102 protein-coding genes and 1 pseudogene (2 of these 103 running past the window's edge) are annotated in these 115,343 nt (G+C 60.4%); 46 read left to right on the forward strand and 57 right to left on the reverse strand.

Going from position 1 to position 115,343, the window contains the following annotated elements; genetic code table 11:
- The 6 genes from QFZ88_RS18110 to QFZ88_RS18135 all read left to right on the forward strand — a co-directional run.
- Positions 1-767: the 3' portion of a mandelate racemase/muconate lactonizing enzyme family protein gene (locus QFZ88_RS18110; protein ID WP_065997601.1), read on the forward strand. It extends 337 nt beyond the left edge of the window; only the last 767 of its 1,104 coding nucleotides appear in the window; its start codon lies beyond the left edge, outside the window; its stop codon occupies positions 765-767.
- A complete protein-coding gene (locus QFZ88_RS18115; RefSeq protein WP_065997599.1) occupies positions 767-2,245 on the forward strand; it encodes an aldehyde dehydrogenase family protein in 1,479 nt (492 codons plus the stop codon). The genes QFZ88_RS18110 and QFZ88_RS18115 overlap by 1 nt, the downstream gene beginning before the upstream one ends.
- Positions 2,246-2,378: 133 nt before the next feature.
- The gene (locus QFZ88_RS18120) at positions 2,379-3,458 is read left to right on the forward strand and encodes an extracellular solute-binding protein (protein WP_065997597.1); all 1,080 of its coding nucleotides are present in this window, start codon (positions 2,379-2,381) and stop codon (positions 3,456-3,458) included.
- A 70-nt stretch (positions 3,459-3,528) separates the two neighbouring features.
- Positions 3,529-4,605, forward strand: coding sequence for an ABC transporter ATP-binding protein (locus tag QFZ88_RS18125; protein ID WP_065997596.1), 1,077 nt, complete (start codon positions 3,529-3,531; stop codon positions 4,603-4,605).
- Between the two features lie 3 nt (positions 4,606-4,608).
- Positions 4,609-5,478, forward strand: coding sequence for an ABC transporter permease (locus tag QFZ88_RS18130; RefSeq protein WP_065997594.1), 870 nt, complete (start codon positions 4,609-4,611; stop codon positions 5,476-5,478).
- Positions 5,479-5,480: 2 nt separating this feature from the next.
- Positions 5,481-6,350 (forward strand): ABC transporter permease, encoded by an 870-nt coding sequence (locus tag QFZ88_RS18135; protein ID WP_065997593.1) that lies wholly within the window; start codon positions 5,481-5,483, stop codon positions 6,348-6,350.
- Between the two features lie 508 nt (positions 6,351-6,858).
- Here the strand turns inward: QFZ88_RS18135 and QFZ88_RS29545 are convergent.
- The 7 genes from QFZ88_RS29545 to QFZ88_RS18165 all read right to left on the reverse strand — a co-directional run bounded on the left by QFZ88_RS29545 (position 6,859) and on the right by QFZ88_RS18165 (position 14,192).
- Complete coding sequence (locus QFZ88_RS29545; RefSeq protein WP_083237701.1) at positions 6,859-7,065, reverse strand: LysR substrate-binding domain-containing protein; 207 nt, start codon at positions 7,063-7,065, stop codon at positions 6,859-6,861.
- A 191-nt stretch (positions 7,066-7,256) separates the two neighbouring features.
- On the reverse strand, positions 7,257-9,905 hold the full coding sequence (locus QFZ88_RS18140) for an ABC transporter permease (protein WP_065997591.1): 2,649 nt from the start codon (positions 9,903-9,905) through the stop codon (positions 7,257-7,259).
- A complete protein-coding gene (locus QFZ88_RS18145; RefSeq protein WP_137901759.1) occupies positions 9,902-11,305 on the reverse strand; it encodes an ABC transporter ATP-binding protein in 1,404 nt (467 codons plus the stop codon). The genes QFZ88_RS18140 and QFZ88_RS18145 overlap by 4 nt, the downstream gene beginning before the upstream one ends.
- A 1-nt stretch (position 11,306) precedes the next feature.
- Positions 11,307-11,849, reverse strand: a complete 543-nt coding sequence (locus tag QFZ88_RS18150; RefSeq protein WP_245317483.1) for a hypothetical protein — start codon at positions 11,847-11,849, stop codon at positions 11,307-11,309.
- A gap of 336 nt (positions 11,850-12,185) precedes the next feature.
- Positions 12,186-12,446 carry a hypothetical protein gene (locus QFZ88_RS18155; RefSeq protein ID WP_065997589.1) on the reverse strand — a complete coding sequence of 87 codons (261 nt, stop codon included), beginning with the start codon at positions 12,444-12,446 and terminating at the stop codon, positions 12,186-12,188.
- A 49-nt stretch (positions 12,447-12,495) separates the two neighbouring features.
- Positions 12,496-13,239 (reverse strand): tyrosine-protein phosphatase, encoded by a 744-nt coding sequence (locus QFZ88_RS18160; protein ID WP_065997587.1) that lies wholly within the window; start codon positions 13,237-13,239, stop codon positions 12,496-12,498.
- A 164-nt stretch (positions 13,240-13,403) separates the two neighbouring features.
- On the reverse strand, positions 13,404-14,192 hold the full coding sequence (locus QFZ88_RS18165; RefSeq protein ID WP_065997586.1) for a hypothetical protein: 789 nt from the start codon (positions 14,190-14,192) through the stop codon (positions 13,404-13,406).
- Between the two features lie 297 nt (positions 14,193-14,489).
- On the opposite strand from QFZ88_RS18165, the gene QFZ88_RS18170 reads away from it, so the two are divergent.
- Complete coding sequence (locus QFZ88_RS18170; protein ID WP_171021029.1) at positions 14,490-14,807, forward strand: hypothetical protein; 318 nt, start codon at positions 14,490-14,492, stop codon at positions 14,805-14,807.
- Between the two features lie 38 nt (positions 14,808-14,845).
- The gene (locus QFZ88_RS29550) at positions 14,846-14,950 is read left to right on the forward strand and encodes a hypothetical protein (protein WP_373426408.1); all 105 of its coding nucleotides are present in this window, start codon (positions 14,846-14,848) and stop codon (positions 14,948-14,950) included.
- A 294-nt stretch (positions 14,951-15,244) separates the two neighbouring features.
- Here QFZ88_RS29550 and QFZ88_RS18175 read toward each other — a convergent pair whose 3' ends face one another.
- The 5 genes and pseudogenes from QFZ88_RS18175 to QFZ88_RS18195 all read right to left on the reverse strand — a co-directional run bounded on the left by QFZ88_RS18175 (position 15,245) and on the right by QFZ88_RS18195 (position 24,732).
- Positions 15,245-19,432, reverse strand: coding sequence for an autotransporter domain-containing protein (locus tag QFZ88_RS18175; RefSeq protein ID WP_179654217.1), 4,188 nt, complete (start codon positions 19,430-19,432; stop codon positions 15,245-15,247).
- Positions 19,433-19,698: 266 nt separating this feature from the next.
- On the reverse strand, positions 19,699-21,444 hold the full coding sequence (locus tag QFZ88_RS18180; protein WP_245317482.1) for a hypothetical protein: 1,746 nt from the start codon (positions 21,442-21,444) through the stop codon (positions 19,699-19,701).
- A gap of 30 nt (positions 21,445-21,474) precedes the next feature.
- Positions 21,475-21,834: pseudogene (locus QFZ88_RS29555) on the reverse strand (hypothetical protein); the annotation flags it as partial.
- A gap of 113 nt (positions 21,835-21,947) precedes the next feature.
- Positions 21,948-22,652 carry a LuxR family transcriptional regulator gene (locus QFZ88_RS18190; protein ID WP_083237697.1) on the reverse strand — a complete coding sequence of 235 codons (705 nt, stop codon included), beginning with the start codon at positions 22,650-22,652 and terminating at the stop codon, positions 21,948-21,950.
- A 454-nt stretch (positions 22,653-23,106) separates the two neighbouring features.
- Positions 23,107-24,732, reverse strand: coding sequence for an autotransporter outer membrane beta-barrel domain-containing protein (locus QFZ88_RS18195; protein WP_065997579.1), 1,626 nt, complete (start codon positions 24,730-24,732; stop codon positions 23,107-23,109).
- A gap of 913 nt (positions 24,733-25,645) precedes the next feature.
- On the opposite strand from QFZ88_RS18195, the gene QFZ88_RS18200 reads away from it, so the two are divergent.
- From QFZ88_RS18200 to QFZ88_RS18220, 5 genes are all read left to right on the forward strand, one after another.
- Entirely contained in the window at positions 25,646-26,542 is an 897-nt protein-coding gene (locus QFZ88_RS18200) for a GlxA family transcriptional regulator (protein ID WP_245317492.1), read from the forward strand.
- Positions 26,543-26,630: 88 nt separating this feature from the next.
- The gene (locus QFZ88_RS18205) at positions 26,631-27,935 is read left to right on the forward strand and encodes a M24 family metallopeptidase (RefSeq protein ID WP_065997578.1); all 1,305 of its coding nucleotides are present in this window, start codon (positions 26,631-26,633) and stop codon (positions 27,933-27,935) included.
- Positions 27,935-28,615 carry an isochorismatase family protein gene (locus tag QFZ88_RS18210; protein WP_065997760.1) on the forward strand — a complete coding sequence of 227 codons (681 nt, stop codon included), beginning with the start codon at positions 27,935-27,937 and terminating at the stop codon, positions 28,613-28,615. Before QFZ88_RS18205 ends, QFZ88_RS18210 begins: the two co-directional genes overlap by 1 nt.
- A gap of 52 nt (positions 28,616-28,667) precedes the next feature.
- Positions 28,668-29,615: an alpha/beta hydrolase gene (locus QFZ88_RS18215; RefSeq protein WP_065997577.1), complete on the forward strand. Its 948-nt coding sequence runs from the start codon at positions 28,668-28,670 to the stop codon at positions 29,613-29,615.
- 179 nt (positions 29,616-29,794) lie between these two features.
- Positions 29,795-31,432, forward strand: coding sequence for an ABC transporter substrate-binding protein (locus tag QFZ88_RS18220; RefSeq protein WP_065997755.1), 1,638 nt, complete (start codon positions 29,795-29,797; stop codon positions 31,430-31,432).
- A 226-nt stretch (positions 31,433-31,658) separates the two neighbouring features.
- Here QFZ88_RS18220 and QFZ88_RS18225 read toward each other — a convergent pair whose 3' ends face one another.
- The 9 genes from QFZ88_RS18225 to QFZ88_RS18260 all read right to left on the reverse strand — a co-directional run bounded on the left by QFZ88_RS18225 (position 31,659) and on the right by QFZ88_RS18260 (position 38,006).
- Positions 31,659-31,988: a hypothetical protein gene (locus QFZ88_RS18225; RefSeq protein WP_137901761.1), complete on the reverse strand. Its 330-nt coding sequence runs from the start codon at positions 31,986-31,988 to the stop codon at positions 31,659-31,661.
- On the reverse strand, positions 31,981-32,310 hold the full coding sequence (locus tag QFZ88_RS29560) for a metalloregulator ArsR/SmtB family transcription factor (protein ID WP_353844571.1): 330 nt from the start codon (positions 32,308-32,310) through the stop codon (positions 31,981-31,983). The genes QFZ88_RS18225 and QFZ88_RS29560 overlap by 8 nt, the downstream gene beginning before the upstream one ends.
- Positions 32,311-32,348: 38 nt before the next feature.
- Positions 32,349-32,693, reverse strand: coding sequence for a hypothetical protein (locus tag QFZ88_RS18230; protein ID WP_083237693.1), 345 nt, complete (start codon positions 32,691-32,693; stop codon positions 32,349-32,351).
- A gap of 80 nt (positions 32,694-32,773) precedes the next feature.
- Complete coding sequence (locus QFZ88_RS18235) at positions 32,774-33,220, reverse strand: hypothetical protein (RefSeq protein ID WP_137901762.1); 447 nt, start codon at positions 33,218-33,220, stop codon at positions 32,774-32,776.
- A 620-nt stretch (positions 33,221-33,840) separates the two neighbouring features.
- Positions 33,841-34,419, reverse strand: a complete 579-nt coding sequence (locus QFZ88_RS18240) for a transglutaminase-like cysteine peptidase (RefSeq protein ID WP_137901763.1) — start codon at positions 34,417-34,419, stop codon at positions 33,841-33,843.
- A 324-nt stretch (positions 34,420-34,743) separates the two neighbouring features.
- Entirely contained in the window at positions 34,744-35,211 is a 468-nt protein-coding gene (locus tag QFZ88_RS18245) for a 4-hydroxyphenylacetate 3-hydroxylase N-terminal domain-containing protein (protein ID WP_065997572.1), read from the reverse strand.
- Between the two features lie 31 nt (positions 35,212-35,242).
- Positions 35,243-35,779 carry a flavin reductase family protein gene (locus tag QFZ88_RS18250; protein ID WP_065997570.1) on the reverse strand — a complete coding sequence of 179 codons (537 nt, stop codon included), beginning with the start codon at positions 35,777-35,779 and terminating at the stop codon, positions 35,243-35,245.
- Positions 35,780-35,864: 85 nt separating this feature from the next.
- Positions 35,865-36,590 (reverse strand): GntR family transcriptional regulator, encoded by a 726-nt coding sequence (locus QFZ88_RS18255; RefSeq protein ID WP_083237692.1) that lies wholly within the window; start codon positions 36,588-36,590, stop codon positions 35,865-35,867.
- A 366-nt stretch (positions 36,591-36,956) separates the two neighbouring features.
- The gene (locus QFZ88_RS18260) at positions 36,957-38,006 is read right to left on the reverse strand and encodes a methyltransferase (RefSeq protein WP_167523844.1); all 1,050 of its coding nucleotides are present in this window, start codon (positions 38,004-38,006) and stop codon (positions 36,957-36,959) included.
- A gap of 398 nt (positions 38,007-38,404) precedes the next feature.
- Here QFZ88_RS18260 and QFZ88_RS18265 point away from each other — a divergent pair, with 398 nt between their 5' ends.
- A complete protein-coding gene (locus QFZ88_RS18265; protein ID WP_065997565.1) occupies positions 38,405-39,094 on the forward strand; it encodes a class I SAM-dependent methyltransferase in 690 nt (229 codons plus the stop codon).
- On the opposite strand, the gene QFZ88_RS18270 is transcribed toward QFZ88_RS18265, so the two are convergent.
- The 6 genes from QFZ88_RS18270 to QFZ88_RS18295 all read right to left on the reverse strand — a co-directional run bounded on the left by QFZ88_RS18270 (position 39,078) and on the right by QFZ88_RS18295 (position 47,854).
- Entirely contained in the window at positions 39,078-39,875 is a 798-nt protein-coding gene (locus tag QFZ88_RS18270) for an ABC transporter ATP-binding protein (protein WP_065997563.1), read from the reverse strand. The two genes, QFZ88_RS18265 and QFZ88_RS18270, sit on opposite strands and share 17 nt — an antisense overlap.
- A 9-nt stretch (positions 39,876-39,884) precedes the next feature.
- Entirely contained in the window at positions 39,885-40,919 is a 1,035-nt protein-coding gene (locus tag QFZ88_RS18275) for a FecCD family ABC transporter permease (RefSeq protein ID WP_065997561.1), read from the reverse strand.
- Positions 40,916-41,920, reverse strand: coding sequence for a FecCD family ABC transporter permease (locus tag QFZ88_RS18280; RefSeq protein ID WP_065997559.1), 1,005 nt, complete (start codon positions 41,918-41,920; stop codon positions 40,916-40,918). The genes QFZ88_RS18275 and QFZ88_RS18280 overlap by 4 nt, the downstream gene beginning before the upstream one ends.
- Positions 41,921-41,939: 19 nt before the next feature.
- A complete protein-coding gene (locus QFZ88_RS18285) occupies positions 41,940-42,905 on the reverse strand; it encodes an ABC transporter substrate-binding protein (RefSeq protein WP_065997556.1) in 966 nt (321 codons plus the stop codon).
- A 496-nt stretch (positions 42,906-43,401) separates the two neighbouring features.
- Complete coding sequence (locus QFZ88_RS18290) at positions 43,402-46,920, reverse strand: DEAD/DEAH box helicase (RefSeq protein ID WP_065997554.1); 3,519 nt, start codon at positions 46,918-46,920, stop codon at positions 43,402-43,404.
- Positions 46,904-47,854, reverse strand: a complete 951-nt coding sequence (locus QFZ88_RS18295; protein WP_245317480.1) for a Hachiman antiphage defense system protein HamA — start codon at positions 47,852-47,854, stop codon at positions 46,904-46,906. Before QFZ88_RS18295 ends, QFZ88_RS18290 begins: the two co-directional genes overlap by 17 nt.
- A 68-nt stretch (positions 47,855-47,922) precedes the next feature.
- Here QFZ88_RS18295 and QFZ88_RS18300 point away from each other — a divergent pair, with 68 nt between their 5' ends.
- Together QFZ88_RS18300 and QFZ88_RS18305 are read left to right on the forward strand one after the other, a co-directional pair.
- Positions 47,923-48,816 (forward strand): restriction endonuclease, encoded by an 894-nt coding sequence (locus QFZ88_RS18300; RefSeq protein ID WP_245317479.1) that lies wholly within the window; start codon positions 47,923-47,925, stop codon positions 48,814-48,816.
- 1,091 nt (positions 48,817-49,907) lie between these two features.
- The gene (locus QFZ88_RS18305) at positions 49,908-50,414 is read left to right on the forward strand and encodes a hypothetical protein (protein ID WP_065997552.1); all 507 of its coding nucleotides are present in this window, start codon (positions 49,908-49,910) and stop codon (positions 50,412-50,414) included.
- A 22-nt stretch (positions 50,415-50,436) separates the two neighbouring features.
- Here QFZ88_RS18305 and QFZ88_RS18310 read toward each other — a convergent pair whose 3' ends face one another.
- A complete protein-coding gene (locus QFZ88_RS18310) occupies positions 50,437-50,673 on the reverse strand; it encodes a helix-turn-helix domain-containing protein (protein WP_065997551.1) in 237 nt (78 codons plus the stop codon).
- A 124-nt stretch (positions 50,674-50,797) separates the two neighbouring features.
- On the opposite strand from QFZ88_RS18310, the gene QFZ88_RS18315 reads away from it, so the two are divergent.
- Positions 50,798-51,280, forward strand: a complete 483-nt coding sequence (locus QFZ88_RS18315; protein ID WP_245317478.1) for a helix-turn-helix domain-containing protein — start codon at positions 50,798-50,800, stop codon at positions 51,278-51,280.
- Between the two features lie 48 nt (positions 51,281-51,328).
- Here QFZ88_RS18315 and QFZ88_RS18320 read toward each other — a convergent pair whose 3' ends face one another.
- The 5 genes from QFZ88_RS18320 to QFZ88_RS18340 form a co-directional block, all read right to left on the reverse strand.
- Complete coding sequence (locus QFZ88_RS18320; RefSeq protein WP_065997550.1) at positions 51,329-52,573, reverse strand: CapA family protein; 1,245 nt, start codon at positions 52,571-52,573, stop codon at positions 51,329-51,331.
- Between the two features lie 79 nt (positions 52,574-52,652).
- On the reverse strand, positions 52,653-53,501 hold the full coding sequence (locus QFZ88_RS18325) for a transporter substrate-binding domain-containing protein (protein WP_137901750.1): 849 nt from the start codon (positions 53,499-53,501) through the stop codon (positions 52,653-52,655).
- Between the two features lie 44 nt (positions 53,502-53,545).
- Complete coding sequence (locus QFZ88_RS18330; protein WP_065997549.1) at positions 53,546-54,289, reverse strand: ABC transporter permease; 744 nt, start codon at positions 54,287-54,289, stop codon at positions 53,546-53,548.
- A 12-nt stretch (positions 54,290-54,301) separates the two neighbouring features.
- Entirely contained in the window at positions 54,302-54,961 is a 660-nt protein-coding gene (locus QFZ88_RS18335; RefSeq protein ID WP_065997548.1) for an ABC transporter permease, read from the reverse strand.
- Positions 54,962-55,297: 336 nt separating this feature from the next.
- A complete protein-coding gene (locus QFZ88_RS18340) occupies positions 55,298-55,516 on the reverse strand; it encodes a helix-turn-helix domain-containing protein (protein WP_065997547.1) in 219 nt (72 codons plus the stop codon).
- Between the two features lie 154 nt (positions 55,517-55,670).
- On the opposite strand from QFZ88_RS18340, the gene QFZ88_RS18345 reads away from it, so the two are divergent.
- Positions 55,671-56,585 carry a LysR family transcriptional regulator gene (locus tag QFZ88_RS18345; protein ID WP_065997545.1) on the forward strand — a complete coding sequence of 305 codons (915 nt, stop codon included), beginning with the start codon at positions 55,671-55,673 and terminating at the stop codon, positions 56,583-56,585.
- Between the two features lie 479 nt (positions 56,586-57,064).
- Here the strand turns inward: QFZ88_RS18345 and QFZ88_RS18350 are convergent, their stop codons facing one another.
- The 7 genes from QFZ88_RS18350 to QFZ88_RS18380 form a co-directional block, all read right to left on the reverse strand.
- Positions 57,065-58,045 (reverse strand): 2-dehydropantoate 2-reductase, encoded by a 981-nt coding sequence (locus QFZ88_RS18350; protein WP_065997543.1) that lies wholly within the window; start codon positions 58,043-58,045, stop codon positions 57,065-57,067.
- The gene (locus QFZ88_RS18355) at positions 58,045-59,574 is read right to left on the reverse strand and encodes an acyl--CoA ligase (RefSeq protein ID WP_065997541.1); all 1,530 of its coding nucleotides are present in this window, start codon (positions 59,572-59,574) and stop codon (positions 58,045-58,047) included. The genes QFZ88_RS18350 and QFZ88_RS18355 overlap by 1 nt, the downstream gene beginning before the upstream one ends.
- 42 nt (positions 59,575-59,616) lie before the next feature.
- Positions 59,617-61,203, reverse strand: coding sequence for a gamma-glutamyltransferase (ggt, locus tag QFZ88_RS18360; protein ID WP_065997539.1), 1,587 nt, complete (start codon positions 61,201-61,203; stop codon positions 59,617-59,619).
- 19 nt (positions 61,204-61,222) lie between these two features.
- A complete protein-coding gene (locus QFZ88_RS18365; RefSeq protein ID WP_065997535.1) occupies positions 61,223-62,023 on the reverse strand; it encodes an ABC transporter permease in 801 nt (266 codons plus the stop codon).
- Positions 62,020-62,943 carry an ABC transporter permease gene (locus QFZ88_RS18370; RefSeq protein WP_065997534.1) on the reverse strand — a complete coding sequence of 308 codons (924 nt, stop codon included), beginning with the start codon at positions 62,941-62,943 and terminating at the stop codon, positions 62,020-62,022. The genes QFZ88_RS18365 and QFZ88_RS18370 overlap by 4 nt, the downstream gene beginning before the upstream one ends.
- Positions 62,940-64,022 carry an ABC transporter ATP-binding protein gene (locus tag QFZ88_RS18375; protein ID WP_065997735.1) on the reverse strand — a complete coding sequence of 361 codons (1,083 nt, stop codon included), beginning with the start codon at positions 64,020-64,022 and terminating at the stop codon, positions 62,940-62,942. Before QFZ88_RS18375 ends, QFZ88_RS18370 begins: the two co-directional genes overlap by 4 nt.
- Positions 64,023-64,095: 73 nt before the next feature.
- A complete protein-coding gene (locus QFZ88_RS18380; protein WP_307420634.1) occupies positions 64,096-65,091 on the reverse strand; it encodes an ABC transporter substrate-binding protein in 996 nt (331 codons plus the stop codon).
- A 270-nt stretch (positions 65,092-65,361) separates the two neighbouring features.
- Here QFZ88_RS18380 and QFZ88_RS18385 point away from each other — a divergent pair, with 270 nt between their 5' ends.
- Positions 65,362-66,063, forward strand: coding sequence for a GntR family transcriptional regulator (locus tag QFZ88_RS18385; RefSeq protein WP_065997531.1), 702 nt, complete (start codon positions 65,362-65,364; stop codon positions 66,061-66,063).
- 108 nt (positions 66,064-66,171) lie between these two features.
- Here the strand turns inward: QFZ88_RS18385 and QFZ88_RS18390 are convergent, their stop codons facing one another.
- The 9 genes from QFZ88_RS18390 to QFZ88_RS18430 all read right to left on the reverse strand — a co-directional run bounded on the left by QFZ88_RS18390 (position 66,172) and on the right by QFZ88_RS18430 (position 74,153).
- The gene (locus QFZ88_RS18390) at positions 66,172-67,212 is read right to left on the reverse strand and encodes an EscU/YscU/HrcU family type III secretion system export apparatus switch protein (protein ID WP_065997527.1); all 1,041 of its coding nucleotides are present in this window, start codon (positions 67,210-67,212) and stop codon (positions 66,172-66,174) included.
- Positions 67,213-67,237: 25 nt separating this feature from the next.
- Complete coding sequence (locus QFZ88_RS18395; RefSeq protein WP_083237690.1) at positions 67,238-68,035, reverse strand: tetratricopeptide repeat protein; 798 nt, start codon at positions 68,033-68,035, stop codon at positions 67,238-67,240.
- Positions 68,036-68,115: 80 nt separating this feature from the next.
- Positions 68,116-68,550 (reverse strand): hypothetical protein, encoded by a 435-nt coding sequence (locus QFZ88_RS18400; protein ID WP_065997525.1) that lies wholly within the window; start codon positions 68,548-68,550, stop codon positions 68,116-68,118.
- A gap of 10 nt (positions 68,551-68,560) precedes the next feature.
- Positions 68,561-69,772, reverse strand: a complete 1,212-nt coding sequence (locus QFZ88_RS18405; RefSeq protein WP_245317475.1) for a type II and III secretion system protein family protein — start codon at positions 69,770-69,772, stop codon at positions 68,561-68,563.
- Positions 69,773-69,984: 212 nt separating this feature from the next.
- Positions 69,985-72,138 (reverse strand): type III secretion system export apparatus subunit SctV, encoded by a 2,154-nt coding sequence (gene sctV / locus QFZ88_RS18410; RefSeq protein ID WP_065997521.1) that lies wholly within the window; start codon positions 72,136-72,138, stop codon positions 69,985-69,987.
- The gene (locus tag QFZ88_RS18415) at positions 72,135-72,374 is read right to left on the reverse strand and encodes a hypothetical protein (RefSeq protein WP_245317474.1); all 240 of its coding nucleotides are present in this window, start codon (positions 72,372-72,374) and stop codon (positions 72,135-72,137) included. Before QFZ88_RS18415 ends, sctV begins: the two co-directional genes overlap by 4 nt.
- 89 nt (positions 72,375-72,463) lie before the next feature.
- Positions 72,464-72,889, reverse strand: coding sequence for a hypothetical protein (locus tag QFZ88_RS18420; RefSeq protein WP_065997515.1), 426 nt, complete (start codon positions 72,887-72,889; stop codon positions 72,464-72,466).
- A complete protein-coding gene (locus tag QFZ88_RS18425; protein ID WP_065997513.1) occupies positions 72,886-73,860 on the reverse strand; it encodes a SctD/MshK family protein in 975 nt (324 codons plus the stop codon). Before QFZ88_RS18425 ends, QFZ88_RS18420 begins: the two co-directional genes overlap by 4 nt.
- 119 nt (positions 73,861-73,979) lie before the next feature.
- Positions 73,980-74,153 carry a hypothetical protein gene (locus tag QFZ88_RS18430; RefSeq protein ID WP_167523843.1) on the reverse strand — a complete coding sequence of 58 codons (174 nt, stop codon included), beginning with the start codon at positions 74,151-74,153 and terminating at the stop codon, positions 73,980-73,982.
- A gap of 229 nt (positions 74,154-74,382) precedes the next feature.
- On the opposite strand from QFZ88_RS18430, the gene QFZ88_RS18435 reads away from it, so the two are divergent.
- A complete protein-coding gene (locus QFZ88_RS18435) occupies positions 74,383-75,213 on the forward strand; it encodes a MurR/RpiR family transcriptional regulator (protein WP_307418909.1) in 831 nt (276 codons plus the stop codon).
- Positions 75,214-75,304: 91 nt separating this feature from the next.
- Complete coding sequence (locus tag QFZ88_RS18440) at positions 75,305-85,219, forward strand: LysM peptidoglycan-binding domain-containing protein (protein ID WP_065997509.1); 9,915 nt, start codon at positions 75,305-75,307, stop codon at positions 85,217-85,219.
- A 13-nt stretch (positions 85,220-85,232) separates the two neighbouring features.
- Here QFZ88_RS18440 and QFZ88_RS18445 read toward each other — a convergent pair whose 3' ends face one another.
- Together QFZ88_RS18445 and QFZ88_RS18450 are read right to left on the reverse strand one after the other, a co-directional pair.
- Entirely contained in the window at positions 85,233-86,156 is a 924-nt protein-coding gene (locus QFZ88_RS18445; protein ID WP_065997508.1) for a LysR family transcriptional regulator, read from the reverse strand.
- A 52-nt stretch (positions 86,157-86,208) separates the two neighbouring features.
- Positions 86,209-86,835: a L,D-transpeptidase gene (locus QFZ88_RS18450; protein WP_373426387.1), complete on the reverse strand. Its 627-nt coding sequence runs from the start codon at positions 86,833-86,835 to the stop codon at positions 86,209-86,211.
- 139 nt (positions 86,836-86,974) lie between these two features.
- Here QFZ88_RS18450 and QFZ88_RS18455 point away from each other — a divergent pair, with 139 nt between their 5' ends.
- From QFZ88_RS18455 to QFZ88_RS18510, 12 genes are all read left to right on the forward strand, one after another.
- The gene (locus QFZ88_RS18455; protein ID WP_245317472.1) at positions 86,975-87,805 is read left to right on the forward strand and encodes a hypothetical protein; all 831 of its coding nucleotides are present in this window, start codon (positions 86,975-86,977) and stop codon (positions 87,803-87,805) included.
- Positions 87,805-88,425, forward strand: a complete 621-nt coding sequence (locus QFZ88_RS18460; RefSeq protein WP_065997506.1) for a hypothetical protein — start codon at positions 87,805-87,807, stop codon at positions 88,423-88,425. Before QFZ88_RS18455 ends, QFZ88_RS18460 begins: the two co-directional genes overlap by 1 nt.
- A gap of 81 nt (positions 88,426-88,506) precedes the next feature.
- Positions 88,507-89,271: a type III secretion system inner membrane ring lipoprotein SctJ gene (sctJ, locus tag QFZ88_RS18465; protein ID WP_065997731.1), complete on the forward strand. Its 765-nt coding sequence runs from the start codon at positions 88,507-88,509 to the stop codon at positions 89,269-89,271.
- A gap of 11 nt (positions 89,272-89,282) precedes the next feature.
- Positions 89,283-89,891 carry a SctK family type III secretion system sorting platform protein gene (locus tag QFZ88_RS18470; protein ID WP_245317490.1) on the forward strand — a complete coding sequence of 203 codons (609 nt, stop codon included), beginning with the start codon at positions 89,283-89,285 and terminating at the stop codon, positions 89,889-89,891.
- 6 nt (positions 89,892-89,897) lie between these two features.
- Positions 89,898-90,515, forward strand: a complete 618-nt coding sequence (sctL, locus tag QFZ88_RS18475) for a type III secretion system stator protein SctL (protein ID WP_065997502.1) — start codon at positions 89,898-89,900, stop codon at positions 90,513-90,515.
- A 41-nt stretch (positions 90,516-90,556) separates the two neighbouring features.
- Positions 90,557-91,855: a FliI/YscN family ATPase gene (locus tag QFZ88_RS18480; RefSeq protein ID WP_065997500.1), complete on the forward strand. Its 1,299-nt coding sequence runs from the start codon at positions 90,557-90,559 to the stop codon at positions 91,853-91,855.
- 7 nt (positions 91,856-91,862) lie between these two features.
- Positions 91,863-92,333, forward strand: coding sequence for a hypothetical protein (locus tag QFZ88_RS18485; protein ID WP_065997499.1), 471 nt, complete (start codon positions 91,863-91,865; stop codon positions 92,331-92,333).
- A gap of 19 nt (positions 92,334-92,352) precedes the next feature.
- Complete coding sequence (sctQ, locus tag QFZ88_RS18490) at positions 92,353-93,444, forward strand: type III secretion system cytoplasmic ring protein SctQ (RefSeq protein WP_167523842.1); 1,092 nt, start codon at positions 92,353-92,355, stop codon at positions 93,442-93,444.
- Positions 93,437-94,090, forward strand: coding sequence for a type III secretion system export apparatus subunit SctR (gene sctR, locus QFZ88_RS18495; RefSeq protein WP_065997494.1), 654 nt, complete (start codon positions 93,437-93,439; stop codon positions 94,088-94,090). Before sctQ ends, sctR begins: the two co-directional genes overlap by 8 nt.
- 14 nt (positions 94,091-94,104) lie before the next feature.
- A complete protein-coding gene (locus QFZ88_RS18500) occupies positions 94,105-94,374 on the forward strand; it encodes an EscS/YscS/HrcS family type III secretion system export apparatus protein (RefSeq protein WP_065997493.1) in 270 nt (89 codons plus the stop codon).
- Between the two features lie 9 nt (positions 94,375-94,383).
- Positions 94,384-95,199 carry a type III secretion system export apparatus subunit SctT gene (gene sctT, locus QFZ88_RS18505; protein WP_065997492.1) on the forward strand — a complete coding sequence of 272 codons (816 nt, stop codon included), beginning with the start codon at positions 94,384-94,386 and terminating at the stop codon, positions 95,197-95,199.
- A 130-nt stretch (positions 95,200-95,329) separates the two neighbouring features.
- Positions 95,330-96,154: a D-glutamate cyclase family protein gene (locus tag QFZ88_RS18510; RefSeq protein ID WP_065997488.1), complete on the forward strand. Its 825-nt coding sequence runs from the start codon at positions 95,330-95,332 to the stop codon at positions 96,152-96,154.
- Positions 96,155-96,524: 370 nt separating this feature from the next.
- Here the strand turns inward: QFZ88_RS18510 and QFZ88_RS18515 are convergent, their stop codons facing one another.
- Positions 96,525-97,583, reverse strand: coding sequence for an ATP-binding protein (locus QFZ88_RS18515; protein ID WP_373426388.1), 1,059 nt, complete (start codon positions 97,581-97,583; stop codon positions 96,525-96,527).
- Positions 97,584-98,315: 732 nt separating this feature from the next.
- Between QFZ88_RS18515 and QFZ88_RS18520 the strand changes: the two genes are divergently transcribed.
- A complete protein-coding gene (locus QFZ88_RS18520) occupies positions 98,316-99,011 on the forward strand; it encodes a response regulator (RefSeq protein WP_065997484.1) in 696 nt (231 codons plus the stop codon).
- Between the two features lie 163 nt (positions 99,012-99,174).
- Here QFZ88_RS18520 and QFZ88_RS18525 read toward each other — a convergent pair whose 3' ends face one another.
- Positions 99,175-99,996: a helix-turn-helix transcriptional regulator gene (locus QFZ88_RS18525; protein ID WP_083237685.1), complete on the reverse strand. Its 822-nt coding sequence runs from the start codon at positions 99,994-99,996 to the stop codon at positions 99,175-99,177.
- A 93-nt stretch (positions 99,997-100,089) separates the two neighbouring features.
- Here QFZ88_RS18525 and QFZ88_RS18530 point away from each other — a divergent pair, with 93 nt between their 5' ends.
- The 8 genes from QFZ88_RS18530 to QFZ88_RS18565 all read left to right on the forward strand — a co-directional run bounded on the left by QFZ88_RS18530 (position 100,090) and on the right by QFZ88_RS18565 (position 107,858).
- Positions 100,090-101,262: an ABC transporter ATP-binding protein gene (locus QFZ88_RS18530; RefSeq protein ID WP_065997483.1), complete on the forward strand. Its 1,173-nt coding sequence runs from the start codon at positions 100,090-100,092 to the stop codon at positions 101,260-101,262.
- Entirely contained in the window at positions 101,228-102,388 is a 1,161-nt protein-coding gene (locus QFZ88_RS18535) for an ABC transporter substrate-binding protein (RefSeq protein WP_065997482.1), read from the forward strand. Before QFZ88_RS18530 ends, QFZ88_RS18535 begins: the two co-directional genes overlap by 35 nt.
- A 69-nt stretch (positions 102,389-102,457) precedes the next feature.
- Positions 102,458-103,321, forward strand: coding sequence for an ABC transporter permease (locus tag QFZ88_RS18540; RefSeq protein ID WP_065997481.1), 864 nt, complete (start codon positions 102,458-102,460; stop codon positions 103,319-103,321).
- Positions 103,321-104,136, forward strand: a complete 816-nt coding sequence (locus tag QFZ88_RS18545; protein ID WP_065997479.1) for an ABC transporter permease — start codon at positions 103,321-103,323, stop codon at positions 104,134-104,136. The genes QFZ88_RS18540 and QFZ88_RS18545 overlap by 1 nt, the downstream gene beginning before the upstream one ends.
- A 10-nt stretch (positions 104,137-104,146) precedes the next feature.
- Positions 104,147-104,908, forward strand: coding sequence for an SDR family NAD(P)-dependent oxidoreductase (locus QFZ88_RS18550; RefSeq protein ID WP_065997476.1), 762 nt, complete (start codon positions 104,147-104,149; stop codon positions 104,906-104,908).
- 34 nt (positions 104,909-104,942) lie between these two features.
- Positions 104,943-106,799, forward strand: a complete 1,857-nt coding sequence (locus QFZ88_RS18555) for an NAD(P)/FAD-dependent oxidoreductase (protein ID WP_065997474.1) — start codon at positions 104,943-104,945, stop codon at positions 106,797-106,799.
- 467 nt (positions 106,800-107,266) lie between these two features.
- Entirely contained in the window at positions 107,267-107,488 is a 222-nt protein-coding gene (locus QFZ88_RS18560; protein ID WP_065997471.1) for a hypothetical protein, read from the forward strand.
- Between the two features lie 244 nt (positions 107,489-107,732).
- Entirely contained in the window at positions 107,733-107,858 is a 126-nt protein-coding gene (locus QFZ88_RS18565; protein WP_373426389.1) for a hypothetical protein, read from the forward strand.
- Here the strand turns inward: QFZ88_RS18565 and QFZ88_RS29565 are convergent.
- A complete protein-coding gene (locus QFZ88_RS29565) occupies positions 107,855-107,950 on the reverse strand; it encodes a hypothetical protein (RefSeq protein ID WP_353844568.1) in 96 nt (31 codons plus the stop codon). The genes QFZ88_RS18565 and QFZ88_RS29565 overlap by 4 nt on opposite strands.
- Positions 107,928-108,374, reverse strand: coding sequence for a transposase (locus QFZ88_RS18570; protein ID WP_083237684.1), 447 nt, complete (start codon positions 108,372-108,374; stop codon positions 107,928-107,930). Before QFZ88_RS18570 ends, QFZ88_RS29565 begins: the two co-directional genes overlap by 23 nt.
- Before the next feature lie 319 nt (positions 108,375-108,693).
- Between QFZ88_RS18570 and QFZ88_RS18575 the strand changes: the two genes are divergently transcribed.
- The 3 genes from QFZ88_RS18575 (at position 108,694) to QFZ88_RS18585 (ending at position 112,426) form a co-directional block, all read left to right on the forward strand.
- Positions 108,694-109,404, forward strand: coding sequence for a polysaccharide deacetylase family protein (locus QFZ88_RS18575; RefSeq protein ID WP_065997469.1), 711 nt, complete (start codon positions 108,694-108,696; stop codon positions 109,402-109,404).
- 18 nt (positions 109,405-109,422) lie between these two features.
- Positions 109,423-110,562, forward strand: a complete 1,140-nt coding sequence (locus QFZ88_RS18580) for a glycosyltransferase family 4 protein (RefSeq protein ID WP_137901745.1) — start codon at positions 109,423-109,425, stop codon at positions 110,560-110,562.
- A gap of 778 nt (positions 110,563-111,340) precedes the next feature.
- Positions 111,341-112,426 (forward strand): ATP-binding protein, encoded by a 1,086-nt coding sequence (locus QFZ88_RS18585; RefSeq protein ID WP_065997467.1) that lies wholly within the window; start codon positions 111,341-111,343, stop codon positions 112,424-112,426.
- Between the two features lie 715 nt (positions 112,427-113,141).
- Here the strand turns inward: QFZ88_RS18585 and QFZ88_RS18590 are convergent.
- Positions 113,142-113,327: a hypothetical protein gene (locus tag QFZ88_RS18590; protein ID WP_065997466.1), complete on the reverse strand. Its 186-nt coding sequence runs from the start codon at positions 113,325-113,327 to the stop codon at positions 113,142-113,144.
- Between the two features lie 37 nt (positions 113,328-113,364).
- Positions 113,365-114,066 (reverse strand): response regulator, encoded by a 702-nt coding sequence (locus tag QFZ88_RS18595; protein ID WP_065997465.1) that lies wholly within the window; start codon positions 114,064-114,066, stop codon positions 113,365-113,367.
- 213 nt (positions 114,067-114,279) lie between these two features.
- On the opposite strand from QFZ88_RS18595, the gene QFZ88_RS18600 reads away from it, so the two are divergent.
- Positions 114,280-115,343, forward strand: the 5' portion of a protein-coding gene (locus tag QFZ88_RS18600) for a glycoside hydrolase family 5 protein (RefSeq protein WP_137902116.1). Its footprint extends 37 nt past the window's final position; 1,064 of the gene's 1,101 nt are visible here — the first part of the coding sequence; it begins with the start codon at positions 114,280-114,282; its stop codon lies off the right edge, out of view.

Here is a 115,343-nt window from a genome sequence, read left to right on the forward strand (position 1 = left end):
GGGCCTACGCCTCGTCCATGAAGCGCGATATCACGCCGGCCGCCGAGGCTGAGCGTTTCAGGCGGCTGCAAGGCCAGTTCGGCTTCGACGCCTTCAAATTCCGCGTCGCTGCCGAATACGGTCATGACGTCGACGAATGGCCGGGACGGACCGAGGACATTATTCCAACCATCCGCAAGGCGCTGGGCGACAAGGCGGCACTTCTCGTCGACGCCAATAGCGGCTTTTCGCCCCGGCGCGCGATCGAAGTCGGCGCCCTGTTGAAGGACAATGGCATCGAGCATTTCGAGGAGCCGTGCCTCTACTGGGAACTCGAGCAGACCAAAGAGGTCACGGATGCGCTCGACATTGCCGTGACCGGCGGCGAACAGGACTGCGAGATCCAGACCTGGCGCCGCATGATCGAGATGCGCGCCGTCGACATCGTGCAGCCGGACATACTCTATCTCGGCGGCATCAGCCGCACCCTACGTGTATGCGCCATGGCGAGGGCCGCAGGCCTACCAGTGACACCGCATAGTGCAAATCTGGGGCTGGTGACGCTGTTCACCATGCATCTCCTGCGCGCTATCGAGGGCGCCGGCAAATATCTTGAGTTCTCGATCGAGGGGCCCGATTACTATCCCTGGCAGGAAGGGCTGTTCGTCAAATCGCCCTATACGGTGGAAAACGGCATGGTCGCCGTTTCGGACGAACCGGGATGGGGCATCGAGGTCGATCCCGAATGGCTTGCCAAATCGAGCTATCAGATGAGCGAGGCCGCGTGATGGCCACCTTGCCCGCGACGAACAGCCCAGCTTCGGGTCTCCTGCCATCGCGCCATTTCATCGATGGCGAATGGCGGGCGTCGCATTCGAGGGCGACGATGCCGACATTCGATCCCGGCCGCGCCGAGATCCATGCGGAATTCGCCGCCGGCGGCGCCGACGATGTGATTGATGCCGTCGCCAGCGCCAAGCAGGCGGGGCAGGGCGAATGGCGCAAGCTGTCACCCACTGGGCGGGGGCGTATCCTGGCGAAAGCCGCCGCCCTGATCCGCGAGAATGCCGAACGTCTGGCCGTGGCGGAGGTCCTCGACAGTGGCAAGACGCTTGCCGAGGCGCGTGGCGACGTCCGGGGCTCCGCCCGAGCCTTCGACTATTATGCCGGGGCCGCCGACAAGCATGAGGGCAAGGCCTACCCGCTTGGCCCGGACTACACGTCCTATTCGATCGAGGAGCCGGTTGGCGTCACCGCGCATATCGTGCCGTGGAACTATCCGCTATCGACCGCCTGCCGCTCGGTCGCGCCGGCGCTCGCCGCTGGTTGTACGGCTGTCGTCAAGCCGGCCGAACAGACGCCGATGACGGCGCTGCTTCTGGCGGAGATCCTGGTTCAGGCCGGCCTGCCGCCTGGCGTCTGCAATGTCGTGACCGGAACCGGCGCCGCTGCGGGCGCGCCGCTGGTGTCCCACCCCGATGTCCGGCATGTGACTTTCACGGGGTCCACGGCGACGGGCATCCATGTGATGAAGATGGCAGCCCAGAACGTCGCCTCCGTGACGCTCGAACTGGGCGGCAAATCACCCAACATCGTGTTGGCCGACGCCGATCTCGGTGTGGCGCTCGACAATGTCGTCGGCGCGATTTTCGAGAATGCCGGCCAGATCTGCTCCGCCGGTTCGCGTCTGGTGATCGAACGCTCCATCCACGCCGAGTTCATCGAGAAACTCGTCGCCCGTGCCCGCGCCCTGCGCATCGGCCATGGTCTGTCGGAAGGCGTCAATTTCGGCGCGATCAATTCGGCCGAGCATCTGCGCAAGGTGTCCTCTTATGTGGTGGACGCCAAGGCGCGCGGCGTCGAAGTCACCGTTGGCGGCAACGTCACAACCGATCCCGCTACCGGTAAAGGTTGGTTCTTCGAACCGACCGTCCTCGATCGCGTCAGGTGGGACGATCCGGTCGTGCAGGAAGAGATTTTCGGACCGGTGCTTGCCGTCCAGGTCGTCGACAGCGCGGAGGAGGCGATCGCCGCGGCAAACTGCACCGACTTCGCCCTGGTCGCTGGTCTTTTCACCCGCGATCTTTCGAAGGCGCATCGTATCGCCAGGGATGTCGATGCCGGCCAGGTCTATGTGAACGAATATTTTGCCGGCGGCATCGAGACACCCTTCGGCGGCAACCGCCGTTCCGGCATCGGCCGGGAAAAGGGGCTTATCGCCGTTGCCAGCTATTGCAAGACCAAGGCAGTGACGATCCGCCTCTGATGAAAGCTCTTGCCCAAGCGGTATGATCTTTCATCGAAAGTGGACCTTTTTCACCAGGACCGCCCCTCGCATGGTTGTCTGGAAATAATGAGCCTGATCGAAATCAGAAGCGGGCCAACAATGGGAGAAATCAATGATTTTGAGGAAACTGGCGGCAGGGTTGATCGGCGCCGCGGCGCTGATGACGATCTCGGGCGCGGCCCATGCCGAGAAGCTGCGGCTTTTGACCTGGGGTGGCTATGCACCTGACAATGTCGTGCAGCTTTTCGAGAAGGAAAACCCCGATATCAACGTCGAGGTGACACTCTCCAACAATGAAGAAATCATCGCCAAGCTGCGCGCCACCGGCGGTGCTGGTTTCGACCTCGCGCAGCCGAGCCACGACCGCATCCTCGCCGCGCAGAAGGAATACGACATCTACAAGCCGATGGATCTGACGAAGATCAATACGGCGACGATGCAGGACAACCTTCTCGAAGCGGTCAAGGCCAATACCACCATCGACGGCAAGGTCTACGCCGTGCCGCATCAGTGGGGCACGTCCGGCCTGATTGCCGACATCAGCAAGGCGCCGAACGTCAAGGGCTGGGGCGATCTGTGCGATCCGCAATACAAGGGCCGCACCTCGATGCGCCTGAAGCGCACCATCCTGCTCGGCACCGCCTTCTCCCTGGGCAAGGACCCGTTCGCGCTCTATGCCGACAAGGCAGGCTACCAGAAGATGCTCGATGAGGTGACCGACAAGCTGATCGCCTGCAAGAGCAATGTGAAGACCTACTGGAACGGCGGCGATGATCTCTCCACTCTGTTGCTCTCGGGCGAGGTGATCGCGTCCGAAACCTGGGATTCGACGGCCTTCAAGCTGTACGGGCAGAACAAGAACTTGGTCTACGTCCCGCCGGCTACCGGCGCATTGGCCTGGATCGACACGTTTGCCATTCCGCGCAAGGGTAAGGCTGACGATGCCGCCTATAAATGGATCAACTTTGTGCTGCGTCCCGACATCGTCAAGCTGATGTCGGACTCCACCGGCGCCATCTCGGCGGTCAAGGGCGGCGTCGATCTGCTGCCGGACGACAAGAAGGCGGCGGTCAAAGTCGCGTTCGACGACAAGGCCATGGCCAATCTGAAATTCTTCGCCAATATCCCGCCGGGCCTGGAAGATATGGAAGGCAAGGCGCTGGAGCGTATCAAGGCCGCGACTTCGAACTGATCCAATCAACTGCCGGTCCGCGATGTTATCCCTGCGGACCGGCAGCATCGGCTTTCTTGGCGAACCCCTTATGCATGATCTTCAGTGCCAGGACCTTATCAAGCGGTTTGGTCCCTTTGTTGCGGTCAACGGCGTTTCCTTCGACGTGCCGCGCGGTTCATTCTTCTCGATCCTCGGCCCGTCGGGCTGCGGCAAGACGACCTTGATGCGCATGATAGCCGGCTTCGAGTCGCCTTCCAGCGGCGACATCCGCATCAAGGGCGCCTCGGTCGTCTCGACACCGCCCAACAAGCGCAGCGTCAAGATGGTGTTCCAGCACCTGGCCCTGTTCCCGATGATGAATGTCGGCGAGAACATCGCCTATGGCCTGCGCTGCCGGGGTGAAAGCAAGGCCGATATCGGCCGCAAGGTGGCCGCCGTTCTTGATCGCGTCGGCCTGCCAGGTGTCGCCGGAAAACAGGTGTCGCAATTGTCCGGGGGCCAGAAGCAACGCATCGCCATCGCGCGCTGCATGGTGCTCGAGCCGGACGTCCTGCTGCTCGACGAACCCCTCGGCGCTCTTGATCTGAAGTTGCGCGAACGCATGAAGATCGAGCTGAAGCTCCTGCAGCATCAGTTCGGCACCACTTTCCTCTACATCACGCACGACCAGTCCGAAGCGCTGGTCATGTCCGACAACGTCGCCGTCATGAATGCCGGCCGTTTCGAGCAGATCGGTTCACCGCAGGAGCTCTACAACAATCCCAGGACCGGTTTCGTTGCCGGCTTCGTCGGCGACAGCAACCGATGGCAGGGTCGTGTGACCGCCGTCGAGAGGGGCGAGGCGCGCGTGGAACTCCAAAGTGGCGGGGTAGTCATCGCCGCGGTCGGGGATGGCAATGTGAGGGCGGGGGCCAATGTCGAGGTCTTCGTGCGGCCAGAAGTGATTTCGCTCGGCGCGACCAAGGACGCCAACGTCATGACCGGTACGGTCGACAGCTTGCTGTTCAACGGCGCCAGCAGCCGCGTCCTGGTGCGGATCGGCGGCGGCAATCTGGTAGAGGTCGGCCACGTCGCGACGGAGGGGGCATCCGCCATCAAGCCCGGCGACAGCACCGAGATCTCCTGGGCGCGCAAGCATGCCCTGTGCTTTGTCGTGGCGGGATAGATCATGGCCCGCTCCGACGCCGGCAAACTGTCGCTGATCCTGCTGTTCACGCCCTTTGCCTTATGGCTGGTCTTGCTGATCCTGCTGCCGCAGATCGGCATCGGCTATCTGTCGCTGCGCGAGAAACTGGGGCCTGGCGAGTACACGTTCGGTTTTGCCAACTACGTCGATTTCATCCGCGAACCCATCTACTGGAACACGCTGCTGCGCACGGCGTGGATGTCGATCCTGGTGACGATCCTTGCGCTCTTCGTTGGCTTTCCGGTCGCCTACTACATCGCCAAGATCGCCCGCCAGCGTTCGCGCGCCGCGCTGTTCCTGATGTGTCTCATCCCGCTCTGGGTCAGCGATCTCGTCCGCGCCTTCGGCTGGATCGTGCTGCTGCGCGAAACCGGCTTGATCTCGGGTTTTCTGCAGTGGATCGGGCTGATCAATGGCCCTGTCGAACTCTTGTACAGTGACCTGACAGTGGTGATCGGCCTCGTCTACACCGTCGTGCTGTTCATGATCGTGCCGCTTGTCTCGACGCTCGACGGCATGGACGATGCGATGATCGAGGCGGGCTACAATCTGGGTGGCAGTCGTTTCACGGTGTTCCGGCGCATCGTCGTTCCCTATGCAATGCCCGGCATCGTTGCCGGCTGCATCATCGTCTTCATGCTCACCGCTGGCAGCTACCTGACGCCGATCCTGCTCGGCGGCAAGAACAGCATGTGGTTCACCGAGCAGATCTATGAACAGTTCGTCACCCGCTACAATTGGGAGTCGGGCGCCACCTTCGGCGTGCTGCTGCTGGCCTTCACCTCGCTCGTGGTTTGGCTCGGTCTGCGTCTCACCGGCCAGAGTCTGGCCTCCACCGTGGCGAAGGACTAGCCATGAACGTCGCCGCTCCGCAGTCGACCTTCCTTCGCATGGTTTACGGCTGCTATATGCTTGCCTTCTTCCTCTACCTTGCCGCACCGCTCGTGGCAGCGGGGGTATTCGCCTTCAACGATTCGCTGTTTCCGGCGCTGCCCTGGAAGGGCTTCACGCTCGATTGGTTTTTCGGCACCACCGAACCCAAGCTTGGCATGTTCAACGATCGGCGCTTGATGGAGGGCCTGTGGAACTCCCTCTATATCGGCATCATCGTCTCGATACTTTCCGTGGCGGCCGGCACCTGCAATGCGTTCCTGTTCGAGCGCAAGCATTTCCCCGGTAAGAGCCTGCTCTACGTGCTGATGATCGTGCCGCTGGTCATTCCCGGCGTCATCCTTGGCATTTCGATCCTGGTCTTTGCCAGCGCGATCGCGAACGGCGTGGAAGACTCGACAGGCTGGGACATGGATTTCCTGCGGCCCGGCACTCTCCTTGTCGTGCTTGGGCAGTTCTCCTTCCTGGTGACCATTACCTCGTTGGTGATCGCGGCGCGCTTGCGCAAGTTCGACGTGGCGCTGGAGGAAGCCGCCTTGAATCTTGGCGCGTCGCGTGTGCGCGTGCTGGCGACGGTGACGCTGCCCTATCTGCTGCCGGCACTATTCTCCGCCTTCGTGGTGGCGTTCCTGGTGTCGTTCGAGAACTTCAACACGACACTCATGCTTGTGGGATCCGACTCGCCACTGACGATCACCATGTATGATCGCATGGTGAAGGCCGGTTCGACGCCGGTGCTGAATGCCGTGTCGCTTTTCCTGATGATTGTCTCGGGCCTGCTGGCTTTGCTCAGTGTTGTCGCCCAGCGGGGTAAGGAACCGGCCAGTTCCTGAACAGGACCGGAGCAGGCCTTCTTTCTCGGCGCCGCGGACCTTGCTTCGAAGCGTGCCTGATGAGCGGTCCGCCGCCAGCACTTCACGATGGCTCGTGCTTCGAACAAGGCCGGATGGAATGACGGGGTAGGTCGTTTCCGGCCACGGGCAGTTCTAGGCCGGATTCATGGCTGTGGATCGCTCCTGTACTGCCGGCATCGCCGGCTCGACCTGTTCGACGGCGGGTAACCGTGGCAACTGAAATAGCTGCTGTTTCCACATTCATTCAGCTCGGCAACATAAAGCGGAGGTTGAGCAACTGTCGGGCGAGACCGTGCGACGGCGCCTGGCCGAGAACGATCTCAAGCTGTGGCGCAAGGACATGTGGTGCATCCGGGCGTCGGGTTTGCAATTGATCCGTGCGAGTACGCGTGAGTGAATATCGGTATCGGATTCGACCGTGGCCACGTCAGAAATATGCAAGAATTTTCGGACTGCGGATATTTGCTGTTTGTTCGCCTAAAGTCGCCTAAACAGGATCGAGATGGTGGTGCTTGTCACCAAACTCGATGGACAAGTACCGGATAACGAGGTCTAGGCGAGACTGCCGAATTGCAGAGACATGATGCGTAGGGTCGCCATCGAAAAGCCCGATGCGAATCTGCGCGCGATGTTTGTCGTAAGCGCGCAGCAAGTTCGCGAGGAAACCCGAGGTGAGCGAAGAGAAGATTCCGATCTGGACGGACCGTCTTCAGAGCGACGGATCGCGGCCACATCCTTCGCACGATGGCCGATTTGCCGAAACACCTCCCGCACATGCCGCATGAACTCCTTCCCAGCTTGGGTAAGGAAAGCGCCTCCATAGTGCCCGAAATAGCGCAAATGTCGCATTTCTGTTTTATGCGCGGTTTTCCCAGCGATGTTCGCTTACCCTCGTAATTCCTGGGCTGTCTCGTCTCTTGTCCAGGCGCTTTGAGCCAAGACAGAAAGTATGATCGCGGCGATCGCGCCTATGAGTATGAAACTCAGGGACATCCACGGGAGGTTCAGATAATCGGGCGGTGGATCGAAGACCCCGCTCAGCAGTCTCACGAGCATCCAGGCATCGATGAGGCCGATGAGCGTGCCCGCCAGAAGGCCGATACCGGCGACGATCAGCGCTTCGCTCCAGATAAAGGAGCGAACCTCTCGGCGGGACGCGCCGAGGGAAAGCAAGATCGCGTTCGACCTCGCCCGTTCGGACTGTCCGAGCCAGAGAATGAGCCCGGTCGCCATCGCCACGAACAGCACAGCGAAGCCACGCTCCACCGATCCGATAGCAGCCAAATCCACAGCAGTCAGACTCGACCCAATGAGATGAGCAGCCTGAGAGACGTCCGTGACCTTGAGCTGCGAGGACGGCCCCAGCGCGTCCCGAACGCGCTGAGCCAGGGCGGCCATGGAGCCGCCGGCTCTGATCAAGACGGTTTCCGCTTGGCCTGCACCCGTTTGTGCTGCGACGTAGCTGGCGTTGGCGACCAGAAAGCTGTCACGCGGCGCAGTCGGAAATTCCTTGACGACGCCCACGAGATGAAACGCGACCGTTTTTTCCGAGCCGTCCGCCGCACGCATACGCAGATTGAGCAAATCCCCGATAGCGAGTTGAAAATCGTTGACCGTCTCCTGTGACACGAGGATGCCGTCGGGCTGGCGCGCTAGCCGCGCCAGCGCCTCGCGCGCGCCGATATTGGTGAAGTATCCGTCGACGATATCGGTCGCGTTTGTGATTCTGACGGGATCGATGCCGAACAGATCCTGGAGATCCTTTCCAACGTAGGCAAAACGATGCTGCATCGGCTCCGCCGCAAGGACGCCCTCAACGACCGCTATGCGGTTCAACGCCGTCCCCGCGGGCATCGTTGCCGATCCGGTCACAGCCACATCGGCGCCCGTCGTCAACCTCGCGTCTACAAGTTGCTGCATATGATAGGTCGAATTGAAGACCGTCGTCGCCACGGCAAATGAAGCGGCTACCGCAACCAGCGCCATACCGGAGGCAAGCCGGCTCCGCTGCCTGATGAGGGCTGAACCAACCAACGTCGCCAGGCGACCGGACAGCGGAGACAGCATTGGCGGCAGCAAAGAGCCTGAAGATCGCAACAGTAGGCGACCGAGCCGTATCGTCAGAAGGCCCGCGCCGAGCCAGAAAAGAAGCGGCGCAAGAAAGGCGGTATAGTCAACGGCCGTAGAGGCGACGCCTTCCGGCGCCAAGACGAGCTGATACCCCGTGGAGGCCGAGCGCCAATGGGTCAGCGCCGCTAGCACCAGGAAGACAATGTCGACTTTGCCACGCTCCCACCCGGCCACTCTTTCACGAGAGAGCCACATCCGTCGCGCCGAAACGGTCGACTGTCGAAAATCAGCCCTCACAGGAACGATGACGGCAAGACAGGATACGATGACGCCCCCAAGTGCAGTCGCGGCGAGCCAAACCATCGCATCATATGACGTGACATCGGCATGCAATGCGGATCGCGCCAGCACGGTGGATGCTGCGACGCCGAAGGACACCGCCAACAGCGACAAGGTCAGTGCCTCTGCCATCACCAGCGACATGATCTGCGTTGCGCTCGCGCCCCGCAATGACAACAGTGCAAATTCCTGACGGCGACGGGCTGCGTCGGAGCGCACCACCGAGATCGCCAGAAGGATCCCCAATATCGCTCCCGGCAACCCAAGGAACAGGAGCAGAATGCGCGCGAACAACGCATCCTGCCGCACGGCATCCAAACGCGCGGAAATGTTGTCGCCGACAATGGCTTCGCCGGCCGCGCGCACTTCAAAATTCTTCGCCATGCCGGTCGTCGTCGAAAACGCGACTTCGGGCGCGGAGGGCAGCGGGTTGTGGTCAAGGCCGACGTGAAGCTGAAACCGGGCGCCGCCGGCCGGCCGATGGGTTGCCTCGCCGAAATGCGTCCGCCAGTCGGCTTCGGAGAGGATGAGGACATTGTCTGGAGGAGCGACCGGAGACGCTCCCCGCTGCGGGCCGATGATCTGAAACAACGCATCGGCGTTCGGAAGATCGACGATGCCGGCTACGGTAACGTCGAACGGAGCGGCACCGACCGGCGTGACAGTGACGACACTACCCACAGTCGCATGCAAATTGGCCGCTGTCTGCTGAGCGAGTAGCGCGCCGCTGGTCCCGCCCAGCAAGAGGCGAATCTGCCCGGGGAACAGCGACTGATAGTCTGGCGACAAACCGACAATCTGGCCTGATCCCGTGGTTTGTGTCGTGTCGCCGGTGTTGAGGCTCAACGCCGTGGCGTCGGCATAGCCAACCGTGGCCACCGCGCGGACTGGCGCGCTATCGCGTAGCTTCTTCGTCAATTCCATAGGGGTGGCTCCCGGCGCGAGGGCGACCTGCCAGTCGACGGGAACGGCGGAGATTGCGCGCCGGGTCATCGTCCCTGCACTGGACAGGCCAAACACGCCGATCAGGCCAATGAGCGCGGTGGCGCACATGATTCCAGCCCCGACAGCCATCAAATGGCGCCAGCGCGTGGCGACAATGCCCTTCAGCCAAAGCGCCATCATATCGCACCTCGGTCGTTGGCGCGCGCCACGAGGCGGCCGCGATCAATCGCCCACTGTTCGTCCATCTTCTCGGCGACGATCCAATCATGCGTCGCTACAACGAGTGCCGCTCCGGTTGAGGCGACCGCAGTCAGCAAAGCGACAACCACGTCATGCGCGGTCGCCTGATCAAGCTGGCCGGTCGGTTCGTCGGCCAACAGCAATTTGGGGCGTGTGACAAGCGCACGGGCGATGGCGACTCGTTGCATCTGCCCGCCCGAAAGCTGGTCTGGCAGCTTTTCGGCGAGTTCGGCGATCGACAGACACCGCAAGGCCTGCATCGGATCGAAACAATCAGACGCATCGCCACCGATCAACTCGATCGGGAGGCGAACATTCTCGATTACGTTCAACGTCGGCAGGAGCGACGGAGATTGAAAGACCATGCCGATCTGATGTGGCTGCAAAGGGCGCGTTTCGTCGAATCCGGACCATTCGATCGATCCGGAACGGTCCGGGTCGATTAGACCTGCCATGAGGCTCAGCAATGTTGACTTGCCGCTGCCAGATCGCCCCACCAGCGCTATGCGTTGCCCCCCTCGAATGTTGAAATCGATGGAGGTGACCGCCGCAACGCTTCGTCTCCCCGACGTGAACTTGCGCGAGAGGTCGTGCGCTGAAAGTATGATCCGGCCGTCGCGTTGTTTCTCGCTCGTCGGCTCGGTCTGACGAGACCCCTTCGTACTCACGGATGGCTCCTTCGCGACAATTCGCCCATCCACAATTCCGACGATCCGGCTCGCGCGGGCTGCGATCGTTCGGCTGTGTGTGGCGATCAAGGCGGCGGCGCCATCGCGACGGCGCTGTTCGAGCGCATCGAGAATCATGCGTTCCGTTTCCTCATCGACTTCCGCCGTCGGCTCGTCCGCCAGCAACAGAATCGGATCGTTGGCGAGAGCGACGGCAAGCCCGGCGCGCGCGGCCTCGCCGCCCGACAGCGTTTGTGGCGGCGCATCGCGGTGATTTGACAAACCTACAAGAGCCAGAAGTTCGTCGATCCGCTCTTCAACATGACTGGCGCCTCCGAGTTTCAGTTGCAGGCGGATATTCTCGGAGACGCTCAGATGACTGAACAGGTTGCGCGACTGAGCCAGATAGCCGATTGAGTGCGCCCGCAGCGCGGCCCGTTCGTCTTCGGGGCGGCGCGTCATCCGCACGCCGTCGATCGTGACCAGACCGCCGTCGGGATCGTCGAGACCGGCGATGCAGGCCATCAGAGTCGACTTACCGCTTCCGGATGCGCCAACCAGAGCAACTGTCTCGCCGCGGCCGACGAGAAGGCTAGCGCCGCGCAGAGCCCGAACTTCAGCTCCATCCACATGAAAGAAGCGGTAGAGATCATCCGCTACGAGCAGCGTCATGTCACTTCCACCGGAACGATTTGCTCATCAAAACCCACTGATCGACATTGTCGGCGCCCGCCGGCGCCGAAAAGGTAAGTTCGGCGAGCTTGCCGTTGCGCTGCATGTAGAAGCGCTCGCTCTCAAGGCGAATCTGCTTGTTCGTCACCGGGTTCGGGTTCGAATTCGATGTGAAGACCACTTTGACCGCTGGGCCCGCAGGCAGCTTCACCTGCTCGATCTTGAGAACCTTGACCGCCCGGCCGTTTCTTTCCAGATCGGCAACCTGCTGCGCACGTAGAGTGTCAACCGTGATCGCCGAGGCCGATTGTTGGATGCTGAGTTCGATGCGGCCGTATTTGTCCGCGAAGGTCGCACCGTCTTTCGTGTCGGTGCGGGCCCAGCCCTCCGGCACCTTCATGGCGACGCCCTGCGCTGCCTCGAAAGTAATGAATTGTTGATTGTCCGGGATGTCGCCAGGTGGATTGATTTCCGGCGCCACAGCTTTTTCCTGCGCCGCGGCCGGAAGGGCCATTCCCAGAACCGGTGCGATGATCAGCGCCAACCCAATCGCGTGCAGGCTCCGCCTGGTCAGTGGTAGAGATGTCATGGTTATCTCCCGTTCGTCGCGGAACGATTTGTGCGATGCAGAAGCGCTAACCCGCGAAAATGAGTACGGAATGAGGTCGCCTCTCGGCTCTTGCGTTTGCCTGAGGACGTCAAAAAGGAAAGCTGTAGACCCTTTCGGTCAGGTCCGTAGCAAGGTCGCGCAGACGGATTGGGGATCGGTTGCTTGACTGCGTAGGCCATCGCTAGCCAAACCGAGACCGCTTGCGCTAAGGATGGAAAAGTCCTGCGCCGCGCGATCTCGGTCCACGAACTGCCTTCGAGGCGTTCAGGTTTATTTCGTCTTGATGCCTGCCTTGCTCAGACCATCGGTGATTGCGGTGTTGCAGGTTTTATCGTCGTCCTTCTTGAGTGCGGCCAGGGCTTTGACCTTCGCTTCTTCCAGAGCGGTCTTGGCGGGCGCTGTCAGGTTCGGCGTCGCAAACGCCTTTTCGAGTTGAATGAGGTCGGCTTCGCAGTCAGCCCGCGCCGCAGTGGTAGCGGCAATTCCGATCGCGGCGGTCAGCAGCAAAGCCTTGAACATCGGATAAGTCATGGAGTTTCTCCTGTTTCTGGGCCAATGGAGTGTGATGCTCGTATGAGCTTCAGGGCTGGAGTGGCGCCGGTCTCCCAGCCCCGATTGGCGTGATTAGACCCGGGGGCGAGGCGTTCTCGATCCGGTTGACTTTGTTGGCTGGCGGGAAGAGAACGAGCGCGATGATGCCGCCGAACGACGAGAGGGCGTCGCCCTCGTTGTTGCTTTTTGGCCCTGAACTCAACGGCGTTTTCAGAGCCGCGGCTGGTCTACGGCCCCAGTCACTCACAACACGCCAGAATGTCCGATCCATTGCTTCGGTTCGACTGGTCAGCCACGGAAAATGCCCATAGCGGAACGAAAGGTGCCCGTTGGCCTCGTCGGCGGATTTTCCGCCCTTTAGAAACGCATAGAGCGCGGATGCAAGGCCCGATCGATCAGCTCCCCCCTCGCAGTGGATCAGTATCGGTTGTTCGGACGAGGCGAGCGCTTCGATGAGCGAGGTCAGTAGAGCCTCGTTCGGTTCGACGTTGGCAGACATTGGCAGACTGATGTGTCGAGCGCCCGCCTTCCGCGTCACTTGGATTTCTTCGTCGTACCAGGAGTGGCCTGGCTTCTCGCCGCGAAGATTGAGGACGGTCCGGATACGCTTTTCCCTTAGAAGGGAAGCAAGTTGCGACGGCGATAATTGGCCGGATCTGTAAACCTTGCCGGCTTCGACCTCGTGAATGTTACCAGTGACGCGGAGATAGCCGGCCCAACTGCCCGCTCCTGCAGCGATCATCCCGATAGTGGCAAGAAAGACCGTGAGCATTTTCCGCCAAAGAGGCCATGTAAGGAGCGGCCTCATGCTCTCGCCGCTCCCATGGTGCCGCAGCCACTCGCCATGGACTTCTCCTCTTTGTCGATCCAACGAATGCCATCTCGGACGAGAGATAGGATCGGAGCGGCTCCGGTCTCCAGGCCCTGATTAAGGGGTCAGGCCTCGCTCGGGGCGCTCTCGATGCGGTCAACTTTGCTAACCGTCAGGAAGGCAACGAGCGCGAAGATGCCGCCGAGAAAGAGAAGACTCGTGTTGATCGTTCCCCAGCCCAAGCCACCCGCGATGACCGGTTTGGCAAGGAAATCGCCGATCGAAGCGCCAACCGGGCGGGTCAGGATATAGGCGATCCAGAACGCCAGAATCGGGCTGATGTTGGCAAACAGATAGGTGGCGTAAGTGACCGCGATCATCGCAGCGAACACGATCGCCGACAGGCCATAGCCAAGGTCGAACTTCTCGGCCATGAGATCCCCTGCGGAGGTGCCGAGCGCGAAGGTGAAGAGGATCGCAGCCCAGTAATAAAGTTCCCGCCGGCGGGTGATGATCGTGTGAATGGAAAGCGTTCGCTCGCTGCGATACCAAAGCGCGAATGCTGCAATGAGAGCAGCAGCAAATGCAACCGTGGTCGTCACCAGACTGACCCCCATGCCATCGACGAGGTTGTCCGAAATCAAAGTGCCAACAACGCTGATGAGCACAACGGTGAGCCAATACGGTACTGGAATATAACGCTTCGCTCGCAACTGGGCGATCAGCGCGATGATGAATGCCCCGCTCATGATCCAGGACGTCATCGTGAGACCCCAGTCAAGTCGAACAGCCAGAAGGTCGGCCGCTGTTTCGCCGACGGTCGTTGCAAGGATCTTGATGATCCAGAAATAGATCGTGACCTCGGGGACCTTATTGAGGAGTGTCGCTTCCTTAGTGTCGTGGTTGTTGGGCATGTCTTTCCTCTGGTGTCGGCTCCGGTATTCTCCGCACCGGAGTGCTTGCGCTGGCGGTCGAACGGATCAAGCAAGCGGTAACGCGCGACAATTAGGAAGGAATGAGCTTTCCCTTTCTGGCTATGTTACCATCGCGTAGGCCGATGGCGCTTACCGCCGTGTCCCGCCAAAAAAGCGCAGTCAGTCTCCTGGCGGTTCGATCGAGACCAGGTCGTCGACATGGGTCGGCTATTCTGCTGGCTCCACCGGCAGCGTGCCTTCACCGTCGGCGGCGCGCCAATCGCCAGGGATGCAGCCGTGATCGAGGCTGGCCTCGACTTCGCGCTGACGTCCGCCGCCACGCTCGGCGTCACCTATGGTGGTCGGTTCGAATCCGGTGTCTCCGACCGTTCCGTCAAGGCAAACTTCAACGTCAAGTCTGAGGGAGGCTGCCGCGCGATTTCCGAAAGCAGATCCGTCGCGGACCCGCGACGGATTGAAGCTCGACGCGGCGAGGTTCCCCTATGGCGACCCAGAAAGCTTCTCTTTGCACCTCCTCGATTGCCGCTCTCGGCATTGGACAAGAATCCTGCCGTGGTGGCGGCGACGGATACCTTTCCGAGATCCTCATCGTGATCGCCGGTGTCTCCGGTGTCGGTGCTTTCTTGCAGATAATGCCTTCGATCCGGACTGTCATGCAGGCGGCAGGTATCGCCTTCGTCCTATGGTGCGCGGTCAAGGCACTGAGGTCCGCCGGTAGTGCGAGCCGGCCGAAATGAGCACGAAATGGTGGCGAAACCCGCGGACAGGCCGTCGTATCGATGCTGGTCGCAACCCGGCTGAACCCACTGGTCTATATCAAGATCATGCTGCTCGTCGGGGTGTTTTCCTCAAGCTACGACAACAGCCTGCGTCTCTGGTCCGCACTCGGCTTCCTCGGTGCCTCAGGCGTGCGTTTCTGCGGGCTTCCGGCCTTCGGACGCGTCCTGCACCAACACGATGTGCTGGCCAGTTGGTCGGAGCGTAGCTCGTCGAGCGCATCCACCCACCATCTAGTGCTGCTCAAAACCCCATCAAAACTTGACACTGAAGTTAGCGTGAATGCTCTGGTCGGAGGCGCGAGAAGCGAACTGACCACTGTAGAAGACGCCAAGAGCCGCGGCCGGGCCGATGGCAAGATCGAGCCCGGCCTCAACCACGGCTGCATCCCTGGCGATTGGCGCGCCGGCGATGGTGAAGGCATTGCCACCGGCGAATTCGAATGCCGCAAGTGGCGTGGTGTCGCCAAAGGCGTGACGCCAGCCGAGCGTGCCTTTCGCCGTTGCGATCATGCCGCCAAGCTCAAAATCGGTCGAGGCCCGCAGACCCAGTGTCGAGAAGGTGGTGTCGGTCGTCGTGCCAGCGCTCGACAGCGTCGCTGCGCCGCCCTTCTCCCGGAAGCCATCGGTATGGAGGTTGACATAGGCAAGGTTGGCGAAGGGCTCGAAGCCAAACCGGCCGGCCTTGATCCCGTAGCCGAGTTCACCGAAGACCTGCGTTGTTCCGGCTTTGTAGTCGCTCCTCACGCTGTCTGCAAAACCAGGGAAAGCGACATTACGATTGATCGAGATGTCGTGCCACGTATGGGCCAGACCGGTCCGGAAGGCGAGAGCCCCCCACTGCGTGCCGCCATAGAGGCCGAGATGATAATCGTCGCTGACGCCAGACGAGCGGCGATCGTTGACGTCGAAATCGGTGCGGCTGTAGCCGCCGAGAAGACCGAGCCGCCAGTTGTCAAAGACGAGAGCATCACCACCGATCAGGAAGCCCCCGGTGGAGCGTGATACCCGGGCGGCGTTGCCGTCGCTGTCAGTCTGCCCCCAGGAGCCGAAGCCTTGGCCCCAGACCGCAAGGCGATCAGCGGTTGCGAGCGCCGGGACGGATTTGTCGTCGGCATAGGCCATCACCGGCGTCGATACTGCGCCTACTGCGTCGAAGGCGGTGCGTATCCGGTCGATAGCGGCATTGCGCACGAAGCGGCTATCCTCGATCAGCGCCGTCTTGGCCGAAGCATGGATCTCACCCGACACCGCATCGAAGGCAGCGCGCGCGGGCGACGCGTCAAGCTGCAGCACCGCGTTATAGATTGGATGGCCCCAGCCGAGCGTCTCGACCCCGCCGCCTGCCGCGCGCTGGTTGCGCGTGCCTCCGATTGCAGCGAAGTCAATGCTGTTGCGCGTCAGCGTCAGATAGACGTTGTTAGGATCATAGGTGAGCGACGGATTGAGGAAGGCGAAGTTCGAGGTCACGCTGCTGAACGAACCGGACCGGCCGCCATTGGCGGTCAGGATGGTATATGTCGTAGCCGGCGCATAGTTGCCGGCTCCCGCGAGCACCTGGACGGTGCCGCCATTGATCGTCGCCGTTCCCGTGGCGACCACCTTGTCGGCCTGGCTCGCTGCGTTGGCTTCGACCTGATAGATCGAGCCCCTCGCGAACGCGATGTTGCCGCTGATGTTGAGCGTACCGATCGAATTTCCTGGCGCGATCGTGCCGCCGCCGTTCACCATTGTTTCGCCGACCGTACCGGCGCCGCCAAGCGTCGCTCCAGCGTTTACGATCGTCATGCTCGAATTCGCGATCGAGCCGTTCACGATCAAACTGCCGGCGTTGATGACGGTGTCGCCGATATAGGTGTTGGTGGCCGTCAGTATGGCGGTGCCGGAACCATTCTGCTGCACGGAGCCGTTTCCGGAGATGGTGCCACCAAAGGTGACGGCATCCGAGCGGTTAAATGCCAGCGTGCCGTTGTTCGCGACATTGCCAGCGATCGAGCCGCTGGTGCCACCACTGCCGAGTTGCAGCGTGCCGGCGTTGATGACGGTGCCGCCGGCATAGGTGTTGGTGGCAGTCAGCGTGGTGGTGCCGGAACCATTCTCCTGCACGGAGCCGCTTCCGGAGATGGCGCCACCAAAGGTGACGGCATCCGAGCGGTTGAATGCCAGCGTGCCGTTGTTCGCGACATTGCCAGCGATCGAGCCGCTGGTGCCACCACTGCCGAGTTGCAGCGTGCCGGCGTTGATGGCGGTGCCGCCGGCATAGGTGTTGGTGGCGGTCAGCGTGGTGGTGCCGGAACCATTCTGCTGCACGGAGCCGTTTCCGGAGATGGCGCCACCAAAGGTGACGGCATCCGAGCGGTTGAATGCCAGCGTGCCGTTGTTCGCGACATTGCCAGCGATCGAGCCGCTGGTGCCACTGCCGAGTTGCAGCGTGCCGGCGTTGATGACGGTGCCGCCGGTATAGGCGTTGGCGCCCTGCAGGATCAGCGTGCCGAGATCGTCCTTGACCAAACGGCTGCTGCCCGTAAGCACGGAGCCGATATTGGCCACGTCGCTTGCGCTCGCTGGCGATCCGTCGCCCACCCGGATCACGGTCGCACCACCCGTGCCCGCCAACGTGATCGGGTCGCCCCTCACGCTCCAGCCCGTACCGATGAACTGCATGCCCGTCGCGGATACAGCACCAGCGCCGGCATCGACTTGCACCGGGCCGTTCGTGCCCCCACGCGCTCCCTGAAACACAGCGAACTGCCCGCCCCAGCGATCCGAGTAAGAGCCGTTGGCGTCGGTCCAGTTAGTCAGGGGCCCTGCCGTCCATGTGCCTGGGCCACCGACGATCGCGCCGGTCGGCGCGGTGGTTGTACCGTTCCAAAACTGAACCGCACCTGGGTTGACCACCAGATTGACCTGGTTGGCGACGGCCGTCTGCACCATGCCCCTCGTACCGCCAGGAATGAAGCCGACCGCAAGGCCGTAGTCGGTCAGCGTGCCGCCATAGTCGAACAGGCGATAGACGCCGGAGCTATAGCCGCCCGCATTGGTAACGTTGAGTGTGCCGGCGAGCGTCAAGTTGCCGGTGATGTTAAACAACCCTGTCGTCCCCGGCGCGCCCAGCGCCGCAGCCACGATTGAGCCACGGTCCAGCGCAAGCGAACTCATGGTCAGCGTCTGCCCATTGCGCCCCGACAGCGTTCCACCGTCAGCGACCGTCACCGCACCGACGATGGTACCCGCGCCCGTAAGCGTCCCGCCCGAGGCGACCGCAACCGACGGACTGGTCAGCTGGCCGTTGACGCGCAAGATGCCGGCTTGCACGGTCGTCGCAGTCGCGAAGGTACCGTTTCCTGTCAATGTCCAGTCGGAGCCTTGCATGGACAGGTTCTCGAAGCTGAGGAACTTGGCGACCGATTCAGTGCTGGTGCCTTGCAAGGTGAGACTGTCCGTACCGGTGCCGCCCTGGACATTGCCCCCGAGGATCGAGCCCGTGTCCAAGGTCAAGTTGTGCGTGGCGCTGCCCTTGAACCGGATCGCGAGGCCGCCGGTGGCACTCGCGATCGTGCCGCTGTTGGTGATCGTTCCCGCGCCGGTGAAGCTTATGCCAGCATCCGTCGTGGCGCCATTGCTCGTCAGGGACCTGATGGTGCCTGAGTTGACGACGGTTCCGCCGCCATCGACCTCGATCGCCGAACCGCCGCCCTGAGCTTTCGAAGCTTCAATCAGGCCGGCATTGGTGATCGAGGTGGCGCTCGAGCCGTTGGCCCAGACGCCATTATAGGCACCGAGGATCTGTCCGCCGGCATTGTTGGTGAGCACGCCGTTCTGAATCGCGACGCCGGTGGCAAAGCCGCTGTCGTTGCTTTTGATCAGGCCGCTGTTGATCACCGTACGGCTGGTCCCGAGGATGATCGAGACGGCGTTGGAACCGCCGTGGCTTTGGACAACACCTCCGGCAAGATTGGTGAAGATACCACCGCCGCCCAAGCTCACGGCCGCGCCAAGGCTCTCGGCCGTGATCGTCCCAGCATTGGTTACCGTGCCGGCAGGGCCGCCGATCTTGAACACGACACCGCCGTTTGTACCGTGGATCGTCGCGCCAGCCCGGTTGTCCACGGTGCCCGGCGCTCCCTCGACCCAGATGCCATTGCCGAGGTTGCCGCCGTCGATGGCGCCCATGTTGATGACGCTACCACCAGCCTTGAATTTGACTCCATCTCCGGAATTGCCGGGTCCGATCGTGCCTTGATTGGTCAAGGTCCAGGCGTGAGTGGTGGCGCAAAGCGAAGCAAATGAACTGCAGGTTAAGGTGGCCGTGGTGTTGGTGACGGCAACGCCCGGCGAAACTCCAACCGTCGTACCAACGTATCCATCGAGATTGATACCGTTGTTGGTGTTTGTCGTTATGTTGACATCGTCGGCGTGGCTGGCGCTCGGGAATGCTATCAATGAGATGATCGCAACAGCAGTCCCAAAAGCTGTCAGTGCGGTAGTCTGAGGTCGCGCCTCCGTTTTGAGGGCCTGTGACCGACCATGCGATAAAATAGGCGCGCACGTCTCATTCCAGTCAGACAGCGTACTCCCGCGAGTGATCGAACCAGTTTTGATATCGCTCTTGACGGTCGACACTACCGATAGATTACAAGAGAGACTGGTTCTGGTTCGTGCTGCATTGTCGTGCAGAAACGAGAGATCCATGAGGCGGTCCTCTCGCTTCAGAAGCGGTAGCGCAGGTCGAGGCCGACATGCACGCTGTTGCCGATGGCCTTGTCGCCTGAGATGCCGTTGGCGAACACGTCGACGGAGGCCTGCTTGGTGAAGCGGTAGCCAAGCCGTGCGCCATATTCGAGCCAATTGGCGTTGACAGCCCCGCCGGCGAGCACACCGATACCGGGCACCCCAGCCTTCAAGCTGGACTTGGCGCCGAAACCATGGGCGCCGGCCAGCCATAAGGTGGCGTCGACGTCGGCGGTGAAGGCATGCGTCACCTGACCGCGTAGCTTGACGACATCGGCGCTGTCAGTGCCCTTGAACACTGTCGCTTCGAACGGATTGCCGCTGGAGAGCGGTTCCCCGTACGCGTTCACCTTCAGCCATTGCCGGCCGAGTTCGCCGGAGATCGCGACCTCATCGGCCGGCGTGGCGAAAACCACGGCGCCGAGCCGGCCATAGACATAGCCGAGCGCGCCACTGCCGCCGCCTTCGCCGGTGGCGATCCCCGCGCCGTTAGCGTAGCTGCGGCTAAAGCGCAGACTGGCGTCGGGAGCGATCCAGCCGCCGGCCTCGACATAGGGGCTGACCCAACCGGAAATCGGCGGGGCGACGTAGCGCACCGCAGCGGCCACAGTGACAGCGCTCTTTAGGCTGGCGTTGCGATAGTTCTCTTTCTGATAGGCGATGCCACCGAGCAGGGTCAGGCCGTTGCCGAAGGCGATGCGGCTGAAGGCGCCGCCAGCGGCCGAACCGGCGGCGGCATAGAGGCCGATCTCCGAGGGCGCGCCGATCGGCAGGTTGGCACCGAGCAGAGGCGCAACCAGGCCATGCTGGTGGATGGCGAGACGGGCGCGGGAGAGGGCGAGATCGTCGATCGAGCCCTGCACGGCGGCGCGGGTGGTTATGCCCGCGATCGGCGAGATCACCACAGGCGGCGTGACGGGCGGACTGACTGGAGGCGTGACAGGCGGATTGACTGGCGGAGTTACAGGTGGATTGACCGGTGGGGTTACAGGCGGCGTCACCGGCGGGGTCGTCTGCTCGACATAACGCACTACATAGGCGTGCGAATTTAACGAGGGGCTGAACGTCCCGTTGCCGACAATGAATTGTCCGTCGCCGGATATCGCTTGCGCATTCGCCAGCGTGATACCGGTCATGTTGACCCCCGCATTTGCAAGGAGCGTATTGAGGTCGGCCATGCCGGTCGCTTGCGTCCAGCGAAAGGCATGCACGCCACTGCCAGCTAGAGCGGAATAGCCAACGACGATGGAACCGTTGGCGCTCACGCCATAGGCGACAGAAGTATTTCCTCCAAGCGTGCCAAGATCGGCCATGCCACTGCCCTGCGCCCAGCGGAAGGCATGGAAGGTCGCGTCTCCGGTCGTCGTTGAATTGCCTACCGCCACCAAGCCGTCGGCATTCGTTCCGTATGCTGTGGCAATTGTGCCGCCGAGCGTGCCTATGTCTGTCATTCCGCTGCCTTGGGTCCAGCGGAATGCGTGCTGGGCAGTATTTCCAGTCGTGGCCGAGTTTCCGACGATGACGAGGCCGTTCGAACTGACGGCGTATGCGACAGAAGAATTTCCCCCAAGCGTACCAAGATTGGTCATGCCATCGACCTGAGTCCATCGAAATGCGCGATAGAAACTGCTGCCGGTGGGGTTGGCGCGACCGACAATGACCGAACCATCGGAACTCGTGCCATAGGTGTAGAGCTGATTGCCGCCCAACGATCCGATGTCCACCAGTCCCGCTGCCTGTGTCCAGCGGAATGCATGGAAAACGCCCGCGCTGTTGCTTGAGTCCCCGACGACGACTGATCCGTCGGCGCTCACCCCGCGCGCGTATGATTCCACGCCTCCGAATGTGCCAAGGTCGATCATGCCGCCGGCCTGTGTCCAGCGAAAGGCGTGGGTCGATGATGGAGACGACGATGGAGAGGAGTCGCCGACAACCACCGAGCCATCGGAACTGAGCGCAAATGCGCCGGAAAAACTGCCGCCGAGCGTGCCCAAATTGAGGGGCGTCGTCGCTGTTTGCGCCTGTGCTGGCACCAGCACACCCGATGCCACCAATGCCAAGGTTGAGATGCCCGCCATTGCTCGGCATCTGAAAACAAACTTGTTCTTCTCCATGCGCTATTCGCCCCCGACCGATTCTCCCAAGAATTGGGGAAAAACATGCGGTCTTGAGGTCGAATTGTCTCTCCTCGGAAAAGAGGAGAGATGACAAAAAAGTCTCTAAAAGACTAGGACAACCCGCTAAACACAAGGCGGGCGATCGCCTGCGCGCGTGTTCTGGCCCCGAGCTTGCGGCGAGCCTGATCGATGTGACTTCGTACCGTGGTTTGCGATACGCCGAGCAACGTGGCGATGGCCGCATCGGTCTTGCCGGCCGCCACCCAGCGCGCGCATTCAAGCTCGCGATGTGTGAGGGTCGCCTGCGGGTCGGCAACCGGCGCAACGCCGGTCAAAGTGCGGCAGCGTTCATGTGTCAGAAATGAAAGCTGGTGCAATTCGCGGCGCAGCGCGGATGGCACCGGCCGTTCCTTGCCCGCCATTGCGACAAGTCCGAAGTAGCCGCCGGGCCCATGGATCGGCACCGAGAACCCATCCGTCCAACCCCATTCGGCGGCGGTATCCCAAATGTCCTGTTCGGCGCGCGACAAGATGCGCTCGGCCTTCGCTTCAAGCCAGGTGAAGGGCGCGATGCGCCGTCTGGCCTCGGCGACGACATAGTCGGCGGCGACGAAATTGCGCCGAGCATAGAGTTCTATCCAATCCGGCGGCCAGTCCTGAAAGAAGAAATGCGTTTCCGGTCCCTTGTCGGTCGGCAGAAACGCGCCGCAGGCGCTGGCCGTGTAGCCGAAGGATGCAATACGCTCCTTGAACAGGGTCCTGACAGCCTCGATCGTCGTGCACTCCTCAAGCACGGCAGAGAATTCTCCAATCATCACCCCCCCGTACGTTCATATGAATTGCGCAATTAGTCAGAATTCGAAGATGTGCTGGCGGGCATACCGTTCTCTCATCCTACCGCATCATGCCGGACCGGCAGTTCAACCGGAAGGGGCAAACCAGCTCGGTTCGTCGCCAATCGCGGGTCGCCACACTTCGGCGGCAGGGGAAGATGATGCAAGAAACGCTCAACGACTTCATTGGTCATGCCATCCTGAACTCGGCTCTTGCAGCTTCAGGCGCGATGCCGTGAAGGCATGACGCGGCGACTGGGCGTCAAATCCGAAAGCGCCAATCCGCAGCCGCCCGCGACCGATGCTTAAGGGAGTGGTATGACGTAAACGAATTGCCTGGTTTTGCCGTCGTCGATGACCTTTGCCGCATCCGCGCCAGATCGCCAACACGCTCAACATCGAGTTGCAGGCCGACTGGCGCACCGGTCCGCGCATGTCAGAAGGCGACCTTGAGGCCGATCTGTCCGCCGTGGGTAATGCCGCCGTGCCCCATGATGCGGCCGCTATAGGACGCGGTGAGCGCGGTCGTGGCGCTGAGCGCCAGCGCGCCGTAGCCGCCCAGCTCGACGCCATAGCGGCCAAGGCCTGGCGCCTCGATCCCGAAGGAGCCCGGCGAGGAGAAGCCGGCGGCCGTCGCCCGGACCGATCCGTCGTGGTCGCCCAGCACGGCGAACCCCTTGACGCTCGCGCCGAGGCTCAGCGCCTGGCCGTTGTCGATGGCGAAGCTGTGCTCGGCCGTGAGGCCGAGACTTGGCCGGACCTGATTGCGCGTCGCCGATTCCACCGACAGCGGCAGCAAGCCGCCGCTCTCGGCGTAAGATGGCGAATTCCAGCCAAGCCAGGACAGACCGGCGCGCGGCGTGAGCGTCACCCCGCCGAGGTTGAAGGCATAGCCGGCGGTGACGCCGGCGCCATAGGTCGTGGCATCGAAGCTCGCGGTCGTCGCGTCGGAAATGCCAACCCATGAGCTGTTCGTATCGAAATGCTGGCGGCCGGCGAAGGCGGCGGCCGAGAAGCGCCAGGCGCCGGGTGAGTAAAGCGCGAACGCGCCGGCGCGGAATCCATCGCCAGAGGCGCTGTCGCGCGAAGTGGCGTCACTCATCGACCAGGTCGTGCGGCCGCCTTCAGCGGCGAAGCCGACTGAGAGGTCCGGTGTGACGGTATAGCCCAAGCCGCCGCGCACGCCGCCGAAGCTGTAGGTCGATCCGGGCAGCGAGGCCGTCGCGCCGATCCGGCCCCAATAGCCTGTCCCTTCCAGAAAGACGGACCACCGCGAAGGCTTGCCGTCCACCATCACCGGCGCGCCGATGGCGGCCTTGCCCGGTCCGAGCAGCCGCGACAGGAAGATGTCGCTGGCGTCGAGCGCCACCACCTGCATCGCCGGATGCGCCGTGCCGATCGCGCGCACGACGCCAAACAATGTGTATTGCTCGAACTGCGTCGTGGTGCTGGTCGTCGTCGTGGCTTGGTCGATCGTGTAGGTGGTCACAATGTCGAAGTTGGTCAGAATTACACCGCCCGAGACAGTCAGCTTTACCGCAGTCGGATCCTGAAAGACGATCTGGTTGTTGCCGTTTAGGATCAGCGCCCCATTTGGTGCCAGGTTGCCCGATTGGCGAAAGTTGATGTTAAAACCCGGCAGGGACGCCGTGTATTGTGCAACTGGCGCGACGGCGGTGCAGCTCGGGGCCGTCGTGCCCGGCAGACCCGAAATGCCCGTGCAGGTGCTGCGCGTACCGATCTGGATGGGCGACTGGCTGGGACCGACGGTGACCACGGCTGCAGTCGATGTCGACGTACCGGCAAGACTGTAGAGCGTTGTCGAACTGGTTGCGGTGGTCGTGCTCGATGCAGTGAGAACTGGCGCACCGATGATGACTCCCGGCCCGCCCGCCGTGGTGATCGCCGCGCGCGCAGCCACCACCCCGCCCTGTGCGGCAGCATCGCTGTACGGCACCGAGAAGGTGTGATCGTAGAGCGGCGTACCGCCATTGAGCCTGCCAATGATCTCGGTCGCGTAAATTGTCGTGTTGGTCGTCCGCGTGGTGGGCGTGTTGAACACGACCTTTTCCTCGCTCGAGGTGCTCTGGGCACTATTGCCACCGGCACCACCTGGACACTGAGGATCGAAGACGGAGCAAACTCGTTGGTTAATCGGCGTGTAAGTTGGCAAACTCTGCGCATGGGCCGCGCCACCCGCGACCAATCCCGGCAGGGCAGTGCCCAGCGTTGCCGCAAGCACGCGGGCGACGGAAGCCGACCGCTTCCGTTCGCTCCGCCCCGCTCTACGCGCTGATCTCCGGTGCTGCTCCGAAGTCCGCTGATACCCCCAATGCAATTGGTCGCCCACCCCAGCACGCATCACGCCGCCGGTGCAGTGCTGGCAGCGTCCGTCGCCGCCGCAGAGCGCACAGGTGCGACCATCGGCCTGCACTCCGGTCCCGCCGCAACCGGCGCACCGTCCAGAGCCGTTGCAAAAATAACAGATCGCCATTCGCCCCCGACCGACTCTCCCAAGAATTGTGGAAAAACATGCGGTCTTGAGGTCGAATTGTCTCTCCTCGGAAAAGAGGAGAAATGACAAAAAAGCCTCTTCGCTTCTATTTCGCGCCGGAAGACTAGGACAATCCGCACAACACAAGGCGGGGGGATCGCCTGCGCGCGTGTTCTGGCCTCAATGGCTAGCAACGAAGGCGTTGGACTATTCTTGCTCGAGATCGCCTTAACCGACATTCGAAAATGTTCGGGCGGTGACCGAGGGGATGGGTTTGGAGTGAATGGAGACGTCGCATTCCTGGTGCCGCACAGCGCAAAGCCGGCTTCTGGGAATGAATGGCTGGGATATCGTGAGCGACCATAGATTCACCATAGGCTCCGGGAGCGGGCGCGCCGTGGCATCGAAACCCGAAAGCCGCCTTGGCGCGCCAAGAAACGCGCCCATCACTTTCGCCGTCCTGATTTTTCCGCAGTTTCCAATGATGGCGTTTTCCTCGATCATCGAGCCGCTGCGCGCCGCCAACGCATTGGCGAAGAAAGAGTGTTACCGCTGGCTCATCGTCGGGCCGGATGGCGGCCCGGTCGCAGCCTCCAACGGCGTCGTCATCCAGCCGGGCTTCGCCGCCGCCGCCAATCCGAACGCCGACCGCATCGTCGTGTGTTCTGGCGGTAATGCCGACCACCTGGTCGCCGACGATGCCGTCGCCTGGATCCGCAAGAGCTTGCGCGGTGGCACGCATCTCGGCGCGGTGGCTGACGCTGCTTTCTTCCTGGCCCGCGCAGGCCTGCTCGACGGGTACGCCTGCACCCTGCACTGGACCAGCCAGGCCGCCTTCACCGAAGCGTTTCCGGAGATTGAGCTGCGGCGCGACCTCTATGTTATCGACCGGCGACGCTTCACCTCCGCCGGCGGCGTCGGCGGGCTCGACATGATGCTGGAGATCATCACGGAGGACTACGGTTCGGAACTGGCGGCCGGCGTGGCGGAATGGTTCGTGCACAGCCCACTGCGCTCCAGCGTCGACCGCAAGCTGATGCCGCTCCGGCTACGCACAGGCGTGCAGAACGAGCTGGTGCTGTCGGCCATCGCCATCATGGAGGATGCAGTGGAGGAACGGCTCGCCATGTCCGATCTGGCGGCGCGCCTCGGCGTCTCACCGGATCGACTGGAGCGCAGCTTTCGTGCTGAACTTTCCATTCCACCCAACAGCTACTATCGCCGGCTGCGCCTGAAGCGTGCCGCCGATCTGCTGGCGCATTCGACACTTGCCGTGCGCGACGTTTCGTTGGCTTGCGGCTTCGCTTCCATGTCGAGCTTCGCGCGGGCATTTCGTGAACAATATGGCCGTACGCCGAAGGCGGCACGACGAAGTTAGTGTGGCGGATTGTTGAGCGATCCCTGCGGTATTCTGCACAATTGAAACGGACGGTTTGCCCCATTGTCCAAAGCCTCAGGAGGCGGACATGAGCATTGTGGTTTTTAACCCCGACAGCACCGAAGACGTCGATTTCAGGGATCGTATGCGCCACCCGGCGACAGCAGATCCTGCCGGCGGCATGTGGCTTTCCGACACTGAGCCTTCCTTCATTGACGCAGTTGCGCTGAGAAAAGAACGGCTTGAGCGGCTGCGCAGTTGGATGCGCGAGACAGGCTATGGCGCCGTAGTTTTGTTCGATCCCTACAACCAGCGCTACGCCACCGGCTCACGCAACATGTTCGGCTATTTCCTGCGCAATTCGACACGCTACTTCTTCATCCCCACCGAAGGGCCGATCGTGCTGTTCGAGTATCCACAGAGCTACCATGTCTCCATGGTGCTCGACACAGTCGACGAGGCCAGGCCTTCGAAACTGGTGTGGTCTTCGGTCTCCGGCCGAGACGACGAGACGGCCGGGCCTTTCGCCGACGAAATCGCTGATCTCTTGAAGACCCATGGCGGCGGCTCGATGAAGCTTGGGCTGGACCGCTGCAGCCACCTGCAAGCGCTGGCGCTGCAAAAACGCGGCTGCGACGTGAAGGATTGCCAGGGCGAGATACTGGCCGTGCGCGCGATAAAGACGCCGCAGGAAGTGAAATGTCTCGTCGCTTCGATGGCTGGCGCAGAGTCCGCGGTGGCGGCGGTGCGAGAAGCAATCAAGCCAGGCGTCGCCGAGAACGAACTCTTCGCCATCATGTATCACGAGGTGATCCGGCAAGGCGGCGAGTTCATCGAGACGCGGCTTTTGACTTCTGGCCAGCGCACCAATCCATGGTTCAACGAAGCGAGCGGTCGCAAGGTGCGGCCTGGCGAACTGGTGGCGCTCGATACCGATACGATCGGCTGTTATGGCTATTATTCGGATTTCTCCCGCACCTTCCGCTGCGGTCCAGGCAAGCCGAGCGACTATCAGAAGATGCTTTACGGCATGGCCTACGACCAGGTGCAGCACAACATTTCGATTGTGAAGCCAGGCATGGCGTTCCGTGAGATCGCGGAAAAGGCATGGAAAATTCCCGACCGTTTTGTCGACCAACGCTACACTTCCGTCATGCACGGGGTGGGCATGCACGGCGAAACGCCTTTCATTGCCCATTCCATGGACTACGAAACCTATGGTCGCGACGGCATCATGCAGCCTGGCATGGTGGTTTCCGTGGAAAGCTATATCGGCGAGAAGGGCGGGCGCGAGGGCGTTAAGCTGGAGGACGAGGTTTTGATCACCGAAACGGGGACGGAATTGCTTTCGCGCTTTCCCTATGAGGATGAATTCCTAGAAGGGCATGCATGATGAAGGCGCCTGTTTCTATCCCCCGTGGTGCGGCGGCCGCCATTTTCATCGACCTGCAGGAAGAACACCGCAAGGACAGCCGCTATCTGGTCGAGGGGTTTTCCGACTTGCTCGCCAATGTGCAGCGGCTGCAGGCGGCGGCACGGGCGAACGGCGTGCCGCTCTTTCATTGGGCCTATGTCGTTGATCTCGATACGCAGGAGCGCCCATTCCATCCGCTCGATGGCAACGGCAAATCGGCATTTTCCAGCAAGGACGATCCGCTGACGGCGATCTGCGCCGAAGTGGCACCAATCGAAGGCGAAACATTGCTGGTCAAGGCGCACGCCAGCGCTTTCCGCGCACCGGAGGCTGTCGAACTTCTCAGGGCGCGCGGCATCGAGTGGCTGATCGTTGCCGGGGTCTGGACCGAGGCCTGCGTCGACGCCACGGTGCGCGACGCGGTGACCGCCGGTTTTCGCGTACTTCTCGTCAAGGATGCCTGCGGCAGCGGAAGCGCTGCCATGCACCAAACAGCGATCCTGAATCTTGCCAACCGCCTTTATGGCGGCGCGGTGACCGATACCGGTACTGCCTGCCGGCTGATGGCTGGCGAAGTGGTGGCCACATGGCAGATCGAGGGTTCGGTGCCGATGCGCTTTACCTACGAAAATGCTGCGGAACTCTACCAATCGCTTTGAAATGCCGACGGGAGCGGAACCGCCGGAAATTCCGACTGGATCTCGAGGGACGATGGATCGCGGGAAATACGCGCAGCTGCTCGATCCGGAGTACTGGGCCTACATCGACGCGGTGAATGCACGGCATTTCTCCGCGAACGCTGGCATGCCCGTGGAACAGGAACGTGCCCTCTATGACGAAATGGCGGCCGCCTTTCATACCGGCCGCCCTGCCGGCGTCGAGACCGAGGACGGTGCGATCACGTTGGCGGATCGCGCAATCCCGTTTCGCCGTTATCGGCTGGATGGCCGCTCGCCGCGGGCGGCCATCCTCTATTTTCATGGCGGTGGTTTTGTGTTTGGCGGACTGGATAGTCATGATGACATCTGCGCCGACCTCTGTGGCGAGACCGGCTTTGCGGTGATCTCCATAGATTATCGCCTGGCACCGGAATATTTGCATCCCGCAGCTTTCGAAGATGCTGTGGCTGCTTTCGACTGGCTTGTGGCGGAGACCGAACTTCCGATCGTGCTGTGCGGCGAGAGCGCGGGCGGCAATCTGGCCGCCGCGGTGGCACACGCCACACGCGGCAGAGCGAGACCGGCCGTTGGCCAGGTCTTGATCTATCCGAGCCTTGGCGGCGACCCTTCGGCTGGGTCCTATATCGAACATGCCGAGGCGCCGTTGTTGTCGACCGCCGACCTCGCCTTTTACAAGCAGGTGCGCACAGCGCATACGCCACGAGGGGATGACGCGACACTGGAACCGCTGTGGGACAGTGACTTCACAGGATTGCCGACAACAGTGATCGTTGCCGCCGAATGCGATCCGCTGTCGTTGGATGGCGAAATTTATCGGAACCGCATTCTTGCCGCTGGCGGCACAGCGGCCTGGCTCAACGAAAGGCGCCTCACGCACAGCTTCTTGCGCGCTCGCAAAAGCACTTTGCGCGCAGGCGAGGCGATGGCTGATATCGTTGCGGCTCTTGTGGCACTGGGGGAGGGCCGCTGGCCGTACTGATCTCCTCGCGGTTGCGCGTGGCTGAGAGTGCGATCTGATGAACTACGGAACAGCGCACAAGATTTACGGAAATCGGAACATTCCCGATCGGGCTCCGGACTTATGCTTCGCTCCTACCAAGAACGCCCGGCAGCCACCAAAGCCATCAACAAGCCGGGGTCAGGCAGGGGAAAGCCATGATCAAGCTAATGTTGACCGAAAGGCCGCTGCACCCACTCGCAAAACCGACAGCGCGTGACTTCAAGACAGGCCTGATGAATCGGCGCGAATATCTCGCCACTATGGCTGCACTTGGCGTGAGTGCGGCCGGCGCCTTTGCAATAGGCGGTATCGCACCGACACCTGCCCGCGCCGAAGAACCAAAAAAGGGCGGCGTGCTCAGAGTTGCCATGAACGTCAAGGGGTTCAAGGACCCGCGTACCTTCGACGGTGTCGAAATGTCGAACGTTGCGCGCCATTGTAACGAATATCTCGTACGCTGGAACCGCGACTTCAGCTTCGAGCCCTGGCTATTGGAAGCCTGGGAGATGAGCAACGATGCCAAGACGCTGACGCTGAAGGTGCGCAAGGGCATCTCATGGTCGAACGGCGATGCTTTCAATGCTGACGACGTCATTCACAATCTGAACCGCTGGTGCGAGGCCGATGTCGCCGGCAATTCGCTAGCCACGCGCATGGGCGCGCTGGTTGATGCCAATTCCAAGAAAGCGGTTGCTGGCGGAATAGAGCGGGTGGACGACCACACCATTCGCCTCAACTTGCCGAAACCGGACATTTCGCTGATCGCCAGCATGGCCGATTATCCGGCGTTGATCATGCATCGCTCCTATCAGGGGGATGGTGATCCGAAAAAGGCGTTGGCCATCACAACGGGTCCGTTCGAACTGATGAACTGGGACGCTGAAACCGGCGCCGAGGTCAAGCGCAAGGATAAATGGTGGAAGGGCGAGGTCTATCTCGACGGCATCAAATGGGTGGACTACGGCTCGGACCCGAACGCGATGCTGTCGGCCTTCGAATCCGGCGAGATTGACACCAACCACGAGACCTCTGCTGACATTCTCTCTCAGACCGAGGCGATCAGGCTCGGCCAGTCGGAAATCGCCACCGGCTCGACCATCGTGGCGCGTTTCAACGTCAACAACGCACCCTATGACGACGTCAAGGTAAGGCGCGCGGCGCAGCTTGCCGTCGACAATGGCGCTGTTCTGAAGATCGCGCTCGACGACCGCGGCAAACCGGGCGAGAACCACCATGTCGCGCCGATCCATCCTGAGTATGCCGATGTCGGTCCGGCCGAGCGCAAGGTGGCCGAATCCCAGACGCTGCTCAAGGAGGCCAGCAAGACCGACCATGAGTTCGACCTGATCTCGGTCGATGTCGAGTGGCAGAAATCGACCGGCGACGCGATTGCAGCCCAGATGCGCGAGGCGGGGTTGAAGGTGAAACGCACTGTACTGCCGGCCGCCACCTTCTGGAACGACTGGAGCAAATATCCGTTCTCCTGCACGGAATGGCTCGGACGGCCGCTTGGCGTTCAGGTGCTGGCGCTCGCTTACAAGACCGGGGCCGCCTGGAACGAAAGCGCCTATTCAAACAAGGCGTTCGACGAACTGCTCGACAAGGCACTGGCCATGCCGGACGCCAAGGAGCGGCAGGGGATCATGGGCAAGATCGAACAAAACTTGCGCGATGCCGGCATCATCATCCAGCCCTACTGGCGCTCTGTCTATCGCAGCTTCCGCAACGGCGTGCACAATTGCGAGCAGCACCAGGCGTTGGAACAACACTTCGAGAAGGTATGGGTGGAGGGGTGAGGGCTTGGCGGGGGCGAAGTGCGAACCCAACAGGGCCTAATGCGTTTCAAATCTCGGAACGCGCACAATGCACTGGCAGTGTTGCGTTCTCATTTCGGTCATTTGTACGGTCCAAATTGTTTCCCAAAACCGGACATCTCCGGTGTGAATAGTCGCACTATTCGAATCTCTCGTGGTGCGCCATTTCACTGTAGAAGTATAAACGCCGAAAACCGCCGATTGTACGCTAGAAGCGGCAACAAGAGTTCGCAGCAGTTCCGACTTCGATCCCATGATACGCACCTCGTCGTCGGCAACTTCGGCACGCTGAGCCAGTGCGTGTAGGTGATCGCGGCGGTAGCCGCCGTTTTCCAACCGCATACGGCTGGCGCGCCGCACGGGCGAAGGTTTCGACCATATCGAGGCTGACAGCCTGATTACCGATACTATCAAGCGCGGCCTGGGCGCGCTCGGCGTCGGCCTTCGCCTGATCGCGAATTGCCTTGAGGGCCGCTATGCGCTCTTTCAGGGCCTCGTTGTTCAGATCGTCCACGCCGGATTCAATGGCGTCAAGCATTTCCAGATTTCGTCAGTTCATATTTCAATTCAGCCTCATCTTGGGATTCAGACGTATAGGTAGAGGCCACTTTGGGGAGGTTAAACCACGAGAGCCACTCGCTAACCATTGCAAGTCGTTCCCTATTAACAGAATACACTCGCGTTCTGCCGCTGCGGTTATGCTGAATCAGGCCAGCGTCCTCTAGCACGCGAAGGTGTCTTGTAGTGGTGGGCCAGGTGTGTGCGAAGCGGCCGGCAATCTCGCCAGCCGTTGCTTGATCGCGAAAATGTATGGTCATCAGAATTTGCCGACGTGCAGGATGCGCAAGTGCCGTGACCACGACATCGAGAGCCGCTAGCCTTGCCGCTGCATCAAATGTCAAAGCAGCTCAACCTCACAAATCGTCATATCCTCTAGAACTGGCCCCATCGGTTCCCACACAGACATAACTTCCGGGGTTTGATGAGCGACATCGCTAGCACCGCCGTTAATCCAGACGAAATACTCGATGTACTGCTCTCGCTCCTTGCGTATGTCATACGCCTTCCACACCTTGAATGGTTCCGAAGTAACTAAGCCCGACTTACGGAGAGCGCTTTCATGTCGCTTCACCAACTCCAGAAGCTCAGCTTCTTTGCCTTTGCGCGGAACGTAAGTGACTATGTTGATTACAGGCGCATCGGGATTTTCCCGCAGCCTAGCGCGATGCTCATGCTCGGTCATACCACAGCCTCCTTCAAAAATGGACATCAACAATTAGCACCTAGGCTAATAGAATGTCCAGATGTTAGTTTGCTGGCACGCTAGATACCACGTGGTGGGGTCGCCGTCCGCAGCCAGAGTTTGATGCGTACAACGAGATCTCCGGCTACACGCAACGCGTCCAGGAAGAGATTCTCAAGCGCTGCGATGGAGATCTTGAGCGTCTCGACGAGCTGGTCGAGGAGGCCCAGGAAGGGGTCTTCGACATCCGTCAGCGTGGGGCAGCCTCCCGGTGTCAATTGGTCAATGACATCGTTCAGGGGCGATTTTTGGAGTCCGAGTTCCCCGACCTTGTTAAGTCCGCCGCGCGCATCACTGGCAGCCCGGCGTCGAGATCGTCCATATTGCGCAACGCCGCGACGTCCTTTTGGCGTGCGCTGGCACATATTGACGAGTGAAGGGGCTATGCTGGCGCCAAATTCAGTTCCTGGTCGCTCATCAAACTGGATTTTATGCGACGAGCCGATCGTGCAAAATTCAATCAGCACCCCTGGCTGCTGGGAGCGCTTCGTGGAGCGGAAGATGCCACGTTTGTAGAGGATTCGCCCGTGAACCGTTTTGGGGAATCGGGCACAATGGTAGTGGCTTAATCAAGCGGGCGAGGTGCTCATGGAACTTCGCGCTGAGATTTGATGACGGCGCGAGCCAATATTTTGGATTTCTATCCCGTGACGTGCTTCCTTAAAATTGTAGCCTCATGGTTTGAGGCGTAGTCAATTCGGGCGTTCGTGGGAATTTCTCGCGCCAGATGAACGAAGCAAAATCGGCCTCTTGGCAAACCGAGTTGGTGACCGAGCAGAGCTCGGCGCTATTTCGTGGCGTAATTCCGGGTGTCTGCGCCGCGGGATTGGCGGCGTTAGCCGCGGCAGCCTTGGTCCTGAAAGCACAAAAATGACGGATGAGGCTGTTACCGCCGGCCAAAGAGGGGAATAGACGTTACAGTAGGCTAATGCCGCCGCCAAACGTTCAAGGCCTTTGCACGTGCCTGGCAACGCTCGCGGCGTTGGCTCCGTGCCACGACGTGCGCCAACCATAAAATCTAGCCGACTAATGGACCCAATTGAGAATGAAGAGGATCGTTCAAACTTCGTGAGGCAGACGAAGGGGCTCAGTTTATCAGCCCGGCGATGTCCACGGAGGTTGTTGGTACACCTCCGCGTCGGCTGATCGACAGCCAAGTGTTCGGGTCCTGCTGCGACTGGCGTTTCAGAAAATAGTAACCGGTCGCGTTCCAGGGCCTGATCGCATTGACCAGATTGTCGAGGATGAGGTCGCCCTTGTCGGTCTTGACCGTCAGGATCGTGTGGCCCTCGTTGTTCAGGTCGCGCACGATCGTCATCAGCAGCGCCTGCCGGGGGAAACCTGCTTCCATGAGAAGCTTGCGCTTGTAGAGCGCATAGATCTTGCAGTCGCCCTTGCCGTCCACCGGATAATCCCAATGGTCCATCATCGTGCCCCAATGCTCGAAATTGCTGATGGGCACGATGTAGTTGTTGGCCTTGCGGTTTATCCGCTCAAGGGTGCGCAGGTTCTGCGCGGTCAGCTTGAGGGCCACGGCCGGCAGGGCTGGCACCTTGCATTCTTCCGGCCGGCGGCCGCAGAAATCGACCCAGCCATAGGGAATGCTGGTAGCCCCTCCGACAGGGGCAAAGCTGGCGTCAACGACTGGTCTGTTCGTTGGCGCCATCCTCAGGAGGGTCGCCGATGGCCTGAGCGAGGGGTACCGCGCCTCGGTGGCTGCCGTTCGTTCGAGAGAACCGGCATATGTCAGCGATACAAAGCCGACGAGAAACGAGGCGGCCAGAATAGCAAGCGAGCGCAACATCACCGGTACCGCCACATCAAGAGTTAATGCGAGCGATGCTGCCCAGCGTCACTTTGTTGCCGCGCCTTCACCGCACGGAGGACTGTGCCAGAAGCGCGTTTATTTGAGGGAAAATGGCCAAGTATTATCTTAGTAAAATTCGTGGTCAATAAGCATAAAATTTGAAATATCAAATTGTAAATCTAATTACCTGTCCGCTCTGTTCGAATAATCAGGCGGCGCTCTCAAGACGCATGGCACGTGCGGCGACATCGTGATCGGCGTGGTCTCTTCGGTCATTGCCGAGAAGCCGTGCCAGAGGCGTGACGCCCCCTTCTTGTACCTCGCTACGATAGGACGGGGCGGTCCGCTTGGTCTCGGATCTCGTGTGTTGCGGCCATCCGCGCCAGTGGCCCTTCTGATGGCGGAGGCGTTTGAGCGATTGGCTTGTTGCGTCGCTTCGAAGCGGGTTCGATAAATGGCCTTTTCGGGTATCTCGAATGTCATCAGGTCCCGGTTGTCAGATCGTGCCTGGAAATCATAGAGCGCGCCGATCGACTGGATCGTGCGCCGAAAGGCGGGGTGCACGCTGACGTCGCCGGCCGGTTGGCCGTTGATGTAGACCTGCCTGCCGTCTCTCAGCATCTCGATATGCTGTGCCCCGGTCTTGATCATCTTACCCTCCGCGATAGGTGGTGCTCAATAATCAGTAGTGAATGTCCAGTGGCCAAAGCGGCGCCGTGAACTCGGTTGGCTGCAGCGATGCGTAGCGCCCCTTGCTGAAAACCAACGGCTGCCGGTCGGCGAAGCGACGGAAATGCGTCACCCTGGCAATGAACAGGACATGGTCGCCAGCGGCGTGCCTGGCCCATGGCTCGCAGTCAAACAATGCCGCCGCGCCGGGCAGCACCGGGGCGCCCGAGCGGCCGTGCTCGAACCGCACGCCCTCCCATTTGTTGGAAAGCGGTCGCGCGAAACGGTTGGAGATGTCCTTCTGGTTTTCGGCAATAACATTGATCGCGTAGCTGGCCGCTATCTCCCATAGCGATAGGCTTGCCGAACGGCGATCGATGCTGAACAGGACGAGGGGCGGATCCAGAGACAGCGAGTTGAACGAACTCATCGTCATGCCGAGTTGCTCGCCGTCTGCCAGACAGGTGACGACGCAGACGCCGGTCGGAAACTGCCCCAGTGCCTGCCTGAAGGCACGCCCGTCGAAAGCCGCTTCCTGTTCGATGATCATGTCCGGCACCTTCCGCACCGATCTGTTAAGTCACCGAATCAACTCACCAAAGTCCGTTCCACGCCGCGCACTTGCCGCCTCGTTTCTATGGCCTGTGGCCGCGGGCCTGCGTACGGCTGTCGAACGCGGCGCCCCAGCCCACCGCCATCGGCAGCCGCAAGGCGACGAGGGTCTGCGCCAGATGTTCGGCAACGGCGGCGGCGGCTTGTTCGGGCTGCCCGCTGCGTATGCCCTCGACGATCGCGGCATGCTCGGCGAGCACGCTTTCGGCGCGTCCGCCAGACATCGAGATGGCATGCACGCCCATTCGCAACTGTCGGTCCCGCAAGCTCTCGTAGAAGTTGGCAAGTACCGGATTGCCTGCCGCGCGCACGATGGTGCGATGAAAATCTCGATCGCATCCGAAAAAGGCAACCGGGTCATGCTGCACTTCGAGTTGCTGGGCGATCAGCCTGTCGAGCTCTCCGGCCAGCAGCTCGCCAAAGCCTGCCGCCTGCCGCGCGCACCACTCTTCCACCAGGCCGCGAGCCTGCATGACCGCTTCAATCTCGGCCTCAGCAATCGGCGGCACGTAGGCGCCCTTCTTTGGCACGATCTGCACGAGGCCGTCGGCCTCAAGCCGCAAGAGTGCTTCGCGCACCGGGGTCCGCGACGTTCCCGTTTCGCGGCAGACCTCCGCCTCGGTAAGGAACGTGCCCTCGCGGCTGGGCAAGGTGAGCACATGCTGCTTTAGCCAACGGTAGACCACGTCCTGCGCAGCATCACCGCGTTGCCCGGCGGAAGAGCGTTCTGATTGACGCCGATCACTCATAGGCAAGATGTATACATGTTGTTGATCAGCGTTTCAAGTTGCAAGTTGGATGCTTCGACTGCGGACCAGGCTGAGAGCATTGCGTCGCGCCGCATGTGACCGTGTTCAACAAGTCGACCCCGGAAGGTTCCTCGCTTGCCACGCGAGGTGTTACGCGACATCGCTAAATCCAACAAAGAGCGACCGTCTCAGTGGTAGCGCAAGAAAGTAGAACCGCTGTTTGCGCACCTCAAGCTGGATCTGTTCCGACGACGAGGCCCCAACAGCCGCGCGACGAGTTCCACCTCGCTGCCACCGCCGTTCGGCCCAACGAGGACTTCATCAACTGCACGAGGTGGAGCTTGGACACTAATGGCAGCGACGGGATCAACTGGATTCTGCGACAGGGAACGCCTCGATGAGGCTTGCCGTTGAGGACGTTAGGATCACGCGTCTCAGCTTGAACCCCGCCGCGGTAAGCAGGCTGGCATATTCCTCTTCGGACCGCTCGCGTCCCCCGTTGGTCAGCACGAGTTGCTGCACGTCCAGCATCTTGCCCCACGACGGCGCATTTCCCGGGGCAAGAATATGCTCGATGATCAGAAGCCGGCCATTTTGCCCGATGGCTTTCCTGCAGTTTCGCAGGATGGCGATTGCGTCTTGATCGCCCCAGCCGTGCATGACGCGCCGCATTAGGTAAAGATCGCCCCGCGCAGGCACGCTCCGGAAGAAGTCGCCGCCGACAACAGAACACCTCGTCGCTAGGCCGGCGCGCTCGATCATCGTCTTCGCGCTTTCGGCGACGTGAGGCGTCTCGAAGAGCACGCCACGGGCATTCGGGGCGTGAGCCAGGATCGCGGTGAGCAGCGAACCCTGCCCGCCGCCGACATCGACGATCGTGTCCGGCCACCAATCGTAGGCATCGACGACTACCTTGTTCTCCTGCCGGGCACGATCGGTGATTGCGGCATCGAAGATCGCGGCGGCTTCAGGGTGCGTGCTTAAGTAGTCGTAGAGTCCTGCGCCAAAAACATAAGGGAAGGCCGCTTCACCGGTTTGCACCGCGTGGAGAAGCTCTCCCCATGGGCGCCAGAGCATCTCGTCGCCGAGCATGACCGCGAAGGCGCGCAGGGAGACGGGTGCCGTTGAGCGCAATCCATCGGCGAGCGGCGTGAGGCCGAAACGGCCCTCTGTATCCTCCGCGAAGACGCCCAGGCCTGCCAGCATCCGCAACAGCCTATGAAGAGCCTCGGGATGGGCCCCCGTGACCGTCGCGATCTCGGATGGGGTTTTCGGCCCGCCTTCCAGGACGTCCGCAATACCAAGCTTGGCCGCGACATGCACCGCTTGGCCGATCCAACCTCCGGCCGCCATATAAAGCAGCGTCATGGTCGCGGAGGTATTGCCGTCTTGTCGTGGTACCTTTCCACGCGACATGTCTTCCTCCGCTTGCGGTGCGAGGCTTTCGGGCGAGAATAGCCAGCGGCGACCACGATTAACAGTCCGCAGAGGGGACGAGCGCTGCCGTGCTCGGGCCAGACCTGGCGAATATGTCAGCGGGCAGCCGGCAAGCCAGTCCGCTTCCAGGCTCTTTGCCGCCGTTCCGCTTCTGGCTCCAGAACAGCGAGCAGTCCTGCGTCGGATGTCCGCCAGCGAGGCCTCTGCCGGACGGAACCTTCCCGGTAAGGAGCTAGAGGCAGCGTCAGACGACGACATTCGAAGTCAGAGTGCCGAAGGGAGCTTCCGCTGGCGGCATCGCTTTGATTTCACCTATCCACATCGTTCCGGCCACCCTAAGAGAATGGACTTGGTGAATCGCATCGGAGTGACCGGAGATGGGTGATAGCGTCCAGAAAACCATAACCACCTGGTACGTTGACCCCGACGCGGAAAACCGCATGTCGGACGGCCATGCGCCGATCTGGCGCCATCTCATCGACGTGATGGTCGAACGCGATCTGTCAGAAAAGAGCGTCCTCGATTTCGGCTGCAATCAGGGCGGTCTGCTGCGCCATCTCCATGCCATCAGGCCGTTCCGCAAGGCGCTTGGTGTCGACATCGCGGAACAGTCGATAGCCAGGGCCGAGGCCCTCAAAGGGAATCTTCCTATCCAGTACGCCGTCGGGGGAACGGTCGAGGGCTGGGTCGAGGAATTCGATCTCGCGATAAGCCACGAGGTTATCTACCTCGTCGAGGATATCGACACCCATGCCGCGGATATCTTCAAAGCCCTGAAGCCCGGCGGCGTCTACTACGCTGTCACCGGCTGCCACACCGACAATCCGCTCTGGCCGAAATGGCGCGAACTGGTGGCAAAGCGGACGAATACCGTCGTGCAGGATCGGTCGATTTCCGACTACGGCCGAACGTTCGCCAAGGCGGGTTTCGAGGTTTCCGGCCGGAAGCTGGAATATGATGGGTTCATCCCCTTCGTCGAGGATGGCTGGACGCCGGATTTCGCCGACGCCCTCGACTACTACACCCAGACAAAGATTATCTTTCGTCTCGTCAAACGCCTGGGCTGAGCGCTCGGGCAAGTTCGACGTCGAAATGCGGCGGCTTGTCGGGGCCGACCTCGACGAACTGCCCTTTCACCCTGAATGTCTTTTCGATCAGGCCGCTCTCGGCCAGCGCCCTTGGCTTGCCGTCGAAGCGTAGTTCTCCTTTCTCGAGCAGGGAGATGCGGTCGCTGACGGCAATCGCCTGGTTGATGTCGTGGATCGCCATGACGACCGTCACACCCTTCTCCCGGCTGAGGCGGTGAACAAGATCCAGGACCTCCACCTGATATCCGATATCCAGGAACGACGTCGGTTCGTCGAGCAGCAGAATGCCTGCCTCCTGCGCGAGGGCTGCGGATATCCAGGCGCGCTGCCTTTCGCCGCCGGAGAGCTCCTGGAGCGTTCGGTCCGCCAGACTGGTCAGGCCGGTGCTTTCCAGAGCCCATTCGATGGCCTCCTCATCACGACGCACGTAGGACCGGAAGAGCCCAACATGGGAAAAGCGGCCCTGCCGCACGAGTTGCGCGATCGTCATCTCGCCGGGAGCGGAAGGTTGCTGCGGCAAGAAGGCGAGCTTCCTGGCTATGGCACGACGCGACATCGACGCCACCGGCATACCCTTGATCGCCGCGTGTCCGTCGGCAGGCGTTATGAGGCCGGCAAGCGCTTGCAGGGCCGTGCTTTTGCCTGAACCGTTCGGGCCGATCAGCGCCCGGATTTCGCCTTTCTGCAAGGACAGCTCGAAACTGCTCAGCGCCTGGCGCTGGCCATACCGAACCGACAATTGCGAGCAGGTCAAAGGCATGCGCTTTTCTCACGGAGCTTTGCGGAGCAGGGCGAGCAGCACCGGCACGCCGACCAGTGCCGTGACGACGCCGATCGGCACTTCCTCGGCACCACCAAGCAGGCGGCCGACGAGGTCGCCCAGCGTGACGACAACGGCGCCAAGAGCGACCGTCATGGGAAGAACCAGCGGGAAATGCCGTCCGGCCAGGAACCGCGCCAGATGCGGCACGACCAGCCCCACGAAGACGATGGGCCCGACGACGCCGACGGCGCTTGCCGCAAGCGCGCATGACACTAGGAGCAGAACGGAAAACTGCCGGCGATATGCAAGGCCGAACGAGCGGGCGACAGGAGCATCGAATTGCAGCAGCACCAGCGGGCGATAGATCAAGGGCAGGACAGCCAGGCCTGCGACTGTGAAAGGCAGCAGGAAAAGCGCATGATCCCACGTGCGTGCATAGAGGCTGCCCGAGATCCATTCGAGGATGATCTCGATGCGCGCCGATCCCCAACCTGCTATCAATCCGATGGCGATGGCGTGAAGCACCGCGCCGATGGCGATGCCGCACAGCGTGATCCGTAGTGGGCTGAGTTCGAGCCGGAAGGCAAGCAGGTAGATGATGCCTCCGGCCACCATGCCGCCCACCATTCCGGCCAGCGGCAGCCAAGCTACGGGTAGTTCGGCCACAGTGTTCGAGCCCGGACTGAAGATATAGACGGTGAAAAGCAGGAACAGGGTCACCGTCAGCGTTGCACCCTGCGAAACCCCGATCAGCGAAGGGTCCGCGAGCGGGTTGCGCGTGATCGTCTGCAGGATCAGGCCGGCAACCGCCAGCTGGATTCCGGCAAGCATGCCCGTGAAGATGCGCGGCAGCCTGATTTCAAAGATGATGGAATGTGCCTCCGACGAACCGCTGCCCGTCAGCACCGAGATGACGTCCGCGGCGGGAATGTCTACTACGCCGAGCAACACCGCGGCCACCAGCGACAACAGAACCGATGCGACGGCGGCCGGTAGCAGCCAGAGATTTGATCTGGTCGGCAGCCTGGAGACGCCCGTCATGGGTGCTGCGCCTTGAAGTCGAGCCGGCCGCGCTGGATGAGGTAGATGAAGATCGGTCCGCCCAGCAGTGCCGTTATGATGCCGACGGGCAGTTCCTTTGGAATGACGACGGTGCGGCCGACCAGGTCGGCGCAGGTGACGACCAGCGCTCCGATGGCTGCCGCGAGCGCGATTTCCCAAGCCGTTCCTTTTGGGGCGAGCAGCCGGGTCATGTGCGGGGCCGCAAGGCCGACAAAGGCAACAGGACCTGCGATCGGGGCAACGCCGGCCACAGGCAGGATCGCGAGGATGAGCAGCACGGGTTTCCAAATGTTGAGCTGGAGCCCCATGCCCGCGGCGGCATGGTCGCTCAGCGCAAACATGGCGATCACCCTGTGCAGCGACAGAGCGCCTGCCACGCCAAGCGTCACCCATGGCACCATATGGAGGAGATGTGCCCAGGTCCGCCCTTGAAAGCCGCCCGACAACCAGAACAGAAGGGCTGTGGATTGCGGCCCAGCCAGCAGCAGGACGTAGATCGTGATGGCACCGAGGAACAGCGAAACGCTGATGCCGCCGAGTGCAAGATGCAGCGGGCGTCCGTTGCCGCCGCGCGCCACCCAGAAGGTTACCGCCGCGGCGGTAAGGCCGCCAACCAGGCCAACGAAGGGGTACCAGGCGGACGAAAACCAGGGCAGGAAAACAAAGCACGCCACGATCGGGGCGATGGCTCCCGCGGTTACGCCCGTGATTCCAGGATCGGCGAGCGGATTGCGGGTCAGCGCCTGTAGGAGATAGCCCGAGACGGCCAGACCCGCACCTGCAACCGCGGCGGCGAGGCTTCGGGGCAGCCTCAAGGTCCAAACGAGGATGGATTCGATCTTGCCATCGGGTGCCCAGAGTACGCGCACGACATCGTCGAACGACAACATCCTAGCGCCAGGCATCAGGCCGAGAAGGATGATCGACAGGGTCACGACGACGATGAAGCCGATGGCTATGGAGGATTTCCGTGCGTCCATCGTCGTTGGGTTCGGCGCGTTACTTCTGAGCCTCGGCCGGGATGATCCTGGCGGCTTCCGCCTTCACGTCGACCGCCGGGAACACATCTGGATAGAGATAGTGGGCAGCTTCGCGCAGCACGATCTCACGAGCGATCGGACCGTTCGTCTCCACCCATTGATCGCCGACGTAGAAGACCCGCTTGTTCTTGACCGCGGAGAGCTCCTGCCAGATCGGATTGTTCTCGTGTGGCCGGTCGGGACCGGAATCGTAGATGAAGAGGACTTGCGGGTCCTTTTCGAGCATGGTCTCGAGGCTCAGATCGATGCCGAACTCGCGGCCGGGCGTCATCTTCCCGGCAATGTTGTCGCCGCCGATCGCTGCGACGATGGATGCAGCGGTATTTTCGGTGTGGAAGGCGAAGGGTGTCTGGCCGCCCCACATGATCGCGAAGCGCGGATGCGTGTCCTTCGGCGCTTTGGCGGTGAAGTCCGCCAGGTGAGCGCGAAATTCCTTGTTCAACTGAATGCCGCGCTCAGGATTGCCGAGGATTTTCGACAGTTCGGCGATCTCGCGGTCGCTGCCGTCCAAGAGCTCCATATTATAGGCAACGTACGGCGCGATCTTTCCGAGTTGGGGTGCATTGCCGACGGTGTAGCGGCGGATGGCAACGATCAGATCGGGCTTTGCCTCCGAGAGGAGTTCGAGGTTCGGTTTGGCGCGTTGGCCGATCTGCTTCATGTCCTTGGTCAGGCCGAGCAGGAAATCGGGCTCACGTCCGGCCGTCATATAGGTGCTCGCCACAGGCTTGATGCCGAGAGCGAGCGCTACGTCATCCGCGAAATAGGAAATGGAGGCGATGCGCTTCGGCTGAGCCGGAACCTGCACAGTGACTCCGCGATCGTCGGTTACGGTCAGGGTCTTGGCGTCCTGCGCACCGGCGGGGCCAGCCAGTACCACGGCCAGCAGGCCGAAAAGAGGTGCCATCCTTGGTGCGTTCGCCATCGCAATGCCCTCCGCATGAATACTGGCATCGCTTTAGTCATTAAAGAGGAGTATCGCAATCCACTTTTGGTGTCTTCGTCGTTAAATCGAGGACGCGCGTCCGCTGGGGCGCGCTGCAAACTCACTTTCCACCGAACTGGCATCCTCCATCTCCAATCTGGCGAGTCTGATTTGCGATCACGTTCGGTGAAGTAAAGGCGTCTCAAGGGAAAGGGGGCTATAGCGTAGAGCAGCGTACACAAAGGCGCGTCTGCTTTGCGCCCTCATTCCAGCCATTCGGAGCAGCTTGGCAAATTCCCAAAAGCGGCCATGGCCTTAACGCCACGCGTAAAGAACCGCGAGCGCTCCGAAAACGACCGGAAGATTTACCTCTTAGTATCGTGGGGTGCCAGTGGCGGCAGGTTGGGCTGTTAAACCGCCCGCAGAGCGCCTTCTGCGCTCCAAGATCTTTGTCCTCTTTTGCACTGCGAACAGTCGACGGAAAAATGGTAGCGCTTCATGCGCCGGATAAGTCCGCCGGCCCCAGATAGGTGATGTCGATCCTTCCTACGTCCTGAGCCACCTGGGCGCGCAACAGCCCAATCCTTCCCGGGTTGAGCGCGGCTTGCACAGTGCCTAGCAGTGCGCCGTCCGCAGCGAGCACTCGCGGCTGACCACCCCAATGATGAACCTGCACCAATGTGCCCGAAGGCGGCGGCGCAACGAGCCATGTGACGTTTGCCCAGTATCGACGATCTGCCCAGGTACGATTCTCGGGAGGCGTGAAGCTCTGCACGAAATCCGTCCACATGGCTTTGGTCTCCGCGGTCGGCCAATCCGGCTGCGCGCTCCGCGCCGTTACGGCTTCCGAATTGAGCCACAGTCGAAGCTCCTGCCCAGTCTGGAAAGCAGCGCCTGTGTCGGTGACAGCCTTGATTGCGGCGAGCCTGGAATTGAAGCCAGCTTGAATGAGGATCGACGCGGAACGGTTTAGCGTGCCGGTTTCGACGGCCGGAACGGCGAGACCAAGCTCATGGTCCTCGAGGGGAAGATCGAAAACACCGACTGTGTCGGCATTTGCGGATGCGCGGACGCGGATCGCCTCCATGGCCCAGGGAAGGCGATAAACCAGACCTCCCTCGATGAACTGCAGCGTCTCCGATTCTTGACCGGCAGCGATGCCGGCAAGCGGTTGACCAAGGAGCCATGCGCGCAAGATGTCTCGCCAATTTGCGGGCATGGGGTCCGGCGTGAAAGGGTAGAAGGTGAAGACCCGCTCAGCCAGCGCCGTGATTGCGACGATCGCAGGCTCGGCGTTACCCTCAGAAATAGCCCCGTTTGCCTGAATCAGGAGAAGGTTTGCCTCTGCGGCGATCGCGTCGAGCGCATGTCCAGTCGTGAGCCCGACTCCAGCCAGAAAATACCCCCGCCGACGCGCTGCCGTTGACTGGCCCCAGATAAGCCGGCTGCGGGATACAAGTCCCGCCGTGAGGGCCTGTCTCACCTGCTCGTTCTGACGGAGTAGGCGCCGTTGCCAGAGGGAAGACTGAAGGATGTCGTCCAGCGCGGCCTCAATCCCCTCGTCAGGGATGTCATTTTCGCCGATTAAGCTGAGGATAGCAGTGTCGAGCGTTGCCACATGCCTCTCCCAATCGGCAAGAGCGCGCTCGCGATCTTCAGGCTCCTCGTTCGCAACCTCAGGGAAAGTCCAGGCCGCGGCGTTGTTGACGACGTAGTCGATGAGTTGATTGAGATCGCCTCCGATCCGAGCGTGCATGCGGGACAAAAGCGTCCAAACCAGAAGCGCCAGCCCGCTTTCCATGTTCCGTGCGCCGAGATCATTGATGAGCTCTTCCCAGTTGCGCCGCTTCTTCGCGATGTCGTCAAACATCGGAAAAAGCACAATACCTTCGACATCGACATAGGCACGGCCCGCCCGGCCGATGACATTCTTGAATTCAGAGATTTCAATCTTCTGGCCATTGCGATGGAGGGAGTGCATCACGACGGCCGTGGCCGAGAGGTTCAGACCCTGCGCCAGGGTCGGCGAGGAGATCGTTACCTTGAGCACATTATCGCGTAGCAGACGTTCCACCTCCTTGCGGTACGCGGTCGGCAACGCGCCGTGATGCAGTGCAACGCCAAGGCGAAGGCATTTGAGGATCGCGCTGTTCGGCCCTAACCATTCCTCGCCCAGTGCGATTGCGGTGTTGAGAACGGCAGGATCGGCTTCGAGCAGCGAGCGCAACGCCCCGCGTTCATGAAGATCAACGATCACGTCGGCGAACGGCTCAACGCTTCGCCGCTCGGGACAAAAGATCAAGACCGTCTGCCCGTCCTCGTTCAGCCGCCACGCCGTCGCCAGGCAGAGTTCGCGTTGGTTGTCGGGAAAGAGGCGTGTTCGGCGACGCTTCGGCGGAATCCAGTTCGGCGGCGCTTCGCCAGTGAGGAAGCGCTGTACCCAGGGGCGTTCGTCGCCAACGCGAAGGTTTAACCGCGCAGTGGGCGATGTCCACACAACCTCCCCAAACCGCAACCGTGTCGGACGCCAGTCATTCTTGATCAATCCGCCGGGATGATCGCGGCGCAGCCATGCCGCGAAATCGTCGAGCTGATCACCGTCAGGTAGGATCGCCGAGAGGCATACAATCCGCCGCTCGTGCGCATCGGGGCGGCGAAGCAGCCGTTGGATCTGTACTTCGTAGCGCACCTCGCGCTCATTCAGGCCGATCATGTGGCCTTCGTCGAAAACGAGCAGCCCGACGTCGTCGAGAAGGGACGGATCGTTGCGCAGAGCGAAGTCGAGTTTCTCCGGCGTCGCCACCACTATGTCTCGCTCTCGGATTGCGTCTTCGTCGAAGCCACTGACACCAATGCTGCCGTACAGCGCCGAGATCGTCTTCCCGAGCGGGCCGAAGGTCCGCTGCAGCGTGGTTTCCGTCTGGGCGGAGAGGGCGCGGAGCGGCGTGACGAACACGACGCGCCGGCCGCCGGCCAGGCAGCGCAGGATGCACAATTCCGCAACGCGGGTCTTGCCTGCGCTTGTCGGCAGCGAGACCACTAGATCGTCGGATTGATCGACGGCGCGGGCTGCGGCCTCGACCTGCGACGGCCAAAGATCGACCTCCGCTTTTGGACGCCTTTGCAACAGCGCAATGAACAGTTCGCGAAGCCGGGGCCAATCGGCCGCCTCGCCGCCGGCGGACTGGAGTGGGACCTTCTCATGGAAGGTGCTCGACCAAAGATCCGAAAGAAGGTGGATCGCAATGCGATGTGCCCACCATTGCGGCAGCAAATTCAGCTCGCTGCAGATGGAGAGACTCACTTGAAGTCGCTCCAATGCCTGATCGACAAGGCCCCGCTCACCCCGTTCTAGGGCCAGAACGAACAGGGACATCGACGCCAGAAAGGCATCGGTAAGCGCCGTGTCCAGCCCGGCAAAGACGAAGTCATTGCCTTCGTCATTTGGATCGGCCGCTGCTTCGATCTCATCGAGGTTGGCCTGGATTGCTGCAGCGATCCGGGCATCGCTTCCTTGGCCGGAAACCCGGTAGTCGAGGATGCTGGCATTGAGAGCCGCGAAATTCCGCCGCATTAACTGTGCGAGCACCCGCTCGATCGGCGAGAAGTTTTCATCAGCTTCGACAATCGCAAGCAGCGAGTAGGCGCGAGCGGAGAGGTGAGCCAGGTGATAACTCGCTGCTGCCATTACGAAGTGGAAGTCGCGATCGACTTCATCACGGTTGCCCTTGGCGATGACCGCTTCCAGTGCCGTGGCGGCCTGCTCGAAAGCGGTTCGCGCCTGGGCGGCGTCACCTCCGAGTTCACGGAGGCGAAGCCCGAGCCCAAGGAGCGCGTAGCCATAAGAATGGAGGTCGTGGCTGAGCTGGGGTGCGAAGGGAGGCGCGTCCGGTGGCAAGACACCATCGCGCCAAATGATCGCCCGCGCTTGTCCGCGCGCGATGAGGCGCCCACGGAAGCCTGCGGACGCGGCTAAATTGATGTCTGCGACAATAGCATCAGGCGTGGTTGGCATTGGCGATCACCTGATCGTACACGGCACCGATGAATGCGGCATGGCCGTCGACGCGAAGGCCGACTCCCCATTGGTTGACGGCGCCCGGATAAGCTTGAAGTGAGGCCGTGAGCATCGCTTCCGGAGAATTCCCGGAGAACGTGAAAAGCAGGTGCCTCACGCTCGCCGTCGGGATTCCGTGTTTGAGCAACGCATCGTCAATTGCGTCTGCCAACGGGAGATTGCCGAGTTCAAGCAAGCGCGCGGAGATGTATGACAGCGCGTGCCCAGAAGGTAGTCCGCCATCCTTCTCCAAATTGGCTCGAGCTTCAGCCACGACCTGGGCGGTGAGGGTTGCCCGGCTCTTGGCCTCGGTTTTCAGGAAGCGCAATAGCTGTGTTTGCGGATCTTGCAGGATGCCAATCACATCTTCGCCACGCATCGCCATGTTGCGATGATCCTTCCAGCGCAGCCGCTTGATAGGTGCGTGATAGCCGCCGCTATGGGCATCGATCCATTCGGTGGCATAAATCTCGCCAAGATCGCCCGAACGTATGGCTTTCGTCGTTGGGAGTTTGCCCTCGATCAACGAGGCCGCTGCAGGCTTCCCAAGTCGTCGAAGCGCACGCGCCATATGCTCTTCGGAAGCGTAGTGGCTTGGGACAACCGCCGCTGTTGCCTGAATGCCGGTTACAAGCTGGGGCACCTGCCCGGTCATCACTCGTCGAAAATGATTGCCGACCTGTCCGTCGGCTGAAGCGCACCAATCGTTGAATTGCACCATCTGCATCCCCCTCTCGGAGATATTTTCGGAAGAGGCTGTGGAGGTCAACAAAAGGCGGATCCGGATCGGTATTCCTTCGGCTATGAAATCGACTTGCCCCTCGCCGGACAGGTTCGCAATGACACGGCCGCGCTTCATTCCGATGTTGCTGGATTTCGGCGCTTCAGCCATTCTTGCCAACCTCTTGAAGTAGCGGCCTCATTAATTCTAAACTTTGCTCGGCGCGGTATTACGCACGGATGGCAAACTTCAAATCACTGCAGATGCAACTCCTCGACGACCTGCTCTGGATGGGAGGAGGCTATGTCCTGAAGTTCTCGGACCGAACTTTTGCGGAATTCTTCCGGGAGGAGCTCGAACTCGACATCGACGATCCCTTGTGGTCGGTCCAGGGCGGCTCCAAAGGAAAGAGGATGCGGTGCTTCCTGCAGACGGCGCCGAGGTCTCAGGTTGCCCAGGCTCTCAATACGCTATGGGACTATCGCATAGCAGCGATGGAGCGTGACGGCGTGAAGGAATCGATCTCCGACGTCCATACCAAAATGGCTGCTCTCATGCAGTCGATCGGATCTACGTGGAAACACGGTAAACCCAGTTCATCGTCGAAGTTTTCTGCGGCTGTGGCGGTTCCTTCTGAGATTATTTCAGGTCTGATATCCAGGTTTACGGCGCTCATGGCTATGACTGACGTCCAGCGAAGGGGATATGCATTCGAAACGTTCCTGCGCGATCTCTTCAACACCTACGGCATGGAGGCCAGGGATCCGTTCCGCATCCGGGGCGAACAGATCGACGGTAGTTTCCAGCTTGAAGGGTCAACCTATCTCCTCGAGGCTAAATGGCAGAACGAGTGTGCCGATGCTGCCGCACTGCGAGCGTTTCACGGAAAGGTTGAGGAGAAGGCGGCCTGGGGTCGAGGCCTTATGATCAGCTACAGCGGATTTACGGAAAACGGACTCTTTGCTTTCGGTCGCGGAAAGAAGATCGTCTGTATGGATGGCCGCGACATTTATGAAGCGCTGCAACATGCGATTCCACTGGACCGCGTGATCGCCGAGAAAGCCAGACAAGCGGCCTCAAACGGCACCATATTTCGACGAGTCAGCGATCTGATCGACACGTTGCTGCGATAGGGACGGAGCCCGTATGGCGATCGCAGAAAACATGTAGTCGGAATGGGAAGAGCATCTGATCACGTTGCCGCACGATGCCCGCAGAAACACTGACGGCCACGCTTTCACCGACCTATCATGTGGTTCATTTGGGCGGCGCGGGGAATACCGAAGACGGGAGATGATGTAACGCAGGTCAACGTTCCTACTCCCCTTAGCGAGCGATAGCCGGCAATTTCCGCCAATAAAGTTGGCTGCAGAACGGCAGCTTGTCGCCAACGTCGGCCAATACCCGACGGTCCGCTGGCGGCCCCGTTGCGGACAACAGCTCGGTCGTTGCGCGGATTCCTATGCACACTTGAGACGGGTGGTCTGGCAAGATGGACAAGATCGCGAGCTTGAGTTCGGGAAGTTTTCTGAGCGAATGAGAGGAATTGGAAGGCGATAATGACCGCTCGTCGGAGGCGGACAGCCCCGCGTCCCGGCTTCGTAGTCGCGTACTGACGCTCCTTAGACCGCCTTGTTGAACCGATCTCGCGGACGCGAATTTGCTTCGAAGCCCCGCCAGCTGAATTGCAGCCGCGGATGTCGGGACTTCTACGCTTTATGCGCTGCATTCTCTATTGCCGCCCTTCCGGCGGCACTCGTCTCTACTGCTCTGGCGAATACAAATGCTGATTTATGGGCTGATCAGTATGGACTAGCCATTGCCCGCGTACCTCGTGGGACACGCGAAGCGATCTACATGCCGAGTCCATCCGCATTTCTGCAACGCGGGCCTCATAGGGGGACGGCCCAATTCAGATAACTATCCTAGGTTCACTTCCGATCATCCGTCATAAGACCTGCTTCGACCAATCGACGGAATGCTTCCGATCTACTGGGAAGATCAGGTTGCATCCGACGCCACTCGTCTATGCGCACGAGCAGTTCGGTCGACAACCGCAGCTCAAAACGCTCCGTTTTGGACTCACTTGAATTTGGCACGTTTGACAACAGTTTGTCCGTAATGTACGGTATGTACGTAATTTATGGTTCGCAGTTACAGCCGAACGACGTGCTTGCATCACGCCGCTCAGCCTAACCACCCCAAGCCGTCTGGAGCTCGGATCATGGCCGATTCCGACAATACCACGACTTTGTCTCTCGTCACCCGCAGGAAGGCAAGCGCGGGATGGGCGGCTACGGCGCTCTTGTGCAACAATTTGGCGGTTGAGCAATCGTCCGATCCCGCTGCTGTCGTGTGGAGGAAATGGCGCGCGGCTCACACGGAGGCTGGTCGGCTCTGCCGGCATCAGCAGCGCCTCGAGGCTGATCGGAATTCCGGGGCAGGGGACGATAGTGACTACGCGGCAGCGTTACGGGCCGAGAGCGAGGCTGGTGAGCATGCGATGGACCTGCTCGGAGCGTTGTCCGAGACGCCGGCTGCGTCGCTTGCCGGTGTCGCGGCCAAACTGGATGCGGTGCTTAGCGAAGGAGAGCCCTGTGGGGGCGATGCCGAGTTTCCCTGGCCGCAGTTACGATCGGCCCTTGAAGACCTCATTCGCATCGGCCGGCTGGGTGAGCCGCAGTTTTCGGACGGAGCGGCGCGGCAGGCAGGAATAGGCAGTTCGGCATGACATGGCCCGCTTGGCAGGAGGGTCAGGCCCTCGGGTCCAGGAGCCGGACACCTTCGCCTTTTTGACCGACGGACAGGAATTCGACGCCGGCTTTCATCAGAGCCGACTCGATCGATTGCAAGGTGCTGATGCGTGAATCGACCTTGCCGTTCTCCAGCCGGGCGAGGGCGTTGACCGAAACGATCGCCTTGTCTGCGAGCTCCTGCTGCGACCAACCAAGCAAAGCCCGCGCGGCTCGAATCTGTCGTGGACTGACCATGTCGCCACAATCGACAGGCCGAGAGTCTTCGCCACATATAGGGTTATTTTCATCCTCTTAAGGTGTAATAACTGGCGCTTGGGATGAGTGGCTAACGATTAAGGCCTTGGTCGGGGAGGGACTGTTGGAGCAAAGACGGGCCTTGCCGAAACCCAAACGCCTTGGCCGTTTCCAGGCTGGAGCGCAGATCAACGCTGGAAGCGGGCCGCATCCTGCCGACCAGCATGTCGGCAGGCAGATCGCGACGGTCCGCGTTCAGTCGGATATCTCGCAGGCGCAGCTCGCCCGCTCCATCGGCATCAGCTTCCAGCAGCTTCAGAAATACGAGAATGCGCGCAACCGGGTCAGCGCTTCCATGCTCTACGAGATCGGCAGGTCGCTGGATGTTCCCGCCGGCCGCTTCTTCCAGGGCCTGCCTGGCAATGGCGAGGCCACTGCCGCGGCTGCGCCTCTGCCGGTCGACGAGCGGCTGGAGTTCATCGCCAGCGCGGAGGGGCGGCGCCTGATCGAGGGGCTCATGCAACTGCCGCCGCGCGTGCGCGGCCGCGTGTCGTCATTGATTGCCGCGTTGGGCGAAGAGATCGCTGCGGGGCTGCGGGAAAGCTAGCGCACCCACCCTTGGCGTGTCATGTCAGTAAGGGCTCTTCGGTCTTGATCAGCCGAACTTTCGCGCTGCGGCGAGCGCGATCCGGGCTGATGTTCCCGAGATCGCAATCTCCGTGCCGAAGGCACGCGAGCGCGCCGCAAAGCCCTGCAGAATCTCTCTCGCGGTATCGCCCGTAGCAGTCAGTGGAACCAGGCGGCTCGATGTGCGCGGCGCGTTATCATCGCCGATCACGACGGGCAGCAGGTCGATACTGTCGAGATTTCCGTTGCTGTCGTAATGGCAGGCCGCGACAAGGCTTTGCCAGACTTCCGGCGCGCTCCACTCCGTTTCCTCAGGCGGCACGTGGAACAGGAAATTTCCAAGACCGTAGAAGAGCGGTGCGCCGTTATAGAGTTCCACGGCCTGAAGCACCGGCGCCCCGTGGCTGACAAACAGGCTGGCGCCGGCGTCTATGCAGAGGCGCGCAAAACCCTGCACCCAGTGCGGAACCTCCTGCCAACCCGGTTCCCAATGGTGGTGATGCAGATAGGCCATGACGAAGTCGCCACGCGCTGCCGCGAGCCGGATCGCGGCGAGATGGCTGTCGGCACTCTCCCGGTCGATCTCGATGACCCGGCCGCGGCTCGTGGCTCGCTTGAAGATCGTGCCGTAGAAATTGAGCTCGCTGTCATCGGCCACCATCGGATCGTCTGGCTGCGCGTAATTGGCCAGTTCCAGCGCGGACATCTGGAGCTGCCTGCCCAGCATCGCCAGCCAGTCGAACTCGTCGTCCGTCACCCCGATCTTGCGCGAGGCCTTGAGCCGGTTCACGCCTGGGCGCGCGGGACGCGCGGCCGTCCGGTTTCCCGCATACATATTGGCTGGTCCAGGTCCGGCATCGATCGCAAAAAGCGTCACGTCCCGGCCGCCCAGACGCTGGCGCCCCGGCTTCATGGCGTCCGTTTCGTCGGTTCCGATTCCGGCATGGAGGAAGCCGCGCGCCCAGACATCCCCCAATGTGGAAAGAACGCCGGCCGGTCCGAGATCGAAGGCGTGGTTGTTCGCCAGGGCGAGCGTGTTGAAACCCATCGTTTGCAACGCGTCCAGAACCTGCGGCCTGGAATAGTCGAAATACCTCCCCTTGGTCGGCCACCCGCCATATTGCCCGAGGATGGTCGATTCAAAATTGGTGAAGACGACATCGCCTTGCTCAAGGAAGTCCAGGACCTCCAGGAACCGCCCGTCCCGGATATCAGACACGTCCGTCTTGATCAGCGATTGGCCTGTCACAGCCACGCAGAAGGAATCCTTCATTGAACCAGCCTTGTCATGGATGAGGTGAGGGACGCCGCGATGTTCAGCGGCGCGTGCCGATGCGGCGGTCGATGGCGGGCTATTGCGATATGGCCGGTGCGATATCGGTCTTGAACCATTTCTGGCTCAACGCCTTGATCGTTCCATCCCTGACCGCACCGTCGATCGCCGTGTTGAACCTGGCGAGCAGTTTGCCGTCGTCTTTGCGTATGCCGGCACCGACGCCTGGACCCCACAGGCCGCCATTCACCTGCGGACCGAAGAAGGTCACACCGGCACCCTCGGGCGTCTCCAGGAAATCACGCCATGTGAAATAGTCGGCCAGGCCGCCGTCGACCCTGCCGGCCGCCAGATCGAGCTTGAGGTTGTCCAGGCTGTCATAGCTGCGGAGTGTGACGACATCGCCGAAGAGCTCCTTCAGCACCGCCTCCGAATTCGAAGAGCGCAGCACGCCCATCGTCTTTCCGCTCAGCGTTGCGTGCAGCCGTTCGATGGTGGCCTTTCCCTTATCGTCGACGGCGGACAGGTTGAGCCTCTGTTTGATGTCGCCCGGATCGAGTTGCAGTTCCTTGCGGATGACCAGCTGGTTGTAGCCGGCGGCGTAGGGGTTGGAGAATGCGATCGACTTCTTGCGTTTTTCCGTGATCGCCATGCCGGACATGATCACATCGTATTTGCCCACGAGCAGGGCAGGGATGATGCCGTCCCAGTCCTGGGCAACGAACCTGCATTCGGCCTTGATGCGGCGGCACAGTTCGCGGCCGACATCGATGTCGTAGCCGTAGAGCTCACCTTTCTCATTGGTTCCGTCCCAGGGCGGCGACGCGCCCTCGGTGGCAATCGTGATCACCCGTGGATCCTCCGCTCGGGCGGTCAATGCCGGCATCATGCAAGCGACAAACACCGTACCGGCCAAAACCATGCGCATAGGGCACCCCTCTTCGTTTCGTTGGAAATCAGGAAAGCTTGGGATCACGGCGTCGTGACCCCGGCATCGGGCAGGGCGGGCGCCAGGCGCGAGCCGCGTCTTTGTCGGCGACTGCCGTCAGTGGCGAGATGGCGTTCGAGGAACCGGATTGCCTTCACGACAACCGATGTCAGCAAAAGGTAGATGGCGCCGGCGACGATGAAGATCTCGTAGGGCGCGAAGGTCGTGGACACCATCTGCCGCGCCATGCCGGTGACTTCCAGCAGCGTTACGGTGCTGGCAAGCGACGAGCCCTTGATCATGCTCACCACCTCGTTGCCGTAGGCCGGCAGCGAGATCCGCAACGCAATTGGAAAGGTGACGAGACGGGCGATCTGGAAGCGTTTCAGGCCGAGCGTCGCAGCCGCTTCCGTCATCCCCTTGGGCACCGACTGGAGACCGCGGCACAGGATCTCGGTGGTGTGCGCCGCGCTGTTCAACGAAAAGGTCAGCAGCGCGCACCAGAACGGGTCTCGCAGGACGACCCAGAAGATGCTTGTCCGCACCGCCTCGATCTGGCCGAGGCCGTAATAGACGAGGAACAGCTGCACCAGCATCGGCGTGCCACGGAAGACGTAGGTGTAGGCGAGCACGCTGAGCGACAGGGCAGGGCGGGCGAAAGCACGCACGAAGGCGAGCGGCACAGAGATTACAAAGCCCGTCGCCAGCGCCAGGATCGTCAGGGTGAGCGTGAGCCTCAGGCCGGAAGACAGAACCACGACGGCCTCGATCATCATACTGAGGTCCATGATGGCTCCTCCCTATCGATCAAGGGCTGGGTAGCGCCGCTCGGCCAGGCGGACCGACAGCAGCGTTGCCGTCGTCAGGCTGAGATAGAGCGCCGATGCCGCGAGATAGAAGGCGAGGGGAGCCCGCATCGAGCCCGCGCCGACAAAGGCGACGCGCATGACGTCCGTCAGTCCGATGACCGAAACCAGGGCGGTGTCCTTGAACAGCGAGATCCAGAGATTGCCGTAGGCGGGCAGGGCGAGCCGCCACATCTGTGGCGTGATCACCAGAAGCCATCGCTGCCAGGCGCTGAGCCCGAGAGACTTCGCCGCCTCGGCCTGGCCGGCGGGGATCGCCGCAATGGCGCCTCGGAACACTTCGGTGACGTAGCCGCTGAAGACGACCGAGAGTGCGACAATGCCGGCACTGAATGCATTGACCTCGACATACTGGCCGGTGACCGCGCTGGCGAGCGCCGTCCCGCCGAAGAAGATAAGCAGGATGATGACGAGTTCCGGGACGCCACGGACGACGGTCGTGTAGACCGTGATCGGGGCGGCCACCCGGGAGTCGGCGCTGGTCTTCGCAATGGCCAGCGCCAGTCCAAGCGTAGTCCCCACGACCCCGCTGACCAGAGCCAGCCCAACCGTGATCGCGAACGCGCCAAAGAACTGGCTCGCGAAGCCGCTCATTACCTGCCTCTGTTGCTGTTCTTTTTTCGAATGAACCCAGATCACGGTCTGGATTGCTTGATCGCCAATCTGAGGTTGCAGTTCTTAATTGTATTACCTTAAGATTAACTTTGCCTCATCAGGTCACGATATCGCCTGGAGATCGCAATTCAATCTATAAATTCAACTATTTGCACTATAACGAGCGATTATATAATTGGAGAGTATCTATGGATATTTGGAGATGTCTTCGCGGCCGGCCCGGCTTTGGCGCGGATGCCTGCGAGGCGCAGGCCAGTCTCTGGGCGATGCCGGCTGTGTGCCGTTAGGCCCCCACTTGTGTTGCCGAGGGCCGGTTCAATCCCTGGAACGCTCGAGCATCAGTGTCTGTGGGTCGGTTTCCAGCACCTGGGCGATCCGCTCGACAACGCTCAGGCTGGGGTTGCGCTGCCCTCGCTCGATCCCGCCCATATAGCTGTAGGCGAGGTCGGCTTCGGCGGCGAGCGCTTCGAGAGTCATTTTGCGCTGCAGACGGACCCTGCGCACATTTGCTCCGAATATCTCCACCAGCCGCATGCGCGCATAGCGATAAGCAAACGGTGGACTTTACCAGTCACTATAATGACTATAGTGTGAGGGATTCGAGATTGTTTCCAGCAGGTTACAGCTTCCATGCTGGGTCGTCGGCGGATCGACGCCCGACCGGGCCGGTTTCTCAGGAACGCGCGAAATGGAGTTGTTGCACAACGGATTGAAGCTGCGGCAGCTGCAGGTCTTTCGCGAAGTGCTGCGTGCCGGCTCGACCAGACGCGCCGCAGCCGCGCTTGGCGTCAGTCAGCCGGCGATCAGCCAGCACGTCAAGCAGCTGGAGGCCACGCTTGGCATTGCCCTGTTCGAACGCTCGACCAATCGCATCCAGCCTTTGCCCACAGCATGGGAATTGCTGCGCAACGTCGAGCTGGCGCTGAACTCCCTCGAACGGCTGGAAGCGTCGATCTTCGCGATGAAGAATGACGGCCGCCAGCGCATCGCCATCGCCACCCCCGCCGTTTTCGGTTTTGTCACCCTCCCCAAGGTGGTTGCGATCATCCGCGCGAAAACCAGCTCGAATGTCCGGACGATCTCAGGGACCTACGACCAGATCGGCGAGCACATCCTCGCCGGTCGCGCCGATCTCGGAATATCGCGGCTCCCCGTCGACCCGCGGCTGTTCGATTGGGCGCCGCTCGGATCGGCGCGTAATGTCTGCGTGTTTCATCCGGGCCATCGTTTCTCGAGACAGGAGCGCGTCGAGACAAACGACCTGGCGGGCGAAACGATCGTGGACATCGATCCACGCTTCGCATCGCATCAGATGAACATGAACGCGCTGCGCTTCGAAGGCATCGAGCCGGACATACTGGTCGAATACGATTCCAGCGGCCACGAAGCGGGTTTCGTTTCGGCAGGACTTGGGGTTTCGATCAGCAACGAAATCCTGGCGCGCGAATATGCGGCATTCGGCCTGCAGGCACGGCCCGTGGAACCCTCGGCGCTCTATCACTACGTCGCGATCTGGCAGAAAGGCCGGGTGTTCCCGGATGCTCTGAAGATTTCTCTGGAGGCGATCCTGTCAACCTTCGCCGCTTCGGCGTGTGGCGATTGAAGACGCCAGTTCTCAGGCATCGATCACCCGCCGCCTCGATCGGATATTTTCGTCCCGTTCCCCGCGCAGAAGCGACTGAACGAACAGGATGCCGCAACCCTTCGACTAGGATATTATGGCTCGCTAGGCCGAACAAGGCTGCTGGCTACGAGGAAAGCGTCGTACGGTCCAACACCTGGGGCGACGGTCATGAAAGCAATTTGAGGATTTACGACCGGCAGCTTGATTGCGGGCTCGATGCCGATCGCCGGTTGCAAGATACCTGGTCGAGTGGGAAGACCGATAACTCCGTGCTCGCGAGCGTGCGGTCAGAAACGACAAGCGAGCCTGGCCATCTTAGGTGAAATGCCCGGCGGAACGCCATCAGCGCCCGCGAGCGGACGCGGTGCAACTTTTTGGGTGCCACCAAGATCTTGTTTTGCGACGCCAGGTCGTGTCGGAACGTCGCTGGTGCTACGAGTGCGGCATCGCCACCTTGATCAGGAATAACATCCGCGTTCGCGGGCAAGGCGTCGCACAAGAGCCAGAACGATATCGATGGTCGGCGTTGAATGGCCAGTCAGACGGCCAAGCTCTTGCACCGCCGTTACCAGGGCATCGATTTCCAACGGTCGGCCGCGCTCCAGGTCCTGCAGCATCGAGGTCTTGTGCTCGCCAACATCACCAGCGCCTTTGATGCGCCGATCGACCGACACGGGAAAACGAACTCCCAGGCTTTCCCCGATCGCCCGCGCTTCCAACATCATGGTACGGGCAAGGGCGCGTGTTGCGTCGTCGCCGACGATGGTTGCAAGTGTACTGCCGGTGAGTGCCGAGATCGGATTGAAGGAGAGATTGCCCCAGAGCTTGACCCAGATCTCGCTGCGTATGTCGTCGCGGACTGGTGACTGCAGCCCGGCTTTCACCAATTCAGCGGCGAGGCGGATGACGCGATCGCTCTTCTCACCTGAAGGCTCGCCAAGTGAGAAGCGGGTGCCTTCGACATGGCGGATCAGGCCCGGCGCCTCCACCTCGACAGCGGGATAGACGACTGAGCCGATCACACGTTCCGGACCGATACCGCGCCAGATCATGCCACCTGGGTCGACGGCATCGATCCTTGTACCTTCGAGCGTTTCACCGCACTTGTAAAAATACCACCAAGGCACGCCGTTCTGCATGGTGACGACGGCGGTGTTGGGTCCGAGCAGTGGCGCGATCTGGTCAAGAGCCGGCGCCAGGGAATGAGCCTTCAGCGCCAGTACGACGTAGTCCTGAACGCCGAGTTCTTCTGCCTGTGCCGCCGCCCTAACCTGCGTGCTCGTTTCCTTGCCGGCCTCGATTAAGCGAAGACCGCTGTCCCTGATCGCGTCAAGATGCGCTCCGCGCGCCACGATCGAAAGGTCGACCGCGCCTGTAATCCCGAGCTTGGCGGCAACATAGCCGCCTATCGCGCCAGCGCCGAACACGGTGACACGCATCAGTCGAGACCGAGCTTACTGGCGAGACCGATGCGCTGCAGCTTGCCGGTCGCTCCCTTCGGGATTTCCTCCAGGATAATGACCTTGCTCGGCACCTTGAAGTCGGCAAGTCGCGTCATGGCGAAAGCCCGAATATCAGCCTCGTTTGCGTTCTGCCCCTCGCGTAAGACTATCGCCGCCGCGACCTCCTCGCCGAGCCTCTCGTGTGGCACGGCGAAAGTCACGACTTGAGCTACCGCAGGATGGTCCATCAGCACGCTGTCCACCTCCAGCGGGGAGATTTTTTCCCCGCCGCGGTTGATGATTTCCTTGAGACGCCCGGTGACGCGCAGATAATTCTCACCGTCCAGCACACCCTGATCGCCAGTGTGAAACCACCCATGAGCGAAAGCGCTGGCATTGGCATCCTGGTTCTTTTCGTAGCCTAGGGTTACGTTCGGGCCACGAATGACAATCTCTCCTACTTCACCTTGCGGCAGCAATTGTCCGTCCAAGGCCATGATGGCTATTTCTGGACCTGCAGCGATACCGACGCTGCCTGGCTTACGCTTGCTGGGCGGCAGTGGGTTGGATGCCATCTGGTGTGTGGCCTCCGTCATGCCGTAGGATTCGATGACAGGGCAACCGAAGGTCGTTTCCAATTCCGCCATGACTTGCGGCGGGAGGGACGCGGAGCACGAACGGATGAAGCGCAATTTCGCCGCTGCAAGCCCATCGGCGTTGCGTGCCGCTCTGAGCAAGATCGCTTGATGCATCGTCGGTACTGCCGTGTACCAGCTTGGGTGCGCCTCGTTCAGCCACTGGAAAAAGCGCAACGCGTTGAAGCCCGGCGTGCAGAAGACGCCACCGCCTGCCGCGAGCGAGGAAAGTACCGCGGCGATCAGTCCATGGATATGGAAGAGCGGCATGATGTTGAGGCAGCGATCGTTCGCGGACAGACCGAGGGTGGCGCCGATATGCGCGGCCGAAGCGGCGAGGTTGGCATGGCTGAGCGGCACCAGTTTGGGGCGTGATGTTGTGCCCGAAGTATGCAAGAGCAGCGCGATATCGTCTTGCTCTGCCAGACCCGGACTGGCTGGCGAACCGACTGGTTCGCCGGAAATCGCAAAGCGACCGGCAGGCGCATCGGGCTGTGCGACGAGCCTCAGCACGCCGATGCCGAGCCGTCCAGCCACGGCGACTGCTGGACCATCCTCATTCTCCGCGACAAGAATGGCCTTGGCTTCTATATCGCTGAGATAGAACTCGAACTCGTCAGCTCGGTAGGCTGGATTGAGTGGTGCTGTTGACGCACTTGCAGCCAACGCGATGAAAGCGGCAGCCATTTCCGGACCGTTGGACAGCACGATGGCGATCCGGTCGTTGCGGCCAAGACCCAGCGCGTTGAGTCGAACCGCCGTGTTTAGGATCAGCCGACGCAATTCGCCATGCGAGAGAGCCTGTCGGCCCGGAGCCATGATCGCGGGAGCATCTTCGGCTCCAGCAACAAGACGGAGGGTGAGATCGGCTAAGTTTCCGTTTGTGGTCATGTCATCTCACCAGGCGGACGGTCGTTAAAGGTCAACAGGAGATCAATACCCAAGCGCCAGCCCGTCCTTGCGCGGGTCGGACGCCCCCGTCAGCGTGCCTTTCCTCCAATCGATCAGCACGGCTTGTCCACCACCGAGCGGATGATCGGCCTCCGCCACCCTGTGTCCGCGCCGACGCAGGCCTTGGATTGCTTGGGGCTGAACGCCTCGCTCGGCTTCGACGACATCGTGGTTGTAAAATACACGGGCGGCGTCGAGCGCTTCCTGTGGGTCCATGTCGAAATCGATCATGTTGGTCAGCAGATGGACATGGCCGAAGGGCTGGTAGCCGCCACCCATCACACCAAATGGCATCACCGCGCGGCCATCCCTCGTCATCATGCCCGGCATGATCGTGTGCATCGGTCGTTTGCGGGGCGCGATACAATTGGGATGATTGGGGTCAAGGCGGAAGCTGGTGCCGCGATTTTGCAGCACGATGCCCGTTTTCGCACCAACGACACCGCTGCCGAAAGAGTAGTAGGTCGAGTTGATGAAACTGACGGCATTGCGATCGCGGTCGACCACGGAAATATAGACCGTATCGCTCCCTGGCAGATCGATGCGCGGCAGATCGGTCATGGCATGTTCGCGATCGATCGCGGCACGCAACCGGTCGGCATGGGAAGTTGAAAGCAACTCCTTCACAGGAACCGCGACATGGTCCGGGTCGGCAAACAGGTTGTCGCGATCGCGGTAGGCCAGCCGCCCGGCTTCGATCTCCAGATGCAATCGCGCGGCGCCGTTGGGGTCGAGAGCGCTCAGATCGAAGCCAGAGAGCACGTTCAGCATCAAGAGTGCGGTCAGACCCTGATTGTTGGGCGGCATCTGGTGAACGTCATAGCCTTTGTAAGACGTGGAGACCGCTGACTCGTAGTCGCCCCTCGTTGCAGCGAAATCGTCGAGCGTATGGAGGCCGCCGAGGTGGCGAAGCCGCCCGACCAAGTCCTCCGCGACGTATCCCTCGTAGAAGCCGGAGCGGCCATGTTTTGCGATGAGGCGCAACGCCTGAGCCAGCTCTGGCTGAAAATGCACGTCTCCAGCTCTGGGTGGCTTGCCGCCGGGCAGGAACAAGCGGGCTGCAACCTCATCGGCCGAAAGATCGATTTCTGGATCCTTCCAGTCGAAGGCAACGCGATCATGCACGACGTAGCCGTTTTCCGCGTAGTGGATGGCTGGTGCGAGTGCGTCGGCGATGCCCTTGCGACCATGGTCGTCCAGAAGCCGACACCAGGCATCGATTGCACCAGGTACGGTGACGGCGTGTGCGCCTTCTATGGGCAATTCGCTAAACCCGCGGTCGAGGTACCAGTCGACTGTCGCTGCCTGGGGTGCGCGGCCAGAACCGTTGAAAGCGAGCACGTTGCCTTCGCCTTTGGGGCAATAGAGAACAAAGCAATCGCCACCGATACCAGTGGATTGCGGTTCTACCACCGCTTGCACGGCCGCTGCGCAAACGGCCGCATCCATGGCGTTGCCGCCGGAACGCAACATGTCGAGCGCGGCCAGTGTCGAAAACGGATGCGACGTCGCGGCCATCGCTTCGGTGGCGCGGGCAGGGGAGCGGCCCGGAAGCTGGAAATCACGCATGTTGTTCTGGTCCCTGCATTCAGCGCCCGCGGCCAAGGAGCTGGGCAGCGGACAACAAGATGATCGACAGCACGATCAGGCATGTCGAAATGGCGGCAATCGTTGGGTCGATCTGGTCGCGCAGCGCATTGAACATGCGCCGCGTCAGCGTCGTCGTCTCGCCGCCCGAGATGAAGAGCGAGACGACCACCTCGTCGAAGGAGGTGATGAAGGCAAACAGCGCACCCGACACGATCGAGAAGCGCAGTTGTGGCATGGTCACCTGGAAGAAGGCCGCGAAACGCCCAGCTCCGAGGCTGCGCGCCACCATCTCCTGGTTCATGTCATAGGATCTCAGGCCGGAAAGCACGGTCAACACGACCAGCGGCAGAGCCTGCACGGTGTGAGCGATGACGAGGCCGGTCAATGTGTTGTTGAGGCCGATGCGGGCATAGAGGAAGAAGGTGCCGATGCCGATCAGGATGACCGGAATGATCAGCGATGCCGTGAGCACCGCATTGATTGTGCCTGTCAGTCTCAGCGTACCCGCGTTGACGGCGTAGGCGGCGGCCGTGCCAAGCGGCGTTGCCACGATCGCCGTCATTATCGCAACCTTGACCGAGACGATGGTGGCATCGCGCCATTCCACCGATCCGAAATAGCTTTGATACCAGCGCAGCGACCATTGCTGAGGTGGAAACTCAAGCAGCGTCGAACCGGAGAACGACATGATGACGATGATCACCGACGGGGCGATCAGGAACAGCATGACAAGTCCGCCGAGCAGGTAGAGCCAAAGGCGTTGCCAGTGCGAGATTGGAAGGTTGCTTTCCGCGTTCATCGCGCACTCCAGGCGCCCGTCGCGCGCGCGCCGAGCAACCAGCGGAAGAGACCGAGCAGCGCTAAGGTGACGGCAAGCAATACGACACCAAGTGCCGCGCCGGCGCCCCAGTTGGAATAGAGGCTGGCGGCCTGCTCCATGCGCATTGCCCACATGATGACCTTGCCGCCGCCCATCAGGGCTGGGGTGACGAAGAAGCCGAGGCACAGCACAAAGACGATGACAACACCGGAAGCGAGGCCCGGCAGCGAAAGCGGCAAGAAGATCTGCCGGAAAGTGGCAGCCGGGCTGGCTCCGAGATTCATGCCCGCGCGCAGACAGTCGATATCGATGGATTTCATCGAGGCATAGAGCGGCAGAACCAGGAATGGCAGCATGATGTGGATCATGCCGATGACGACACCGGTGAAGTTGTTGGCCAGTTGCAGGGGTTGGCTGATCAAGCCGTGGTCGATCAGCCAACTGTTGACCAGACCCTTGCGCTGAAGGATCACCAGCCACGCGTAGGTGCGAACCAGGACCGAAGTCCAGAACGGCAAGATGACGAATACGAGGCAGATCGAGGCTGCGCGGCGCGGCAATTGCGACAACAGGTAGGCAAGCGGATAGCCGAGCAGCACACAGGCCCCGGTGACCGCAAAGGCGACTTTGAAAGTGGTCGTGAAAGTTCTGATATAGGATGCCTGTTCGAAGAAGCGTGCATAATTGGCAACGCTTGGCGCACCGGTCTCATCGAAGAGCGAAAGCCAGAACAACCAGCCAACTGGCACGATGATGACAGCGAAGACCAGGAACAGACCCGGCGACAGCAACGCCAGAAAACCCAGCGCCTGGCGCCGCGTGTCGGCGCGCAGCGCCGCAACGTTCAACGCGTCGTCTGGCCGTGCCGCGTGCTCATGACTTGCGGATACGGCGCTCATTGATCTGCCACGAGTACGATGTCCGACGCATCGATGCCGAGCGCGATGGGCTCGCCAGGCGCTGGCAATCTCGCCAACACGTCGGAACGGCAAAACTCGCGCAACGTGACCTGGCGACCATCCTTCAGCGTTGCGTAGCAGCTGAAACTGTCGCCCTGATAGATAACGTCGCCTACGGTGGCTGTCAGCACGTTGAGGTCTTCTGCCTTTTCCGTGCTGATCAGAAGCCGCAGCTTTTCCGGGCGTACCACCATCAGATGCCGACCTGCCGATGGTGCAGGACCGTCGAGGCGCAGCCTTCTGTCTTCGTACCAGATACTGCCATTGCGGCTTTCCACCGGAATGAAGTTGGATTCGCCAATGAACTCGGCAACGAACTTCGTCTTCGGCCTGGCGTAGATGGTCTCGGGTTGGTCGATCTGCTCGATCCGCCCGGCATTCATGACCGCAATGCGGTCCGACATGGTGATTGCCTCGCGCTGATCATGAGTAACGTAGACGGTCGTCATGCCAAGCCTGCGGTGAAGGTTCCGCAATTCAATCTGCATGTGCTCGCGCAGTCCCTTGTCGAGCGCCGACAGCGGCTCATCCATCAAAACAATGCGAGGCTCGAAGACGATGGCGCGGGCGAGGGCGACGCGCTGGCGCTGCCCCCCGGAGAGCTGGTCGACGCGTCGCTCGCCCAGCCCCTGCAAGCGCACGAGTTCGAGCGCGCGATCCACGCGTTGCTTGGTGTCGGCCGCCGAGACGCGCCGCTGTTTCAACGGGAAGGCGACGTTGTGGAACACGTTCATGTGCGGAAACAGCGCGTAGTTCTGGAACACCATGCCGATGTCGCGCTTGTGGGGCGCCATGGTGATGATCTCTTCATTGCCCACCTTGATGCTGCCGGCATTGGCTCGCACGAAGCCAGCCAGGATCATCAGCAGCGTCGTCTTGCCTGAGCCGGACGGACCAAGCAGCGTGAGGAATTCGCCCGCCGCGACATCAAGGCTGAGATCGCTGAGAATGGACAAAGCACCAAAGCGCTTCTCGATATGATGTATGCCGATGGGGAGCGCGGACGGCGCGAGGGACAAGAGCATCTCCTTCAACTCCGGGTCTTTTGTCGGCGAAGCGGAACGGAGTGGCCGTGCGCCACTCCGACAGCAGCTATTGCTGGATCAGGTTGTTGAATTTCTCGGTCGCTTCGACCAGATTGTCGCGCCAGAACTGCGGATCCTGCAGGACCTGCTTCTTGACGTTCTCGGGCGCGGAGTTGATATCCTTGATGCGCTCCGGCGGTATCTTGCCGGTCTCGAAGGCCTTTTCGTTTGCTGGTCCATTGTCGACATAGAGCGGCAGGTTGGCCTGGAGGTCGGGGCTGACGAACTTGGCCAGCGCCTTCATGGCGAGGTCCTTGTTCTTTGATCCCTTCGGGATGACCATGCAATCGGCAGTAAGCACCCCCTGGTCGAAGGAGAAGCTGACGGGCGCACCCTCTTTCCTCAAGGTGCCTGCGCGGCCATTCCAGATGCTGGCCATGTCAACTTCGCCGTCCTTGACCAGTTGCATGGCCTGCGCGCCGGAGGTCCACCATGCGTCGACATGGTTGCGGATCTTGTCTACAGACTGCAGCGCGCCGTCGATATCGACCGGATAGACCTTGTCGATTGGAATGCCCTTGGCCAGTGCCGCGACACTCAGCGTTTCAGTCTGCTGGCTGCCCGAAAGCGCACGGCGGCCTGGGAATTTCTTGACATCCCAGAAATCCGCCCAGGTCTTCGGTCCCTTGTCGCCAAAAACATCCGTTCGGTAGATCAGCACGACCGAGGTGTAGGAAATGCCGATCCAGTCGTCATGGACGAGCTTTGGATTGATGCCGCTCTTGTCGATGACATCGTAGTCGAGCTTCTCGAACAGGCCCTCCTTGGATCCCCGCGCGCATTCATCTGCGCCCAACTCTGTAATGTCCCATTTGACCGCGTTGCCGGTGACCTGAAGGCGCACATCATCCAGGCCGTTGGTGGTGTCTTCCTTGATTGTGATGCCTAGCGCTTCAGCCGTCGGCCTGAAGAAGGCCTTTGTCTGCGCCTCTTGATACGTGCCGCCCCAGGAGGCGACGGTGATAGTATCGCCCGCCACGGCTGGCGCCGCGACCGCCGCCATCAAGCCTGCCGCTGCAAAAACCGTAACGCCTTTGGTTCTGTTCATTTTCAACGCTCCAGCCAGTGTTCCCATCGCTTTGCATTCGCATGCGATTTTGTATACAATTAAATGTACCTGGAGGGTTTGCAATGTCAACAGCGGCTGAGGACTAGCCCAATTCCAGAGCCGCACCACGGCGTATCGGTCGTGACAAACAGGGCCGAATTTGCATACAGCTATGCGAGAAGCGTTAAGACCGCCGGCGAAACGGCCGGAGAACTGGAACCAGCCTTGGCCAAAAAAACCAAAAATACCTTACGCGATTCCGTCTACTCCGCCCTCAAAGCAATGATTGTAACCGGTCAGGTTCCACCCGGATCGCGCGTCACCGAGAGTGACATCGCAGCGAAACTCAAAGTCAGCCGCACGCCGGTGCGTGAAGCGTTCAATCGCCTGGAGCGCGACGGCTTGGTCACCGGTCGGCCGCGCCAGGGCTACGCCGTCACCGAATTCGACATCAACATGTTTCGCGAAGCGTTTGACATCCGCGAATTGCTCGACGGCCACGCGACCGAACTGGCTGCCGTTGCCGCGACTGTTCAGGACAAAGCCCGGCTGCGCGCCATGCTTGCGGAAGCCGAGCAACTGGCAGCCATTCCCGATCGCACCACACAGGAAAAATTCCAGGAACTCGAGGTTGGTATAGACCTCCATCGTGTCATCGCCGAGATCAGCGGCAATGTCATGCTGCATGAGATGCTGTGCGGTATTCTGGACAAATGCCAGCACTATATCTGGACCGAACTGCTGTGGTTGGATGAATGGAAGATCGCTCGCGATGAACATGCTGAGATTGTCGAAGCGATTTGCGCCGGCAATTCTGAGCGGGCCGGTGCTTTGGCACGCGCCCATGTCCGCGGTTCGCGTGAGAGTATTCTGCGGTTATTGCAAGCGAAATCCGACTACCAGAATTTTCGGATCAAGGCGTCTTGAAAGAGGGATGTCGGGGGATTGTGATCGCGATCGTCTAATGGCCAATGATAATGGAACTGCTTGATATGCAAGTGGCGTGCCCAATAATTCGCCCTGTTGTGGCGAGGATCAGGTTAGCCTGTGACGGACGAGATGACGCACGATCGGCGAGAACATGGCCTGGCCGACGTAATTCCCGATATTGGTCTTTTCAAAAAGATCCTGGGCTAGGGCGGCGTCTTGCACGACGGGGATGCCGGCTGCCCGAGACTGGGAAATCATATCAAGCGCCGCGCGGCCCTGTCCCTTGGCCACGATTGTCGGAACCGGCGTTTCGCCTTTGATGTAGCGCAACCCCACCGCCAGTTCGTCTCCGGCGAACACGATGACGGCGTTCTGGACACCCAGTCGTGCCGGCCGCTGCACGGCTTCCCGCCGCTGGCGTCGCTGTTCCTGGCGTATGAGCGGATCGCCTTCCATGTCCTTCTGTTCGCGCTTGTACTCGGTCGTGGTCATGCGCATGTCGCGCAGGAACAGCCAACGCTGCAGCGGCACGTCGAGAATGCCGATGGCGAGGAAGGCAAGGGCTGCCGAAACGCCGACTGGAACCATCACGCCCCACAGCATTGGCGTCATGCAGGACATGCCGCATCCCGGCGCGTCGAAAAGCGGTTGCAGCCACTGCACCAGGATCACGACGAACAGGGCGGACAGGAATGTCAGCTTGGCCAAGCCCTTCGCGAACTCGACGACATTGCGCACAGACATGATCTTCTGCAGGCCCTTCGCCGGATTGATGTGGTCGAATTGCGGTTTGACGGTTTCGAAGGAAAAGACCGGGCCGAACGTCGCCAGCATGCCGAAGACGATCGTGGTCACGACCACGATCCCAGCCAACGGGACGGTGACGAACATAAGCAGGAAAAAGGCGTGACGGCCGCTGCGTAGCAAAATTTCGCCGAACGGGACGTTGTAGTCGGTTATCGTGTCGACCAGTTCGGAAAAATGCGCCAAGGCGCTCGGCCAGACGAGATAGATATAGGCAAGGGCAGCGCACAGGCCGAAGCCTGAAACAAAGTCGCGGCTTTGCGAGGCCTGGCCCTTGCGTTTGGCATCGCGCAGCTTCTTGTCGGATGCCGGTAGTCTTTTTTCCTCAGCTTCTTCGGCCATGTCGCCAGCCTGCCGGGTCCTGTTGCTAACCTAGGACGGAGCCTAGCGCCTGGGCCCTGGCCTGCGTGCTGCCCTTGGCGCGGATGGACTGCGCCTGAGACAACAGCTTGTTGATCTCCTGCGTTGGCAGGCCGACCGGCGGGGCGGCGCGAAGCTGATCGCCCTGACCCAGCAGGCCGTAGACGATGACGGCGTCGCGCTTGTGATGCAATTGTGCATTGGAGGCGCTGACGAGCTTTTGCGCCAATGGCAGCGCCACGCCGGCATTGCCTTCAAGCCCGGCCGCCAGAGCCATGTTGGTCTCGATATCGAGGTCGCCAGGCGCCATCTTGAGTGCCTGGCCAAAGGTGACCTGTGCTTCCTGCGTGTGGCCTGAAAGCGTCTGCGCCACGCCGAGCCGGTTATAGGAACTGCTTGTGTTGACCAGCGGTGCCGCCTGGGCAAGCGCCCGCATACCCGCATTGTAGTCGCCGGCATCCATCATCGCTGAACCGAGGCCAAGCATCGCTTCGCCATTGTTCGGCGCCTTGGCCAGTGCCGCTTGATAGGCCTTGGCGGCCTGGTCCGGTTCGCCGGCACGCATGTAGGCGTCACCGGTTTTGACATAAGCGCTTGGACGCGCATCGGGCAAGGCCGCGGCCTTCTGGTAGAGTGCGATCGCCGTATCGCTGTCGCCGCGCTTTGCAATGTCGTCGGCGAGCTTGATCAGGCGCTCCGACGGCGAGGCCGGGGCAGCACTCTTTTGATTGACGGCGCTTTGGGTCCCTGTCTGGCAGGCCGCCAGCGTCAGGATCGCCAAAGCCGGCAGGAAAACGACACGCATATCCATCTCTCCCCGTTCACCTTCTATCGTCGGTTTGCGAACTCATCACGGCCGCGCCGTCCTGGAGACGGCGCCATTGGCTAATTGGTCGTCATGTTAGGGGTCTCGGCAGACGGCTCCGGCTTCTCGCCGTCGAGATAACGACGCGCGGCGCGCGCCGTCGGACCTGCTGCGGCGGGCCCCATGCGGCGACCTTCGACCAGGTCGCGTTGACTCTCGACCATGCGCTGCAGGTTGTAGGCATTGGAGCAGCCCGGCGGCAGGTGCGAGCCGACGCCGGAAACCCGCGTCAGGCTGGCCGATGAGGCGGCCGGTGGATTGTCGTCGTCGGCCGGTTCGTTCAGGCAGGCGTCAGGCGCCAGAACCGAGCCGGACACGCTCTTGTCAGAGCCGCCGGTGCCGGTCGCCACGTAGCTGTAACCCGGCGAATAGTCCTGCTCGGGTCTGGTGTTGCCGACACAGCCGCACAAGAGGATAGCCGGGATGACAGCATAAAAGGTGCTCGACACGTTCATCGCGCTTCTCCTATTTGACGATCAGGCCAACGGACGAGCCACCCTTGGCCTTGCGCTTTGCGCGTTTCGCCGGACGGTCCTGAGGGGTAGCGAGGCCGTCGCGCACCGGCTCGACCAGATAGGGTGTGATCAGGATGACGAGTTCGGTTTCCTCACGTTGGAAACGCTGCGACTGAAACAGTGGTCCAAGCACCGGCACGTCGCCAAGCACCGGGAATTTCTCGACATTGCGCGCGGTGCGTTGCTGGAACAGGCCAGCGATGGCGAAGGTCTGACCACTTGCCACCTCGACGGTGGTGTCGGCACGGCGCACGACGAAGCTCGGCAACTGGAAGCCGTTGGCACCAACGGTGGCGCCACTGTCGGACAATGAGCTGACCTCCGGCTGCACGTTGAGAGCGATCCGGTTGCGACCGATCAGCGTCGGCGTAAACCCCAGCGACACGCCGAATTGCTTGTATTGCACCGTGACGACGTTGTTGCCTTGAGGAATGGGTATAGGGATTTCGCCGCCAGCCAGGAATTTCGCCGTCTGGCCGGTCACGGCCGTCAGGTTCGGCTCAGCCAGGATCTTGACGATACCGTTGCGCTGGAGCGCCTCGATGAGAATATCGAAGTTTATGCCGTGGTCCTGGCTCAGGTTGAGGCCGAAGTTTCCATTGTTGCCGCTCGGTACGCCATTGTTCTGAAACATGTTGAATTCGAAGCCGGCGCTCTTGTAGCCGACGTTCCAATCCACGCCGTAGGATTGCAGTTCCGTGCGCGAAACCTCGGCGAAACGCACCCGGATGTTGACCTGCTGCGAGCCGCCCACCGTCATGTTGTTGATCGGCGGCTGTTCTGGCGGGGAGAAGGTGCGGGCAATGTTGTCCATGTCGGTCGCCTCCTCGACGCCACGGGCTTCCCCGGTCGTGACGATGCGGTTGCCGAAAATGGCGAGATTGGTCGCCGAATTCGGGCGCATCGCCTTTTTGGCCTGATTGGCTGAAGAGATATCGGCGGTCACACGAAACTGGGCCGTCGCCTTGATGCGTTCGTCGGCGGTAATCGCGATGAGATTGGTCAGGCCGGGCTTCAGGCCGAAGACATAGACCAGCCCCGGTGAGACGATCTGCAGGTCGGCGATCGTCGTATCGGCGATCAGCACGGATTCGACCGGTTCGCTGAAGCGCAACAGACGTCCCTGCCCAACGGGCAGGTCCACCGTCGGCTGCGCTGGCAAACCCGAAATCTCCTGCGCTCCGAGGTTCGTCAGTGTTGAAATAAGACCCATCAGGAAAACCGTAAGGGCGAGCGCCAGCCGCGACATTTTCATCAGGGCCGAACAGCTGTATCGTCGTTCGGCTCTCGTGGTATGGCGGCTAGGCATGCAGTCCCTCTCTCGATCATGGCCGGCATTCGTTGGTCCCCGATGCCGTTGCTTTTCGTCCCTGTTCATCCGGCGGTGTTTTGCCCACCCAACGCGCCGGCCGAAGGCAGCGATGGGGTTCTGGATCGCCCCGAATTTCCCGAGATCGTTGCCAGCGGCTGGACGTTGAATTCAGGCGCGAGTTCCGGAAAGGAAAGAACCGGCAGTTCGATGCCGTTCTGCACCAGAAGCGCGCGCAAGTGGCGGCGTATATCGGCCGCCGTCACGATCACGGGCGAAACACTGGCGGCTGCCCGCGAAAGGTGACGCTCGATCTCCGCGGCCAGCGCCTGCACGGCGGCGTCGGCTGTGTTGAGAAAGGCTCCGGTCGATGTCGTCTGTACCGCTTCGCGCAGGATATCCTCGGCAGAGCGTTGCAACACATAGGCGGAGATGATGTTGTTGCGGTCGGCAACGCGGAAACTGATCTGCCGCCGCAACGCCGTTCGCACATGCTCGGTAAGCTGGACAACATCCTGGTCGCGCTGTCCCGCCTCGACCAGTGCTTCCAGCACGAGCCGCAGATTGCGGATCGGCACGTTTTCAGCCACCAGCCGCCTCAGCACGTCGGCGATCTTCTGCAACGGTACGATCTCGACGGCCTGCCGCACCAGGTCGGCATAATCCGTCTCCATTTCGGAGAGCAGCTTGCGCGTTTCCTGGATGCCGACGAAATGGCCGCAATAGAGCTGGAGCGCATGCGCGGTCCATTTGGAAGCGATGTCGAGCGGTTCCAAATAAGGCAATTGTGCCTCTTCGAGCGCGGAAACGCCGTCCCGATCGACCCAGGAGAATTTGCGCTGGCCGACGAGCGCAGCACCTTCCTCATAACTGAGGCTGAGCAGTTCGAGATGGCTTGCCTCGGTTTCGACGAGCACCTGGTCGGCCGGAATCTCGGCTTCCACGATCGGCACACCTTCGAGGTCGATGCGGATGTTGCGCGGCGCGATCGTCTCGTTGACGTCAACCCCGATGGGTGGAATCTCGACACCGAGATCCTCGAATATCTTTCGACCCATCGCTTCGGTCCGCTGGCGAAATTGCGGCTCTGCCACTTCGGTAGCCAGCGCCTTTCCAAGCCTGACCACGATGCGGCTGGAGCCGAGCAGCGGCCTGGCGTTCTCCGCGAGCGCGGTCGCATTTTCGGGCTCTTGCCGTGTCGTTGCGGGCAGGGTTTCCGCCGGTTCGTCTTCGCGACGTGTATTACGATGGATCATGAAGGCGCCTGCACCGAAGGCGATGCCGAGCGCGACGAAGACAAGGCTGGGAAAACCCGGCACCAGCGCCAGTCCCATCATGATCAGCGCGGCAAGGCCGAGGGCGCGCGGATCGCGCAGCAACTGGAAGCTGATCTGCCTGCCGAGATCCTCCGTACCGTCGGCGCCGCCGACACGCGTCACCATCGTGCCGGCCGCGATCGCGACGAGCAGGGCAGGGATCTGCGCCACAAGGCCGTCGCCGACCGTGAGCAGCGAATAGGTCGACGCCGCCTTGCCGATCGACATGCCGTGCTGCAACGTGCCAACGGTAAAACCGCCGATGAGGTTCACAAGGATGATGACGATGCCGGCGATGACGTCGCCCTTGACGAATTTCATGGCGCCGTCCATCGCACCGAAAAGCTGGCTTTCGCGCTCGAGCTGCCGGCGCAGGTGTCTGGCTTCGACCTGGTCGATGTCGCCGTTCCTGAGCTCGGCGTCGATGCTCATCTGCTTGCCGGGTAACGCGTCGAGCGTAAAGCGCGCGGCCACTTCGGCAACACGCTCGGCACCGCGCGCGATGACGATGAACTGCGCCACGGTGATGATGAGGAAAACCACCAGCCCCACCGCGATGCTGCCGCCGACGACGAAATTGCCGAAGGCCGAGATGATCTCGCCGGCATCGGCCTGCAGCAGAATCAGGCGGGTCGTCGTGATGGTGATTGCCAGGCGAAACAGCGTCGCGATCAGGATGACGGAAGGCAGCGACGAAAATTCAAGCGGATGCGAGACATAAAAGGCGACCAGCAGGATGAGGACGCTGAGCGCGATGTTGGCGGTGATCAGCGTGTCGACCAGGAAGGTCGGCAGCGGGATCAACATCATCACCACGGCCACCAGCATCAGCACGGCAATGACCAGATCGCCGCGTTGGGAGGCTTTGCCGAGCAGTTGCAGCAGCCGTTGCGAAAAGGTCATTGCACCTGCCTTTTTGCCAGAAAGCGCTGGAAGGCTTCGCGCGCTTCCGTCTTGCGCCCGGCCACAAGCAGAGCGCGGCTCTTTAGGAGGTGAAGGGTGGGGTGTTGCATTCCTTCCAATGTCTCCAACCTGGCGATCGTGGCGAGCGCCTTGTCGGCTTCTCCGTCCAATATGAGCAGGTGTGCCAATGTTCTCAGTACGCCGGAGTCTTCCGGCGAAAGCTGTGCCGCAATCAACAGATAGACCGCACCCCGCCTGGCCTGGCCGTGACATCCGTAGAGATGGCCAAGGACATGCAGCAGATGTGCAGCCTCATGCGGCCCGGTCAGATTCCAGTCCCTCCTTGCAGACGTCCGAGCAGTTCCCGATGCCGCTCGATCTCGTCTTCCATCAACGTCCTGGCGAGCGCTCTCAGCGGCTCTCCGCCCTCAAGATCGGGTACAATCTCCGTGATGAAATGGTGCAGTATGGGAACCGAACGCCGCAGGATCGCCGGCTCGGGGATTTCCGGCATGACGAACTCGGCGAGAATTTCATCGAGCGATTTGCCGCCGGTACCTGCCGATGGTCCGTTGAAAGCCTCTGTTTCAAGCCCTTCGGCACCGGAGGTGGAGTTTGCGCCCTTCGCCTTGCGCCGGTTGATGCCATTCAGACGCCGGCGTTCGATCGGTTGTGCGGGCGACGCGTCCGCATCCCGGCCGATCGATTCCGGTCTTGCGTCGAAACGTGGCCCATCAACGCGGCGGCTCACTGGTATTTCAGCGCGACCGTGGCGCCGCCCTTGGTCAGCACAAGCGCGGTCTGGCCGATCTCCTTGATCGTCCAGCCGTCATTCGTGAAAGCGCCTTCGTGATACCGTGTTCCATCCCCGGCGATTACATAGGGCCGTTCGCCGTACCAGATTGCCTGCAAGGTGAGGCGCGGCGGTTGCGCGGCATCGCCAACGGCGATGTTCGAAACAAGCGGCACTTGACCGAATTTCTGGTCGAACCACAAACGGACTTCGGTCCAGGTACCTGATTGCGCATTGGGTATCGTGCCCGATACGACAAGACGTTCAGACGAGCGTCCGACGGCAACGGTCTCCAGACCAGATTGTGCGAGGCGCGCTGTCAATTCAGCCTGCGCTGCCGCCAGATGTTCCGCGTCGGCGCCGTTTCCGGGAACGCTGCCCGTTACTTCGCCGTCGGCGAGCGCGAGGCTGGCTGGCTTGTCATCGGTCTTTGCGATGGACAGGCCATTGGCTGCGATGGAAATCGCAAAAACCGCGGCGATGAGAACACCCCCTGCTAGCAACGGGCGTCGCGGCAGCGACCATCGGCTCTTTGTGGGAGCAGGTCCCGTGAGGCGTAACTGTGCGTCGCCCAGCGAAATGCCGAGCGGCAGGCGGCGCCGGCAACCCTGACCCTTCCAGATGGTTTCGCCGCCGGCAAGTTCCAGGTCGCCGCCGATGGCTTCGATTTCAACCAGGTTACCCTTGCGGTGAAGCCTGGCGTGGAGCGCTGCGATTCCTGGATCCCTGAGGACGATATCCGAAGCGCCGTCCGAGCCGATCACATAGGATGGTTCGGTCAATTCCAGGCTGGCCCCATTGTGGAAACCGCGGGTGACGGCCAGCGTCGCGGGTTTGTCAGGGACCAGGCTTGTGGCACCGCTCGCAACGGCACGCAACGCAAGCTTGCCTGCGCCACCTTCAAGCTTTCGGGTCGAGTGAGCGCTCATGCTTTTCAACCTCCTGCCAAAACGATTTCACATTTCGGCCGGCACGATAGTCACGCGCCGGGAAACAGCACGCCGCCGGCAACCTCCGGCGGCGCGGAATAGGCGATAAACCTTGCGCCTCAGGCCTTTTCGGCCGACTGGCCAAGCGTCCTGGCGGTGCTCATCAACATGTCGTGCTGGGACTTGGCGATCTCTTTGTTGATCTCCAGGCCGAACATCCGCTCCTGCTGCTTGATCATCTTGTCCAGGTTCTGCTCCGGACTTCCGCCGTTGACGGGAGGGGTAGTGGTCATGACTGTCTCCTTGAGGAACCATTCCACGCAATCGTGACAGCCCGGCGTAATGGACTCTCTTTAGATTGCCGCTCAAACTTAGTGCAGCGCCGCGGAAATAGAAAGTCCATTTGGAATGCGTAAATCACGAAAATTCCAACTGTTGCATTGTCGGCGGGCTGCAGGTAAAATTCGAACCGGGCAAATTGGGGTTTAGGAAATGGAAAAAGGTCCTTTGTCGGAACTGCTCGTGGAGCGATTCGAAACGATGCCGCCGCAGCTGCAGGTTGCGGCACGTTTTGTGCTTGACGACCCTCAGGGCGTCGCCTTGATGTCCATGCGCAAGCAGGCCAGTCAGGCGGGTGTATCGCACAGCACCATGATGCGGCTGGCGCGCTGGCTTGGCCTCGACGGCTACGAGGATATACGCAGCCTGTACGCTCGCGCCCTGCGTGAGCGCGGTGCAGGCGAGGGCGCGCGCGCCAACCCGTTGCCGCAACAGGATCCGGATTACCCGGCGGCTGGTATCGCGGCGGATACGCTCGCCGCTCAGATCGCCAGTCTCGGCGAATATGGCAGTGCCATGCAGTTTCTGGCAGCCGCCAAGCTGATTGCCGGGTCGACGACCATTTTTGGTTTGGGCTTCGGACCCTCGCGTTCGGTCGCCAGCCATTTCGTGCAGACGATTTCGCCGCTCCTCGGCGAGGACCGCAAGGCCGTGCTCGTGGCTGGCGCCGAGGCACTGCTGGATGCCAAGGTTGGCGATGTCGTGCTCGTCGTCGGGTCCGCGCCCTACGAACGCGCTACCATCGATTTTGCCCGTCAGTCCGCAAGCCAGGGCGCGGCGGTACTGGCCATTACCGACAGCAGCGTCTCTCCGCTGGCGCGCATGGCGCGCGAGACAATCGTGGTGACATCGAATTCAAGTTCGTTTTTCCCAAGCATGGTGCCGGCATTCGCCGCGGTTGAAATCCTGGTCGCTCTGGCCACCCCGCTGACCGATGTCGACGCCGTCGAGAAATTCAAACAGTCGCAAGAGCAGCTCGCTGCCTTCGGCGTCTATTGGAAGGCCGCTCGCTAGCATTCTTCCTGGGTGCTTATCGGACGGACCTTCGGCCAGCCCCCAAAGGGCGAAGCACATTGCGGAGGTCGTTCACGTGGTTCGTCCGATAATGCCGAAGCTGAACCCCGCGCCAAGGGTCGATCCTAAAGCCAATGCAGCGCAGATCGCGCAGTTGGAAGCCCAGGCCGCCCAGCTCAGAGAACAGATCAGGCTTGCCAACAAGATGGGCGAGCGTGAATGGGCGGCCAGCGCGCGCCAGGAGCTTGATCAGGTCACCGGCAAGCTCGATGCCTTGCAGCAACCCGATGCGACGCCTGCCAACGGAAACGTTCCCGCCAATGCTGGAACACCGAGCAATGGCGCAGGCGCTCAGCCTGCGCTCTACACTCAGCCGACGACTTTGGCCTTTGCTCCCGTCAAGTTGAACACCGGCACGCCCGAAAAGGATCCCGCCGCGGATATGACGGCCCACAGCATCATCGACGATGTGAAAAAGGGCAAAAGCATCAACAAGATCGCGTCAGAACGAGGGATGACGAACGAGCAGGTGCTTGCCGCGATAAGGGCGGGTAACAACCTGGAAGTCACTGTCACCGATCCGACCAGCAACAATGGCGATGTCCAGACGACGGTGATCAGGGACACCAGCGATCCCAGGAACCAAAAGACAGTCACGCTCCATTACGACTATCAGCACGACACCTACTACGCGGCCGTGCAGGATGGGTCGGCCGCGCCTGCGGAAACGCCGGTCAGGGACGGCCTCGGCCGCAAGCAGACCAGCGACTACGATCCCAAAACGGGGGCGATGACCACCCGCTACGAAGACGATCTCGGTTCCGGCGTCGTCACGGAACGGACATCGCTTCCAAATGGCGCGTCGGTAGAAACGGTGACGCCGAAGGGTGGGTCTGCTCTGCCTGTCACCACCGTGACCGGACCTGACGGGAAGAAGACCGTTCTTGCGCCAACCCAGGATCCCGGAGGTGCCACCACAAAAGGCATTCAGGACGATCTCGCCAAGGGCAAGAGCATCGACCAGATCGCGAAAGACCGGGGCCTGACCAAGGAACAGGTGATCGCCGAATTGCAGGGGGCCGGTTATCAGGTCAAGACCGGAGATCCAAAGAGCGACAATGGCGACGTCCAGTCGGTGGAACTTGCCGATCCGCATACGGGTGAGAAGATCGTTTATTACAACGACTATCAGCACGACGCACGCACTGTCGTCACCACGAAAGGCGACACCGAAACCACGGTATCGGAAGACGGCAATGGCAAGACGAGCAATACCACCCGCCACACCAAGACGGGTGAGGCCACAACGACCATCGTCGACCCGAAGGCTGGAACAGAGATCAAGATCGTTACCGACAAGGATGGCCGCGTCACCAAGACGACCACCGAAAAGGTCAATGATGGCAAGCCGATCGACTACGAAGTCAAGCCGGACGACAACCTCACCCTTATCGCGCAGAAACATGGCGTGACGCTGGATGAGCTGAGGAAAACCAATCCGGAGCTTTTCGATACGTCCCGCGATCCGAACCTCGTCCGTCCCGGCGAAAAGATCAGGATCGAGAATGGCACGCGCACGACCGTGGAGGTTACGGCCAATGGCTATACGCTGACCACGAAGCCAGACGGCAGCGTGACCCTGCACAACAACACCACCGGAACGGACCTGAAGATCGACGTTGGAACCACACAGGAGGCACTGGCTCGTACCCTGTTGGCCGTGAACCCGAACAGCAGCGATCCAGCGGAGGCGAAGGAAGGTCAGGTCGTCAAATCCTTTGTCGAAGGTATATTGGCTGGACAGACGTTGCCCAGCCTCATCGAGGACGCCAAACAGGCCGGATTAGACAAGGCCGCGCTGATGAAAACGTACGGGGCTGGCATCCTCGCGTCTCCAAAGCTCGACGGTCAGAACCGTGTTGTCGACCCGTTTGGCGACCCGCCCCGCGGCAAGGCTCCCTCCGGTGGCAATTGGGTACCGATGAAGGTTGACGGCGCGTGGACGTGGGTCGACCCGCAGGTTGCCCAGGCCATCATCAAGGAGAACATCGCGCTGTCCCGCATCACGGAGACGCGCGCCCTGGCCGGCCAGGGCATGTCACAGTTCAACGTCTACATGCTTGATCCTGCCTACAAGGACGCGGTCAAGGGTGCGCAGGGCATCATCAACGAGGCGCTGGCTCCTTACGGTCTCGAATGGACGCCCGAGAAGCCGGAAGGCACGCTTGCCGATGCGCAAAACAAGCTGACGCAGGCCAACAATCTGCTCAAGAACGCGCAGGACGCCCGTGGCGAATACGAGCGCGCCGGACAAATTCTCACACAGGCAATCAATGACCAGAGCCAGCTGAAACCGATCAGCGACCCGAATGCGCCCGCCGCGTCCGCTCTGGGTCAGCCAAGCCCCAACCGCCAGACCGAATATGCCGAAGGCATTGCCGCTCACGCGGCTGTCGATAAATTGTTCGGAGAGGCCGGACTGCATCTAAGCAAGGGCGACAAGCTGACGATCGACTTCCTGGTCGGTCAAGCGGATCTGAACGGTATGCCGAAAGATTCGCAACAATACAAAGATCTCAAAACATTACAGGGAACAGCCGATAAACAGTTCGAGCTGGCAGGGGCCTATCAAGGTTATTTCGACGCTCATGCGAGAGCGATGGATGTGGGAGCTCGGCAGACCGATCTCGAACAACGGCTGCTTGCCGAATATGGCAGCAACAACCAGTATCTTTTTGAGCCAGGGAAAAAGCATAGCCGAATCAATGGAGACTATCTCGGCCTTTACCAGTCACAGGAGTTACAGGTTCGAGATGGTCAGCTTTGGGTCGTCAACCATTTCGAAAAAGGTACGACCGAGCAGCAGCTCACTTTTGAGCTCGGCAACAAGAACGTTCGCAGCAAATACAAAAATCGGCAGCTCAACAAGGATTGGCAGCAGCTTCTTTCCGGCAACAACTTCGACGTCCCGATGTGCACGGCAAACGGGTTGCAGTCGCTGAAGGTAAGCGAGGCCGAGGCGGCAAAAAATCTGAACGATATTCTCAACAAGCAGTTAGGCGACAGCATCAAGGATCTTGGTACCAAGCTGACCACGCTGCAGACAAACTTCGACAATCTATTCAAGCAACACGGGCCTGGGTCCGTCGATGTTCCCGCCGGAACCTTGCCGGATGGCGTACAGCCTGTCGAGATCGACCTCGGCGGCGGGCGTAAGATCAAGGTCGCGCCGGAAGTTGCCGCACAGTTCGATAAAGTCGGCTTGGACGCACTCACCCAAAGCGGCAAAGCGGTCTGGATCGATCTCGACACCAGCGACAAGGAAGCAAGCGGACGTTGGGTTGATCCCAGCTTGGCCGTTGCCAAATTGGTCCTTGAAGCGACGCAACAGCAAAAGACTCAGGCCGAGGAACTGCGCCGTCAGGTTGAGGGCTTCAGCGACTATCACAATATGCGCCTCAGCGATCCTTCGCTGATGGTGGATCGCAACACCGGGATCGACCGTAGCTATCTCGACAAGCACCAGCAGGAGGCGCTCGACGGTAACTATCAGCCGAAATTCCAACAATTATTCGCAAAAGGTTTTGACAACACATTCCACGAACGGCGCGGTTCCGGGCTGGATGACACGGTGGCCAATAGCTTGGGCATCGACCGCTCCACGAAGGAAGGTCGCGACGCTGTCAGCAAGATCACGAAAGAAATCCGCGATATCGGCGGAGACACCCCAAAAGTACGCGCGGTGCCGCTGTTCTATGTCGATGACAAGGTCGGCACACAGCAGGTCATCCTTTTTGCCGTCCAAGAAGGTGGGGGCACGCGTTATGTCGACGTGACGGGTAAGTCGTTCGCCAATCTTGGCGACTTCCAGGACAACAACGCGCAGTTCGGCGAAGACGGCAAGCTCGTCGCGCCGAAGAACCTGCAAATGAAACCCGGCAGCGACGGCAAGTTCGAGCTCGAGGTCGTCAAGTCGCGTAACTTCTCGGTCTGGGAAAAGGCAGTCGATCCGCTTGTCGGTATCGGGACTGGCATCGCCACAATCTTGTCATTCACGCCCGCCGCCCCGGTGGCCGCCCCTCTCGCTTACGCGGGTGCAGCCTATCTCGGCACCAGAGCAGTCATCAATCAGGTGAACCATCTGGATCATGGCGGCGAATGGGGCGATACGGAATCGCTCATTAACATCGCCAGTGTTGCGACCACCGTTTTGCCGATGGCCTCCAGTGGTCTTCGCACGGTCGGCATGGCCGGGAAGGAATTGACCGCCATGCAAGCCTTCCGCGGCAGTATCGGTGCAACCCGGTCAGGCTCCGCGATCTCGGCGGAAACCCGTTCCTTCATGCAAACCTCTTCCGGTCTCAACAAGACCGCCTGGGGCATGGATGTGGGAGCGGTGGTCGTGGGCACGCCACTTCTCGCAACGTCGGGCTACGACCTTCTCACCAACTGGAATCAGATGACGGACCTCCAGCGCGCGAACGCGCTGACTGGTTTCTTCACCGGTGTCGTCGGCACGGGCCTCGGCCTACATGGCCTGCGCACCCTGCGACCCGGCACGGATCAAGGTTTCAACACAAACGGTGGTGCCAATCAGCCACCGCCGCGGGGCGGTGGTGCCAATCAGCCACCGCCGTGGGGCGGTGGTGGCGGGCCGCGTCAATCGCCACCCGCGCTGGAGGCAGGTCCGTCCGGAAAACCGATGAACGTCCATGAAATGGGCGCGGACGGAGTCTATCGACCGACGGGCGAGCAGGTTTTCCACGACCCAAGCCATCCTGTGATCCCCGGGGAAGTGGTTCCGCCAAAGAAGACTCGAGGAGACGCCTCGACGACAGGGGCAGGCCGCACTCCACACGAATCGCAGCCGACCGTTACCGCCAAAGACCCGGTCGATCCGGTCGGCAAGCCGACGAAAGGGCCAGCCGGTGGCGATCCGATCATCGTGCCGAACAAGCCGGTCACCACGGATGGTCCGGTGCATCTGGTATGGAATCCGGAAACGCGCAGCTTTAGCGGCATGCCGGAAAGGGACACCGGCGGTTACACCTATACCAGCGGCAAGGACGAGCGGACGCCATCAGCCTATCTCGATGGCCTGACCAACGAGCAACTGCTGCATCGGTACGAGACCGAAAAAAGCTACTATTCGAGCCGCGAAATGGCTGACCGCTACGGACCGGATGGCGTCTATGTGCCGCGGACTCCGATCCGGGACGTATTGCCGGACCTGCGTGTCGGGGTGACGTTCCGCACACGCCTCAATACCGGACAGGCGTTCGGTATCGGTTCACCGACCGTAGCCGCCATCGGTTTTGGTGTTGGCACCAAGACGGATTTCGGCGCCATTGGCTGGTCGATCGTCGACAGTTTCAGTCAGCGTAGTCTCACGCCGCTCAAGGATGCCTTGAGCACGCAGGGCGTCGTTTCCTACCGCGCCCGCGAATACAGGAACATCACCGCGCTGCAGGCCGGTGTCTGGCCGGTCTCCAAGCAAACGGCCCTGCCGGTTCGCGCCAGCGATCTCTCGGGCAAGGCAAGCGAGGGCATTTTCAACGACAAGGCCGGCTATGAGGCCAAGCCGTTCGATGCCGCCATCGTCGGAAAGACACCGGACGGCGAGGGCACGGTCATTGAAATGACTTACTCCCCATCGCTCAAGGGGACAGAGGTGACGCTTGCACCTGGCCAGCACGACTTCTTCGGTGTGCCCGCCGAAAACAATGCCGGCCACGTCAGATTGGAGGGCGCATTGCCCTTCGGCCGCGTGATGACGGAGACCAAAGCCGGCCTGCGGCTGCCGATCGTCGCAAATCATGTCGGCATGGTCGATAAATTTCCACGCGTCGGCATCGAGATGCGACCGGAACTACCGGTCAAGGACACGCTACAAAAAGGCGATATCGTCTCCAAACAGACCTATGACCAAATCCAGTCAGCCCTCGGATCGACGGTCTTGAAGATCCAGTTCGTGGTCAAGGATCCGGCGAAAGCCGGCGAGCTCGTCACCGCGGTTGGGCAAGGCAACGGCATTCAGGCGATCCGCGATCTTGTCAAGGCCGGCCAGATCGACCCTTCCAACACGGTTTCATACGCCGACGAACCGACGATAAGCGGGCTGCGGCTCTCTGCCGTTCCGGGCAAGACTCCTAGTGCTGACATCGTCCTTCTGACCGGCGAGAAGGTGCGGGTTCTCAATCCGGAAGCGATGCTGGTCGATATCATCTTCAACGATCGAAACGGGCTGCCCGGGGTGCTCGGGACAAATCCCGACAAAATCGCGACCTCGCTGACCTACAAGGTGAAATCGACGGTCAAATCGTGGCTGCCGGCTCGCGTCCGGCCGGACGGCACACCACAGCCACGCTACATGCCGAGTGCCGGAAACATCTACAAGAACCTCTATGGGGCGGATGGCACGCCGGCGACACGGTACACCGTTTCGCTCTCGACACCGCAGTTGCCGGCGGGGGCACTGGCATTCAGCGCCGAAGTCAGGTTCCAGTACAAGTCGAGCTCGCCCAAGGCCGCGCGTTCCATCGCGAAGGACGAAACGGCTCAGGTGACATTCAAAACTGCCGACGGGCAGAGCGAGGAACTGACCGTACCAGCCTGGATCGCTCGCGCCGTCGAGCCGTCGCGCGACGGCGCTGCTACCGGCATTCCGAAGGGCGGGAAGAAATCCCTCGATCAGTTCCTCGACCAACTGGAAACGACAGCGCGCCCCGATCAAATGGCGGCGATAGCGCAATTCCGTGGCGAATTCGGTCGATCCATCGTCGACGGCGGTTTCATGCGCCAGAATGTTGCCGACGGCCTCATGACGCTGCTTTCCTCGCAGGTCGGACGACGCAACAGCGGCCCGATGCAGATCCGGGACGAGAACGGTCACTTTATCACGGCGACCCGCTTCGGGCCGCTGCCAAAGAGTGCCGAGAGCGTCTATGTGCCACCGGCGGACGGTCCGCAGGCGCGCGGCGACGAGCCGGACTTGATGCACAAGTCGCATATCTTCTTCCGCGATCCGGAAACCGGCGAAGCCTATGTCCTGCCCTGGACGCGCGGCGCTTCGGAGGACCATGTTCCGAGCGGCACGGGACGGCCTGAAGGGGAGGCGATGCCGCCTGAGGCTGCGCCGGCCAGGAAGGCGCTGGAGGCCGCACCGCCGACCACCTTCTCATTGCAGCAGATCCGCAATATGCGGCAGCCGGAGAAATGGAAGGCAGGCGAAGTCTACACGCGCGAACTGAACGGCTCGCTCGGTGAGGTACATTTCCCCGTCCAGGCCAATCCAACCGGGCCGCACCCCGTCTTCGGCGACGGCGGCCGGTATGTGGATGCCCCCGTTTTCAAGAACCCGGACGTCATCGAGGCGATCGAAGTCAAGACGTACCACCGTTGGACCACCATCAAGGGTGTCGCGCAGATGCGCGAGGTGCCTTTGACACCGAAGTTGCAGGAGCAGATCAACAAGGACGTGGCGCTGCGCAACGAGAACCCGAAGTACCAGCCGCGCTGGGTTTTCCTCGATGCGCCGCCTTCGGCGGAACTCCAGGGCGCGCTGGATCAAGCCGGCATCGTCGGCAACATCTTCGGGCACAACAAACCAGCAGCAGCCGTCGAAACGCCTCGAACCATCGAACTCAAGGACAAGGACGGCGAAGTCATCGTTGCGGCCATGCTGGGGACCGAACCCAGAGGCCCAGAGCAGGTCTACATACCGCCGGTCGACGGGCCGCGACTGGCGGCCGATGCTCCCGAAACCCTCAGCAAGACGCATATCCTGGTTTACGACCCCGACAGTGGCGAACCCGTTGTCCTGCCCTGGATTCGCGGCGCCTCGGAAGAACACGTGCCGGATGGTACCCAGTCACCGCCCCCCGGGTCCGCTTCGAACAGCGGACCGCATAGCCGAGACGCTGTGCGGGCGATCCCGCTCGAGCAGGTCCAGAATCTCAACATGGCGGAGTTCCAGCCAACGCAGATTCCCTGGCTGAAGCCTGAGCAGGTAGCCGCGTTGACCGAACAGCAGTTCCACAACCTGGATCGGGCTGGCTTGCTCCCGTACCTGACCAAGAGCCAGTTGCGGGGGATCCCGAAGGCGAAGACAAGCTTCCTGAATATCGCAGGTCTCGACGAAAGACAGATTCCATGGGTAACCAAAGGTCAGGTCAGCAACATGACCGGGCAGCAGTTCGTGGATCTAGGCGTCGCTGGCCTTACGCATCACCTGATCAAGCCGCAGGTGCAGGCGATAAAGGGGGACACGATCGAATTCGTCGATGTGTCCACGCTGGAGAACCGCCAGATCCAGTGGTTCAAGCCAGGCCAGGTTGCGAAATTCACGTCGCCGCAATTCGAAAGGCTGGGAGAAACAGGATTGTTGAAGAATCTCGGCGAGCGCCAGGTTCAGGCTATCCCCGAGACGATGGTCGGCTTCCTGAATATGACAAAATTCGATCCGAAACAGGTGCCGTGGCTTACCGAAAAGCAGATTCCGGCGCTGACCCGCGATCAGTGGGGCGGTTTCACCATTCATCATACCGAAGCATTGACACAGCCGCAGATTGAAGCGGTGACGGCCAAGCAGTTCGAGGAAATGAGCCCCGGCCAGTTCCGCAAGTTCACGCTCGAGCAGTTCGAGTGGATGGGCGTTGACCAGACCAATGCGCTCTCGGTCCTGCAGCTGACGACGTTCCGAGCGACCCACAAGAAGTCGATGACACCGGAGCAGCGCGTCCTCGTCGACAGCGCGTTGGCTTATTCACGAACCAAGGAATACAAGACCGCTCTCGAGACTTTCGGCGCCATGGCTAGCACATCCTACACCTTGTGGAGCACGTTGCCGCCGACGTGGACCGCGACGGCGGGAGCCGTCTCGTTCGGCGTGCGCGGCCTTGTTTTCGGAACGCAAGCCGTATTCCCCAACGCGACCGCGGCCCACAAACCATTCGGGCGGTTCCTCAACGCGCTGGGCGGGGCCACATTCATTGCCGCGGCACCAGGTGCAGCGACTGGCCTGGTGCAGGGTAAGGATCTTGTCGTCAACAGCACTTTCACGCTGGGCAATATGGTCTACGGCACCAAGTCGATGCTGCAGTCCTTCACCGGCAGGCCAGTGATCCGGAATCTGGCCGAATATCTGGCTGGCCCGGGATATGTGCTTGGCTGCGCCGTCTATACGGTCAACTCCTGGCCGGCACCGATCGCGACCGTAGCCGGGACGATGTTCACATTCGGCTGCGCCGAGTTCTGGGCATCGGCGATCAGGACGGATCGGGTCAACAGCCGTTCGGTGCCGCGCGCCGATGCGGAAACCGCGGCGGCGGAAAAATCCGACAAGAAGTGGGCCGCGTGGGACCGGTGGACCCTTGGCATCACCTTCGGCGTCGGCATGCTGCTCTTCTCGCTGGATGCCCTGCTTGGCGAACCGTGGAATGCCGCGAAGCCCCCTCCGATCCCCGATCCGGAAAAATCGGACGACAAATCAGGGGTAGACGGCAAGCAGCCCGGTGATGGCACCGACAAGCCGGATCCTGGAACAAAGGAACCGCCGCAGACCTTCCCACAGCTTGTCGTTCTCGCCGATGATGGTCTGAACCTGCGTGCCCAGCCAAGCGGCAGCGCCGCGGTTGTAACCGTGCTGCAGCCGGGCAGCTTCGTCGAGCAGACTGCAAAGCCGTCGACCGACAGTACAGGAACGACGTGGCTTCCCGTTGAAGGTTACGGACCTGACGGCAAGATGCATACCGGCTGGGTTTCAGGCGATCTGGTGAAGGCTCATCCCGATGGCGCCAGCACTCCAGATGGCCGCACCAATCCCAAACTGGAGCAGAGCGGTTACCGCTGGGTGGACGTGAAAAGCGGCGACAGCATCCGACTCATTGCCACGACCAATTCGACGAACGTCGCCGATACCGTGGTGCTTAACATGGATCATATCCTGAGCCCGGACATAATCTTTGCCGGCGACCGCATCTATCTTCCGACCGCAACGGTCGGCTGATCGGGGTAAGGCGCTACTGAGCTCGCGCCCTGCCGGCGCGAACCGCATAGGTATGGGCGGTACAGGCGGCCAGTTGCGCTGCCTGTTCGGCCAGCGGATTGGACGGCTCGGACGAATAGGACGCCGTGAACTCCAGATCGGGCGGATGCCAGTCGCAATCCACGATGCGCAGTTTCGCGGCCATCGCGTGCTCGGTGACGACATCGTGCGGCAACGAGGCGATGCCGATCCCGGTCATTGCCATCTTCAGCGCGGCCGCGATCGAATTGGCTGGGAAAATGCGCGGCATCTCTTCGAGATCGCGGCTGAACTTACGGTAGAGTTCGGTGTAGGGCCGCGTGGTGCGGGCGTAGCTGATGATGGGGAAACGCGTCAGCTCGTTCAAGGGGAGTTTCCGGCCCTTCGGCAGATCCAGGTCGGGAGCACAGACCCAGACGAGCGGAAACGGTGGCATATCGATGTTCTCTATCGCATACTCCGTGACCGGACCTGCCAGCAACGCAAGATCGATGCGGTGCGACATCAGCTCGCTGCGCAACGTTGCCGATGAATCGACCAGGATATCCGCATCGACGAGCGGACAATGCGCCTGCAGCTGTTTGAGGAAATCGGGCAGCCAGGTGTGGACGATGGTTTCAGACACCCCGAGCCGCAGCACGCCGGTGGTTTCCGAAAGCGATTGGGCAATCAGCTGAAGCCGCTCGGCCACCTTGAGCACGCCCTGCGCTGAAGGAAGCAGCTGCTGGCCCTGGGCGGTCAATCGCACGGCGCTTGCCTGGCGCTCGAACAACCTCGTGCCCAGCGCTTCTTCAAGGCTGGCGATGCGCGTCGAGACGGCGGGCTGTGTGGTGTTCAGCCGCTCGGCGGCCTTGCGGAAGCTGCCGAAAGCGGCAACCAGAAGAAATGTTTCTAATTGCTTGATATTGAAAGGGATCATTGTATCGATCAAACATTCTGTGCCGCTGAAAAGGTGGCTCGTTGGCGGGGCCTCATTGTCTCACGATAACTTGCGCGCCAACCTGCGCGCGAGCGTAAAGGTCGATGATGTCCTCATTGGTCAAGCGAATGCATCCTGAGGAATTCGCATTGCCGACGGTCCAGGGCTGGTTGGTACCATGGATACGATAAAGTGTATTGCCGATGTAAAGGGCTCTGGCCCCGAGCGGATTGTTCGGGCCTCCAGCAACGTGAGCGGGTAACGATTTTCCGGTTGCCGCGACACGGCTGCGCATCTCCCGTGGTGGCCGCCAGTCCGGCCATTCCTTCTTGTCGGAGATCTTGTCGCGGCCGGCCCACGCGAAGCCTTCCTTGCCCACGCCAATCGCATAGCGCAGCGCCTTGCCATTGCCGAGCACATAGTAGAGCCGCCGTTCGCCCGTGTTGACGATGATCGATCCGGCCGGCTGCAGGTCACTGTAACGCACGACCTGTTTCGGAACGGGCGACCATGATGGCGGCGGACCTTCATCCTCCTCAGTGTCATCGGCCTGGCCGAGCGATGAGGGTGGGATCACCGCATTGGCAGCTTCGTCGTAGGTCCAACTGCGCGGATCGTAACCGGAACGGGTCTGCGCGGCGGCAGAGGCCGCGACGAACGCGAAAGCCGCGAACAACACAAACCTTCTTCGCATCCGAAGCGCTGACCGCGTTCCAGTCTTTATCCGGACCGCCACGGAACGCGAGCAGGCAGGGGGGGCGAGTCTTGTCGTCATCGAATGTCCGTTGTGGCCACGATCACCATCTCGTGATCCACGATTGGAGCGCACCATATCGTTTCTGCCAGGGCGCGCAACATTTGGAACTGATTATTCATTCGCAATCCAATTGGACTTCCCATTTCGACGCCTGCGCGATAGAGTGAAGCGGCGGGTGAATGTTGTATGGGCCAGTTTGGCGAGAGCTGGTCTTTTCTCGGTAGGGTCAATGTTGACGGGACTCGTTTCCTGCAATTCGGATCGACTGTCTTTCACCGCCGCCGTTTTGAAATCGGCAGGCGTCGCTGGCCTTGTCATTCTTGGCATTTCCGCTGTTCCCGCCTCGGCGGCCGAACCGCGCTGGCCGGATGGTCCATACAAATACATCACCGTCGACCAGTCGGTGCGGGATGCGCTGATCGAACTGGGACGCAACATGGGTGTGACTGTCCGGGTCAGCGACCAGGTGAAAGGGCGCCTGAGTGGGACCATGCCGACTGGCACCGCAAAGACGTTTCTCGATGAGTTGTGCAATCGCTACGGCCTTGTCTGGCATTTCGACGGCCTTGTCCTGAACGTGGCGACCGAGGCCGAGGTTCGCCACGAGACGATCCCGCTCGATGCCAATGCGGCTGCGGGAGCGGAAGAAAAGCTCACCAGGCTTGGCGTCATCGATCCGCGCTTTTCATTGAAGGTTTCGCAGCAGGACGATGTGGTTCAGGTGGCTGGCCCGCCTTCCTACATCGACCTCGTCAAGAAGACGCTCGGCATCTCGAACCACGCGAAACAAAGCGCGCAAAAAATTGTCCCGGTTCGGGTTTTTCGAGGCAGGCAGGCGGAATCCCAGACCTTTTCCGCTGAAAAGCCGAAACAAGGGCAGGAGGCACGCTGATGCAAATTGCACCGATTGGAGCGCTGGAAGTCGCGCTTTCAAACATGTCCACGGGTATCAACCTGCAGCAGCAGGTTGCGGCTGGTTCGAGCACGCGGCCGGGCAATGGCTCGAATGCCGCGGACCCAAAATCGCAGGTTCTGAAAGCAAAGAAATCCGAGCAGGCGGGTACCGCGACAGGCATCAGCCAGCAGGTGGCGCAGGATGCGCCGCTGACCGCCGCATCGACAGCTGCGCGGCAGCAAAATCTGGAGCCGATCGATGCGACCAGCGAGCACAGGCTGTTCGAATATCTGACCCAGGTGGAAAAATCGGGGGGCGGGCAGGGTTCCGACACGTCCGCTCTGCTCGGCTCCGCCGTGAAATCACTGGAAGGGACGATGCAGAGAGTGCAGGCGGCTCTCAAGGAGGCCGGCGTCCGCGCGGATGGTAAGACGGATGGCAATCAAGACGTGGCCGGAGCCGCGGAAGGCGAGGAAAACGACGCGCCCGCCAAAAGCGCCGAGCAGCTGCTGAGCCGTTCGATCTCGATCATGTGGGCCGCCGCCAATCTCGAAGTGGTGACCAGCAGCGTGACGGCCGTCACGTCGTCCACGAGTACCCTTATCAAGCAGCAATAGGCATTCGCGGTGGTCGGGAAGTTGATATCGTCGCTCTTGCACCCGTTTGCGCCGCATCGTTTCGGGAAGTGGCTGCGCGCGATGCTGGCTGTTTCAGCCATGCTCGTTCTGCAGGCCTGTTCCGTGGAACTCTATTCCGGGCTCAATCAGCGGCAGGCAAACGAGATCGTCGCGACCTTGATCCGTCACGGCATTCCTGCCCAGCGCGAGGCCGGCAAGGACGGAACGATGACCGTCCTCGTCGAGAAGGATCGTTTCGCCGAAGCGATGGCGCTCCTGGACGAGAGCGGCCTGCCCAAACAGGAATTCCAGACGCTCGGCGATGTCTTCAAGCGCAGCGGTATCGTCTCGTCTCCCGCTGAAGAGCGGGCGACGATGATCTATGGCCTGAGCCAGGAGCTTTCGCGCACGATATCGGAAATCGACGGCGTGCTGTCGGCACGCGTTCATCTGGTGCTCCCCGAAAACGATCCACTCAAGCAAGGAATGGTGCCGTCATCGGCGTCGGTCTTCATCCGTCACCGCGCCTCCGTGTCGATGAACGAACTGATCCCGCAGGTGAAGATGCTGGTAGCCAAGGGTGTCGCTGGGCTCACCTATGACAATGTATCGGTGACGCTGGTGCCGGTAGCAGCATCGCCGGAGCCACCAACGGGCGAAACCGGCTTCACCTCGTTCCTGGGTCTATGGCTTCACCCCGACAGCGTGGCGGCGGCGCAGTGGCTGTTCTACGGGATGATGGCTGTCATTGCCGCCCTTGCGGGATGGCTGGTCTATCAGCGGTGGTACCGGCGGCCTGGCGTTTACGCGCTCGAAGTGCCGGCGGCGCCGGCTAAGAAAGCGTGACGCCGTTGACCGTGCGAGAGGAAACCGTCCGGTCGGATTGGCGGGAATTCTGGTCGAATCCCGCCAGCTATGCCGATGCCGGCTGGTTGTCCGAATGTTTCGACGGCCAGATCGGTTTCGACGCATGCGAGCGCATGCTCGAGACACCGCGGCTAAAGGCGAGGCTGTCGAAACTCCTGGCCGAACGCCACGACTTGACGCTGAAGGACTTGCCTCGGCTGCCGGAGCAAACCGATCGGCAAATCGCGCTTGCTTCGGGCGACGAACTCGAAAGGCTCGCCTTGCGCGCCGGTGCCATTTATTGGGCGAACAGCCTTGCCGCAGTTATCGACGGGCGTCAGGCCGGCGCGATCCAGGCGGCTCTTGGCCCCGAACTTTGCGCTCTTGCCGTGGCCAACCGCGATATCTCAGGTCCGGTCAGGCCACTGGAACCGCTGGACGATTTAAGCGGCAGGTTTTTTGCCGACGGCTTGAGCTGCCTCGAATCATGGCTACAGGAGGTGTCACCACAGCTCGCCAAACGGGTGCGTTTGAAGCTCGCGAACGGGCTGCCCGGTCTGGGTGACGCCAGGCAAGTCGCGGAACTCGGCGCGCGCATCCTGCGCCGCGCGATGGAATAGCCCCAGATGTCGAGTGCGGACGCCACCTGGACCACATTGCCACGGCCGCGCGCGCGCATTTTGCGCGCGGAGGAAGTGCGCGCTTGGCAGGACGGCCATGCGTTTGTCGAAACGGCCAAGGCGGAAGCACGAAAGCTGAGCGATGCCGCCAAGCGCGCCTATGCCGCCGAATACGCCCAGGGCTACAAGGACGGCAAGGCACAGGGCGAGGTCGACGCCACGCGGCTGGTCGCCGGCACTTCCGCCAAGGTCGATCGCTATCTGGCAGGCCTTGAGGCGGAAGTCGCAGGTCTCGCACTGGACGTTGTGCGCCGCGTGCTTGGGGAATTCGACGTTGGCACGCTGGTCGCCCGCGCGGCGATGCAGGCAATTTCGGAAGTCCGGCGCGCCAAATACCTGAAGTTTCGCGTCCACCCGCAGAACCTCGCCCGGTTGCGTGACGAGTTGAATGCCGTTCTGCGGGACAGTGACCTTGCCATGTCGGTGGAAATCGACGCCGACGACACATTGGCATTGGGAGCATGCATTCTTTCCACGGACATCGCCGTGATCGATGCTGGCATCGAGGCGCAGCTTGAAGCGATCTCCGCTGCGATAGCCTCCAAATCGCGGGAGGCTTCGTGACAGGGGAACGTGCAGCCGTCGAAGATCGCCTGGCTTCAATCATGCCCGGCTTGCGCTCGGGGCTGGTCGAGGATGCCAGCCGGCCGAAAAAGGGGCGCGTGCAACGTGTCATCGGCACGGTCATCCACGCCTCTGTCGTGGAAGCCAGGATCGGCGAGATCTGCGAATTGGTGGATCGCAGAACCGGCCGAACCATGAAGGCGGAGGTGGTCGGACTTCTCGAAGAGGCTGCCATCCTCGTTCCGCTCGGTGATCTGGCCGGTTTGTCGGGCTTGACCGAGGTCGTGCCCACCAGAAGGGATCAACAGGTGCCGGTTGGCCCCGGCTTGCTGGGCAGGGTCATCAACGCGTTCGGCGAACCGCTCGACGGAAAGCCGCTTTCGCTGGACGGCGCGTATCCCGTTCATGCCTATCCGCCACCGCCGCTGCAGCGCGGGCTGATATCGGAGCCGATCCAGCTCGGCATCCGTGCCATCGATGGCATGTTGATGTGTGCAAGGGGGCAACGCATCGGCATTTTCGGCGAACCCGGCGTCGGCAAATCGATCCTGCTGTCGAATATCGTCTCCGCCACCGATGCCGATGTCGCAGTGGTTGCCCTCGTCGGCGAACGCGGGCGTGAGGTTCGCGAATTCGTCGAGCGGCAGCTCGGAGCGGAAGGATTGGCGCGCGCGGTCGTTGTGGTTGCGACATCCGATCGGCCCGCTATCGAGCGCGTCAAGGCGGCCTATGTCGCCACCACGATTGCTGAATATTTCCGCGATCAGGGCAAGCATGTGCTGCTGGCCATGGACAACATTACCCGTTTTGCGCGCGCGCAACGCGAGATCGGCCTGGCGTCGGGCGAGCCGCCGACACGCCGCGGCTTTCCGTCGTCGCTGTTTGCAGCTTTGCCGCGCCTGCTTGAACGGTCGGGTCCCGGCCAGATCGGCTCGATCACCGGCCTCTACAGCGTTCTTCTGGAAGGCGATGGGACCTTCGATCCCGTGGCCGAGGAGGTACAGGCCTTGCTCGATGGTCATATCTTCCTGTCCAGCGAGCTGGCGCAGCGCAACCATTTTCCGGCAGTCGACGTGCTGCGCAGCCGCAGCCGATTGATGGAAACGGTCGCGCCTGGCCAGCACAGGGCGGACGCCGCGCGACTCAGGCAGCTCATGGCACGCTACGCCGATATCGAGCTGCTGGTGCGTGTTGGCGAGTACAAAGCCGGCAGCGATGCGCTGGCCGATGAAGCCATGAGCAAGATCGACGCCATCAATGGCTTTCTGCAGCAGGCCTCGGTGCAGAACGAAAACATGGAGGCAACGCGCCAGCGCATGCGGGAGATCGTCGGTGGATAAAAGTGAGATGATCGCCCAATTGCGCAAACTCAGGCAGCGCCGGGAAGACCATGCGCGCGACATCGTTTCCGCTCATCGGGTCGGCGTCGACGAAGCCAGACAAGATGTTGAAATGGCGTCGCAAATGCTCGCCGAGCACATGCGAAGGGCAATTGACGAGCAGAACGCGGCCGTCTCGGGGCTCGCCAATCGGGTGGTGAAGGCAGCCGAGCTCCATTTGGCGCAGAGCCGCTACGAGGCATCGTTCGCGAAAGCCGGCCAAATCAAAGCGCGGGGCGAGACGGCAACCCTCGTCCAGCGCGAACGCGAAGCGGGATTGGCCGCGGCCCGGCACCGATACCTGCAGAGCCGGAAAGCCCTGATGAAGCTGGAGAAACTGGCGGATCAACTTGACAAGCGAGCGGCCGTGCGTCGTGCCGCCGAAGCCGAGCTCCTCGATGAGGACCGCATGCCGCGCGCAAACAATGATGTTCGATGATCGTGCAGGTGGCAGTTCGATGTCTCGAGCCCTGACGACAGCGAAGGCTGCCACGCGGCGCAAACCCGCTGGGCGAAATCTCAACGGCGCTCTCATCACCGATGCTCTGGATCTGGCAAGGGTTTCGGCGGAACAGGTCGTGGCCCTGAACACCTTCTATAAACACCGTCGCGCGGCCGACATCACCCTGGCCGGACAGCCGGCGAAGATCGTAACCGACTGGTCGGCCGCCCAATCCGATGATCAGCCATCATGCACGCTGCGCTTCAAGATCGGAGAACATTCCGCCGAGCTTTCCGTGCCGCTCTCGCTCACCGAGCAGTTGCTGGCCACGGTGGACAAGACGGCAAGGCTAGGGACCCTTTTGCCTCAACACGCGGCTCTCCTTCTGGAAACTGCCATGGCCGACCAACTCGACTGGTTCGAAGCGAAGCTGCAGGCTCCGATAGAACTCGCCACAGTCGAAAAGCGAGAGCCGCCGGCTGAGGCGGCGCCATTCGGCTTTGTTTTGTCTGTCGGCGAACAACCGGCGAAGTGCGCCCTGCGACTGAATGACGGCGAGTTGCTTTCAAGGCTTAGCAAACTTCTGGACGAAACAGACCGCAGCGAAGCTTCGTTTCCGGCCGCGCTGCCTGTGCCGGTTCGCCTGTGGTGCGATGTTCTCGCCACCAGCCTCGGCGAAGTGAGGGAGTTGGAGCCAGGCGATGTCGTGTTGTTTGCCGAACAAGCGGAGGCAGTGCTTGTCATCGGCGACAGGCTGATCGCGCCCGTCAGCATAAGCGCGTCAGGGACACAGCTGTCTGCCGCACCAGCCGTTATTGCCGGATCGAAATGGGAGTGGATGATGGGTCAGGACACTGGAACCGCAAGCCAGGCGCTGGACGATGCGACACTCGACGATCTGCCGGTTGCGCTGGCGTTCGAGGTCGGCCGCAAGGCAATGCCGCTTGGCGACATCCGAAAACTGAGCGCCGGCGCCATCGTGCAGTTGGACGCAACCGGACAGGGCGTGGACATCCTGGCCAATGGCAAGCGGGTCGGGCAGGGCGAAATGGTCAGGATAGGCGAAAGCCTTGGCGTGCGGGTCACCCGCATGTTCGACAATGCTTGAAGCTTCGCCAAATCTCCTCGGAATTCTGGTTGCGGTCGGCTTTGTCGGCCTGCTGCCGCTCGCCGTCGTCACCATGACGGGATTCCTGAAGATTTCGGTGGTGCTGTTTCTCATCCGCAATGCCCTTGGCGTGCAGCAGATGCCCCCGAATCTCGTGCTTTATGGGATCGCGCTGGTGCTGACGGTCTATGTCACCACCCCGCTGATCAGTGAAATGGGGACAAGGCTGCAGGAAGGGCAAGTGCAGTTCCAGACCACGGACGATCTTGCCCGCGCCGCGCAGTTGGTAAAACAGCCTCTGCAGCAGCACCTGATCAAATTCACCCAACCGCGCGAACGCCAGTTCTTTCTCGACGGAACCGCGCGCCTGTGGCCCGAGCAGGCGCGCCAGAATGTCAAGGACGACGACCTTTCCATCCTGGTTCCGGCCTTTGTCGCTTCGGAGCTTACCCGGGCCTTCGAGATCGGGTTCCTGCTCTACATACCCTTCCTGATCATCGACATCGTCGTTGCCAACATCCTCATGACGCTCGGCATGATCATGGTTTCGCCGGTGCTGATCTCGATCCCACTGAAACTACTGCTTTTCGTCGCCATAGACGGCTGGTCGCGGCTGATGCACGGCCTCATTCTCAGTTACAGCTGACGCAGGGGCGGCGCGTGAACAGCGATTTCATCCTCGCGAAAGTCCAGAATGCGCTGATAACGGTGCTGCTCGCCTCCAGTCCGGCCATCATAGCAGCCTTGGCCGTCGGGCTTTTGGTCGGACTCGCCCAGGCTTTGACGCAGATCCAGGATCAGTCTCTGCCGCAGACGATCAAGCTGGTCGTGATCCTCGTGGTCATCATCGTCGTCGGCCCGCTGATTGCCCAGCAGATCGCCGAACAGGCCTCGGCGGTGTTTGACGAATTTCCGTCCGCGACCCGGTGATGCCGCACCATGCAGGTCGAACCGCTCTTCGCATCGCTCAGGGACCTGCAGCTCTATCTTCTGGCGGGAGCCTTCGTGTTGGCGCGCCTCGGCGGCTTCATGCTGATGATGCCGTTGTTCTCGCGCGTACCGCTGTCGGGACTGTTGCGCAACGGCGTTGCGCTGGCGCTTGCGGTCCCGATCCTGCCGATGCTCGTGCACACGCTGGCAGGGCAACCGATCGCCGGCGCGATGATCGTAATCTACATCCTCAAGGAGCTCCTGGTTGGCATGGCACTGGGGTTGGCGATGGGCGTGCCCTTCTGGGCCGCGGAAGCAGCAGGCGATATCCTCGACCTGCAGCGCGGTTCGTCCATGGGAACCTTGATCGACCCGATGATGACGCACGAGACCAGCGCCACCGGCACGCTGCTCGCCATCATCATGATCGCGATCTATCTAGCGGCAGGCGGGCTGGAACTGTCGTTGAATGCCGTCTACGACAGTTACGGTCTCTGGCCGGTCGAACGGCTGATGCCGGTGTTCAGCGGGGGTGCCGCCGGAATTTTCCTTGGTCTGTTGAACCAACTTCTGAAAATGGCGCTGACGCTGGCGTTTCCTCTCATCGTCAGCATGTTGCTGTCCGATATCGTGCTGGCCTTTCTGGCGCGCGCCTCGCCGCATTTCAATGTCTTCAGCCTGTCGCTGATCGTAAAGACGCTGGTCTTCTGCTTCGTCTTCGTCCTCTACGCGGCCTTTCTTTTATCCTACATGAACCGCGATCTCGGCTTCCTGCATGAGGCGATACGGCAGATCAAATTGCTCAGCTGTTTGGAGTGCCGATGAAAGCCACGATGCGTCGGCTAATAAACGCAATTTATTGTCAGGAGAAAATTCTGGCAATTTGACAATCGGCGTTGCCGGCCATGATTTAGTGCTTCCTGAAAGTCTTAAGCAACGCGGACTGCCTCGAAGCATGGGACGTCTGACCGGCTCAATCGTTGAAGATTTACGGCTGGTCGAGCCCGACCGGTTGCGCCGACTGGTGAGGGTCGGAGCCTATCGAGGCACAACAAGTGGACTGGCGCGCGGCAAGCTGCAGGCGAATGTCGTGATCGTGCCGCAACGTTTCGCCGGCGATTTTCACAAGTTCTGCCTCGCCAACCCGAAGGCGTGTCCGCTGGTCGGGCTCGGTCGTGCAGGCAGCCCGTTTGTTCCGGCGCTCGGCAACATCGACATCCGCACCGATGCCCCGCAATACAGTATCTTCTGCTACGGCGAGTTCATGCACCATGCCACCCACATCGTCGATCTGTGGCGACAGGATTTCTCTGCTTTCGCGCTTGGCAGCTCCCTGAATTTCGAGCCGACGCTGGTGGAGAAGGGGGTGCGGCTGCGCCACGGAGGCATCAGCGGACCGGTGCCGAAATACCGCACCGGGATCAGAAGCCGCGCGATCGGCCCGTTTGGCGGCAAGCTGGTCGTCGCGATGCGCGCCATCAGGCGCTGCGACGTCGACAAGGTGCGGGCGATAACCGCGCGCTTTCCCAACGCTCATGGTTCCCCCTTTCATATTGGGGATCCTTCCATCCTAGGCATAACCGATCTCGACTCGCCCGATTGGGGCGCTGCTATCGACCTGAGTGACGAGGAAGTTCCCGTATTCTGGGCAAGCAGCGTGACGGCGCAGGAAGCTCTGAAGCAGGCGGAACTGGCGATAGCCATCACCGCATCTCCGGGCCATCTGCTGATCACCGATGTGGACGCCATGGTCCGCAAAGGAACCGCAAAGGTCGCCTGAAGGCCAAAGGCTCGCGGAATTAACGCGTCGGTTTCTCCTCGGGGCGCTGGCAAATGAGCCCGGAGAGGGAACGGCCTCTCCAGCAATCGATCAACTCAAACTCAAACGGGCTGTCCCCTCTGAGACAGACAGCCATGCCGCCGCAACGCTATTTTACGCCATAGGCCGCGAATGCTTCCGGCGCTATGTCATGGATGAACGCGAATCTCTTGAAAATCTAGAAAAGAACCTTTTTCAGCTTATTTCAGCCGGCTATCAAGGTATAGGAAACAATCGGTCCACGCATTGAGGCGGGTTCTGGCCGCGTCGGGGCCCAATGCCGAAGCGAAACTGACGGCGCGGGGCTTGGCGTGTGTGGGTTGATCGTAGACTAGGCGTGTCGAGTTTTTGGAAGCCAAATCTCGATCGACAGACCTATCTCGCGATCGTCCGACACGACGGCATCGCCGCCATGTGCATTGGCAATGGCTTTCACAATCGGAAGGCCAAGTCCCGATCCCCCGCTTGATCGTGCCCTTGAATCATCACCCCGCCAGAAGCGCTCGAAGACACGCTTTTTTGACGAGGCAGGTAGTCCCGGGCCGTTGTCGCTACACCGGATGAGCCCTCGATCCTTCGTCGCGCGTGTCTCGACCACCAAGACACTGCCTGGGGCATAGCGGCGCGCATTATCCAGGATCGCAAGCAGAGCTTGCCGGATTCTGGCCTGATCGGCGAAGACGATCGCGCGCCCGAGATCGCGTTTGACCGTAATTCCGGCGTTTGCCAACTCTTGCTCGATCGAAGTCGTCGCAATATCGGCTTCCTTCGCAAGATCGATTTCGGCAAGCTTGAGTTCAAGCCTGCCTGCACTCGAAAGCCCGAGAGTTCTCAAATCTTCGACGATCCGCGCAAGGTCGTCGACGTGAGCAATCAAGCGACCATAGAATTCGGGACTCGGTTCGTAAGCGCCATCTGAAAGACCTTGGAGACGGCCTCGCAGAATGGTCAAGGGTGTGCGCAGTTCATGCGCAATCGCGGAATTTGAATATCGAAGCTCGGCCTCGGCGTTTTCCAATCGTTCAGCCATAGCATTGAAGTCCGTGATCAGGCTCTCCGCCTCACTGAACGCTCTCTTGGTGCCTTCCGCGCGCGCGGAAAAATCACCGTTTGCGATCGAGCGAACCGTCGTCGCAACTGATTTCAGCGGCGATACGATTCTCTGCGCTTGGAGCCATCCAACGATCGCAGCTGAACTGACACCGACGGCCAAAATCAGTCCGAGCACGACAAGGTCGCTCATCTGCAACTTGTCGGTCATGGCCTCTGCGGGAAACAGCCAGTCGTATAGCCAATAGTAAGCGATCCAGCCAAAAAACATCACAGCGAAAGCCCCGAGTGTCAGCGCGCTCATCGCGCGAAACAACTGACGGTTCAGACTGCTGGCCACGACCATTCCTCAAATTTGTATCCGATGTCCTGCAACGCCGATCAAAATAGCCGGTTTGCCCGCGCACGGCTGAATTCACGATCGGCCACGTAATCGAACGCCTAAACATCGAAATGCTTAGTCTGACAGTTGGGATGCTTTCTCGCGCAAGTCGGTGCCTGATGACCCTTTTTCCTATTCGTCATCGAAGGTGAGGGCCAGACATTGTGCCGCGCATTCTTTCCCGCCTCGGTTCTCAACTGAAGACTCCTTCATTTTAAGTCAACAGGAGATCGGATGTCTTGATACAAGCTGCGCGCAATCTGCGCGGTTGGCGAACGCAAGATGCCGATAAGCTCAGCGAGGGGCATTTACCTCAAGCAAGAGACAAACATGTTCGCCCGCCATTTTACCATCATCTGCCTTTGCATCTGTGCTTTTGCCCTCATGTTTTCCGCGCTGGTGGAGTCTGCAAAGCGAAAGGAGCGAGTGCCAACACCGATCTCGTTGCGGGACCTCCGCGCAAGACCCGACGGGTAGTCTAAACGATCATGATCGTGGTCAGCGATGCTCTATGATTCGTATCTGGAAGGTTTGCGGTCACTGGCCCTGCTGAATGGTCAAATGAGTTTCTGTGCGTCTTTGTTGATAGCCAGTGCAGATCGTGTTGAGGTTTCGTTGAGCTACCAAGCATGCCCTTGACCTTCCCGATGGCTGAACGTCTCTAGAACGGATTGGAGTCGGGAAACCGTTATGGACAACGCGCTGATCCTCATTATCGAGGACGAGTCGGAAATCACTGAAATACTCGAGACGTACTTTGTTCGTGAAGGTTTTCGTACCATCGGTGCCGGCGACGGCACCATCGGCCTTGCCCACTACCATCGCCTCAAGCCCGATCTCATTGTTCTTGACGTCAAGTTGCCCGGTCAGGATGGCTACGAGGTTCTCGCGGCCGTCCGTCGGCATAGCGACACGCCGGTCATCATGGTCACCGCGCTTGCCGAAGACCTGGACAAACTGCAGGCCCTGAGGATTGGCGCCGATGACTATGTCGTCAAACCCTTCAATCCGTTGGAGGTTGTCGCCCGCGCCAAGGCTGTCCTTCGGCGAACGAAGGGCCGCGATACGCGCCAACTGTTCCGCGTTGGCCCCTTGACGATAGATCCCTGCGCATATCGGGCATTGATCGAACGCTCGTCGGGTTCGACAGTATTGGAATTGACGCGCACTGAATTCAGGCTGCTCGCTCACATGGCTGGTTCTCCGAACCGCGTGTTCGAGCGTTCTGAACTGGTTGATGCCTGTCTGCCGGAGGGAGAGGCACTGGAACGCACCGTTGACAGCCACATCAGCAACCTTCGACGCAAACTTTCCCTAGCCGGTGTCAACTGGTTGTTGGATGGTGTCCGCGGTGTGGGATACAGACTGAGCGACCGCGATGGCTAGAATCGCGAATACTGGAAGGCGAGGCCGTCGCGTGCTTTGCGGTTTGCCCGTAACCCTCTCATAAAAAGGGTAGCGTCGCACCAAGCTGCTAGGCGGTTGCGGTGTCCTCTTTCGCGTTCCGGAAGCAAGTCCGAATTGCCGGGCCAGTGATTTTCCGGTGAGGTCATCCTGGCCTCAAACCGACAATTTCGGCGAAGCGCGCAAACAGGCCAGCTTGTGATTTGATGCCCAACTTGCGGTAGATGTTGCGTCGATGGACCTTAACCGTTCCCGGGGCAACACGCATCATGCGCGCGGCCGACTCCGTGGAATAACCTTGAAGGACCAGATCGACGACCTGTTTTTCGCGGGACGTGAGCGAAAGGCTCTTCCAGATATCGGCGCGCTCAAACTCGTCGGAGCGCTGGACTGCTCCTCCCTTTGCTTTTTCATGAGTGGACCGGATGGAGGGAAGTTGCGGCCATCGCAGGCGGCATAGGCTGATCACCGCTGGGGCCATATCTCGCAGCAGACGGGTATCGGCCGTGCCAAACGGTCCGGATGAACGCAGCCGCATCAGGGACAGAACAAGTGCCTCCTTGTCAGCAAGTGGAACGAAAAAGCCGACTTCCTCGGCCAGTTTCGTCTGGCTGTAATAGGACCTGTAATACTCACTGGTGTAGAACCGGTCGGGGGCGAGTTCTCGCATCCGCCAAAAGCCTTCCTTCCGCTCCACCGCTGCATGGTGAAACGGATCCAGAAGGTAGGGGCCCGCTTGATAGAGCGTCACGAAGATGTGGCTCTCTGCGGGGGAAAAGGTCTCATACAGCGCAGGCGGTCGTGTCGACCCGCGGTAGCCAAAAATCACGCAATGGTCAAAGCGGACGTGGCGCCCCAACCAATTGACGGCGGCTTGGCCGAAACAGGGCGCTTCAGCTTGCCGGGCGGCATCCACGACCTGGGCGAGATAATGAAAGTCCCCGCTGCGGGAAGAAGATTCTGCCAATCATATACCCCTCGAATGGAGAAAATCGCAGGTACATACCACCAGCGAGGTATATACGAACAAGGATTGGCTTTGCTAGCCTTCGAAAAGCAAATGTTGTCCGGAGATTGCCCATTGGTTGCAACGCCGGTTTCTGATGTCCAATTTCGCAATGTGACCAAACGCTACGGCAGCGTGACGGCAGTAAGCGGTATTGACCTTGCGGTGCCGCCTGCTGCTTTCGTAGCCCTTCTTGGCCCATCCGGATGCGGCAAGACGACCTGCCTGCGGATGATCGGCGGCTTCGAGCAGCCGAGCGAGGGCCAGGTGCTGATCCGTGGCGCCGATATGGCAGGCGTTCAGCCCTATCGGCGTCCAGTCAATATGGTGTTCCAGCACTACGCTCTTTTCCCCCACTTGAATGTCGAAGAAAACATCAGCTACGGGCTGCGCCAGGCACGGCCGCGGCTTGCCGCACGCGACATCCATTTCAGGGCCGACGAGGCACTCGCCATGGTTCGGCTCGCTGGCTATGGCCAACGCAAGGTTCATGAACTTTCGGGCGGCCAGCAGCAACGCGTCGCGCTGGCAAGGGCAATCGTCAACAAGCCAACAGTCCTGCTGCTCGACGAGCCATTGGCTGCGCTCGACAAGAAACTGCGCACGGACATGCAGATCGAGTTGCAGAACCTGCAGCGCGAGCTTGGCATCACCTTTGTCCTGGTCACCCACGACCAGGAGGAAGCACTTTCAATGAGCGATCTCGTCTGCGTCATGAATGGTGGGCGTATCGTTCAACTGGGGCAGCCGAACGCGATCTACAATGAACCCGCCGATCTGTTCGTCGCAGGGTTTGTCGGCAAGACGAACCTGCTTTCGGGCAAGGTGGCGGGCAATTTCGTCGACGCCGTCGACGTGGTTCTTGCCAACGGCACGGTGATCCCTGCGCGAAAGAACACGCCGCTGGCGATGGGTGAAGCCGTCTCTGTGAGCGTGCGTCCCGAGGCCGTGCGCCTCGTACCACCGCGACAGGACGGTCTCGAGGGGACCATCGCCAATCGCATCTTCCTCGGCTCGACGATCGAATACGCCATCCAGGTGCCAGGCATCGGCATACTTCTTGCGAGCGCCAGTCACAGCGGCGACGCCTTGTTCGCGCCGGGTCAGATCGCCTCCATCGCCTTTAATCCCAATGCGCCGATGGCGTTTGCGGGCACTAAAAACAACGAAATCACACAGAGGGAACGCAACCATGCCGAAATCATATCGGGACGGCCTGCCGATTAAAGCCGAAGAATTCGTTGATCAGTTGATGCGCCTCAGGCGCGGTTCCATCAGCCGCCGCCATTTCCTTGGCGTGACCGGCCTCGGCCTGGCGACCGCGGTCATGGGACAAAAGCTTGGTTTGTTGGCATCTCATGCGCACGCCGAAAATCTCGGCGACCGCATGTCGATCGCCACCTGGCCGAATTATCACGACCCAGCCACTTTTGAGAATTTCAAAGCCAAGACTGGCGTTGCCGTCGAAGTCAACGTGTTCGGCTCCAATGAAGAAATGCTGGCCAAACTGCAGGCCGGCGGCTCGGGCTGGAGCCTGTTCGTGCCGACCAACTACACCATTTCGACCTACAACAAGCTTGGACTGATCGAAGAACTCGACATGTCAATGCTACCCAATTTCTCCGCCGCGTCCGAGAGCCCGCGTTTCACCAAGGAAGGGCAGATCGCCGGCAAGACCTATGCCGTGCCCAAGAATTGGGGGACGACAGGTTTTTCGGTCAACACCAAGAAAATCACAAAGCCGCTGGCCAGCTGGAAGGACTTCTTTGACGTCCTGCAGAACGAGGCCGACGGGCGCGGCATGGTGCATGACTATCAACTGACGACGATCGGCAGCGCCCTGGTTTCGCTTGGCTATGATTTCAATTCCATCAAGCCGGACGAACTCGCCAAGGCCGAAGAACTGCTGATCAAGGTCAAGCCGCACCTCTTCGCGATCAACAGCGACTATCAGCCGGCGATGCGCGCAACCGATGCCTGGATCAGCATGTGCTGGACAAACGACGGTGCACAACTCAACCGCGATATGCCGGAACTGGCCTATGTGCTGGGCAAGGACGGTGGCGAGATTTGGACAGATTACTACGCCATTCCCAAGGACGCGCCCAACAAGGCTGCCGGCTATGCGCTGCTCAACTATCTGATGGACCCGGCCAACGCTGCAAAGGAGCACACCGCCAATGGCGCGCCGGCTACGGACAGCCGCGTGCTCGCCCTGCTGCCGACCAATGTCACCTCCAACAAGATTGTCTATCCGGAAGAAGCCTCGCTCACTCCGCTTGAATTCGGAGCAGCGGTAACCCTCACAGATCCTAGCCGCGCCGAAGTCATGGCGCGTTTCAAGGCAGCGTAGTCCAGCCACGCCAACGAGGCGGTGTACTCTCGGCAAAGGTGCGCCCCGCCGGGAGAGGGAACTGTTGGGATGCAAGCAAGCACGGCTCGCCAAAATCTTGTCACTGCGACGCTGCTGGCGCCGAGTGCCTTGTGGCTATTCATCTTTCTGGTTCTGCCCTTTGTCGCCATCGTGGTCTTCAGCCTTGGCGAACGGGCTCCGGAAGGTGGGTATCAAGCCGCCTTTACGCTTGCCCAGTATGCGAACCTGCCGGCTCGCGCCACTGCCTTCTGGAACACGATGATCCTTGCCCCGGTCGGCGCTTTTGCCTGCCTCGTGGTTGCCTATCCGGTCGCCTATTATCTTGCCATGCGCGCATCTCAGCGCTGGCGGCTGGTGCTGCTTGCCCTGATTGTCATCCCATTCTGGACAAGCCTTTTGATGCGCACTTACGCCTGGATGTACATTCTGGGCGGGCGAGGGATACCGGCGCTGCTGTCACTTGTGGGGATCGAGGATGTCCGGCTGATCAACACGCCAGGCGCAGTGCTGCTCGGTATTGTTTACGGTTATCTGCCGCTGATGATCCTGCCGATCTATGTCAGCCTGGAGCGTCTCGACAAGCGGCTGCTCGAGGCCTCCTCTGATCTGGGCGCGACGCCCCTCTCCACCTTTGTCGGCGTAACGCTTCGCTTGTCATTGCCCGGCGTCACCACCGGCTTCTCCCTGGTGATGATCCTGCTGCTGGGAGAGTACCTCATTCCGACGTTGCTCGGTGGCGGCAAGGTCTTTTTCATCGGTAATGCGTTGGTCGATCTCTTCCTGCAATCGCGCAACTGGCCGTTCGGTTCGGCAATTGCGGTAACCCTGGTCCTTGTCTCGGTCGCAGTACTGGCGATCGCCGGTCGTGTCTCCAATCGGCTTGCCGGCTCCCGCCAGGTGGATTTGATCTGATGCGTGCCTTCGTCATCGCCGTTTTTGCCTTCCTTTACCTGCCGATCGTGCTGGTGGTGCTGTTTTCGTTTAACGCAGGCCGACACGCCAGCGATTTCACCGGGTTTTCAACCCAGTGGTACGGCTTAGCGCTGTCCAATCCGTTTTTGACCGAAGCGCTGAAGAACAGCCTGTTTGTCGCGACCTTCAGCGCACTGCTCGCGGCGATCTCTGGCACGGCAGCAGCACTTGGACTGACCCGCGTCGCGCCGCGCACCAGAGCGATATTCGACGCACTGCTGGGCGCTGCGATCGTTGTTCCAGGGGTTGTCATCGGGATCGCTACTCTGGTCGCCCTGGTTCAGCTTTTCGCTGTGCTCAATCCCGTGGTCGCCTCACTGTGGCCTGGCGAACAACCCCCGAAACTCGCACTCGGTTACGGGTCGATCATTGCCGCGCATGGACTGTTTTCCATGGCCCTGGTGACCATGATCGTACGCACCCGGCTCGCGAGCCTCGACCGAAGCCTGGTTGAAGCGTCGGGGGATCTCTACGCGACACCGCTGACCACCTTCCGCTCCATAGTTCTTCCGCAAATCATGCCAGCGGTGCTGGCGGGCTTCCTGCTTGCCTTCACCTTTTCCTTTGACGATTTCATCATCGCCTTCTTCGTGGCGGGCTCGAAAACGACACTGCCCATCTACGTCTTTGCTTCGATCCGTCGCGGCGTTACGCCGGAAATCAACGCCATCGCCACGATCGTGCTCTTGGCTTCGGTGCTGATTGTGGTGCTTTCGCAAGTGCTGCTGCGACAGCGCCAAAAACCATCCGCTTGAAGGACAAGACATGATCCTTAAGGACCGTATCGCCGTTGTCACAGGTGCCGGCTCCGGCATCGGGCGCGCAGGTGCACTCAAGATGGCACAGGAAGGGGCCGTCGTCGTTGTCGCCGACCGGGAGGCAGCCAAAGGCGAAGTCACAGCCGCCGAGATCCGCAACGCCGGCGGCCAAGCCGCCGCGGTCGCCACGGATGTCGGCGACGATGTTCAGCTCGAGCGGTTGATCGAGGGCACATGCAAGGAATTCGGACGTATCGATATCCTGCACAACCATGCCGGCATCCAGGTGAGCGGTGCGCTGACCGAGGTCGAACAAGGCGGCATGGACGCGTCCTGGCATATCAATGTGAGAGCGCATTTCGTCGCTGCGCGATTGGCCATGCCTACGATGATCAGGCAAGGCGGTGGCGTCATCCTGAACACGGCCTCCAATTCGGGCGTGTTTTATGATCGCGGGATGATCGCCTATACAACCTCCAAACACGCCGTCGTGGCCATGACGCGGCAGATGGCGATCGACTACGCCATGCACAATGTCCGCGTAAATGCACTTTGCCCAGGTTGGGTCGATACCCCATTCAACGAGCCCTTCATCACCCAGAAGGGGGGGCGCGATGCGATCGAGACTTATGTCCGCGACAAGATCCCCATGGGGCGTTGGGCAACCGCGGAAGAGATCGCCGAAACAATACTGTTCCTCGTCTCCGATCGCTCGTCCTTCATGACTGGCCAGGCCCTGGTCGTCGATGGCGGCGAAAGCATCGCCTGAACCTTCTTGTCCTCACACAACAGGAAAAAAGCCAATGGCCATCACACGACGTGACTTTCTTGGTGGCACCGCTCTCGCCATTGCCGCGGGCTTAACCCCGTCGCATCAGCTTCGTGCCGAAACGCAACGCTACTATCCTCCAGCACTCACCGGTCTACGGGGCAGCCACCCCGGCTCCTTCGAAACTGTACACAGGCTGGCCCGGGAAGGAGAGACTTTCGATTTCAGCCAAGGTGCCGTCGAGGAAACCTACGATCTGGTTGTCATTGGCGGAGGCATCAGCGGACTTGCCGCAGCTTGGTTCTATCGCGAGGCGTTCGGCGAAAAATCCAGGATCCTCATTCTCGAAAATCACGACGATTTCGGCGGCCACGCCAAACGCAACGAATTCAGCGTGGACGGACACCCGCTGCTAATTGGATATGGCGGCAGCGAGTCGATTGAATCACCGAAAGCAAATTTCAGTAAGACCGTCGCGCGCTTGATGGAGAGCCTGGGCGTCAAACCCGCGCGCTTCGATACCGCATACGATTTGGGAATCTATGGCGACCTGGGATTGACGCATGGCGTGTTCTTTGACCGGGAGACATTCGGTGTCGACCGCCTGGTGGCTGGCAATCCGGTCACCAATGGCGCTGACCCAACGCCCGGAAACACCGCCAAGGCCAAGACCATTGCGGAATTCGTCGGCGAGTTCCCAATGTCGGATGACGCGAAAAAGCGATTGATCAAGTTTTTCGCTGACTCGAAGGATTATTTGGCCAACATGTCGCTCACGGAGAAACTGGAGCATCTGCAGACCACCAGCTATCGCGATTATCTCAAGATCGATGCTGGCCTTGGCGACGAGGCGGTGAAGTACTTCGAGGATATGACCCACGACTATTTCGCGCTCGGAACAGACGCGGTGCCTGCGGCCTCCGCCATGTTTTCCGGATATCCGGGTTTCGCGGGCCTGCTTCCCAAGCAAGGGGCCGACAAGGAGCCTTACATATATCATTTTCCCGATGGCAACGCCTCAATTGCGCGGCTTCTCGTACGCAACCTTGTTCCCGGCGTTGCACCGGGATCAACGATGGAAGACATCGTCCTGGCAGATTTCGATTATTCGAAACTTGACCAACCGGACCAACCTGTCCGTATCCGTCTACGCAGTGCCGCCGTGGGTGTTCGCAATCCAAAGGACGGCAAAGACCTCATCGACATCGGCTACGTTCAAGCCGACACCTTACATCGTGTTCAGTCGAAGCATTGTGTGCTCGCGTGCTACAACATGATTATTCCGTACCTGATGCCTGACTTGCCACAGAAACAAAAGGAAGCTCTGGCGGAAAGCGTCAAGGCTCCATTGGTTTACGTGAATGTCGCTATTCGTAACTGGCAATCATTCGTCAAACTCGGGGTTCAGCAGATCTACAGTCCTGCAGCCTTTTTTCCGCTGACGAAGCTCGATTATCCCGTCGCACTTGGCGGCTATTCCAATCCACGAAATCCTGATGAGCCTATGGTGCTACACTTGGTCCACGTTCCAACCGAACCAGGCCTAAGCAACATCGACCAGAATCGCGTTGGCCGACAGAAATTGCTGGAAATGACCTTTGAGGATTTCGAAAAGAAAGTGACGGATCAACTCGACAGGATGCTCGGCCAAGGTGGCTTCAATTCGAAGCGTGACATCGCCGCAATCACCGTAAACCGCTGGCCGCACGGTTATGCGCGCGGGGTCAATTCGTTGTTCGATAAGCCAGTTGATGGCCCTCAACCCTTTGAAGTGGCGCGCGCCCGCTTTGGAAAAGTAACGATTGCCAACTCCGATGCCGGATGGGTTGCTTTTTTCACCGAAGCCATCGACCAGGGTTGGCGTGCCGTCGACGAACTCAAATCAGCCTAAACCCATGCAGCGGGATTAAGGCCGTCAAGCCTTGCTGCCGCCGCAAAAGCGCGGTGGCCGGGCCGGCGGACTAGCGCACGATCGCGACCAAGAGCGTGCCGACCGCACCCGGCAAGACCTCGCTCGCCTGAGGGGGAGATCACCGAGGCGATCTATCAGCACGTTGTGATTTGGCGGAAGGAAGGGCTATCCAACGCGATGGCCAAATCGCTGGAAGCAAATGCGATCTGCATTTGCTGCTGACTATACCAGCGATCGCTGACTGGTCAGGACATCGAGCGTCGGTATGTTCAATCAGCGCCGGTCGCAGAAACGTCACGAAGTTTCATCCCTTTTCATACGATCTCTCCACGAAGTCTGCGCGACTGCTCCTTAGGTAGCTCGCCATCGCCGATCGTTTTTAGGGCGATGACCAATCGGGCAGCACTGACGCTGACCGATCTCATTCCTGGAAAGGGATTAGATATATGAAACTCCGCAAATCCATTCTCACCGCATCCGCCGTGGCTTTCACCGTCATTTCGGCAGCAACCCTGCCGACCATGGCATCGGCAGCTAGCGCAGCAGCACCTGTTGCGGCGGCTCCCAAGGCGGTCAGTGCCGCCACGTCCGTGGCTAAGCCGGCCGATAGCACCAAAGTCGCACAGCAGAAGCAGAAGAAGACCACGTCCAAGAAAAAGAAGAAGTAGATAGCGCTGATCGGCAGCGTGACACTTTAGCGTCGCGCCGATCAATGGCGCTGGGCTCGGTTCGCACAGCGGACCGGGCCCGCTCCGCCGATACGCTGGGGTGGTTAGCCCCGGGTCTTTTGAGGTGACGACAGGCCGGCGTCCAAAAGGCCGGAATACGCAAGACGCGCGACGGCCTGTGCGCGATTGACCGCGCCCAATTTGCGACGGGTCAGTTCTCAGTGGCAATCAACAGTGGAGCCACATGACGCTGCTGGAGAACGTCATCGAGGCGCCCGTTCATGCGCTCGGTGTCGAGCGCGAGCAGGCGGTCGACAATGGGTTGCGGTTGCTGGAGCGCGTCGGTCTTTATGAAAAGCGCGACGCCTAGCCGCGATCGGCGACGAGCCTGTCGAAGCGGTCGGCAGCGGCCTCGATCAGGGTTGCCGCCATCGTCATGTCATTGATGTTGCCGGCCGACACGATGAGCAGGCGCGGTCGGCCCTGCGCATCGGTCAATCCGTGGAGCTTGCTGGTCCGGCCGCCGCACGAGATGCCGATGGCTTGTGCGAAGGCCCCCTTTTGCGCCACCGGCCGAGCGGCGCACCTTGATATGGGTAGCGTCGATGGCGACTGTCCCCGAGACACCGCTATGGCCGGTCAAGGCCTCGAACAACCCCAGCCAGATGCCCTGACGCCTCCAGCGGTTGAAGCGGTTATAGACCGTCGTATAGGGGCTGTACTGGAGCGGGCAATCACGCCAACGCGCACCGCTCTCCAGCATGTGCACGATGCCCGAGATGACGCGACGATCATCAACACGATGCGCGCCCTTGCGTCCGCGTGGAAGCAGCGGCTCGATCCTGGACCACTCCACATCGCTCAGCCAGGTCAGCTTCCGCTTCATCAAGTCCTCCAAACATGGAGACCTTGATCAGCCAAACAAAACCAACGCAACCCTATTGCGTACGGACCCTAGGCCATTGGGAATGCCTGAGCTCGACGCCGCGGAGCCCATTGTTGAAAACCGTCGTTAGGCTCGATCAAATCTCCACAGTCCGTCCACGGTTTTCGTGATGTCCGCTGCTAACCAACCGTCGGTTGGAGATTGCGCCGCGTGCATGTGAGCCTGCGATCGGAAATGTGGAGACTAGGGGTTGCGCGGTAATTCGGTTTTACAATCGCTGGAGCCGCCCAGCAGGGAGATTATAAGCACGCCAAAGGCGATGCCCGACCTACGGTTGCCAATTCTAGCCTATCACCAAATTGCCGTCCCCTCTCGCCATGGCACGCCATTTAGAGGCCTGCGTGTTCATCCTCTGATATTTAGCCGCCATATGCGTTGGCTTGCCAGATTAGGCTACCGGGGGCTCTCCATTCGAGACCTTGCTCCATACATTCTGGGCGAACGAGAAGGGAAAGTTTTCGGTCTGACGTTTGATGACGGATTTCAAAATGTGCTCAGAAACGCGGCTCCAATTCTCGGAGACCTGAACTTTACGGCAACGAACTACATTGTTGCTGGCCATGTCGGAGGTGCGAATTTCTGGGATGAGGAAAAAGGTGTCCCAACCTCCCGCCTGATGAACGGCACCGAGCTTCGCGAATGGACTGCGCTCGGTCATGAGATTGGTGCGCATACGATCGACCACGCGGATCTAACCTGCCTTGAGCAAGAGCGCGCCCGCGCGCAGGTACGGGGCAGTCGAAAGTTACTCGAGAACATCATCGGCGATGAAGTTCTTGCCTTTTGCTACCCATACGGACGCTACCGACTGGAGCATGTGGACATGGTCCGGGAAGCGGGTTTCACAAGCGCCGTCACGACAGATCCGGGCCATGTCCGCTTAAGCAGCGATAGGCACAGTTTACCCCGAATTTCTGTCGCGCGCTCCACAAGCTTTCTGATGCTTGCGCGAAAAATGTTTGTCCGTTGAGTGCAGGAGAATTGCGGTGTGATTGGTCGTCGCAAGATGCGAATTGCCTTTGTTGTTTGCCGTTTTGGAAAGCAATTCGGTGGTCGCGAGGCCTATGTGGAAAATATAGTTAGCGAACTTAAAGATGAATATGATATTCATATTTTTTGTCAAAAATGGGAAAGCGAACTATCTGTCGATCATACTATTTTGCCTTGCTTCACGGGAATTTCAAATTGGATAAACATTGTAATATTTACTTACTGTTGCAAAAGGCTAATTTCTGATTTCGACATCATTCATACTCATGAAAACATCTGGATCGGAGATTTGCATACCGTTCATTCCATGCCGATCCGCTTCATGCGGTTTCACCACATAAGGCAATTTTGGCGTCAATTAGGAACATACATCAGCCCTCGGTTTCTAACATACCTCGCTATGGAGACTGGTCGCTATCGAGGCAGGAAGGGCAAGCTGGTCGTAGCAGTGTCGCCGCTTACTCAGAGCCAGATCGAGCTAGCCTATCCATCCTGTCCCCCCATCAGCCTGGTTCCGCCTGGAGTGAATATGCCTTCTCGAGAACATAATCGGCAGGATGTCCGCAGAAGTCTTAACTTGCCACTGGACCGCCGATATATTTTGTTAATAGCCAATAGACCAATGGCCAAGGGGTTGGAGACCATCCTCAGGGCTTTGCGGCTCCTTTGCCCATCAACACATCTTATCATTGTCGGAGGATTTGCGGGGACTCGACAGAAAGTATTTGCAGCAGCGAGAAGTGCCGGTGTGCTCGGTAGAATACACTACTGGCCGGCATGTCGAGAGGTGAGTGTCTTCTATCTTGCCGCGGATATATGCGTATTTCTTACCCACAATGACGCGTTTGGCATGGTGCCGCTTGAGGCTATGGCGTTCGGCTGCCCGGTAATAATAAGCCCGCCCAGCTATTGTGGCTTCACTCATTTCCTCAAAAATGAAGAGAACGCGATTGTGGTTGCAGATCCATCAAATGAGGAAGAAGCAGCCGGTGCCATCGCGCGTTTATTAAACGATCCTGAATTGTATGAAACTCTTTCAAGTAATGGAAAAATTTTAGCAAGTCAAATGAGTTGGAGTTCGGCTGCTGAAAAATATTCAGAAATATATAGACTAACAGCAAGACGAAGCATTCATTGATGTTAACGAGATTATTCCATTGTCAGGGAGCAATTCAGGGCTGGTTGTGCCATGACAATCGTGGGCTCCAACGGAAGAGAATTTTCGAAGATCGCGCCACGGGAGGAAGGACTTCGGCAAGCAGCCTGTCAGCCGTTAGCTTCAGCAATTGACCGAACAACCAACAGTCCGAGATCCACACCCTTCTAGAGAGGTGAAAGCGTTTCCTCCACGCGCATGAACGGGTCGAAATACCCCGGAAGGAGTTCTGGTTGCAGCCTGGGATCAGAATCTTCAACGCGGGGAGCCATAGAGCTGGCGGATTCTAGTATGGCGATTTCGATGCGCCCGGGCGCGTTGTACGTCGTTCAAAAGTGCAGGCGCGCCTGCCGGATCCGCATCGGATCGGTCACGGCGACAATGTCAATCACAGCAAGGTCCGGTGAAAATCCTGCTCCCGCGAGGGACGGTTCGACGCATTGGCGATCTTTTGATGTCCTTGGCCAGCGCAACACACTCGATTTGCACATCAAGACGGCCGCAGTCTGCCAAGGTGACGATTCGCAGGCCAATCGACGAGGCGCACTAACCCATCCATTTGCTAAAGCAGATTTCGCATCAACGATGGAATGTTTTGGGGTAAGCATTCCATCGTTGATGCACCGGAGTGACCATTCAATTTTGTAAGCGCTGCTTTGAGCTCACGGGCAATTGTGCGGCTTCCAGTGTGTTACGTCGCCTGACCGCGGAGCTTCCTACCGGGCGTACACGACGTTGGAGATAGATTGACGGAATTTCCATGAAATCGGCAACGGGGCTTAATCGTCATCTCGTGATTTGGATGGCAGCTGTCACCGGCGTCGCACTCGCGGCGATGATTGCCGGCATGGTTCTGTTCTACGCACTCGTTGAATACATAGACCCAGCGTTCTGGCGGAAGGATTGGAACTCAAACTGGCCACAACCGCTCGAATGGGGGGCTTTTATCACTTTTTGGGCACTAGGCATGGTCGGTGCGAGTGCTGCTGCTGCGTATTTTACGCGTCGTATTATCCGACCTCTTGAAGCAGTCGGCTCGGCAGCACAGCGTATCGCGCTTGGTGACCTGACAGCCCGCGCCGCTCCACAAGGCGCGATGTTTGACGAGACGCGCCAACTTGTCGACGATTTTAATGCGATGGCCGACCAATTGAGGCAGGCAGAAGTTGAAATGCGCGCTTGGAATGTGGCAATCGCGCATGAACTAAGAACACCGCTTACAATTCTGAAGGGGCGCCTTCAGGGGATCGTCGATGGCGTCTTTGCGTCGGAAACGATATCATTTGAGGGGCTAGTTGCCCAAGTCGATAGCCTTACACGCATTGTTGAGGACCTAAAAGTTTTCACACTTGCACAAAGTGGTCGGCTCGAGCTTCAGCTCGAACCCGTCGACCTTGCAGAGGAGGTCGCCAAGGTGGCGTCCTTTGTGACCCCAGAGCTCCAAGACGCCGGCATAAACCTCTTGTTCGATTTGGGGGGGAGCGTTCAAGTTATGGCCGATAGTGCGCGGGTAAGGCAGGCAATTCTTGCCATTCTTGAAAATGCCCGAAGATATGCCGCCCCTGGCCTTCTCCGCATCGAAATGCGTGCAACGCGCGAAACAGGGATTCTGCGTTTCTGCGACGATGGCCCCGGTCTACCTCTTGGCGCCGAACGCCTGGTGTTTGAGCCATTTTGGCGCGCGGATGAATCGCGCTCACGCGCAAAAGGCGGCAGCGGCTTGGGGCTTGCCGTTGTGCAGGCCATTGCGCAGGCGCATGGCGGCGTCGCTCTTGCGCGCGCAGCAAATCCCACAGGTGCGATCTTCGAGATACATTTGCCGCGTGCTCAAGTGGCTCGAACCTAGAGGACCTGTGCGCGGATAGGTTTTTGCAGTAATTTTACTCGATTTTTCAATGAGAAAAATCGCTTAGGCGGAGCCAGGAAAAGTTGTTCGCCCAATCAAGGCTAGATTGGCACGATTGCCCAGCTAAGGCCAACGCTTACGGAAGCCCATGCCTACAGGTTTCCCGCAGAAGCTCGGCGCAGAGACGAAAAACGTTCGCCCATCTGTGACATCCCATTGCAAGACGTGGAGCCCCGAACCAACATCTCGCATCGCGGGACCGATACGCTTAACGATTTCCATTACTGACATAGAGGCCGAGATTCCTGAGAAGCTTCTCGCCGGTCGGGCATGCGCCGTAGGCGACACAAACTCAAAATGTGAACCGCATGTCGACGGCTCCGCCGATGCCGTGGTTCCAAGCCCCACAACAAGGCTCAACACCAGGCACCTCCGCATCCTCTTACATTCTGCGCTCAAGTGTTGCTCCTTATCCAGGCTCAGGATTCATTGATCGGTACCAGAAGATGACGGCGGCAGAGGTGGCTGCGTTTGTGTGAACAAACTGGCTGGACTTGGCACGTGGATTCCCGCCTCTATCATATCGCAATCGGGATTGGCTGGGCCGCATGGAAGTAGGCCTAATCTGGCATCTGTCGATCAAGCGAAGATAGCCGCTGCCGATAGGCCTGACGCTTTCAGTGAACGAATTTCAGACGTGTCAGAATTCGTTGGGTCAGTTTTTTGCCAGCGTGCCTGCAAGGAGCAACGTTACGATGGCGGAAGTCGCGAGCGCGAGCAACTCTGTCCCCGGGGGTGCCAGTCCTCGTAGGATGTCGAGGAGAAAAATAGCAATGAGCGAATACGGGAAATAGAAACCGGCGAACACCGAAAGAGCGACGACAATCGCAACGACGATCATCGACAAAACTATCGTCGGCCTGGGCTGCGGCGCATAACTAGCCAGCCCTTAGTCGGTAGCCGACTCCTCGGACCACCGCCAGCATCCCGGCTACATCTGCTTGCTCGAGTTTTTTACGCAAATTGCTGACGTGACTGTCAACAGTTCGATCTAGAGCATCGCCACCTGGAAGGCAGGCGTCGACCAGTTCGCTTCGTGAGAATACTTTGGTCGGCGCACGAGCCATATGGGAGAGTATCCGGAATTCCGTGAGTGTTAGCTGTAGCGTACGTGTCTCGGTTCCAGTTTCTATTTTTGCTAAATAGCTATCGAGATAAATAACAAGCTGATCAACGCGCAGCGTACCGCTTTCCACCGCTTGCCCGGTGCGACGAAGCACTGCTTTTGCGCGCGCTACGACCTCGATCGGATTGAACGGCTTGACGACATAGTCGTCGGCGCCAATGCGCAGGCCTTGCAAACGGTCGATATCGGTATCCAAAGCCGTAATCATTATGACAGGAGTGCCGCCTCTGCGGCGCACTTCAGCCAATACTTCCCAGCCATCGAGACGCGGCATAGTCACATCTAGAAGTATAAGATTGGGTTTTAGTGCCATATGCAGGTCGAGCGCCGCACGACCATCGGCAACACGTACTACGCGAAAACCCTCGCGTGTTAGATAGGCGCCGAGGATTTCAGCGATCTCCGCATCGTCTTCCGCGATCAGCACGAGGGGATTGGTCGGGCTGTTTGTCATCGCCTACCCGATGACATGGTGAACTTGCGACGTCGAGTCGTCAGAGATTGCCTCCATGAATTATCCATCCAATATCCACGCTTCTCCAACATAGTGAACCAATAGATCAAAGCGGTTGGTTCAGATGCAGAGATAGGATCGAGGACACGGACCAATCCTGTTTCCCGGAGGTTGCATTCCCTCATTCGCGCCCAGGATCAATCCAAGGCTCGTATGATGCTGCAGTTTTTCAAAGCATCGCAAACAGATAGATCGCAGTCACGAGCCGTCGAGGTCGTCATGTGCCGATTTGCTTTGTACATGTTTATCAACCTCGTTCTGTTCTTTGTGTGGAACATCTCACCGGACAAGGCTGTTGCGGAGACTGGTAGAGGAGAGGCGTTTCGCTATGTCCTGCGTCTCGCTCGAGGCATCAACCTGGGCAATGCTCTGGATGCGCCGGAGGAAGGTCTCTGGGGAGTTACGTTGGAAGCTGGCTATTTCAAAACCATCAAGGCAGCTGGATTCAACGCCGTCCGTATTCCTGTCCGCTGGTCAGCCCACGCTGACGGCAATCCTCCTTACGCCGTCGATCGCGCCTTTCTCGATCGGGTGGATTGGGCGATCGAACAAGCCCTATCGCAGGGGCTCTTCGTTGTTGTCGATTTTCATCACTACGAGGAGATGAGTACGCGTCCCGGGGAGGAGCAGGCTCGTTTTATAACGTTGTGGGGCGAGGTGGCACGTCATTATCAAACATGGCCTTCGACGCTCAGCTTCGAATTGTTAAACGAGCCTGAAGGTGAGCTGACCGATGCGCGTTGGGCGAAATTGGTTCCGATGTTGCTTCAGACGATACGCCAGAGCAACCCGCGGCGCATGGTGATTGTCGGGCCGGGCCAGCAATATGATCTTAAGGGATTGGATCGGCTCAACCTTCCAGCGAAAGACGATAATCTGATTGTCACGTTTCACTACTACGAGCCGGCGCACTTCACACATCAGGGAGCTGATTGGGTCGAAGGCAGCGCAGCTTGGCTCGGAACGAGATGGGCTGGAAGCGTTCGGGATAGGCGGGCACTGCACGACGATTTTGCCAAGGTGGCGGCGTGGAGCATGCAGCACAATCGGCCAATCTACCTCGGAGAATTCGGCAGTCATCGCGTTGCCGACATGCCGTCACGGCAGCGGTGGACGCGCGCGGTCGCCGAGGAAGCCGAAAGCAATGGCTTTGCCTGGGCCTACTGGGAGTTCTGCTCCGTGTTCGGTGCCTATGACGCGGATCGTGGTCGATGGCG

The sequence above is a fragment of the Mesorhizobium sp. YL-MeA3-2017 genome (assembly GCF_030814575.1).
GTDB lineage: Bacteria > Pseudomonadota > Alphaproteobacteria > Rhizobiales > Rhizobiaceae > Mesorhizobium > Mesorhizobium terrae.

Coding starts and splice junctions, on each gene's coding strand:
- QFZ88_RS18225 (WP_137901761.1), bottom strand. CDS start 31,988: ATGCTTGACGCCATTGAATCCGGCGTGGACGATCTGAACAACGAGGCC.
- QFZ88_RS18165 (WP_065997586.1), bottom strand. CDS start 14,192: ATGCCCAACAACCACGACACTAAGGAAGCGACACTCCTCAATAAGGTC.
- sctQ (WP_167523842.1), top strand. CDS start 92,353: ATGTCTCGAGCCCTGACGACAGCGAAGGCTGCCACGCGGCGCAAACCC.
- QFZ88_RS18535 (WP_065997482.1), top strand. CDS start 101,228: ATGCCGAAATCATATCGGGACGGCCTGCCGATTAAAGCCGAAGAATTC.
- QFZ88_RS18305 (WP_065997552.1), top strand. CDS start 49,908: ATGGCCGATTCCGACAATACCACGACTTTGTCTCTCGTCACCCGCAGG.
- QFZ88_RS18590 (WP_065997466.1), bottom strand. CDS start 113,327: ATGATCGTCGTTGCGATTGTCGTCGCTCTTTCGGTGTTCGCCGGTTTC.
- QFZ88_RS18585 (WP_065997467.1), top strand. CDS start 111,341: ATGAAATCGGCAACGGGGCTTAATCGTCATCTCGTGATTTGGATGGCA.
- QFZ88_RS18355 (WP_065997541.1), bottom strand. CDS start 59,574: ATGACCACAAACGGAAACTTAGCCGATCTCACCCTCCGTCTTGTTGCT.
- QFZ88_RS18155 (WP_065997589.1), bottom strand. CDS start 12,446: ATGACTTATCCGATGTTCAAGGCTTTGCTGCTGACCGCCGCGATCGGA.
- QFZ88_RS18275 (WP_065997561.1), bottom strand. CDS start 40,919: ATGACGGGCGTCTCCAGGCTGCCGACCAGATCAAATCTCTGGCTGCTA.
- QFZ88_RS18545 (WP_065997479.1), top strand. CDS start 103,321: ATGCGTGCCTTCGTCATCGCCGTTTTTGCCTTCCTTTACCTGCCGATC.
- QFZ88_RS18350 (WP_065997543.1), bottom strand. CDS start 58,045: ATGCGTGTCACCGTGTTCGGCGCTGGCGCGATAGGCGGCTATGTTGCC.
- QFZ88_RS18310 (WP_065997551.1), bottom strand. CDS start 50,673: ATGGTCAGTCCACGACAGATTCGAGCCGCGCGGGCTTTGCTTGGTTGG.
- QFZ88_RS29550 (WP_373426408.1), top strand. CDS start 14,846: ATGCCTTCGATCCGGACTGTCATGCAGGCGGCAGGTATCGCCTTCGTC.
- QFZ88_RS18540 (WP_065997481.1), top strand. CDS start 102,458: ATGCAAGCAAGCACGGCTCGCCAAAATCTTGTCACTGCGACGCTGCTG.
- QFZ88_RS18520 (WP_065997484.1), top strand. CDS start 98,316: ATGGACAACGCGCTGATCCTCATTATCGAGGACGAGTCGGAAATCACT.
- QFZ88_RS18365 (WP_065997535.1), bottom strand. CDS start 62,023: ATGAACGCGGAAAGCAACCTTCCAATCTCGCACTGGCAACGCCTTTGG.
- QFZ88_RS18200 (WP_245317492.1), top strand. CDS start 25,646: ATGATGGCGTTTTCCTCGATCATCGAGCCGCTGCGCGCCGCCAACGCA.
- QFZ88_RS18380 (WP_307420634.1), bottom strand. CDS start 65,091: ATGGCGGCGGTCGCGGCGCCAGCCGTGGCGGGCGATACTATCACCGTC.
- QFZ88_RS18575 (WP_065997469.1), top strand. CDS start 108,694: ATGCCCGACCTACGGTTGCCAATTCTAGCCTATCACCAAATTGCCGTC.
- sctL (WP_065997502.1), top strand. CDS start 89,898: ATGTCGAGTGCGGACGCCACCTGGACCACATTGCCACGGCCGCGCGCG.
- QFZ88_RS18230 (WP_083237693.1), bottom strand. CDS start 32,693: ATGACCGAGCATGAGCATCGCGCTAGGCTGCGGGAAAATCCCGATGCG.
- QFZ88_RS18555 (WP_065997474.1), top strand. CDS start 104,943: ATGGCCATCACACGACGTGACTTTCTTGGTGGCACCGCTCTCGCCATT.
- QFZ88_RS18215 (WP_065997577.1), top strand. CDS start 28,668: ATGGATCGCGGGAAATACGCGCAGCTGCTCGATCCGGAGTACTGGGCC.
- QFZ88_RS18210 (WP_065997760.1), top strand. CDS start 27,935: ATGAAGGCGCCTGTTTCTATCCCCCGTGGTGCGGCGGCCGCCATTTTC.
- sctV (WP_065997521.1), bottom strand. CDS start 72,138: ATGACCTTTTCGCAACGGCTGCTGCAACTGCTCGGCAAAGCCTCCCAA.
- QFZ88_RS18370 (WP_065997534.1), bottom strand. CDS start 62,943: ATGAGCGCCGTATCCGCAAGTCATGAGCACGCGGCACGGCCAGACGAC.
- QFZ88_RS18510 (WP_065997488.1), top strand. CDS start 95,330: ATGGGACGTCTGACCGGCTCAATCGTTGAAGATTTACGGCTGGTCGAG.
- sctR (WP_065997494.1), top strand. CDS start 93,437: ATGCTTGAAGCTTCGCCAAATCTCCTCGGAATTCTGGTTGCGGTCGGC.
- sctT (WP_065997492.1), top strand. CDS start 94,384: ATGCAGGTCGAACCGCTCTTCGCATCGCTCAGGGACCTGCAGCTCTAT.
- QFZ88_RS18245 (WP_065997572.1), bottom strand. CDS start 35,211: ATGATCAAGACCGGGGCACAGCATATCGAGATGCTGAGAGACGGCAGG.
- QFZ88_RS18135 (WP_065997593.1), top strand. CDS start 5,481: ATGAACGTCGCCGCTCCGCAGTCGACCTTCCTTCGCATGGTTTACGGC.
- QFZ88_RS18425 (WP_065997513.1), bottom strand. CDS start 73,860: ATGAGCGCTCACTCGACCCGAAAGCTTGAAGGTGGCGCAGGCAAGCTT.
- QFZ88_RS18145 (WP_137901759.1), bottom strand. CDS start 11,305: ATGACGCTGCTCGTAGCGGATGATCTCTACCGCTTCTTTCATGTGGAT.
- QFZ88_RS18320 (WP_065997550.1), bottom strand. CDS start 52,573: ATGAAGGATTCCTTCTGCGTGGCTGTGACAGGCCAATCGCTGATCAAG.
- QFZ88_RS18595 (WP_065997465.1), bottom strand. CDS start 114,066: ATGACAAACAGCCCGACCAATCCCCTCGTGCTGATCGCGGAAGACGAT.
- QFZ88_RS18265 (WP_065997565.1), top strand. CDS start 38,405: ATGGGTGATAGCGTCCAGAAAACCATAACCACCTGGTACGTTGACCCC.
- QFZ88_RS18295 (WP_245317480.1), bottom strand. CDS start 47,854: ATGGCTGAAGCGCCGAAATCCAGCAACATCGGAATGAAGCGCGGCCGT.
- QFZ88_RS18255 (WP_083237692.1), bottom strand. CDS start 36,590: ATGAGTGATCGGCGTCAATCAGAACGCTCTTCCGCCGGGCAACGCGGT.
- QFZ88_RS18160 (WP_065997587.1), bottom strand. CDS start 13,239: ATGCTCACGGTCTTTCTTGCCACTATCGGGATGATCGCTGCAGGAGCG.
- QFZ88_RS18335 (WP_065997548.1), bottom strand. CDS start 54,961: ATGAGCGGCTTCGCGAGCCAGTTCTTTGGCGCGTTCGCGATCACGGTT.
- QFZ88_RS18300 (WP_245317479.1), top strand. CDS start 47,923: ATGGCAAACTTCAAATCACTGCAGATGCAACTCCTCGACGACCTGCTC.
- QFZ88_RS18395 (WP_083237690.1), bottom strand. CDS start 68,035: ATGCGTGTCGTTTTCCTGCCGGCTTTGGCGATCCTGACGCTGGCGGCC.
- QFZ88_RS18445 (WP_065997508.1), bottom strand. CDS start 86,156: ATGATCCCTTTCAATATCAAGCAATTAGAAACATTTCTTCTGGTTGCC.
- QFZ88_RS18565 (WP_373426389.1), top strand. CDS start 107,733: ATGACGCTGCTGGAGAACGTCATCGAGGCGCCCGTTCATGCGCTCGGT.
- QFZ88_RS18325 (WP_137901750.1), bottom strand. CDS start 53,501: ATGCGCATGGTTTTGGCCGGTACGGTGTTTGTCGCTTGCATGATGCCG.
- QFZ88_RS18430 (WP_167523843.1), bottom strand. CDS start 74,153: ATGACCACTACCCCTCCCGTCAACGGCGGAAGTCCGGAGCAGAACCTG.
- QFZ88_RS18280 (WP_065997559.1), bottom strand. CDS start 41,920: ATGGACGCACGGAAATCCTCCATAGCCATCGGCTTCATCGTCGTCGTG.
- ggt (WP_065997539.1), bottom strand. CDS start 61,203: ATGCGTGATTTCCAGCTTCCGGGCCGCTCCCCTGCCCGCGCCACCGAA.
- QFZ88_RS18120 (WP_065997597.1), top strand. CDS start 2,379: ATGATTTTGAGGAAACTGGCGGCAGGGTTGATCGGCGCCGCGGCGCTG.
- QFZ88_RS18250 (WP_065997570.1), bottom strand. CDS start 35,779: ATGATCATCGAACAGGAAGCGGCTTTCGACGGGCGTGCCTTCAGGCAG.
- QFZ88_RS18485 (WP_065997499.1), top strand. CDS start 91,863: ATGATCGCCCAATTGCGCAAACTCAGGCAGCGCCGGGAAGACCATGCG.
- QFZ88_RS18270 (WP_065997563.1), bottom strand. CDS start 39,875: ATGCCTTTGACCTGCTCGCAATTGTCGGTTCGGTATGGCCAGCGCCAG.
- QFZ88_RS18260 (WP_167523844.1), bottom strand. CDS start 38,006: ATGTCGCGTGGAAAGGTACCACGACAAGACGGCAATACCTCCGCGACC.
- QFZ88_RS18190 (WP_083237697.1), bottom strand. CDS start 22,652: ATGATTGGAGAATTCTCTGCCGTGCTTGAGGAGTGCACGACGATCGAG.
- QFZ88_RS18390 (WP_065997527.1), bottom strand. CDS start 67,212: ATGGCCGAAGAAGCTGAGGAAAAAAGACTACCGGCATCCGACAAGAAG.
- QFZ88_RS18130 (WP_065997594.1), top strand. CDS start 4,609: ATGGCCCGCTCCGACGCCGGCAAACTGTCGCTGATCCTGCTGTTCACG.
- QFZ88_RS18340 (WP_065997547.1), bottom strand. CDS start 55,516: ATGCGGCTGGTGGAGATATTCGGAGCAAATGTGCGCAGGGTCCGTCTG.
- QFZ88_RS18530 (WP_065997483.1), top strand. CDS start 100,090: ATGTTGTCCGGAGATTGCCCATTGGTTGCAACGCCGGTTTCTGATGTC.
- QFZ88_RS18440 (WP_065997509.1), top strand. CDS start 75,305: ATGCCGAAGCTGAACCCCGCGCCAAGGGTCGATCCTAAAGCCAATGCA.
- QFZ88_RS18345 (WP_065997545.1), top strand. CDS start 55,671: ATGGAGTTGTTGCACAACGGATTGAAGCTGCGGCAGCTGCAGGTCTTT.
- QFZ88_RS18240 (WP_137901763.1), bottom strand. CDS start 34,419: ATGGCGCCAACGAACAGACCAGTCGTTGACGCCAGCTTTGCCCCTGTC.
- QFZ88_RS18205 (WP_065997578.1), top strand. CDS start 26,631: ATGAGCATTGTGGTTTTTAACCCCGACAGCACCGAAGACGTCGATTTC.
- QFZ88_RS18330 (WP_065997549.1), bottom strand. CDS start 54,289: ATGGACCTCAGTATGATGATCGAGGCCGTCGTGGTTCTGTCTTCCGGC.
- QFZ88_RS18285 (WP_065997556.1), bottom strand. CDS start 42,905: ATGGCGAACGCACCAAGGATGGCACCTCTTTTCGGCCTGCTGGCCGTG.
- QFZ88_RS18140 (WP_065997591.1), bottom strand. CDS start 9,905: ATGATGGCGCTTTGGCTGAAGGGCATTGTCGCCACGCGCTGGCGCCAT.
- QFZ88_RS18400 (WP_065997525.1), bottom strand. CDS start 68,550: ATGAACGTGTCGAGCACCTTTTATGCTGTCATCCCGGCTATCCTCTTG.
- QFZ88_RS18560 (WP_065997471.1), top strand. CDS start 107,267: ATGAAACTCCGCAAATCCATTCTCACCGCATCCGCCGTGGCTTTCACC.
- QFZ88_RS18480 (WP_065997500.1), top strand. CDS start 90,557: ATGCCCGGCTTGCGCTCGGGGCTGGTCGAGGATGCCAGCCGGCCGAAA.
- QFZ88_RS18115 (WP_065997599.1), top strand. CDS start 767: ATGGCCACCTTGCCCGCGACGAACAGCCCAGCTTCGGGTCTCCTGCCA.
- QFZ88_RS18550 (WP_065997476.1), top strand. CDS start 104,147: ATGATCCTTAAGGACCGTATCGCCGTTGTCACAGGTGCCGGCTCCGGC.
- QFZ88_RS18570 (WP_083237684.1), bottom strand. CDS start 108,374: ATGAAGCGGAAGCTGACCTGGCTGAGCGATGTGGAGTGGTCCAGGATC.
- sctJ (WP_065997731.1), top strand. CDS start 88,507: ATGCTGGCTGTTTCAGCCATGCTCGTTCTGCAGGCCTGTTCCGTGGAA.
- QFZ88_RS18460 (WP_065997506.1), top strand. CDS start 87,805: ATGCAAATTGCACCGATTGGAGCGCTGGAAGTCGCGCTTTCAAACATG.
- QFZ88_RS18290 (WP_065997554.1), bottom strand. CDS start 46,920: ATGCCAACCACGCCTGATGCTATTGTCGCAGACATCAATTTAGCCGCG.
- QFZ88_RS18125 (WP_065997596.1), top strand. CDS start 3,529: ATGCATGATCTTCAGTGCCAGGACCTTATCAAGCGGTTTGGTCCCTTT.